This window comes from Neotabrizicola shimadae (assembly GCF_019623905.1).
Taxonomy (GTDB): Bacteria; Pseudomonadota; Alphaproteobacteria; order Rhodobacterales; family Rhodobacteraceae; genus Neotabrizicola; species Neotabrizicola shimadae.
In genome coordinates this window covers 847,652-960,910 of record NZ_CP069370.1, presented here as the reverse complement: position 1 = coordinate 960,910, position 113,259 = coordinate 847,652, and the positions used below count along the sequence as shown (strand labels likewise).

Below are 113,259 nucleotides of genomic sequence, written 5' to 3'. Positions count from 1 at the left end.
TACACCGAGGTTCGCACGGTGGACGAAGGCCATATCGAAGGCGGCGACATCCTTGTCACCGGCCGCGAGATCCTCGTCGGCCGCTCTGCCCGCACCGATGCGACAGGAATCGCCAGCCTTGCCCGGCTCGTTGCCGACTGGGGCCACCGCTTGCGCGAAGTCCACACCCCGCCTGGCGTGCTGCATTTCAAGACCGACTGCTCGCTTCTCGATGCCGAGACGATCCTGTCCACCGACCGCCTCGCCGGCTCCGGCTGCTTTGCCGGCTACCGGGTGATCCCTGTGGCCGAGGGCGAGGAAGCCGCCGCCAACACCATCCGCTTCAATGATCTCGTGCTGATGCCGGAAGGCTTCCCCCACACCCGCGACGCGATCCTTACCGCCGGCTACACGGTCCGCGAGATCGGCAACAGCGAATGTGCCAAGCTCGACGGCGGCATGTCCTGCCTGTCCCTGCGGTTCAGCCCGCGCTGACATCAACCTTGGGAGGACGCATGAAGGTCAATCACTGGGACAGGCGTGGCACGGGCGGCATCGGTTTTACGCAGATGGGCCTGGGCACCGCGCCGCTTGGCAATCTGTACCGCGCCGTTTCGCCGCAAGACGCGCGCGCGGTGATGGATGCCGCCTGGGACGCGGGCGTGCGGCTGTTCGACACGGCGCCGCTCTACGGTCTCGGCCTGTCGGAAACCCGGCTGAACCCCTTCCTGCGCGACCATCCGCGCGACGAAATCGTGCTTTGCACCAAGATCGGGCGCGTCCTGCGTCCCGCCACGGCCGAAACCCGCGAGGGCATCGGCAAGTGGTTCGACGTGCCCGCCCGCATCGGCGAATACGACTATTCGCACGATGGCGTCCTGCGCAGCCTGGAGTTTTCGCTGGAGCGACTGGGGGTGGACCGCATCGACGTGGTCCATGCCCATGACCTCGACCTGTTCACCCACAAGCGGCAAGAGGTGCTGGATGACCACCGCGCCGCCTTCATGGCCGGCGCGTATCCTGCGCTGCTACGCCTGCGCGACGAAGGCGTGATCCGGGCCTTCGGCGCCGGCGTGAACGAGGCGGACTGCTGCACCTGGCTGGCCGAACGCGGCGACTTCGACCTGTTCCTGCTGGCGGGCCGCTACACGCTTCTGGAACAGGGCGCGCTGGACGGGTTCCTGCCGCTGGCCGAGGCGCGCGGCATCGGCGTGATGCTGGGCGGCGTGTTCAACTCTGGCATCCTGGCCACCGGTGCGCGACCCGGTGCCTTCTACAACTACGATCCCGCCCCGCCGGACGTGCTGTCCCGCGTCGCGCGGATCGAGGCCGTCTGTGCCGCCCATGGCGTCACGCTGGCCGAGGCCGCGCTGCACTTTCCGCTGGCCCATCCCGCCGTGGTCTCGGTGGTTCTGGGGGCGCAGCGCGCCGCAGAGGTTCAGGCCAATGCCCGCGCTCTGGCCAGGCCCCTTCCCGCCGGGCTCTGGTCGGATCTGAAGGATCAGGGTCTCTTGCGCCGCGATGCGCCCGTTCCGGGCTGACCGCCCGGCTCATCCAGCACCATCCACAGCGCCGCTTGCACGCATCACACGGGACGGCAAGCGTCCGAACGCTTGCCGGTCCGGGCTTCGGCCTCAGCCGAAGAAATGCGGGTTCGACCAGGCGCGGCGCCCCGAATGGTCGATGACCGAAACCCGCACGAAGGGCGAATTGCGGAACCGCTCCAGCGGAATGCTGGCCCCGTTCAGCGACATGCCGTGGACGGCCTTCGCCGCCGTGCCCGACCCCTGCACGATGATCGAGCGGACCGAGGAACATTCGACCTCGACCGCCTCGTCGGTGATGCGCACGTCATGCAGGTCAGGGCCCTGGCTGGAATAGAAATGCCCCGCCTTAAGCGCGGCCAACAGCGCCTCGGGCTCGTTCGCCTCGGCCTTCACCATGACCCAGCCCCCGAAATGGTCGGGCTCCGAGAAATGCGCGTCATCCGTCGCCACCAGCGTCAGCCGGCGCCCCTCGCTCAACAGAAGGTCGGCGATGGCAAAGCCGTCCGCACGGTCGCAGCCCTCGGCACAGCCGTGGTTGTAGATCTCCACCGCATGGGCCGCACCGATGCCGCGCGCATCGGCCAGCGTCAGCCCCGACCATTGCGGATGCGCGATGGCGACGAAGGCTCCCGCCGCCACGGCCCGCGCCGCGATCTCGGCCCCGCTCTCCTGATCCGGCACCGGGCGGAACGAGGGCGTGTTCGACGGCGCGAAGTCCGCCGGCAGGCCCACCGCCAGGATATGCCACAACTCGCCATTCGCCATGGCGCCCGAATGAAGCTCGGCCCCCAGAATGGTGGTGAAGCTGTTGGTGCGGAACGGAACGGTGTCCACGATGGGATAGCCGAACTGGCCCACGAAATGATCCGTCAGCGCCAGGAAATCATAGCCCTCGCGCCGATAGCGGCGGCAGACCTCCTCGGGGTCCAGCACGCCGTCCGACCGGGTCGAATGGGTGTGCAGGTTGCCGCGCCAGAAACGGCCGGGGGCGGTGAAGGCGGGAAGGCTGGTGGTCATGGCATCCTCATTCGTCAGATTTCAGGCAACACGGCGACCCGCAACCCAGGTGCCGCGCACCACCGCCGCGCCGCCGATGCGGGTCACGCGGATCACGTCGGCGCGCAGCCCCGGCTCCAGCCGACCGCGGTCGTCCAGCCCCGCCACGCGGGCGGGCGCTGCTGTCACGGTGGCAATGCCGCGGGCCAAATCGCCCCACAACTCGCCCAGGCGCAGCCCCGCCGTCAGCAGGGCCGCCGGCACATAGTCCGAGGACAGGATGTCCAGGCAATCCGCCTCGGCCAGTTCGCGCGCGGCGACATTGCCCGCATGGCTGCCCCCGCGGATCAGGTTCGGCGCCCCGCCCATCACCGCGATGCCTGCCGCGCGGCAGGCCCGCGCCGCCTCCAGCGTGGTGGGGAATTCGGCAAAGGCCACGCCATGTACCGCCGAGGCCGCGACATGGGCCGCCGTGCTGTCGTCGTGGCTGGCCAGCACCGCGCCGAACCGTCCTGCCGCCGCGACCGCGGCTGCCTCGTGCGCCGCCCCCTTGCGCGCCCATATGTCCTTGCGGTCCGCCACATGCGCCTCGAAATCCGCCTCGGTGAACCCGTGCTTGCCCATCAGATAGGCGCGCAACTGTGTCACATCGGTGAACTGCCGCTGCCCTGGCGTGTGGTCCATCAGGCTGATGATCCCCACCCCGTCCTCGGGGCCGAACCCTGCCAGTTCCTCGCTCAGCGTCTCCGAGCACAGTTCCGCCCGCAGGTGCAGAAGATGGCTGATCCGCAAGGCCCCCGCCGCCCGGAGCGCCAGGATCTCCGACGCCAGCGCGCGGGCGTATTCGAAATAGCTGCCCTTCGACCGGTCGGGGATCGAGCCCACCCGCAGCGCATCGAAAACCGTGGTGATTCCCACGCCCGCCAGTTCCGCATCATGCGCCACGATGGCCGGCGCATGGGGCCAGGCCACGCGCGGGCGCGGCTCGATGTGGCGCTCCAGATTGTCGGTGTGCAGTTCCACCAGCCCCGGCATCACCAGATCGCCCCCGCAATCCAGCGCGCCCTCGGGCACCCCCGTGCCAGGTTCCAGCGCCAGGATGCGCCCGTCCCCCATCGTCAGCCGCCCGAGCACCAGCTTGCCGGGCAGGACCATCAGTGCATTTGCAAGAACCGAAACCATGCGCCGCCCTCCGGCCCCATGCGTAGCGCGGCACGTGTGGAGGGGAAAGGCCGGCCATACGTTTCCATATCCCGCCCAATCCGGATGCGATCTGCCACATTGTCACCCAAATTCGAGAGCAGCCTGTGGATAACTGGCCTGGAATGGAGGAAGCGATGGCCGAGACAGCCCTGCTCTACCCTGCCTTGATCCTGACGGGCACCGCATCCGCGATGATTCTGGTCGCGGCTCTGAGGCGCGTTCTGGCCCATAGCGAGGCCCCGGAAGACTGACGAAGCCGTTACCGCAAACAGCCATGCGCGCAATGCATGGCGGACATGCTGCCACTGCGGCATCATGAGCCTTGCTAAGAATCTCCGGGACACCTAAATCCAGCGGCGAAGGCGTGATTGAGGTTTCTCTCACACCTTCATACCTCCCTGTTGGACTTGGGCCGAGCTTCTGCTCGGCCTTTTTTTTCGCCTCCGGCTGGTCAGCCGCGATTTGGCGCGGAAATCATCGCTGCATCGCGGCGTCTGCGCAGGAACAGGGCGTCGGCGGGATGCGGGGCCAGCGCGATCGCGCGGTCGAAATCGGCAATCGATTCGGCCGGGCGGCCCTGCCGCAGGCGCAGGTCGGCGCGGGCGGCGTGGAACGGCTGATAGCCGTCGAGTTCGGCCGCAAGCGCGTCGATGGACTGGGCGGCAGCCTCCAGCGCGCCGGACCCGGCCAGCGCCACGGCACGGTTCAGACGGACGACAGGGGTCGGCTCCCAGTCCAGCAGCCGCGTATACAGGGCGGCGATCTGCGGCCAGTCGGTCGGCAGCGGCGCCGCGTGCAGCGCGGCGATGGCAGCCTTGATCTGGAACGGCCCGGGCCTGCGCCGCGCCATGGCGCGGTCCAGCAATCCCAGCCCCTCGACGGCCAGGTCGGGCAGCCACAGCCCGCGGTCCTGATCCGATGGCGGAACGGTGGCGCCGTCCGGCCCCACCCGCGCCGGCCTTCGCGCCTCGGTCAGCAGCAGAAGCGCCAGCGCCCCCTCGGTCTCGGCCTCGCCGGGGCGCAACGCATCGACCAGCCGCGCGAGGTGGATCGCCTCGCCGCAAAGCTCCAGGCCGGCCTCCGGCCCCGCGGTGTAGCCGGCGGTGAAGATGAGGTAGATCACCGTCAGCACCGCATTCAGCCGCTCGGGCCAAAGCTCCGGCCCCGGCACCGCATAGGGGATGCGCGCAGCGGCGATCTTGGCCTTCGCGCGCGAAAGCCGCTGGCCCATGGCCGGTTCGGCATCAAGAAACACGGCGGCAATCTGTGCCGTGGTCAGGCCGCAGATGGTGCGCAGGGTCAGCGCGACCTGCGTCTTCGGCTCCAGCGCCGGGTGGCAGCAGGTGAAGATCAGCCGCAGGCGGTCGTCGGCAATGTCCTGCGGGTCGGGATCGGCCGCCTCTTCTTCCGCAAGAAGCTCCCTTGCGGCACGGTTCCGGGCGGCAGCCCCCTCCCGTCGCCAGCCGTCGATGGCCTTGCGCCAGGCCGCGCGCAGCAGCCATCCGGCAGGGTTATCCGGCACCCCGCTGCGCCCCCAGTGCACCAGCGCCGATGCGGCGGCCTCGTGCAGCGCATCCTCGGCACGCTGAATCTCGCCCGTCCGCGCGATGAGGGCGGCCAGAAGCCGCCCCCTGTCGGCGCGCAGGACATCCTCCAGCGCCTGGTGCGGCATCAGTACTCCATCACCGGCCGGATCTCGACCGAGCCGTAACGCGCCGCCGGAATCTCTGCAGCATAGCGCATCGCCGCATCCAGATCGGGCGCGTCGATCAGGTAGAACCCGCCCAGATGTTCGCGGGTCTCGGCAAAGGGCCCGTCGATCGTCTCGACCTTCGTGCCGCGCTTGCGCAGCGTGGTGGCGGTCGCCACGGGTTGCAGCCCCTCGCCCGCGATGAAGGTGGCCACGTCCTTCATCCGGTCGCTGTGCGTCATGTATTCGCCCATCATGGCGTCGAACTCGGGCGTGCCATAGGCCGGTTCGGCATCGGGGGCTGCATAGAGGAGAAGCAGGTACTTCATCTCGGATCCTTCCGGTTAAGGCCGCGCGGCACGATTGCCCGCGATCCTAAACCAAGGACGCGGGGTCGCGCAGGATTTCGACATTCACCGCACGGGACCCGCGAAATTTCTCACGGAAATCCGGTGCCGCGCGGGCAGAGCGGTTTGCCCTTCGTGCCCCTTTCCCTTAAGACGCCCGCAAGCTGCCGAAGGGGATGCCATGCAAGAGCCCGCCATCACGCCGGAACTGGTCGCCGCCCACGGGTTGAAGCCCGACGAATACGACCGCCTGCTGGGAATCATCGGGCGCGTCCCGACCTTCACGGAACTGGGCATCTTCTCGGCGATGTGGAACGAACATTGTTCCTACAAATCGTCGAAGAAATGGCTGCGCACCCTGCCCACCACCGGGCCGCAGGTGATCTGCGGGCCGGGCGAGAATGCGGGCGTGGTCGATATCGGCGATGGCCCCGATGGCAGAAAACTGGCGGTCATCTTCAAGATGGAAAGCCACAACCACCCCTCCTACATCGAACCGCATCAGGGCGCGGCCACCGGCGTGGGCGGCATCCTGCGTGACGTGTTCACCATGGGCGCGCGTCCCATCGCGGCGATGAATGCGCTGTCCTTCGGCGAGCCCTCGCATCCCAAGACCGCGCATCTGGTCAAAGGCGTGGTCGAAGGCATCGGTGCCTATGGCAATGCCTTCGGCGTTCCCACCGTGGGCGGCGAGGTCCGCTTCCACCGCAGCTACAACGGCAACTGCCTGGTCAATGCCTTCGCGGCCGGCCTCGCCGATGCCGACAAGATCTTCTACTCGGTCGCCTCGGGCGTGGGGATGCCCGTGGTCTATCTGGGCGCCAAGACCGGCCGCGACGGTGTGGGCGGCGCCACCATGGCCAGCGCCGAGTTTGACGACACGATCGAGGAAAAGCGCCCCACCGTGCAGGTGGGCGACCCCTTCACCGAGAAGTGCCTTCTGGAGGCCTGCCTTGAACTGATGACGACCGGCGCCGTCATCTCGATCCAGGACATGGGCGCCGCGGGCCTCACCTGCTCCGCCGTCGAAATGGGCGACAAGGGCAACCTCGGCATCAAGCTGCAGCTCGACGACGTGCCGCAGCGCGAGGCGAACATGACCGCCTACGAAATGATGCTCTCCGAAAGCCAGGAGCGGATGCTCATGGTCCTTCGCCCCGAAAAGGAAGACGTGGCGCGGGCGATCTTCGAAAAGTGGGATCTCGATTTCGCCATCGTGGGCGAAACCATTGCCGAAGACCGCTTCCTCATCCTGCATGGCAACGAGGTGAAGGCCGACCTGCCCTTGTCGAAGCTGTCATCCAGCGCGCCGGAATATGACCGCCCCTGGGTGGAAACTCCGCCCGCCGCCCCGCTTGGCACGGTCCCCGAGATTGCGCCCCTCGCCGGCCTGCGCGCACTGATCGGCGCGCCCAGCTATGCCCGCAAGTCCTGGGTCTGGGAACAATACGACTGCCAGGTCGGCGCCGATACCGTGGTCACGCCCGGCCTGCCCGCCGGCGTGGTGCGCGTGCACGGCACGAACAAGGCGCTCGCCTTCACTTCGGACGTGACGCCGCGCTATGTGAAGGCCAACCCGTTCGAGGGCGGCAAGCAGGCCGTGGCCGAAGCCTACCGCAACCTCTCCGCCGTGGGCGCCCTGCCGCTGGCCACCACCGACAACCTGAACTTCGGCAACCCCGAAAAGCCCGAGATCATGGGCCAGTTCGTCGGCGCCATCAAAGGCATCGGCGCGGCGGTCAAGGCGCTGGACATGCCCATCGTCTCGGGCAACGTCTCGCTTTACAACGAAACCGACGGCAAGGGCATCCTGCCCACGCCCACCATCGGCGCGGTCGGGCTGATCGCCTCGCTGGACCAGATCATCGCCGGCCGCCCCACGGCAGGCGACCTGGCGGTGGTCGTGGGCGAAACCGCAGGCCATCTCGGCCAGTCGGCGCTTCTGGCCGAAGCCTTCGGCATCGAAGAGGGCGATGCCCCGCCCGTTGACCTCGCCGCCGAAAAGCGCAACGGCGAATTCGTGCGTGCCTCGCACGACCTCATCCGCGCCTGCACCGACCTGTCGGATGGCGGCCTTGCGCTGGCCGCCTTTGAAATGGCCGAAGGCGCGGGCCTCGGTCTCTGGCTCGAAAGCGGCGAGATCGCCACCCTCTTCGGCGAGGATCAGGCGCGCTATCTTCTGTCCATCGCGCCCGAGAAGCTGCCCGCGCTGAAAACGGCCGCCGAAGCGGCCGGCGTTGCCCTGTCCGTGGCGGGACAATTCGGCGGCAACGACGTGACGCTTGGCACCGAATCCGCCCCGCTGGCCGAACTTTCCACCCTCTACCGCAGCGCCTTCGCCCTGGCCGTGGCATGAGCCTGCGCCGCGCGACGCCGGAGGATTTCGCCTTCATCCGGCGTCTCGCGCAGCGCCCCGAGAATGCGCCCTTCATCTCGGATGAAGACGAGGCGGGGCTGGCCGCCTATCTGGCCGACCCATCCGCGCACCTCCTCATCTGGCAGGAAGGCGGTCGCGCGGCGGGCTTCGCCCTCTTCTGCGAAATCGGCGATCCCTCCGGTCGGGTGGAACTGCGCCGCCTGGCACTGGACCAGACCGGCGGCGGCCGCGGCCGCGCCCTCATGTCCGCGCTGATTGCCTATGGTTTCGATGTGCTCGGCGCCCGGCGCATCTGGCTTGATGCCTCGGGCGAAAATCTCCGGGCGCAGCATCTCTACCAGGCGGTCGGCTTCACCCTCGAAGGCCGCCTGCGCAACCACTGGTTCCGCCCAAGTCTTGGTCGCTCGGTCGATCTCATGCTCTACGGCCTGAACCGCTCGGACCTGGCGCCCGCGGAAAAGTCTTAAGTCCAAGTTAAGACGCGCCCGCAAGCCCTTGATTTTTAAGGGCCGGGAAAGTGTCCGAGCTCGGACGCTCTCTCGCCCCGCCCCGCCCCCCTTGGCGGCGCCCCTTGCAGGCCCTTGCAGCCACCCGGCGGCGGCCCTAAGTCTTTGGCCTCAGGATAACCGGAAGGACTTGCCCATGGCGATGGAAGCCCACGACATCGAGGCCCTGATCCGCGCCAGCTTCCCGCAGGCGAAGATCACCATCACCGACCTCGCCGGCGACGGCAATCACTGGGCGGCCGAGGTCGTCGACGAAAGCTTCCGCGGCATGAACCGGGTCCAGCAGCAGCGGGCCGTCTATGCCTCGCTGAAGGGCAAGATGGATGGCGCGCATGGGGAACTCCATGCGCTGGCGCTGACCACCAAGGCGCCGGAGTGAAAGGAAACGCGATGAGCGCACAGGACCAGATCCGCGAGACGATCGAGAAGAACGACGTCGTCCTCTACATGAAGGGCACCAAGATGATGCCGCAGTGCGGGTTCTCCTCCCGCGTGGCCGGCGTCCTGAACTACATGGGCGTCGACTTCCTCGACGTGAACGTGCTGGCCGACCCGGACGTGCGGCAAGGCATCAAGGACTTCTCGGACTGGCCGACGATCCCGCAGCTCTATGTGAAGGGGGAATTCGTCGGCGGCTGCGACATCGTCACCGAGATGACCCTCTCGGGCGAGTTGGACGCGCTGTTCGACCAGAAGGGCGTGACATACGACAAGGACGCCGCCAACAAGATCCGCGAAGCCAACGCCTGACGCGGGCACTGCCGGGCCGTCAGGCCCGGCACCCCGCCAGCACCACATCCACCACGCCCCGCTCGCCATCCCGATAGCTGAGCGTGCCGGTTTTCCCGTCCGTGTCCCAGATGTGGTACGACCCATCAGAGGGCCAGGAATAGCGCAGCCCCGGCGTGTTCGGGTCCAAGAGCAAGGTCTCGGGCCCGTCCCGGTTGATCATCGCGGACGGCGGGTCGGCCCTGGTGTCGTACCGGACAACCAGCTGCTCGCCACCCGCACAGGTGTAGGTCACCGTGCCGTCAGGCACCATGATCTCGCCCGGAGGCGGAACGCACCCGGCCAGCAGCAGAAGCAGGACCACGGCACGGTTCATGCCTGCAGGCGCTCCTCCATAGCTGCGGCCAGAGCCTCGGTCCGCGCAGCAATTTCGGCCAGGGTCTCGCCCACCTGCGGCGGGATCACCGCCACTTCCACGCGCTGCGGCGCCGGTTCGGGCCGGGCCTCCAGCTCGGCGATCCTCGCGCGGGCCTGGCGAAGCTCGTCCTCCACTCCCGCGGCCTTGTCAGCCACCATCAGCCCCGCCATCAGCAGCATTCGCGCCTCGGGCAGGCGGCCAAGCTGCGACATCAGCGGCTGCGCCTCGGCATCCATCATGGCAGCGGCGGCGCGCAGGAAATGCTCTTCTCCGGGCTGACAGGCAACCTGAAAGCCCTTGCCGCCGATCGTGATCGTCACTTCAGGCATCTTCGCCGGTCTCCGGGATCAGGGGTTCCAACTCGTCGAGGATCTCGTCCAGAAGCGACAGCTCGGTCAGCCGCGTGGCACGCAGCGCCTCGGTTTCGGCGAGAAGCGCACGGTTGATCATGGCTGCATCCGGCATGCCGTCGGTCACCGCCTCGCGCAATGCACGCAGCGTCTCGCGCAGCTGCACCACGGTCTTGCGCATCCGCTGCAGTTCCAGGCCCTGCACGTCCAGCTGCTTGGTCATGCGCTCGACCTTGGCGGCCAGAAGCGCCTGGGTCTGGCCGGTCACCGCCTTTTCCCGCGCGGCCCGCAGCTTTTCGGTCAGCTGCGCATTGATGAACCGCTCTTCCTCCAGAGCTTCGCGCAACTGGGTCACTTCGGCCGGATCGGCAACGGGCTGAGCCGCCGGCGCCGCCGGCACCTCGGGCGCCAACCCTTCGATGCCGCGCCCGATCCGGTCCAAGGCTGCAGCGATGCGGCGTTCCAGTTCGACGAGTTCCTGCATCCCCGTTCCGTCCCCCCGCCGGCTTTTCCGGCGTCATTGCCCGGAGCGAATCGCGCCAGGGGCTTGTTGCATTCATATTAGCGCATCACCGGGGGGCCAATGCCAGCCTTTCCGCCCAAGGCCTTGCGAGCCGCGCTTGATCTTGCGTCCTCGCGCCGGTAAGGCCAGCCGGACCAGCCAGCCCGCGCGCAAAGGACCTCGCCTTGGATATCGAGACGCTCCGCTCCCGCCACCCCGATCACTGGAAACTTGCCTGTGCCATCCGCACCCTTACGCTGGATGCGGTTGCGGCGGCCAATTCGGGCCACTCCGGTATGCCCATGGGGATGGCCGATGTGGCCACGGTCCTGTTCGGGCGCCACCTGAAGTTCGACCCGACCGCGCCGAACTGGCCTGACCGCGACCGGTTCATCCTGTCGGCCGGCCACGGCTCGATGCTGTTGTACGCGCTGCTGCATCTGACCGGCTATGCCGACATGACGCTGGACCAGATCAAGGCCTTCCGCCAGTGGGGCGCCATCACCGCGGGCCATCCCGAATTCGGCCATGCGGGCGGGATCGAAACCACCACAGGGCCGCTTGGCCAGGGCATCGCCAACGCCGTGGGCTTTGCCATCGCCGAGGAAAGCCTGCGCGCCCGGTATGGCGCGAAGGTGATGAACCACCACACCTATGTGATTGCGGGCGACGGCTGCCTGATGGAGGGCGTCAGCCACGAGGCCATCGGCCTTGCCGGCAAGCTGGAACTGTCGCGCCTGATCGTGCTGTGGGACAACAACGGCATCACCATCGACGGCAAGGTTTCGATCTCGGACATGACAGACCAGAAGGCCCGCTTCCAGGCGGCCGGCTGGGACGTGTTCGAATGTGACGGCCATGACCCCGAAGACATCGACCGGGCGCTGGTCAAGGCGAAGAAATCGGCGCGTCCCTCGATGATCGCCTGCAAGACGCATATTGCGCTTGGCTCTTCGGCACAGGACACGTCCAAGGGTCACGGCGCCCTGACGGATGCCAAGCTGATCGCCGATACCAAGGCGGCTTACGGCTGGCCCTATGGCCCGTTTGAGGTGCCGGCCGATGTGCGCGAAGGCTGGGTCGCCATTGGCGCCCGCGGCGCTGCGGCGCGTGCCGAATGGGAAGCGCGCCTCGCTGCCGTGCCCGCCGCCCGCAAGACCGAGATCGAGCGCATGTTCTCGGGCGAGGTGCCCGCAAAGCTGGGCGCCGCCATCCGCAAGCTGAAGAAGGCCGCCGCGGACGAGGCGCCAAAGCTTGCGACCCGTTCGGCGAGCGAGAAGGTGCTGGCCGCGGTCAACCCGATCCTGCCGGAAACCATCGGCGGTTCGGCCGACCTGACCGGCTCGAACAACACCAAGACCGCCGACCTGGGCGTCTTCACGCCCGAAGACCGCAAGGGCCGCTATGTCTATTACGGCATCCGCGAACATGGCATGGCTGCCGCGATGAATGGCATGGCGCTCCATGGTGGTGTGCGGCCCTATGGCGGCACCTTCATGTGCTTCACGGACTATGCCCGCCCGGCCATGCGCCTGTCGGCACTGATGGGGATTCCGGTCGTCTATGTGATGACGCACGATTCCATCGGCCTTGGCGAAGATGGCCCGACGCACCAACCGGTCGAGCATCTGGCGATCAGCCGCGCCACGCCGAACACCTGGGTGTTCCGCCCCGCCGACCTGACCGAAGTGGCGGAAGCCTGGGAAATCGCGTTGACCTCGCAGCAAACGCCCTCGGTTCTGGCACTCAGCCGGCAGAACCTGGTGGCCGTGCGCAAGACCTATTCCAGCGCCAACCTCACCGCCCGCGGCGCCTATGTGCTGGCCGAGTCCGAGGCGCCGCGGAAGGCGATCCTGATCGCCACCGGGTCGGAGGTCGAAATCGCCATAAAGGCCAAGGCCGCACTGGAAGCGGATGGCATCGGCACCCGCGTCGTCTCGATGCCCTGCATGGAACTCTTCGCGGAGCAGGACGAGGCCTATCGCAAGCGCGTGCTGCCCGCCGGCCCTGTTCGGGTCGGCATCGAGGCCGGCGTCCGCCAGGGCTGGGACCGCTGGCTTCTGGGCGAGCGGGCGCGGCCCGGCAAGGCGGATTTTGTCGGCATGTCCACCTTCGGCGCCTCGGCGCCCTATGACCGGCTGTACAAGGAATTCGGCATCACCGCCGAAGCCACGGTCGAAAAGGTCAAGGCGCTTCTCTGATCCAGGGGCCGCCGGCCCCGCCCCGCCGCCCTCCTGCCGGGGGGCGGCTTCATTGGGAGAGCGTCCCATGCGGCGCGTCCTGCGCGGCCTTGCGCCCGCCCTTGCCGCACCACACGCGCTTGACACCGTTCGAGGTGCCTTGGGCGCAGGGGCGGGCCTTGGCCTGGTGGCCCTGGCGTCAATGCTGGCGCCGGGCTGGCTGCACCTGATCGCGCCCTTTGGCGCTTCGGCGGTGCTGATCTTTGCTGTGCCGAACTCGCCTCTGGCGCAGCCCTGGTCGGTCGTCGTGGGCAATGCCGTGTCGGTTCTGGCGGCACTGGCCGCTCTGGCGTTGCTGCCTGCCAGCCCTGTCGTGCCTGCCCTGGCCGTAAGCGCGGCCATTGCCGCCATGTTCCTGACGCGCAGCCTCCACCCTCCCGGTGGGGCCGTGGCGCTCTTGATGGCGCTGGACCCGGTGGCCGCCCTGGCAGAGCCAGCCCATTCCGTTCTGCCCGTCGTGCTGGGCAGTGCGGCGCTGGTTCTGGCAGGCATGGGCTGGCACCGGCTGACGGGCCGGGTCTATCCCTTCCGCCAACCGGCTTCTCCTGGCCCGCATGGAACCCGTGACCCTGCCCCGCCGGACCGGCTTGGCCTGCCTCCTTCGGATCTGGCGGCCATCCTCGACCGTTTCCGCCAGTCACCGAACCTGGGCGTGGCCGATCTGGCCCGACTGGTCGGCGCTGTCGAAGAGATGCTGGCAGCACGTCATCTGTCCTGGGCCGCCTGCGCCGAGATCATGTCCCGGGACCTGGTCACCGTAGGCCCGGATGCCCCCCGCGAGGAAATCGCCCGCACCTTCGCCATGCGCGGCTTCCACAGCCTGCCCGTGACGGAACGCGACGACCGGCTTGTGGGTGTCATTTTCCAGATCCATCTCATCGCTCGTCTCGCCGCCGGCTCCGCCGCCGAACTCATGGCAACTGGTTTGCCCTCGGTCGGACCGGGGACGCCGATCGGAACGCTTTTGCCCCTTCTCTCAGATGGCGGGATCGAGGCTGTGCCCGTGCTGGAAGACGGCAGACTGGTGGGGATCGTCACCCGCACAGATCTGATCGCCGCCCTTACGCGCGGGCTGGCGAGGACCTGACAGCTAGTGCGCCGCGCCCTTCCCGGTCAAGCGGCCCACCAGCGGCCCGATGACCCTTGTCGCCACGGGGATCAGCACCAGCCCCAGCGCCAGCCCCGCCAACCCGTCCAGTGCCGCCGTTACGCCCCACTGCACTGCACCGGCCGCCTGCGGCACGGCATGGGCGGCGGATTCGGCGATGTGATGGATCGTCTCGTAGGGCCAGGGCCACAGATGCGTGGCCTCCAGCCCGTGCAGCACGATGGACCCGCCGACCCAGAGCATCGCCGCGGTGCCCACGGCGGACAGCACGGCCATGAACTTCGGCATCCCCTTCACTAGGCCGCGCCCGAAGGCCCGCGTCAGCCCGAGCCGGCCGCGCCGGGCCATGAACAGCCCCAGGTCATCCATCTTCACGATCAGCCCGACCGCACCATAGACACCCACTGTGATGCCGATGCCGACGACTGCCAGCGTCACCGCCTCGGTGACCAGCGTGCTGTCGGGGATGGCGGCGAGCGCGATCGTCATGATCTCGGCCGAAAGGATGAAGTCGGTCTTGATCGCGCCGGCGATCTTCGCCTCTTCCAGGTGGCCCGGATCCTTGGTGTCGAAATCCTCTTCAACCCCGTGTTCAGCGTGGGGGAACAACAGATGGAACACCTTCTCGGCGCCCTCGAAGCAGAGGTAGGCCCCGCCCAGCATCAGAAGCGGCGTGATCGCCTGCGGCAGGAACTCGTTCAAGAGCAGGGCCGCGGGCAGAAGGATGACCAGCTTGTTGCGCACCGATCCAAGTGCGATGCGCCAGATGATCGGCAGTTCGCGCTCGGCCGAGAAGCCGTGGACGTATTTCGGCGTGACCGCCGCATCGTCGATCACCACGCCTGCGGCCTTGGCCCCGGCCTTGGCTGCCGCGCCGGCGATGTCGTCCACCGAGGCCGCCGCGACCTTGGAAATCGCCGCCACATCGTCCAGAAGCGCCAGAAGCCCGCTCATCCCGTCCTCGTCATCCTGCTCGGCGGACCCTAGCCGCCCTTCTGCCCCAGGCCAAGCAGATCGTTAGCGATAACGGCGCCCGTTTGCGTTAACATACGGAAATCATGTCGTTTTCCTCCTTTTCGCGCCCGCAGCATGAGGCTATCGGGATTGGGAACAGAGAGTCGGAGACGCGCATGACCATCACCGTCGGGATCAACGGCTTCGGCCGCATCGGCCGCTGCACCCTCGCCCATATCGCGGAATCGAACCGCAATGACGTGCAGGTGGTGGCCATCAACGCCACCGGCCCGGTGGAAACCAACGCCCACCTGCTGAAATACGACAGCGTGCACGGCCGCTTTCCCGGCACGGTCAAGGTGAAGGACGGCGCGCTGGACCTGGGACGCGGCCCGATCAGGGTCATGTCCACTTACAATCCCGAGGAACTGGACTGGGGCGGCGTGGACGTAGTGCTCGAATGCACCGGCAAGTTCAACGACCGGGCCAAGGCCGCCGTGCATCTTGGCCGCGGCGCCCGCCGCGTGCTGGTCTCGGCTCCGGCCAAGGCCGCCGACAAGACGGTGGTCTATGGCGTGAACCACCGCGCCCTGACCGCCGACCATCACGTCGTCTCGAACGGCTCCTGCACCACCAACTGCCTCGCACCGCTGGCCAAGGTGCTGAACGATGCCATCGGCATCGAGTCCGGCATCATGACCACGATCCATTCCTACACCGGCGACCAGTCCACCCTGGACCGCCGTCACGGCGACCTCTACCGCGCCCGCGCCGCCGCCATGGCCATGATCCCCACCACCACCGGCGCGGCCAAGGCCATCGGCGAGGTTCTGCCGGAATTGGCGGGAAAGCTCGACGGCTCGGCCATCCGCGTGCCCACGCCGAACGTGTCGGCCGTGGACCTGACCTTCGTCGCCGCCCGCAGCGTCACCGTGAAGGACGTGAACGAAGTCGTGCGCGAAGCTGCCGCGGGCTACATGGGCATGGTCCTGGCCTATGACCCGGAACACAAGGTCTCGATCGACTTCAACCACACCACTCATTCCTCGATCTTCGCCCCCGACCAGACCAAGGTGGTGAACGGCCGCACCGTGCGTGTGCTGGCCTGGTACGACAACGAATGGGCCTTCTCCTGCCGCATGGCCGACGTGGCCGGCGTGATGGGGCGCCTGCTGAACTAGCCCCGAGAGCCCCGTTGCAGGCGCGGGCCAGACCCGCGCCCATTTGTCCTCCTGAAATGCTGGCCTTTCCGGTGCCGTCGCGGCAAACTCTGGTTGCATTTTGGGCCGCACTGCGGCTGTTAGCGCTATCACACACGGCGCCGCGAGTCGCGGGCGCCCAGCTAAGGGAGTGGACATGACCGTCAAGGTAGCCATCAACGGCTTTGGCCGGATCGGACGGAACGTGCTGCGCGCCATCATCGAGTCGGGCCGCACCGACATCGAGGTTGTCGCCATCAACGACCTCGGCCCGGTCGAGACCAACGCGCATCTGCTGCGCTTCGATTCGGTTCACGGCCGCTTCCCCGTGACGGTCACCACCGGCCCCGACTGGATCGACGTTGGCCGTGGCCCCATGCAGGTGACCGCCATCAAGAACCCGGCCGACCTGCCCTGGGCCAATGTCGATGTCGTCATGGAATGCACCGGCATCTTCACCTCGAAGGAAAAGTGCCTGCCCCACCTGGAGAACGGCTCCAAGCGCGTGCTGATCTCGGCCCCCGGCGACGGCGCGGACAAGACCATCGTGTACGGCGTAAACCACACCACGCTGACCAAGGACGACATCGTGGTGTCCAACGCATCGTGCACCACCAACTGCCTTGCCCCGGTGGCTTCGGTGCTGAACTCGGTGATCGGGATCGAGAAGGGGATGATGACCACCATCCACTCCTACACCGGCGACCAGCCCACGCTCGACACCATGCACAAGGACCTGTACCGCGCCCGCGCCGCGGCGCTGTCCATGATCCCCACCTCGACCGGCGCCGCAAAGGCCGTGGGTCTGGTGCTGCCCGACCTGAAGGGCAAGCTCGACGGCTTCGCCATCCGCGTGCCCACGCCGAACGTCTCGGTCGTGGACCTGAAGTTCATCGCCAAGCGTGCCACCTCGGTCGACGAGATCAACGCCGCGATCAAGGAAGCCGCCGATGGCCCGCTGAAGGGCATCCTCGGCTACACCATGTTCAAGAACGTCTCGTCCGACTTCAACCACGACAGCCATTCCTCGGTCTTCCATATGGATCAGACCAAGGTCATGGACGGCACCTTCGTGTCGATCCTGTCCTGGTACGACAATGAATGGGGCTTCTCCAACCGGATGAGCGACACCGCCGTCGCCATGGGCAAGCTGATCTGACCCGGACTTTCCCGGCGATCTGAGCCTCTGTAACGGGCCGGTCATGAAACGTGACCGGCCCGCCTGTTTTTCTTGGGTACCAGTTGGTTATGGTGCGGCATGGATATTGCGCTGCTTCTTTCCGTCCTGTCGGGCCTCTTCGTCGTCATCGGCCTGGCCGAGCCGCTGGCGGCCCGGCTGCGCCTGCCCGTCTCGGTTGTGCTGGCCGCCATCGGCATCGCGCTCGGCCTTGGCGCTGGCTGGTTCTACTTCACCACCTATACCGACGCGCTGAACGAGGTTGCGCTGGCCATCCTCACCTTTCCGGTGGGCTCCCAGGTCTTCATCTATGTCTTCCTGCCAACCCTGATCTTCCAGGTTGCGCTGACGCTCAATCTGCGCCGCATCATGGACGACTGGGTGCCGATCCTGGTGCTGGCCGTTGTCGCCGTGGCCGTGGCCACCTGGGTCATCGGCTTCGCGCTCTACCCCTTCTCGGGCCTGCCTCTGATCGCCTGCCTGCTGATCGGTGCCATCGTCTCGACCACCGACCCCTCGGCCGTGGTCTCGATCTTCCGCGCCACACCCGCCCCGCAGCGGCTGGCGCGTATCGTCGAAGGTGAAAGCCTCCTGAACGACGCCGCCGCCATCGCGCTGTTCGGCGTGTTCCTGACCGATGTTCTCCTGCGCGAGACCGAGCCCGCCATCGGAACTGCGCTCCTGCGTTTTCCGGGCCTGATCCTTGGCGGCGCCGTCATCGGCTGGCTGGTCGCGCGGCTCGCCATGGCGCTGATCGGCCGCATTGGCGGCTGGCCGCTGGCGCAGATTTCCATTTCCATCGCCCTGCCCTACGCCGCTTTCCTGCTGGCAGATCAGTTGGACAGTTCGGGCGTGGTGGCCGTAGTCGCCGCGGGCATGACGCTGAACTTCCTGTCGGCCGGACGCATGTCGCCCCCCGCCGCCGAACGGATGCACGACACCTGGGACCTCCTGGCCTACTGGGCGGGGTCACTCATCTTCATCATGGCCGCGCTCCTCATCCCGCGGCTCATGCGGGACGTTCACCTTGCCGACCTGGGCCTGGTCCTGATCACCGCCGCCGCCGCCTTCGTCGCGCGCGCGCTGATCCTGTTTGGGATACTGCCGCTTCTGACCGCGCTCCGGCTGTCTCCAAAGGTGGAACGGCCCTACCGCATTGCCATCCTCTGGGGCGGGTTGCGCGGCGCCGTCACGCTCGCCCTTGCGCTTGCAGTGACCGAGGACTTTGGCGTCCCGGTCGAGGTCAAGCGTCAGGTCGGTATCATCGCCACCGGCTTCACCCTCTTCACCCTGCTGGTGCAGGGCACCACCCTGCGGTGGGTCATCTCCAGGCTCGGCCTCGACAAGCTGTCGCGGCTGGATCGCGCGCTTGGCGACCAGGTGGTCGCCGTGGCGCTGCAATCCGTGCGCGAGACGGTGGCCGACACCACGAAAAGCCTGTCGCTGACGCCCGCCATCGTCCGTGACGAGGCGGTGCGCTATGGCGACCGGCTGGCCAAGGCGGTGGAGCGGGCCGACGAGGCGCAGGACATCCTCGACCGCGACCGCGTGACCCTGGGCCTCATCGCGCTCGCGGGGCATGAGCGTGAAGTCATCCTTGCGGCCTTCCGAGACGAGATCCTGCCCGCCCATCTGGCCGAACGGATGCTGGCTGACGCCGACCGCCTGGTCGAGGCGACGCGGCTTTCCGGCCGGCACGGCTATCGCACCGCCGCCCGCGCCGCGCTGCGACCGGACCGGCTGATGCCGCTGGCCGGAACGCTGCACAACCGGCTTCGGTGGGGGCGGCTTCTGTCGCGACTCAGCGGCGACCGGTTCGAGATGCTGATCGCCCGCCTTCAAGTGTTGCGGCAGCTGCATGGCTTTGTCGAAGGCCGGATCGTGCGAATTCACGGCAAACGTGTTGCAGCCCTGCTACACGACCTTGTGGACCAGCGCGTCACAGACACTGACAAGGAGCTGGAGGGCCTGCGCCTGCAATTTCCCGGCCATGCCGAAGAACTGGAGCGCCGCCTGATCCGCCGCATCTCGCTGCAAGAAGAGGTGAAGGAATACGAAGACCTCACCGAAGACGGGCTCATCGGACCCGAGCTCAGAGCTTCGCTGTTCACCGACCTGAACCGGCGCCGCCGCGAACTGGCGCAGCGCCCCCGCCTGGACCTTGCCCTGCAGAAAACCGATATCGTGGCGGCCTTCCCATTGTTCGAAGACATGGAACCCGCCGACCGCGCCCGGCTTGCCAAGGCGCTGCGCACGGTCTACGCGCCGCCCGGCAAAGTCCTGTTCAGAAAAGAAGATATTCCAACCGAGGTCTATTTCATCGCTTCTGGCGCGGTCGAAGTGCTGCGCGCGGGATCGAAGTCCCTGGTCGGCCAGCGCGTGCTTCTGGGCCGCGGCGAGATGTTCGGCCAACTCTCGATCCTGACACGGACACCCCGCCGCGCACGCATCACGACCGTGACGCATTGCACCTTTCTCACCCTGGACGAGGCAAGGTTCATCGACCTTCTGGGCCGCCATCCTGCCCTGACCGAAGCGGTCGGCCGCAACGCCGCAAGCCGTGGCGTCAAGCTGGACCTCGCCAACCTTCCCCCGGCCCGTCCTCGGCGCCTTCGCCTGCTCGGCAAAGCCTGACCCCCGCACTAGCCATGCACTGAGCGCATGGCGGAGCGGCGCGCTTGGGCGTTGTTAGCGGTATCATTCCGTCCCAAATCTTGGTCACGCGGCGGGAAACACTGATGGAAGACAGCCGGGAAGGGTCCTGGCACCGCTGCGGATACGAAAGGACAGACCATGATGACCGTGATCGAAAAGCTGAAGGCCGCCGCGCGCAACCGGGCTCTTTATGTCCAGACGCGCGACGCGATTGCCCGGCTGCCGCACGACCTGGCGCTGGACCTCGGCCTTGACCCCGCCGACGCCAAGCGCATCGCGCGCGACGCCGTCTATGCCCGGGCCTGACGCCCGATCCCCATGATGGCGGGGCCCGGCCAAATGGCCGCCCCGCCCCCGAACCAAAGGACGAACGACATGTTGACCGTGATCCACAACCTGAAGGAAGCCGCCAGCCGCCGCAGCCGTTACTGGCAGATCCGCGACGAGATTGCCGGCATGACCCGCCGCGAGGCCGCCGACATCGGGATCTTTCCCGAAGACGCCGACCGCATCGCCTGGGAAGCCGTCTATGGCAAGGCCGCCTGAGGCCCCTTCAACCGCATCGTGACGGGCCGCCCCTCGAAGGGCGGCCCGTTCCGTTTCAGGCCGCCGGCATCCGCGCCTCGACCATGCCGGCATACCAGCTGGATCCGAAGGGAATGGCACTGTCGTCGAAATTGTAGGCCGGGTGGTGCACCATCGCGGTGTCGCCATTGCCCAGGAAGATATAGGCGCCGGGGCGCTCGTTCAGCATGAAGCTGAAATCCTCGGCCCCCATCAGCGGCGCGGTGTCCGTGTCCACATGACCCGACACCGCCTTGGCCACCCTGGCCGCGTAATCCGTGTTCTCGGGCGTATTCATCGTCACCGGATAGCCGCGCGCATAGGCCACTTCGCCGCGCGCCCCAAGCGCCATGGAGGTGCCCTGCACGATCTCGCCGATGCGGCGCTCCACAAAGTCCTGCACCGCCGGATCCATGGTCCGCACGGTGCCCTTCATCTTCACCACCTGGGGAATCACGTTGTGCGCGGGGCTGTCGGTTTCCACCACGCAGACCGAGACCACCACCTGCTTCAGCGGGTCCACGTTGCGACTGGCAATGGTCTGCAGCGCCACGATCACATGCGCCGCGACCACCGTGGTATCCACGCAGTCATGCGGCTTGGCCGCATGGCCGCCCTTCCCCGTGATGGTAATGTCGAACTGGTCCGCCGCGGCCATCATCGCGCCCGGCCGGATCGCGAAATGACCCACAGGGATGCCGGGCATGTTGTGCATCCCGTACACCTCCTGGATGCCCCACCGATCCAGCATCCCGTCCTTCACCATCTCGCGCCCGCCGCCGCCGCCCTCTTCCGCCGGCTGGAAGATCACCACCGCCGTGCCGTCGAAGTTCCGCGTCTCGGCCAGGTACTTCGCCGCTCCCAGAAGCATCGCCGTATGCCCGTCATGGCCGCAGGCATGCATCTTGCCCTTCGTCTTGCTGGCATAGGGCAGGCCCGTCTGCTCGATGATCGGCAGGGCGTCCATGTCGGCGCGCAGGCCGATGACGCGGCCCGCGGTATCGGTCTTGCCCTTGATCACGCCCACCACGCCGGTGCGCCCGATCCCTTCCACCACCTCGTCACAACCAAAGCCGCGCAGCAGCTCGGCCACCCGGCCCGCCGTCCGGTGAACCTCGAACAGAAGCTCGGGGTTCTCGTGGAAATCCCGCCGCCAGGCGGTGATCTCGGGCAGAAGCTCGGCGAAACGGTTCTTCACGGGCATGGGCGGGGTCCTTTCAGGATCGCAGGGGCAGGCGCTGTTCGACCAGCGTCACGAAATAGCTGCACCCGACCGGAATCGCGGAATCGTCGAATTCATAGGCCGGATGATGGCATTGGGCGCTGTCGCCATTGCCCAGAAAGACATAGGCGCCCGGCCGGGCCTCCAGCATATAGCTGAAATCCTCGGCCGGCATGATCGGTGGCGTGTTGCCGTCCACCCGGTCCGGCCCGACCACGGCGGCAGCCGCCGCAACGGCATGACCCGTGTTCTCGGCCGCATTGACCGTGACCGGATAGCCGCGCTCATAGATCACCTCGGCCTCCGCGCCAAAGGCCGCCGCGGTCGAAACCGCCACCGCCTTCACCCGTTCTTCCGCCAGATCGCGCATCCCGGCATCCAGGCAGCGCACCGTCCCCGCCATCTCGGCGCGGTGCGCGATGATGTTCGACGCGCCGCTGTCGGTGCGGAAGGTGCCCACCGTCACCACGACCGAATGCAGCGGATCGACATTCCGCGCCACGATCGACTGCAACGAAACGACAATCTGGCAGGCCGCCAGCGTGGTATCCACCGCCCGGTGCGGCTCGGCCGCATGACCGCCCCGCCCCGTCACGACGATACGGAACTCGTCGGCCGAGGCCTGCAAGGGCCCGGACCGCGTGGCGAAGGACCCGACAGGAAGGCCAGGCGCATTGTGCAGCCCATAGATCTCGTCGATGCCGAAGCGGTCCATCAGCCCGTCCTGGATCATCGCCAGAGCCCCGGCCTCGCCCTCCTCCGCCGGCTGGAACACCACCACGACACTGCCGTCGAAATTGCGCGTCTCGGCCAGGTGTTTCGCCGCACCCAGAAGAATGGCCGTATGTCCGTCATGGCCGCAGGCATGCATCTTGCCCGGCACGGTGCTGGCATGGGGCAGCCCGGTGATTTCCGTGATGGGCAGCGCGTCCATGTCGGCGCGCAGGCCGACGACCCGGCCCGATCCCAGCGCCCGTCCCCGGATCACGCCGACCACACCCGTCCGCCCGATGCCTTCAACCACCTCGTCGCAGCCGAAGTCGCGCAAAAGCCCGGCGACCTTGGCCGCCGTGCGATGGCAGTCGAACATCAGCTCCGGATGCGCATGAATGTCCCGCCGCCACTCGGTGATCTCGTGCAGCAACTCGGCAAAGCGGTTTCTTACAGGCATGTTTCGGCTCCTGGCCACGGCAGACGGGGGGCCGTCTTCCCCCCGAGGATACTTGAAGGCAGAAAATGGCGCAGTCTACCCGGCATGACCAGATCAGAGCGCGGGTCCCGGCGCGACCTTCGTGCCGTCGGAAAAGCGTGACAGGCGGAACCGGTGCAGATCGTGCCCTACCGGTCGGTCGGCCACCAGATCCGCCACCACGCGGCCAATCCCCGGCCCGATGCCGAAACCATGCCCGCTCATCCCCGTGGCGACCACCAGCCCCGGCAATGCGGCGGCGCGGTCGATGACCGGCACCACATCCGGCATGGTGTCGATCATTCCCGCCCAGGCCGCTTTCAGTCGCGGGCGGCCGATCTGGGGAAATGCCGCCGCAAAGCTGTCCTGCACCCGGTCCAGTGTCCCGCGGTTGGGGCGCGGGTTCAGCACCCGGATGCGCTCGAAGGGGCTGGTCTCGTCGGCCGACCAACGGCGCGGCGTGGTCCAGCCATCAGGATAGCCCGAAGGCGCGGCGGGACGGAAATGGGTAGACCGGAAATCCTCTTTCAGGACAGGCAGATAGAAGCCGAAGTTGCGAAAGGCATCCGGCCCGATGAAGAAGTCGTGCTCCGCCCCCGGCGCCAGAGTATAGCCGCCGTCTGCCCGTCGGCGGAAGGCGAAGTGGTTGTCGCAGGCCGCGCCTGCGAAGACTTCGGGCAGTGGCTCGCTTGCCGCGACCGAGGCCAGCACGGCCAGTTGCGGGATCTTCACGCCATGCGCGGCCAGAAACAGCGAGGACCAGGTCCCCCCCGCCACCACGACCTGTTCACAGCCGATGCGGCCCTGTTCCGTCACCACCCCGGTGATGCGCCCGGCCGAAATGTCTAGTGCCCGCACCGCGCAGTTCTCGATGATCACCGCGCCGCGCCGCACGGCCCCCATAGCCAGCACCGGCACCGCCGCCCAGGGCTCGGCACGGGCGTCCGAGGCGGTGAACATCGCCCCCGGCCAGTCGGCGCGGGCCTGCGGAATCATCCGCGCCACCTCGGCGCGCGACAGCATCCGCGTGTCCACGCCCTGCGCCTTGGCCTCGGGCAGCCAGGATTCGAACCCGGCCAGATCAGCCTCGGTATTGGCCAGATACATCACGCCGGTGCGCTGATAGCCGATGGCGTCGCCGAATTCCTGCGCAAGGCTCGCCCAGATGCGCTGCGCCTCGACCATGATGGGCAGTTCCGCCGGGTCGCGGCCCTGCTGGCGCACCCAGCCCCAGTTGCGGCTGGACTGTTCTCCCGCAATGCGGCCCTTTTCGCAAAGCACCACCTTCAAGCCGCGCTCGGCCAGGTGCCATGCGGTCATCACGCCGACCACGCCGCCTCCCAGAACCACGACCTCCGTGCGCGCCGGGGGCGGCCCCGGAAAGCGGATGGGGGTCGCCTCGGAAATCGGAAAGGTCATCTCAGCGCCTCCAGCAGCCGCTGCATGAAGCGGTGGCCCGCCTCGAATTCGGAAACCGCCAGCCATTCGTCGGGCTGGTGGGCCTGCGCGATGTCGCCCGGCCCGCAGACCACGGCAGAGTAGCCTCCGGCCTGAAAGTGCCCGGCTTCCGTTCCGTAGGGCACCGTTTCCACGGTGTTTTCCCCGGTCAGCCGGCAGGCCAGCGCCTCAGCCGCGCCCTCCGCTTCGGGCACCAGCGGCGGGGCCACGAAGAACCGCTCCACCGTGATTCCGGTCGTGGGCGCCACCTTCTGCATTGCCTGCGTCAAGCGTGCCGCCTCTGCGCGGAACGCGCCTTCCCAGTCCTCCAGCGTCTCGCCCGGGACCACGCGCATCTCGAAGGCAAAACGGCAGTCGGCTGCGGTGATGTTATGCGCCGTGCCACCCTCGATCATGCCGGTGTGAAGCGTGGTGAAAGGCGGATCGAACATCGCCGCCAGCGCCAAGGGCGGCCGTGCTTGCACCTCGGCATTGCGGTCGTTGATCCAGCCGATCAGCCGCGCCGCCTCCATGATCGCGCTGACGCCATAGGGCAGCAGCGAGGAATGGACCTCGTGGCCCTTCACCTTCACCCAATAGCCCGCGCCGCCCTTGTGGCCGGTGATGACCTTCATCCGCGACGGCTCGCCCACGATGACCTCGCGCGCCTTGGGCAGCGCCCCGGCCATCACCTCGATCAGTGGCGGCGCGCCCAGAAGCCCCAGTTCTTCGTCATAGCTCAGCGCCAGTTGCAGCGGCCGCGCCACGCCAAGCCGATGCGCCTCGACCAGGGCCCAGATCGCCAGTGCATCGAATCCCTTCATGTCGCAGGTGCCGCGCCCGTAAAGCCGCCCGTCCCGCTCCACCACCGTCCAGGGGTCCGTGGTCCAGGGCTGCCCGTCCACCGGCACCACGTCGGAATGGCCCGACAGCACCACGCCGCCGGGCTTCCAGGGGCCGGCATGGGCGAACAACCCGGCCTTGGTGCGCTCCTCGTTCCACTGCCGCCCGGTCACCAGGCCATGCCCGCGCAGGTAGTCCTCCAGCCAGTCCACCAGGTCCAGGTTCGACCCCCGGCTGACGGTGGGAAAGGCGACCAGGCGCGACAGCAATTCGCGGGGCGACAGGACTTCGGGCAAGGCACACTCCATCGGACCCGCCGAACGTGGCCGCGCCCGCCGGCAGGGTCAAGCCCCGCCCCTCCAGCGCCTTACGCAACGGGAGTCCCGCATCCCGCCTTGCGGCAACGCGAAAAATGCCCCAAGGTCCGCACAAGCGACCGGCGATGCCCCCGTCAGAGGGGTGCGACCGGCGAAAAAGACGTGAAAAACAAAGACCGCGGGGAGTACCATATGCCCGATGGGGCAGCGCCCGTCCTGGATGTCCGGGGCCTCAAAACCGTGTTCCGCACCCGGGGCGGCGAGGTTCATGCCGTCAACTCGGTCAGCTTCCACCTCCAGCGTGGCGAGCTTCTGGGCGTTGTCGGCGAAAGCGGTTCGGGCAAGTCCGTGACGATGATGTCGCTGATCCGGCTCCTGCCGGAACCGCCCGCCGAAATCCGCAGCGGCCAGGTGCTTCTGAACGGCACCGATGTGCTGAAGGTCTCGCCGGCCGAGTTGCGCAAGATCCGCGGCGCCAAGGTGGGCTTCGTCTTCCAGGACCCGATGACCTCGCTGAACCCGGTGTTCACCGTGGGCAACCAGCTCATGGAACCGCTGATCGAGCACATGGGCATGACCAAGGCCCAGGCCGAAACCCGCGCCGCCGAACTCCTGGCGCTGGTCGGCATCCCCGATGCCCGCAAGCGGCTGAAATCCTATCCCCACCAGTTCTCGGGCGGGATGCGCCAGCGCGTGATGATCGCCATCGCGCTGGCCTGCGACCCCGACGTGCTGATCGCCGACGAACCCACCACCGCGCTCGACGTCACGATCCAGGCGCAGATCCTCGAACTGGTCCGCGACCTGCGGCACAAGCTCGGCATGGCCATCGTCTGGATCACGCATGACCTGGGCGTGATCGCCGGCATCGCCGACCGGGTGATGGTGATGTACGGCGGCCAGGTCGTCGAACAGGCCCCGGTGAAGGAGCTTTTCGCCAACCCGCGCCACCCCTACACCCGCGCGCTTCTGCGCACGATCCCGAAACTCGGCGGCCAGCGCGAGGCGCGGCTCCAGGTGATCGAGGGCCAGCCGCCCATCCTGTCGGGCGAACCCGCCGCCTGCCCCTTCCGCGGCCGCTGCACCCATGCCTTCGACCGCTGCGAAAAGGAAAACCCCGCCCGCCGCGCCATCGACGGCAAGCCGGTCGGCCAAGGCCACGACGTCGCCTGCCACTGGACCCCGGAGGGCGCCGATGCCTGAACCCCGTCCACTGGTCCAGGTCCGCGACCTGAAGATGTATTTCCCCATCTACACCGGCCTCTTCCGCCGCCACACCGGCAACGTGAAGGCGGTGGACGGCATCTCCTTCGACATCATGGAAGGCGAAACCCTGGGCCTCGTGGGCGAATCGGGCTGCGGCAAGTCCACCGTGGGCCGCGCGCTCCTCAGGCTCTACGAAGTCACCGGCGGCTCGGTCACCATCGACGGGGAAGACGTGGCCCACCTCGCCCCCGAGGCGCTGCGCAAGAAGCGCCCCGCCATGCAAATGGTGTTCCAGGACCCGCAGGCCAGCCTCAACCCCCGCATGACCCTGGCCGACATCATCGGCGAGCCGCTGAACGAACACACCAACCTGACCGCCGACCAGAAACTTGCCCGCATCTACGAACTGATGGATGCCGTCGGCCTGAACCGCCGCTTCGCCAACCGCTATCCGCATGAATTCTCGGGCGGCCAGCGCCAGCGCATCGGCATCGCCCGCGCCTTGGCCCTGAACCCGAAATTCATCGTCTGCGACGAACCCATCGCCGCGCTCGATGTGTCCATCCAGGCCCAGGTGGTCAACCTTCTGGAAGACCTGCAGGACAAGCTGGGCCTGACCTATCTCTTCATCAGCCATGACCTCAGCATGGTCCGCCACATCGCCGACCGCGTGGCCGTCATGTACCTCGGCCAGATCGCCGAGCTTTCCCCCCGCGACGCGCTCTACGACGATCCGCTGCACCCCTATGCCCAGGCGCTTCTCTCCGCCGTGCCGGAACCCGACCCCAATGCCGAGGCGACGCGCAGCCGCATCATCCTCAAGGGCGACGTGCCCTCGCCCGCCAACCCGCCGCAGGGCTGCAACTTCTGCACCCGCTGCCCCAAGGTCTTCGACCGCTGCCGCAGCGAGGAACCGAAGCTGACCGAGGTTCGCCCCGGCCGCTTCGTCGCCTGCCATCTCGTCACACAAGAGCCGACCGCCGGACACCAACCGGCGGCACCGAGGCACAAGAGCACCAACCAACAAGGAGTGACCCCATGAACATGAGAACCGCCCTGATGGGCGCCGCCGCCTTCGTGGCGATGGCCCCCGCGGCCTGGGCCGAACGCGGCGCCGACGGCAACGTCAACGTGCTTTACTGGCAGGCGCCGTCGATCCTGAACCCCTACCTGTCCTCGGGCACAAAGGATGTGGAAGCCTCCTCGCTGATCCTCGAAGGCATGGCCGGCTTCAACGAAAAGGGCGAGGTCATCGCGCGCCTCGCCGAGTCGGTCCCGACCGTCGAAAACGGCGGCGTCTCGGCCGACCTGACCCAGGTCACCTGGAAGCTGAAGCCCGGCCTCGTCTGGTCGGACGGCACGCCGGTCACCTCGGCCGACGCCAAGTTCACCTATGAATACTGCACCCATCCCGAGGGCGGCTGCGCCCAGGCGGCGCGCTACGAAGGCATCAAGTCCATCGACACGCCCGATGCGCAGACCGTGGTGATCACCTTTGAATCGCCCAAGCCCAATCCCTACCAGGCTTTCGTCGGCGGCACCTCGCCCATCCTGCAGGCGGCGCAATTCGCCAACTGCCTCGGCGCTGCGGCCTCGTCCTGCAACGAGCAGAACTTCAAGCCCATCGGCACCGGCCCGTTCATGGTCACCGACTTCAAGGTGAACGACGTGGTCACCCTGGCGGCCAACCCGAACTACCGCGATCCGGCCAAGCCCGCCTTCGCCACCATGACGCTCAAGGGCGGCGGCGACGCTTCGGCCGCGGCCCGTGCCGTGATGGAAACCGGCGAATTCGACTATGCCTGGAACACCCAGATCAACCCGGAAGAGCAAGCCCGCCTTGCCGCTGCCGGCAAGGGCGTGTTCCTGAACGGCTTCGGCACACTGGTCGAACGGATCGAAATGAACATGACCGATCCCTCGCCCTCGCTGCCCGAAGGCGAGCGTTCGACCGTGAAGCACCCGCACCCGATCCTCAGCGACATCAAGGTGCGCCAGGCGCTGTCTATGGCCATCGACCGCAATCTGCTGGTCGAGGTTGGCTACGGCCAGGCCGGCCGTGCCACCTGCAACCTGGTCCCGGCGCCGGAGCTCTATGCCTCCGACAACACCGGCTGCCTGACGCAGGACATGGAAGGCGCCAAGAAGCTCCTGGACGAAGCCGGCTGGACCGTGGGCGCCGACGGCATCCGCGAAAAGGATGGCAAGAAGCTGTCGCTGGTCTACCAGACCTCGACCAACCCGGTGCGCCAGGACTTCCAGGCGCTCGTCAAGGGCTGGTGGAACGAGCTTGGCGTGCAGGTGGAACTGAAGAACATCGACGCCTCGGTGTTCTTCGGCGGTGATGCGGGCTCGCCCGACACCTTCCAGAAGTTCTATGCCGATGTCGAAATGTACGCCAACAACTTCGACGGCACCGATCCCGAGCCCTATCTGGCGCAGTATCTCTGCGACAAGATCCCGGGCCCGGACAACCAGTGGCAGGGCGAGAACATCAACCGCTTCTGCGACCCGGCCTATGACGAGCTGGTCAAGAAGATGGCCGCCACCGCCGACATGAACGAACGCGGCGCGCTGGCCAAGCAGATGAACGACATGCTCACGAAGGACAGCTTCGTCGTGGTTCCGCTGGTGGACCGCGGTCGCCTGTCCGCCGCCTCGACCACCCTCGGCGGCGTCGTGCTGAACACCTGGGACACCGAACTGTGGAATGCCCAGGACTGGTACCGCATGAAGTGATCTGAAACCGGGGCGGGGCTGGCGGGTTTTCTGCGAGAATCCGGCGGCCCCGCCCCTCCCCTTTCTTCCGACCCGTTTCCGGGGGGCCGATGCTCACCTTCATCCTTCGACGATTGCTGCTGGCGATCCCGACGCTGCTCATCATCAGCTTCGTCATCTTCCTTGTCGTCGACCTCGCCCCCGGCTCGCCGGCATCCGAGATTCCTCTGACCGTTCCGCCCGAGGTCCGCGCCAAGATCCTCGAATCCATGGGCGTCAACCAGCCGCTCTGGACGCGCTATATCCTGTGGCTGAAACAGTTCTTCTGGGTTGAGCCGCTTTACGCCATCGACGCCCTCTTCGGCACCGATCTGGCCCAGGGCGCGCAGCGCATCATCAGCTACCAGACCCGCGGCCCGGTCTTCGACGTCATCATGCAGCGCATCCCGCAGACCCTCACCGTGGTCGGCATGGCCTACCTCGTGGGCATCCTGATCGCGCTGCCCATCGGCATCTACTCGGCCTACCGCCAGTATTCCTGGTTCGACCAGCTTGGCACATTCGTGTCGATGGTGGGCTATTCCGTGCCCACCTTCTTCACCGGCGTGCTGTTCATCGTGATCTTCTCAGTCAAACTCGGCTGGTTCCCCTCGATCTACGACACCACACTGAAGGTCACCGACTGGGCCAGCTTCGTGAAGCAGGTCATGCAGATGACCCTCCCCGTCGCCGTCCTTGCCCTGTTCAACGCGGCCGAGATCAGCCGCTACACCCGCTCGTCCATGCTGGAAAACCTGGGCCAGGACTATGTGCGCACCGCCCGCGCCAAGGGCATGGGCGAAGGCAAGGTCGTGATGAAGCACGTCCTGCGCAATTCCCTGATCCCCGTCGTGACCATCATCGCGCTCGGGATGCCCTCGGTCTTCGGCGGCGCCATCATCACCGAGAACGTGTTCAAGGTGAACGGCATCGGCTCTGCCCTCATCGGCGCCATCCACGGCAACGATCTGCCCATGGTGCAGACCATCACCTTCATCTTCGCCGTGCTGATCGTGCTCTTCAACCTGATCGCCGACATCCTCTACGGCATCCTGGACCCGAGGATCCGCTATGACTGACAGCACCTCCCTCGAACGCCCCCGCAGCCAGTGGGCCGATGTCTGGGACCAGTTCAAGCACCACCGCGGCGCCATGACCGCGCTCGTCGTGCTGATTCTCCTGGTGCTTTTCGTCGTGGTCGGCCCGCTGATCTGGCGCATCGACCCGGCCTATGTGAACCCCGACGCCGCCGCGATGATCAAGTCGCGCAACAAGCCACCCTCGTGGAGCAACCCGCTCGGCACCGACCAGCTCGGCCGCGACATGCTGGCCCGCATGATGGCGGGCGGCAAGGTCAGCCTCGCCGTGGGCTTCGTCGCCATGGCGATCTCCATGGTCATCGGCTCGACCGTCGGCGTGCTGGCCGGCTATTTCAAGCGGCTCGACAACCCGCTGATGCGGCTGACCGACCTCTTCCTCGCCCTGCCGCTCCTGCCGCTGCTCCTTGTTCTCGTCATGCTCTTCCGCGACACGCTGGCCGGCATGTTCGGCCCCGAGGCCGGGACGTTCCTGCTCATCGTCTTCGCCATCGGCGTGACCTCCTGGATGCACTCGGCCCGCATCGTCCGCGGCCAGGTGCTGACCATCAAGGAACGCGAGTTCGTGCTGGCCTCCCGCTCCATCGGCACGCCCCCCCGCCGCATCATCCTGCGCCACATCCTGCCGAACGTGGTCTCATCCGTCATGGTCGCCGCGACCCTCGGCATCGCCGGCGCCATCATCACCGAATCCGTGCTGTCCTTCCTGGGCCTCGGCTTCCCGCCCGACTTTCCCACCTGGGGCCGGCTGCTCTATGACGGCGTCGATTACCTCCAGCTCTACCCCGAACGGGTGATCTGGCCCGGCCTCGCCATCTCGCTGACCGTGCTGTCGGTGAACTACATCGGCGACGGCCTGCGCGACGCGCTCGACCCGCGCATCCGGGGGCGGTAACGCCGCCCCCAGGCGCTGCGCTCAGTGCAGCCGCTTGCGGATGCGGCGCACCATGTACCACACCCCGGCCACCACCACCGGAACCAGCACCGCCATCAGCGCGCCGTGCGACAGGTGCACCATGTGCGCCAGCGGCTCCAGCGCATAGGTGGCCAGGTTCACGCCGTAATAGCTGATCGCCACCACCGACAGCCCTTCCACCGTGTGCTGCAACCGCAGTTGCAGGTCGGCCCGCCGGTCCATGCTTTCCAAGAGCGCCTGGTTCTGCGCCGACCGGTCCACATCGACCCGCGTACGCAACAACTCGGCCGCGCGCTGCGCCCGTTCCGCCATCGCCTCCAGCCGCTTCTCGGCCGATTTCACCGTGCGCATCGCCGGGTCATAGCGGCGCATCATGAACTCGCCGAAACTCTGCCGCCCCTCGATCCGGCTTTCGCGCAAGACCGCCACCCGCTCGTTCACGATGGCCTCATAGGCCGAGGTCGCGCCAAAGCGGAACGAATAATGCACCGACAGGCTTTCCAGCTCCGACGCGATGGCCAGCAGGTCATGCAACGCCACTTCCGGCGGCCGCGACTGCGCATCCAGATCCGCCACCAGGGCCGAAAGCCGAGGGTCCAGTTCGTTCAGCCGGCTCGTCAGCGCACGCGACCGGATCAGCCCCAGCATCGAGGCCGCGCGATAGGTCTCGATCTCGCAGATCCGCTGCACGATCCGCCCCACGCGCCGCGCCCCGGTGCCGGGCCGCACGAAAACGGCAAACCGCATCTGCCCCGCCGGATCAATCCGGAAATCGCCCGCCACCACCGCCGCCCCGTCCACCACGCGGCTGACCGTCAGGCTTTCAGGCACGAACCACTCCTCCAGCCGCGCCAGCATCTCGGCCTCGGTCTCCGGCATCGGCTCCACCCGGATCATCGCCGCCGTCAGCCGCTTGCCGGGTGCCGCCGCCAGCCAGTCCTCGGGAAAGACCTGCGCATCCAGCGGATCGAAGGGCCGCGCGCCCAGGCCCGGCAGGAAGGCGGTATAGGTGACGAACTCGGTATGGCTCTCCCATTTCAACTCCGCGCGCCCGATCGGCCCGGTGAAATGCGTGGCCTCCGGCTGCGGATGGGCCGCGCCATTGCGGTCCAACAGGTCCAGAAGATGCGCCCGGTCGCGCGTCCGGTCGCGGTTGGCCGCGTTCACCGGCTCCTTCACCACCAGGAACACCGCGCGGCAAGGCACCTCCAGCACCGGGAAGGGCCGCGCATGAAGCTCGTTCACCACGGCATAGCGCAGGGGGTGGTCGGCCAGGGTGCTCATGCTCGGCAGTTCCGTGACGAAGGGGACATCTGCAGGACCTAGGGCCCTTCCCAAAGCTTTCCAAGCATCGGCGCGGAATGCCATGGCATGCAACACGGGTGTTGCATTTCCCCCGCAGCGCCCGCGCCCCGCCCGCACCCATTTCCTCCGGTCTGGCCCGTCCAGCCGCAAAGCCGTTACGCTCGATCCGACGAACAGCACCGCAGCGGAGGGCAAGGCATGGCCGGCGACATCACCGAAACCGCACATGCCGTGGCCGAGGCGGCGGGGCACGGCGGTGTGGACCTGACCTCCATCGTCGTGCTTCTGGCCGCCGCCGTCATCGCCGTGCCGCTGTTCCGGCGGGCCGGTCTCGGGTCGGTCCTGGGCTACCTCGCCGCCGGGCTTGCCATCGGACCCTACGGTCTTGGTTTCTTCCATGATGCCCAGTCCATCCTGCATGTTGCGGAACTGGGTGTCGTTCTCTTCCTCTTCATCATCGGGCTGGAGATGCAGCCCTCCCGGCTTTGGTCCATGCGGGGCGAGATCTTCGGGCTTGGCCTCTTCCAGGTCTGCGCCGCCATGGCCACGCTTGTCTGGGTCGGCATCACGCTCGGCTATCCGGCCACCGCCAGTTTCGTGGCCGGGACCGGCTTCGTGCTCACCTCGACCGCCATCGTCATGCAGATGCTGGAAGAGCGGCACGAAATCGGCCTGCCCCGCGGGCGGCGCATCATTGCCATCCTGCTTCTCGAAGACCTCGCCATCGTGCCGCTTCTCGCGCTCGTCGCCTTCCTTGCCCCCGGCGGGGCCGAGGCCACGACGACCGACCGCCTCATCTCGGTGGGCACTGGCCTGGGTGCCATTATGGTGCTGGTCCTTGCAGGCCGCTACCTTCTGGATCCGATGTTCCGCCTGCTCGCCCGTTTCGGCGCGCGCGAGGTGATGACCGCCGCAGCCCTTCTCGTGGTGCTTGGTGCCGCGGTGCTCATGCAGGCGGGCGGGCTCTCCATGGCCATGGGCGCCTTCCTTGCCGGTGTGCTCCTTTCGGAATCCTCGTTCCGCCACCAGTTGGAAGCCGATATCGAGCCGTTCCGCGGCCTCCTCCTCGGCCTCTTCTTCCTGTCGGTCGGCATGGCACTGGACCTTCAGGTCATCGCGCGCAACTGGCAGGTCATCGCCATTTCCGTTCCGGCCTTCATCATCCTGAAGATGGCGGTGATCTACCTGGTCGGGCGCCTGACCAAATCCTCCCACGCCGACTCGCTGGAACGCGCGGTGCTCATGGCGCAGGGCGGCGAGTTCGCTTTCGTGCTCTACGCCTCGGCCACGCAGTTCGGCATCCTCGAACCCGAATGGAACGCCAACCTGGCGGCCATCGTCATCATCTCCATGGTGCTGACCCCGCTGATGGTGATCCTGCATGACCGCCTCGCGCGCAAGCCCGTGTCCCTGGACGGGGTCGAGACGGCCGACAACCTGTCAGCGCCAGTGCTGCTCATCGGCTTCGGCCGCATGGGCCAGATCGTCAGCCAGCCGCTTCTCAGCCGCGGCCACCCCATCTCGATCATCGACACCGATGCCCAATCCATCCGCGATGCCGGCAGTTTCGGCTTCAAGGTCTGGTATGGCGATGGCTCCCGGCTCGACATCCTGCACGCCGCCGGTGCCGCCGAAGCCCGGCTCATCATCGTGACCATCAACAATGCCGAGGCGACCACGAAGATCGTCGAACTGGTCCGCCACCATTTCCCGCAGGTGCCCGTCCTCGCGCGGGCCTATGATCGCCAGCATGCCCTGGACCTCGTGAAGGAAGGCGTCGATTTCCAGATCCGCGAAACCTTCGAAAGCGCCCTCAGTCTGGGGGCCGAGGCGCTGAAACGCCTCGGCGACGACCCCGACCAGGTCGCCGAGATGGTGGGCTACATCCGCGGCCGCGACATGGACCGCTTCGCACTGGAATGCGTCGAAGGCATCCGCGCCGGCATCCCGCTTCTGGTAGGCAACATCGACCAGCCCCGCCGCAGCGGTTGATGCAATCCGGTCGGGTTTGACGCGACTCGGCCGTGGGCCTACCCTGCCCCAATCCGGCCGAAGGAGCCCATGATGCCCGAAGTCCGCAGCCTGGCCGCCGTCGCGGCCCTGATCGCCTCCGCCCTGCCCGCCCTCGCCGACCCGACCGTCATCGACGGCAAGGCGGCCTTTCCCGAAGGACCCTGGGTCGAAGGCGGCAAGCTCTACTATGTCCAGTATGGCGGAAACATCGTCTCGGTCTGGGACGGCAGCGCCACATCGACACTCTGGCAGCAAAAAGGCTGCGGCCCCTCCGCCATCGCGCCGCTTGGACCGGACCGTTTTGCCGTCACCTGCTACGACAACGGCACTCTGGCGCTGTTCAACCGGGATGGCAGCGGCACCACCGCCATTGGCACCGACAGTTCCGGCGCGGCGCTTCTCGGGCCGAACGATCTCGCACCCGATGGCAAGGGCGGGCTTTATGTCACCGCCTCCGGCCCCTGGGAAAGCGGCCCCATCGTCGGCAAGGTCTATCACCTCGCCCCCGATGGCACGCTTACGATGCTGGCCGACGACCTGCACTACGCAAATGGCGTGGCGCTCGCCCCTGCCGGCGACCGGCTCTTTGTCAATGAATCCGAAGCCGGGCGCGTGATCTCCTTCGCGGTCGGCAGCGATGGCACGCTCTCGGACCGCAGGCTGTTCCTGCGCGTCTCGCAGGCCGATCCGGGCTCGCCGGACAGCTACCCCGATGGCCTGAAATGGGGACCGGACGGCAACCTCTGGATCGGCCAGTATTCCCAGGGCCGGATCGTGGTGGTGAAGCCCGACGGCAGCTTCGTCGCCGCCCACGACCTACCCTCGCCCGCGACCCCGAACTTCGCCTTCTCGGCCGATGGCAAGCATCTCTATGTCATGGCCGTCGATGACAAGTCCGCCGCCCCCTACATGGGCAAGGTCTACGACCTGCCGCTGGACTGATCTTCGCCCGACCTGCGCGCCGGGGACAGGTCTGCCGTGCTGAACGCCACGCTGCGAACAGCCAGCCAGGCGGCAAAATGCGCCGTCTTCGCCTCCAGCGAGCAGGTGCCGGTCAGGCAGATCGGATCGCGCGCATAGTCCTCGCGCAGTTGCAACTGCCGGTTCGCATCAAGCTCCGCCCAGGGGATCATCGCCCGCCCTCCGCAAGGAATCCATCCCGATCTCGGCCCTTGCCGCTCCGGCCGCAACCCCACGCGACGGCGCGCCGCAGCCCGCCAAGGCAAAGGGCCCCGCCGGGGCCCTTTCTTAAGTCCAAGTTAATACGCGCGCGCAAGCCCTTGATATTGAAGGGCCAGGCCAGGCGTCCGAGCTCGGACGCCCCGTCCCGGCTCAGTCGATCATGGGCAGCAGGCCATCCAGGCTCTTCTTGGCATCGCCATAGAACATCCGGGTATTCTCCTTGTAGAAGAGCGGGTTCTCGATGCCCGAATAGCCGGTGCCCTGCCCCCGCTTCGAGACGAAGACCTGCTTGGCCTTCCAGACCTCCAGCACTGGCATCCCGGCAATGGGGCTGTTGGGGTCCTCCTGGGCAGCCGGGTTCACGATGTCATTGGACCCGATCACGATGGCCACGTCTGTCGAGGGGAAGTCCTCGTTGATCTCGTCCATCTCCAGCACGATGTCGTAGGGCACCTTGGCCTCGGCCAGAAGCACGTTCATGTGCCCCGGCAGACGCCCGGCCACCGGGTGGATCGCGAACCGCACCGTCTTGCCCTTGGCCCGGAGCTTCCGCGTCAGCTCGGAAACCGACTGCTGCGCCTGCGCCACCGCCATGCCATAGCCCGGCACGATGATGACCGAATCCGCGTCGTTCAGCGCCGCCGCCACACCCTCGGCGTCAATGGCGATCTGCTCACCCGTGACCTCCATCGCAGGTCCGGTGGTATTGCCGAACCCGCCCAGGATCACGCTCACAAACGACCGGTTCATCGCCTTGCACATGATGTAGGACAGGATCGCACCCGACGAACCCACCAGCGCACCGACCACGATCAGAAGGTCATTCGACAACGAGAAGCCGATCGCCGCGGCCGCCCAGCCAGAATAGCTGTTCAACATCGACACCACGACGGGCATGTCCGCCCCACCGATGCCCATGATCAGGTGATACCCGATGAACAGCGCGGCCAGTGTCATGCCCAGAAGCGCCAGCGTGGAGCCCGACTGCAGGTAGACCACCAAGAGCACCAGCGAAATCACCGCCGCCGCCGCGTTCAGCAGGTGCCCGCCCGGCAGCTTCTTCGCCTTGCCGTCGACCTTGCCCGCAAGCTTGCCGAAGGCGATGACCGAGCCGGTGAAGGTCACTGCCCCGATGAAGACGCCCAAGAAGGTTTCGACCCGAAGGATCGCCACCTCTGCACCAGTTTTGTGAGCGACCACGGCGGCAAAGCCCGTCAGAGCCTCCCGCGCCGCCTCGTCCATTCCGCCGACGCGGATCAACTCGACGTGGGTGTTGTAGCCGATCAGGACCGCAGCCAGACCCACCAGCGAATGCATGGCGGCCACAAGCTGCGGCATCTCGGTCATCTGCACGCGCTGTGCCACGACCCAGCCCGCCGCCCCGCCCGCGAGGATCAGCACGACCGACAGGACCCAAAGGCTCTGCCCGGGCCCAACGAGCGTGGCCGCCACGGCCAGCGCCATGCCGGCGATGCCGTACCACACGGCGCGCTTGGCGCTTTCCTGGCCCGAAAGCCCACCAAGCGACAGGATGAAGAGTATGGCGGCAACAACATAGGCCGCGGTGGTGAAACCGTATTCCATCGCGTTGGCCCCCTTACGACTTCTGGAACATGGCGAGCATCCGGCGCGTCACCATGAAGCCGCCGAAGATGTTCACTCCCGCCATCAGCACCGACAGCGCCGCGAGCACGATCACGAGCCAGCTGCCTGACCCGATCTGCAGGAGCGCGCCCACGATGATGATGGAGGAAATGGCATTGGTCACCGCCATCAGCGGCGTGTGAAGCGAGTGGCTGACGTTCCAGATCACCTGGAAGCCGACGAAACAGGACAGGACAAAGACGATGAAATGGCTGATGAAGCTGGCCGGGGCGACATAGCCCACCAGAAGCATCAGCGCCCCGCCGATCACCAGAAGCCCTACCTGGCTGCGGGTCTGCGCCTTGAAGGCGGCCATCTCCTGCGCCCGCTTCTCTTCGGGCGTCAGTTCCCTGGCCTTCTCCTTGGGTTTCGCCGCGGCAATTGCCTGCACCTTGGGAGGCGGCGGCGGCCAGGTGATGGAGCCGTCTTTTGTCACCGTCGCGCCGCGGATCACGTCATCTTCCATGTTGTGGTTGATGACGCCATCCTTCTTGGGCGTCAGATCCGTCAGCATGTGGCGGATGTTGGTGGAGTAAAGCGTCGAGGCCTGCGTGGCCATCCGGCTCGGGAAGTCGGTATAGCCGACGATGGTCACGCCGTTGTCGGTCACGATCTTCTGGTCTGGAACCGTCAGGTCGCAGTTGCCGCCCCGCTCGGCGGCCAGGTCGACGATGACGCTGCCACGCTTCATCATGCGGACCATGTCCTCGGTCCACAGCTTCGGCGCGGGCCGGCCCGGAATGAGGGCGGTGGTGATGACGATGTCGACCTCTGGAGCCAGCTCGCGGAACTTCTTCAGCTGCGCTTCGCGGAATTCGGGCGAGGAGGGCGCGGCATAGCCGCCGGTCGCGGCCCCGTCGGTCTGCTGTTCGGCGAAGTCCAGATAGACGAACTCTGCCCCCATAGATTCAATCTGTTCCGCCACCTCAGGGCGCACGTCGAAGGCCAGCGTGACGGCGCCGAGGCTGGTCGAGGTACCGATCGCGGCGAGGCCCGCCACGCCCGCGCCAACCACCAGGACCTTGGCCGGCGGCACCTTGCCCGCCGCCGTGACCTGACCGGTGAAGAAGCGACCGAAGTTGTTGCCGGCCTCGATCACCGCGCGATACCCCGCGATGTTCGCCATCGAGGACAGGGCATCCATCTTCTGCGCACGGGAAATGCGAGGCACCATGTCCATCGCGACGACGGTGGCGCCCCGCTCCTTGCAGATTTCCAGAAGTTCGGCGTTCTGGGCGGGCCAGAAGAAGCTGATCAACGTCTGTCCGTTCCGCAGTTGCTCGGCTTCGGCCTTCTCGGGGCCGCGCACCTTGACCAGAACGTCGGCGGCCGCGACCACCGCCGCCGCATCGGCCAAGACCTCGACCCCGGCAGAGCGATAGGCGTCATCGGTGAAGCCAGCTTTCTGCCCGGCGCCGCTTTCGATCACACAGACATGGCCAAGTTTCTGCAACTGAGTGGCAGAGTCGGGCGTCATCGCAACCCGGTTTTCGCCCTCGAAAATCTCTCGTAGTGCCCCGATCTTCACACTGCGTCCCCTTTCGCCTGCCGCCGCGTCAGCGCCCAAAGCGCAATATCATTGCGCAAGAATATTTCAATGACCGATTTCTGCACTGCGGTAAACCGAAACCCCCGCAGCTACAGCCAGCGCCGCACGCGCAGCGACCAGGCATCCCAGGCGGGGCCGAAGCCGCGGGCAAGCCGGTCTTCCTCGGCCTGGATGAAGCGATGCGAAATCAACCGCATGAACACTGGCACCAACAGCAAGGCGACCGCGGCATCCCACCAGAGGATGGCCCCTGAGAGGATCATCGCATCGGCCAGATAGATCGGATTCCGCGACAGCGAAAACGGCCCGGTCGTCACCAGCGCGACCGGCTCTCGGTGCGGAATCACCGTGGTTCGTGCCCGGCGCATCTCGACCACCGCCCAGGCCATCAGCAAGAGCCCGGCTCCAATCAGCCCGGCGCCCGCCACGGCGCCAACCTCGCCGAACAGGCGCAAAGGCAACAACCACCCGATCAGCCAGGCAAGGCACAGAAACAGCGCCAGCCAGACCGGTGGCAGGTCGATCCACTTCTTCATGACAGGTCCTCCCGCCGCCAGAGTTCCGTCAGGACAAGGCCGTGGCAAGGCCCTAGAAACATTTCAAGCTTGAAATTTCTTCTCCACGGCGTATTCCTCGGTCAGGAAAAGGGAGCCCTGCATGACCACCGATTTCGCCGCGACGCGCGCCCAGTTCCACTTGCCCGAGGGCGTGATCTACCTGGATGGCAACTCGCTTGGCCCTCTGCCAGTGGCTGCCAAGGCGCGGGTTGTTCAGGCGATCGAGGCCGAATGGGGCGAAATGCTGATCACCGGCTGGAACAAGGCCGGCTGGATGGAGATGCCGGCCCGCGTGGGCAACCGCATCGCCCGGCTGATCGGCGCCGAGGAAGGCCATGTGGTGATGGGCGACACGCTGTCGATCAAGGTCTATCAGGCGCTCGCCTCTGCATTGGAAATGAACCCCGGACGCAAGGTGATCCTGTCGGATACCGGCAACTTCCCGTCCGATCTGTACATGGCCGAGGGTTTGGCCCGCACCCTGGCGAACGGCACGGTGCTGAAGACCGTGGCGCCGGAAGAGGTGATGGGCGCGCTGGATGACTCCGTGGCGGTAATGATGGTCACCGAAGTGGACTATCGCACCGGCCGCCGGCACGACATGGCCGCGCTGACACGCCGGGCACATGAGGTGGGCGTGCTGGCGGTCTGGGACCTTGCCCATTCGGCTGGGGCCTTTCCGGTCGGTGTGGCAGCCGGCGGTGCCGATTTTGCAGTCGGGTGCAGCTACAAGTATCTGAACTCCGGTCCTGGCGGCCCGGCCTTCATCTATGTCGCTCCGCGCCATGCTGAGGCCGCGCGCCCTGCGCTTTCGGGCTGGCTGGGTCACGAGGCTCCCTTCGCCTTCGACCTGTCCTACCGCCCTGGCCGCGGGATCGAGCGGATGCGCGTGGGCACCCCGCCGATCCTTCAACTGGCCGCGCTGGATGCGGCGCTGGATGTGTGGGACGCGGTGGACCTTGATGACCTGCGCGCCCGATCGCTGTGGCTTACCGACCGCTTCATTGCGGGTGTCGAAGGCGCCTGCCCGATGCTGACGCTCGCTACCCCCCGCGCCAATGCGGAACGCGGCAGCCAGGTGTCGTTCCGGCACCCTGAGGGCTATGCCATCATGCAGGCCCTCATCGCCCGCGGCGTGATCGGCGATTTCCGCGCGCCGGACATCCTGCGGTTCGGCTTCACGCCGCTGTATATCGGCGCGGACGAGGTAGACCGCGCGGTGACGATCCTGGCCGAGATCATGGCCACCGGCGCCTGGGACCGGCCCCAATACAAGACCCGCGCCCGCGTCACCTGACATGGCCGAGGTCATCCGCCCCTTTCGCCTGATGGATGCGCAAGCCACACGCGACGTCTTCGTGCGGGCGGTGCGGGACGGGGCGGCACCGCTTTACAGCGCCGCGGAGATCGCAGTCTGGCTCGGCGACCCGGTCATGCCCGAGGGATGGGGCGACTGGCTGGCCGGCCACATCACCTTTGTCGCCGAAGATTGGGGCCGGATCACAGGCTTCATGATGCTGGAGCGCGACGGCTACTTGAACATGGCTTTCGTGCTGCCCGAGGTCATGGGCACTGGCACGGCCGACCGGCTTTACGCGGAAATCCTGGCCGCGGCCCGTGCGCTTGACCTGCCCCGCCTGACCGTCTTTGCCAGCCGCCATGCCAGACGCTTCTTTGCCCGGCACGGCTGGCGGCCTGACCGCATGCTTGCACTGCCCGAAGGCATGGAGCGCGCGCTGACGGAAGGTGACAACCCGATCACGATGGGGATGGTGCTGGAGGTCGAGCCATGATCCCCGCCCCGACCCTTCCGCCCCTGTGCCGGCCTTTTGCCTGGGCCTGCCTCTGGCGCGCGATCGGCGGCTTCTCGGTCCTTTCCCGAAGGAAGCGCCTCTGCCCCTGACACCCGCTATCCAGGAGACAGAGAAATGACCACTTACGACCCATCCCGTGACGGCGCCCAAATGTCTTTTGACGGTCGCATGTCCTATGGCGATTACCTCCAGATTGACCGCATCCTGACAGCGCAATCGCCGCTGAGCCCCGCGCACGACGAGATGCTGTTCATCATCCAGCACCAGACATCGGAACTGTGGATGAAGCTGGCCTTGCACGAATTGGATGCCGCCCGCCGCATGATCGCGGCTGACCGAGCGCAAGAAGCGTTCAAGATGCTGGCGCGCGTCGCCCGCATTTTCGAGCAGCTGAACTCGGCCTGGGACGTGCTGCGCACCATGACGCCGTCGGACTACACGACCTTTCGTGCCACGCTTGGCCAATCCTCGGGGTTTCAATCCTGGCAGTACCGGCTGATCGAATATGCCGTTGGCAACCGCAACCTTGCCATGCTGCGCCCCCATGCCCACCGCCCCGACCTGACCGAAAAGCTCGAAGCGGAACTGGCCAGGCCTAGCCTTTACGACGAGGCCCTGCGCCATCTTTCGCGCATGGGCCTGCCTGTTCCCGAAAACGTGATTGAGCGAGATCTGCGCCAGCCCTGGGAATGGAATCAGCAGGTGCAGGACGTGTGGGAAATCGTCTACCGCGACCCCGCATCTCACTGGCAAGCCTATGATTTGGCAGAGAAACTTGTGGATTTCGAAGATTACTTCCGCCGCTGGCGCTTCAACCATGTGACAACGGTGGAACGGGTGATCGGCATCAAGCGTGGCACGGGCGGCACCTCAGGCGTGTCTTATCTGCGTCGAATGCTGGAAGTGGAGCTCTTTCCCGAACTCTGGCGACTGCGCACCGCTTTGTGAGCCTTTGACGCGCGGCAAGCGCTCAATTACCCTTTGCGCAAGAAGGATTCTGTCGCACGGGCAAGCGGCAGCAGGAGAGACGGCATGGTTCTTGCGCGGTTTGGAATGGTGGCGGCGGCCACGGCGATGATGGCGCTTGGCGCCTGCGTGCCCGAAGGCATGATGATGGCGACCTCTGCCGCCCCGGCAGCGAGCGCCGCACCGGCGACGGCGGATGCCACCGAATATGCCGCTCGGGCCGACAACGGATTTAGCGTGCCGGCCATCCCCGTGGATCAGGTGCCGCCGCAATACCTGCGCCAGACCGTCGCCTATACCAGCGACTTCACGCCGGGAACCATCGTCATCGACCCGAGCCAGAAGGTCCTTTACTACGTCACCGGTCCGAAATCCGCCGTGCGCTACGGCATCGCCGTGGGCAAGGAAGGCTTCGGCTGGTCGGGCGAGGCAAATGTCGCCGAAAAGAAGCTCTGGCCGACTTGGACCCCCCCAAAGGAAATGATCGCGCGCAAGCCGGAACTGGCAAAGTGGGAAAAGGGCCAGCCTGGAGGGCCGACCAACCCGCTTGGCGCGCGGGCGATCTACCTCAACACCAACGGCGTGGACTATGGCTACCGCATCCACGGCACGCCGGAGTGGAAGTCGATCGGCTCTAACGCCTCGTCGGGCTGCATCCGCATGTTCAACCAGGATGTCATCGACCTCTATGGCCGCGTTCAGGGCGGAGAGCGGGTGATCGTGCTGACATCGACCGGCGAAATGCCCACCAAGCTCACCCTGCCGCCCAAGCCAAAGGCCGCGACGCCCAAACCCGCTGCGCCCGCCGCGGTGGAGGCTCCGGCCGCGACGCCGGAACTGCCGCCGCTGCCCGCCATGCTGCCGCCGCCAGTCTTCACGACGACGACGCTCTGACGTCAACGAAACTGAAAGGTAACGCCCCGGATCGAAACGCCGGGGCGTTCGCTTACCAGCCTGACAGGACGGCGGCCAGGTTGTCGCCCAGTTCGGGGCAGAGATACCCACCTTCCTGCACGATCACCGTGGGCAAGCCGGTGGAAGCGACGGCCCGGCCGATGCGGGCAAAGCCCGGCGTGGTGACCTTGAGACCAGCGAAGGGATCGCCCTCGAACGGGTCTAGCCCAAGCGCCAGAACCAGCGTATTCGCGCCCCAGGTGCCCACCCGCTCCAGCCCCTGCCCAAGCGCGGCGAGAAAGCCTTCATCGCCGGTCCCACGCTCGAGGCAAAGGTTCAGGTTCGCCCCCTCGCCCTCGCCCACCCCGGTCTCGCCGGGATAGCCCCAGAAGAACGGATAGTAGCGTTCGGGATGGGCATGGATCGACACGGTCAGCACGTCGCCGCGGTCGTAGAAGATGCCCTGCGTGCCATTGCCATGATGCAGATCCACGTCCAGCACCGCCACCTTGCGCCCCGCCGCGGTCAGGCGCTCAGCCGCGATGGCCGAGTTGTTCAGATAGCAGAACCCGCCCGCCATTTCGGCAAAGGCATGGTGCCCCGGCGGTCGGCAAAGCGCATAGACTGATCGCTCTCCTTCCAGCACAAGGTCGGCGGCATGGATAGCCGACTGCGCCGAGCGATAGGCGGCATCCCAGGTTTCGGCCGATATCGGACAGGACGTGTCCGTCATGTGATAACCCGCCTGCCCGACCGCCGACTTTGGATACCCGTCCGTGCGGGTCGCGGGGTGGATGTTGGGGATCACCTCGGCACTGGCGCCCTCGATCCGGCTCCATCGGGCATGGATGGTCTTCAGGAAGGTCAGATATCGGTCGGGGTGCACCGCCCTGATCGGCTCGATTCCCACGTCCGGGGGCGCCACCACCGGCCCCCCCAGGCGGCGGATGCCGGACAACAGCGCATCCACCCGCGCGGGCTGTTCCGGGCAAGGATACTGCGCGCCCGAGGACAGGAAGAACTTCGGGTCATGCGCCCGCTGCCCCTCGTCGAACACCGTGATCATGTCGCCTCCACTTCCGCCAGCCCCGCGCCATCGAGGATCAGAAATTCATAGCCTCGCGCCCGGAACCCCAGTCTGGCATAGACCGCGCGCGCCTGTGCATTGGCAGGATCGACGCCAAGCGTGACATAGGCCGAGCCCCAATCCGCACGCCCCACCCCTTGCGCCGCCGCCAGCAGCCGCTTGCCCAGGCCGAGGCCCCGCGCCGCCTCCTCCACCCAGATGTCCTGGACATAAAGCCCCGGTTCGCCCCGATGCGTGGAGTAGTCCGGGTAGAAGATCACCATGCCAAGCGCCTCGCCCTCCCGCTCGGCCAGGATCGCGCGGAACAGCGGCCGCCGCCCGAACCCATAACGCAGCAGCGTCTCCGGCGATCCGACCTTGGAACCTCCGTCATGCCGGGCCAGGGCCAGCAGCATGGCGTGCAGCACCGGCACGTCGGTCGCCACCGCCTCGCGCGTGGTGATCATCGACCCTTCAGCCCCAGCATGGACCGAACATCGTGAGGCGAGGCGACCTCGCGTCCCAGCCCCTCGACGATGCCGCGGATCAGGCGCACCTGCTCGGCATTGCTTTCGGCCAGTTTTCCCTTGGCGATGTAGAGATTGTCCTCCAACCCCACCCGGACATGCCCACCCATGGTGGCCGCCATCGTCGCCATGGGCACCTGCGCGCGGCCTGCGGCCAGCACCGAGAACAGGTAGTCGGCACCGAACAGCCGGTCAGCCGTGCGCTTCAAGAGCACCAGAGTATCTGGCTCGGGTGCCATGCCACCCAGGACGCCAAAGACGAACTGGATGTAGAACGGCGGCTTCACCGCGCCACGGTCCACGAAATGTTTCAGCATCGTCAGGTGGCCGATGTCATAGCACTCGAACTCGAAGCGCGCGCCACGCTCTTCGCCCATCACCTTCAGGACATGCGCGATGTCCTTGGGCGTGTTCTTGAAAACCAGATCCTCGCTGCCTTCAAGGAACGGTTTTTCCCAGTCGTGCTTCCAAGCCCTGATACGCCCGATCATCGGGTAGAGCGCAAAATTCATGCTGCCCATGTTCAGGCTGCACATCTCGGGCTGGAACCGCATCGGCGCCGCCAGCCGCTGGTCCAGCGTCATGATCGCCGATCCCCCCGTGGTCATGTTCACCACGGCCTCCGTGCTGTCCATGATCTCTGGCAGGAAGCCCGCCCAATGCGCGGGGTCGGCCGAGGGTCGGCCATTCTCAGGGTTCCTCGCGTGAAGGTGCAGGATACCCGCCCCTGCCTTCGCAGCGTCGATCGCCGATTTCGCGATCTCGGCCGCCGTCACCGGCAGATGCGGCGACATCGAGGGCGTGTGGATCGACCCCGTGATGGCACAGGAAATGATGATCTTCGACATGGCCTCCCCCCGGCCCTCCCGGCCGGAGGGCCCTATTTCTCCACCACGGTGAAAGGCGCTATGGCCACCACGCGATAGTGGTCGTCGAACATGAGCCGGGCCTCATACTCCCCCGGCTCCAGTTCCTCGTAAAGCTCCGAGGCCGGAAAGACCAGATCGCCGGAAATGCGCGCCCCGGTGTAGGCAAAGCCCAGGTAGTCATAGACCGAGGGCGCGCCCTTCCTGTAGATGCCCACCCAATCCAGCTTGAACCCCGGCGCCCCTTCGAACCGCAACGCGATGTCGCCGCCCGGCACCACCATGTCCTGCGCCAGCGCAAGAACGGCCTTTCCATCCGCAGGCACGACATGGAAGCGGGTCCGCGCCAGTTCGCGCGCCTCGTTTCCCAGCATCACCGCGTCCCAGGCGCCGGGGGCGAGACCTATCGTCGAAAGCCGGACAGTCGGGCGATCGGCCGGGTCCACCTCGGCGATGCCCGTCACCGCCCCTTCGGCTCCGTCGCCGCCCGCTGGCACGACGGCGACCGAATAGACGGCACCGCCGGGGCTGCTCACGCGGATCAGGAAATCCCCGCCCTCGCGCACCAGCCTGGACTCTACCGCGACCATGGCCGGCGCCTCGACCGGTACCACCTCCAGCGTGGACAGCACCGCGCGATGGTCCGAAGGCCAAGGGGCGACCGTGACCCCGGCATCGGCAAAGCCCGGCTCGCCCACCACGGTGCTGTCATTGACGGTTGCATTGGCCGTCCAGACAAAGTCGATGCGGTCCAGTGTTTCGCCCTCTGGGATGACCGGGAAAGGCCGCCCCGCCGTCCAGGTCATGCCGGGATTTGCCGCCGCATCTGGATGGGCGGCGCGGTAGCTGTCGGTGAAGCCCGCCGTCTCCATCACCTTCGACACCGGCCACTCCACCGCAAACGGCGCGCGACCCGTCCAGTCGCGCCAGGAGGGCGCGTTGAAATCGCCGGTCAGGATGACCGGTGCGCCCGAGGCGATCACCGGCCCCAGCCCGTCGATCAGCGCCTGCGCCTCTGGCAGTCGCGTGTCGGCCTCATTCTGCAGCACCTCCTCCAGGGTGGAGCCGTCCCGCACTAGTTCCGGCCCGTAGGGATCAGAGGTCAGGTGCGTGTTGGCCACCGCCACCACCTTGCCCGGCGCCACCAGCGCCCAGGCATGGACCGCGTCCGGATCCACTCCGGCAATAGAATAGGGTGGCGCCTCGGTTGATTGGGTCTCGCCCAGGCCGCTGTCGAACAGGGGATAGCGCGACAGGATGTGGCGCCGCGTGTCGGCATAGGGGTAGCCCGCGGCCGCCGCGAGCTCCAGCGTCTTGCCGTCGGGCTCCTGCAGGCCCACGATGTCGGCATCGGCGGCGCGGATCGCCTCGATCACCTTGGCAAAGTTCACCTGGTCGCCGCCGTACCAGATGTTGAAGCTCATCACCTTCAGCGTGACGGGGTCCTCGGCCCAGGCCGTCCCCGCCGCCATCATCACCCCGATCGCCAGTCCCAACCGCATGATCGTCCTCCCCCACTTGCCGCATGGAAGCAGAGGATGCCCGGCCATGGCAAAGGTTTTGCGTCGCCGGGGAGGTTTCAGGCGGTCGGCAGGTCGCATTCCTTGGCAAAGGCCGCCAGAGCGGGCTCCAGACGGTCCATGATCTCTCCCACCTGGGCGGGGGTGGTGATCATCGGCGGAGCGACCAACAGGTGGTCACCGGCATAGCCACCCCGCGACCGGCGCGGATAGATGATCAGCCCGCGGGAATAGGCTTGCTCGGTCAGCTTGTCGAAGGCCTTGAGCGCGGGGGGCAACGGTTCCTTTGTGTCGCGGTCGGCGACCAGTTCGAAGGCCAGCAGCATGCCCATTCCCCGAACGTCGCCGATGAAGGGAAAGCGGTCCATGAGCCTGGTCAGTTCCGCCTTCAGGAGCGCGCCGGTCGAGGAGGCGTTGGCCATCATGTCCTGCCGCTCGATCTCCTCGATCACGGCGAGGCCCGTGGCGCAGGCCAACGGGTTGCCTGCATAGGTGAAGCCGTGGGCAAAGCCGCCCTTGGCCAAAACGGCATCCACCAGGTCGCCTCGGGCCACCATGGCGCCAAGGGGGACGTAGCCGGCGCCGAAGCCCTTGGACACGGCCAGGATGTCGGGCGCGGCGGTCCAGTTCTGGGCGCCGAAGAACTTGCCGGTGCGCCCGCCGCCGGACATCACCTCGTCGTGGATCAGAAGGACGCCGTGGCGGTCGCAGACCTCGCGCACGGCTTCCATGTAGCCGGCGGGCGGGACCAGCGCGCCGGTGGAGGCGCCGCCGACGGGTTCCAGGATGAAGGCCAGCACCGTATCCGGCCCCTCGGCGCGGATCTTCTGGTCCAGGAGGTCGGCGTAGTAGCGGCCCGTGGCGGGGTCGTCGGGGTTGAAGCCGTCAAGCCAGGCGCGGGGGGCGGGAACCTTGGGCATGACCTGCATCATGGGCAGGAAGGGGTCGGCCAGGCTGTCGTAGCCGGTGATGGCGAGGGCCCCAAGGGTGCAGCCGTGGTAGGAGGGGAAGCGGGAGATAACCTTCCAGCGGCTGGCCTGGCCGATGGCGAGGGCGTATTGGCGGGCGAGCTTGACGGCGCTCTCCACCGCTTCGGACCCGCCCGAGACGAAGAAGACGCGGTCCATGCCGGGCCAGGCGAGGCTGGCGGTCTTGGCGGCCAGCGCCTCGGAGGCTTCGGTCACGAAGTGGAGGCGGTAGCCGAAGGTGGACTTGTCCATCTGGCGGCGCATGGCGTCGAGGACGTGGGGGTTGGAGTGGCCGATGTTGCAGACCATCGCCCCCGAGGAGCCGTCGATGAACCGGTTGCCGTCAGTGTCCCACATGTAGATGCCCTCGGCCCGGTCCAGCACCGGGCGGGGGTGGTCGGTCTGGTAGAAGAGATGGGAGCGGGCGTTGCGGCGGTCGGGGGTGGTCATGGGGTGCGTCCGGTTGGTGGGCCGCGACCTTCATGGCATGGGGGCGGCGGAGGGGTCCAGCCCCCGGCGAAGCCGGAAAAGGGCGTCCGAGCTCGGACGCTTTGTCCGGTCCTTTGTTTTCAATGGCTTGCGGAACCGGATTAACTTGGACTTAAGAATTGTCCGAGGCTGGCCCCAACCCGTCCGCGTTCAGGCGCGGGCGGGTTCGTCGAGCGCGAGTGTGCTGCCGAGGCCCTGGAACGACCAGTCCGCTCCGAGGCGCACCAGGTCGTCGAGCGGGCGGCCTTCCACCCGGGCCAGCGCCGGCTGGCCCATCAGACGTGCCGGGACCGTCACCGCCATGCGCAGCGCCGTCTCGGGCGCCACGCCAACGACCGAGATCAGGCGTTGCAGGGACTGGGCCATGGTGACATGGGCACCGGCCAGCGAGCCTTCGGCGTTCACCAGCCGGCCATCCTGCACGCGGATCGTGCGGCCATAGAGCGTAAAGCTGTCCGGCCCGCCCACCGTGGCCATGGCATCGGAGACGAGGAACATCCGGTCAGGAACCGGGCGGGCACGGATTGCCAGACCCACCATCTCGTCCGCCACATGGATGCCGTCGCAGATGATGCCGGCATAGGCGGTGGAGTTGATCGCCGCGCCGGTCACGCCGGGAGCGCGGTTCAGCATGGGCGACATGGCATTGAACAGATGGGTGAAGCAGGTTGCCCCCGCCTTCAGCGCGGTACGGATGGTTTCGGCATCGGTGTCGGTATGGCCAAGCGAGACCACGGCGCCGGTCGCGGCCAGCGCGGCGATCTGGTCGGGTGACACGGATTCCGGGGCGACGGTGATCATCACCGGGATTGCGGCGGCGCGCAGACGCTGGACATGGGCCAGCGTGGTCGGTTCGAACGGGCGCACAAAGGCCGGGTCATGGGTGCCGCGCCTGGGCAGAGACAGGTGCGGGCCTTCGATGTGCAGGCCGATCACGCCACGGGCGCCCCTTGCGGCAAGGCTTGCCTCTACCGCGCGGGCCAGAACCTCGGCCCGGTCGGTGATGACCGTGGGCAGGAGCGCCACGGTGCCAAGCGGGCGGTGCGCGGCGGCGATGGCCACCAGCGCCTCGGGCGTGGGGGTGTTGTTCAGAAGGATGCCGCCGCCGCCATTGACCTGAAGGTCGATGAAGCCGGTCGAGAGCGTGCCTGCCACGCGCTGCACGGCATCGCGGGGCGCAAGATCGGCCTGCGGCACCACAACCTCGACCACGCCGTCGCGCAAGCCGAGCGCGTGGGCCGCAAGCAGCCGTTCCCCGTCGAACAGGTGATCGGGGCAGAGCCAGAGAAGATCGGCCTTCGGCATCCTTCAGCTCCGCGTTGAGGGGACAGGTTGCGAGGGGAAGAAATAGGGTGCGAGCGCCTGTTGCACGGCGGCCTGCGCGAGGGCAAGGGGGCGCGGGCCGGGTAGTGCCTCGGCCAGGGCCAGAAGTTCGGGCGCGAAGCCCTGAAGCAGCAACGGGTCGGGGATGCGGCGACCTTCGAAGGCGGCGAAGGTGCGGGCGACGGCGTCCTGCGCCTGGGGCAGCGGCCAGTAGTAGCGGATGCGGTCGGCAAGGCCGAAATGGCGTTCGACACGGAGGTCGGCATCGTCGCCCCGGTAATGGCCGGTCCAGGAGCCGGGATCGGCCAGCATCAGCCGTTCCATCGTGTCGGGCAGGGTTTCGCCATCGAGCCAGCCCGCCATGTGCGCGAGGTTGTCGAGCGCATAGACGGCCTGCCGCCAGGCGAAGGTGAGCGCAGGACCGACCTTCTGGAAGGCGAAGCCCAGTTCGGCAAGGCGCGGAAACACCTCGGGGTGCTGGTAATCGGTGGAATGGGCTTCGAGGCAAAGGCCGGGCCAGGACGCGACCGCCTGCTTGAGGCCGGGGTCACGCGCCATGGGCAGGCGGTGCACCGACATGGGCGAGAATTCCACACCGGGCTGCACGACAAGGCCCACGACGCGGGGCAGCACGTCCGCCAGCCCGGCCTCGCCAAAGGCGGCTTCGTGGGCATCAAGCGTGGCCTTGGCGGCTTCGGGACGGGTGGGGGTGATGTGGCCATCTTCGCCGGCGCGGGCGCCACCGGGCGGCGGCACTTCGGTGCCGACGACATAGAGCGGCGGGGTGGGTGCGGCGCGTTCGCAGGCGGCGGCGAGGTCGGCGGCACGAGCGGCGGTGACTTCATCGGGCAGTTGCGCGACTTCGCCCTTGCAGCCTTCGGAACAGTCGAGGTGGATCTTGGTGAAACCGGCCTTCACATAATCGGCCACCATGACGCGGGCCTTGGCCATGGCGATTTCGGCTTCGCCCTTGCGCCAGGCCTGGGGACCGAGGTGATCGCCGCCGAAGAGGACGCGTTCGCGCGATACCTTCGCTTCATCGGCCAGTATATTGACGAACTTGATGAAATCGGCTGGCTTCACGCCTGTGTAGCCGCCGTCCTGGTTCACCTGGTTCGAGGTGGCCTCGATCACCACGGCGCGGTCGAGGCGTTCGGCCAGCATCAGCGAGGCGGTGATGACCTGGGGATGGGCGGTGCAGACCGAGGGGATGGCGGCGGTTTCCCCGGCGCGGTTGCGGGCGATCACGTCGCGGAGGATATCGGTCATGTCAGCTCTCCTGCAGGGCGGCATAGGCCGCGCCGCGTGCGCCGCTGGCATCGCCGCCCTGGGCGAGCGCAAGGCGGGGAATGGCGAAGCCCGGCAGTTGCGTGGCGTTAAGCGCGGCGTCGAGCGCGGGGATGAGCCCCGCGATCTGGGACAGGCCGCCGCCAAGCACGATGCAGGCCGGGTCGATGACGAGGGTGATGGTCTTCAGAAGCTCGGCCAGAAGCTCGACCCAGACGGCGAAAACGCGGGCGATGGCGGGTTCGTTTCGGCGGGCGGCGATTTCGGGCGGGGTAAGGGGTTGGCCGGTGAGGTGCAGGGCGATGCGGGTCAGGCCCGGCCCGGCGATGAGGGTTTCGGTGCAGCCCACCCGGCCGCAGCCGCAGGCGGGGACGGGCAGGCCGTGGACGGCGATTGGGCCGGCGGGAAGGGCGAAATGGCCGAACTCGCCCCCCGTGCCCGAGGGGCCGGGGACGAGGCGGCCGTCGATGGCGACACCGCCGCCGATGCCGGTGCCGAGGATGAGGCCGACCGCCGGGCTTTGGCCTTTGGCGGCGCCGAACACGGCTTCGGAGAGCGTGAGCGCGCGGCAGTCGTTGATGTAGGTGACGGGGCGGCGCGCGGCCTTTGCGATATCGGCGGGGAAGGGCTTGCCGGTGGCGGCGAGGTTGGCGGTTAGCGCAAGGCCGGTGGCCGGGTTGACGAGGCCCGCGGCAGAGATGCCCACGGGCAGGCGGGGGCCGTGGGTTTCGATCCAGGCGATCTGGTCGGCCATGGCGGCGACCAGTGCGGGATAGTCGCCGGGCGTGGCGATGCGGCGGCGGTCCACCAGCGCCCAGTCGGCATCGAAAAGCTGCGCCTCGATCTTGGTGCCGCCGAGGTCGATGCCGGCGGCGATCATCGCGTCACCGGGTGCAGGCGGACGCCCGAGACCACGCGGGTGAGCGTGCCCTTGCCGGCGAAGGGATCGTCCACGTTCTGGTTGAGCGCGGCGGACCAGAGCACGGCCTGGACCTGCGCTGTGGCGACGGCCAGCACGGCGCCCCAACCTTCGGGTTCGAAGGCGGCGATGGCTTCGGCCTGGATGCGCGCCTGGGGGAACTGGGCGCGCAGCTCCTCGGCCAGGTCGTCGTCATAGGCGCGGGCGTGGGGATCGGGCGAGAGGAACAGGGTGATGGCGGTGTCGCCGATCACGAAGCTCTTCGGGCCGTGGCGGAAGCCGAGGGTGGAGTCCCACAGCGCGGGAATCTGGCCGGCGGCAAGCTCCATCACCTTGAGCCCGGCTTCGCGGGCGGCGAAGGCCAGGGGGCCGGCGCCCAGGAAGACGGCGCGTTCGGGGACGGGGGTGGATTGCAGGCGCGGCAGGGCGGCGTCCAACTGCCGCCCCAGCCGCGCCATCAGCGCCGGGACGTCCCCCGCCGGCACCGAGAGGTCGAAGACCGCCAGCGCGGTCAGCAGCATGGTGGTGAAGGAAGAGGTCATGGCGAAGCCGGCATCGTGGGTGGCTTCGGGCAGGATCACGGCGCGGCCATGGGTGCCGGGGCGGGCGGCGAGGGCGGAATTGGCGTTGCAGGTGATGTTCAGGCGGGGGGCGTCGGGGGCGAGCACGTCCAGCGCGTCGAGGACGCCGATGGATTCGGTGGAGTTGCCGGAGCGGCCGAAGCTGACGACCAGCGGCTTGCGGTTGGCGAGGTAGGCGCGGGGGCGGCTGACGAGGTCGGTGGTGGGGACGGCGCGGAAGGCGCCCTGCCCTTCCAGGGCGGCGGTCACGATTTCTCCGACATAGGCCGAGGAGCCGGCGCCGCAGAACCAGACCTCGGTCGCGCCGGTGGCGGCGACCCAGGCGCGCAGGCCCTGGACATCCAGCGTCGCGCCCCAGGCGGTCCAGATGGCGGGTTGGGCGTGGATTTCGGCCCAGGTGGCGGAGGCTTGGTAGGTCATGTGGTCTGCGTCACCTTGGAGAGCGTCTCGGGCCGGTCGGGGTCGTGCCCGAGGGCGCGGGCGGTGGCGAGGACGAGGGGATAGGCGAGGTAGAGGAGCGCGGCGGCGGCGGCGGCGGGGGTGAGGCCGGTGGCGCCGGCTTCGGAGGGGCGCAGGCGGAAGACCGGGGCGCCCACGGCGCGGAAGCGGGCCTCGGCGGTGTTCAGGCTGTCCTGGACCTCGGGGGACTCGGTGTCGAGGATGAGTACGAGAAGCGGGTTGGTGGCGAGTTGCAGGGGGCCGTGCAGCACCTCGGAGGAGGAATAGGCCTCGGCATGGAGCGCGCAGGTTTCCTTCAGCTTCAGCGCAAGTTCCTGCGCCGCGCCGTAGCCCGTATCGCGACCGATGACATAGACGTGGCTGGCGCGCAGGAGGGCGGCGACCAGCGCGCGGGTCTGGGGATGGTCGCGCCCGGCGAGGGCCGCCACCACGGCGGCAGAGGCGGCGGCCCGGGGGGCGTAGGCGGGCACGAGGTGCGACAGGAGCGCCATGCCGGCGGCGATGGAGCCGATCACCGTCTTGGTGGCGGGCACGGCCAGTTCGGGGCCGGCGCCGATGGGCAGGGTCATGTCGGCCTCGGCCTGGACCTTCGATCCGGCCGCATTGACGATGGCGGCCACCCGCGCGCCCTTTTCCCTTGCCCCTTTGGCGGACCGCACCAGGTCATCGGAGGCGCCGGACTGCGAGATCACCAGCGCAAGCGCGCCGGCCATTGCAACGCCCTTGCCCACCGAGAAGACGGAAGGCGGCAGCGAGGTCATGGGCAGGCCGGTTTCGCGCATCACCTCGTAGGACAGGATATTGGCGGCGGCATCGGAGGAGCCGCGGGCGATGGTGTAGATCGCGCGGATGCCTTCCAGCGTGATCCCGGTCACGGGTTGCGTGGCGGCGCGGGCAAAGACGGCCGGCGCCTCGGCGATTTCATCGGCCATGTGGCGGCCGGCATCGGGCGAGACGTTCATCGCGTGAGCCCGTAGGAATCGAGCTTCACCCAGGTGTCGGTCAGGTCCACGACACGGCCCGTCACCCGCGCCTCGTCCAGCGCCAGGGCGGCGAGGCCCGCCTCCATCGCATCGAGGATCGACACGGGCAGGCTGTCGGCTTCACCGCGCAGGTATTCCGTGATGTCGGCGCACATCATGGCATCGGCGCCGTAGTGCGCGCCCTTGGCGGCGGCGCCCTTGGAATAGTCCTGATCCATCAGCCGACGGCCATCGCGCGCCGTTACCTTGAGATAGCCGCGCACGAAATCGCCTTCGGCCATGCCATGCGTGCCGACCACCAGGAAATGGCGCTCTTCATCCGGCACGTTCAGGTTGGTGTGGAAGGCGAGGCTGGCGCCGGTTTCGTATTCCAGGATCGCGGTCTGGAAGTCGATGATGTCGCCGTCGGAGCGGAAGGGATCGTCGGTCTGTTCCCAGACCGATTTCTTGACGTGGAATATCTCGGCTTCCTCGTTCGAGGCGGGCGCATTTTCCGGGAGGAAGGACTTGCGACCACCGAAGCTTGCCACCCGGCGGGGCCGCGAGCCTGTGACCATGTTGTAGATGTCGAGGTCGTGGCAGCATTTCTCCAGCATGAAGCCACCGGCATAGGCGTCGCGCCGCCGCCAGTCGCGCATGAAGAAGGCGCCGTGATAGGGGCCGATATGTTCGTTGGCCTCCAGCGAGGCCACCTGCCCCAGCCAGCCCTGGGCCATGGCCGCGCGCAGATCGACCATGTGCTGCGAGTAGCGCAGGACAAGCCCGACCATCGCCCGCCTGGCCCCGCCGTGGATCGACAGGAGCCGGGCGAGTTCCAGCGTTTCCTCGGTCGAGATCACGACCGGCTTTTCGGTGAAGACCTGAACGCCCGCTTCCAGGCCCAGGCGGATCTGGTCGAGGTGGAAGACGTTGGGCGAGAAGACGCAGTAGAGGTCGGGCCTGGCATCCGACAGCATGGCCTCGACCGACGGGAAGCGGGGCACGTCACCCAGCATGTCCAGATGGGTGGGCTGGGGGTCGTAGAAGCCCACGACCTCGGCCTCGGGCATCGCTTCCTTCAGCGTGCGCAGGACATGACCAGCCCGCAGGCCCATGCCTGCCGTAACGATCCGCATCTTCTTCCTCCAGCTGTCAGGCGGCGAGCGCCGGGGCCTTCAGCCGCCGCATCACGGCGCCCGAGGCATCGAAAACATGGGCATCGGCAGGGTTGAAGCCGAGCCGGACCTCTTCCCCCTCGCGCACCGTGGCGTCGCCCGGCAGTGCCGCGCAGAGCCGGTGGCCATCGGGCATCTTGCCATAGGTGATGGAGACGCCGCCGAGCCGTTCCAGGATGTTGACGCGCATCGGCAGGTCCTGTCCGAGGGTCAGGTTTTCAGGGCGGATTCCGACATCGACCTTGTCGCCGGGACGGGCACGGCCGGCCTCGACCGGAAGCACGGCGCGGTGGCCGGCGGCAAATTCCACGGCCAGGCCAGCGGCATCGGTGCCGACCACGGTGGCCTGGATCAGGTTCATGTTGGGCTGGCCGATGAAGGTGGCCACGAAACGGGTCGCCGGGTGGTGATACAGTTCCATCGGAGAGCCGAACTGCTCGATCCGGCCGGCGTTCAGCACGACGATGCGGTCGGCCATGGTCATCGCCTCGACCTGGTCGTGGGTGACGTAGATCATGGTCGCGTCAAGCTCGCGCTGGAGCTGGCTGAGTTCCACGCGCATGTCGCCGCGCAGGGCGGCGTCGAGGTTGGACAGCGGTTCGTCGAAGAGGAAGACCTTGGGGTTGCGCACGATCGAGCGGCCGATGGCGACGCGCTGGCGCTGTCCGCCCGAAAGCTGGCCGGGCTTGAGCATCAGCTTGTCGGTGAGCTTCAGGATTTCGGCGGCGCGGCCGACCTTCTGCTTGACCTCGGGCTCTGGCAGCTTTGCCACGCGCAGCGGGAAGGCGATGTTCTCGAACACCGTGAGATGCGGGTAGAGCGCATAGGACTGGAACACCATGGCAATGCCGCGCTGCACCGGCGGCAGGTCGCTGACGTTCTGGCCGTCGATGAGGATCTGGCCCGAGGTGGCGGCTTCCAGACCCGCGATGATGCGCAGGAGCGTGGACTTGCCGCAGCCCGAGGGGCCGACGAAGACCACGAATTCGCGGTCCTTCACCGCAAGGTCGATGCCGTGCAGCACCTTGGCCGTGCCGAAGGATTTGGTGATGTTGCGAAGATCGAGCGTGGCCATGGACGGGCTCCTGCGGCGGCGGCAAGGGATGGCTTGGGCGGGTAGCGCCGGATTCTTCGCGGAAAAACCCGGCGCCCCCTTGGTCTGTCAAATCACTTCACGTCGTTCAGTTCGACGCCGGCCTGGGTGACCAATTCGTCCACCGAGCCTTCGCCCAGCATGATGCCCTGCACCATGTTGGTGAACACGCTTTGCAGTTCCTTGAAGTTTTCCACCATCGGCTCGGGTCCGCCGGTGGAGATGCCGGCCACGAAGACGGGCCAGGGATCCTGCTTGTAGTACACGTCGGTCATGCCGACCTTTTCGTAGTCCAGGATCGGGGTCAGGCCCCAGGACGAGTCGAGGTCGTACTGCGCTTCGCCGCTGGTCAGCGCCTTGGCGAGCTTGGTCGCCAGTTCCTCGTTGCCGGTGCCCTTGAACACGGCGAGCGAGTCGGTGATCAGGATGGTGCCCGAGGGACCCGAGGGGCCGTGCGGGATGGGAACGATCAGCTGGTTCGGCACCTTCTCGGCATGCTGGCCCTTGCCCCAGGGGCCGGTGACATACATGGCGATCTGGCCGTCGTTGAACAGGTCCTTCATCTGGTCCCGTTCCCATTCGGTCGGGCCGGACTGCATGTAGGGCAGAAGGTCGGCGTAAAGCTGCAGCGTCTCGCGCGTCTGCTGGCTGTCGAGCGCGGGCTTGCCGTCGGCGTCGAAGACCACGCCGCCGTTCGAGTAGAGGAAATCGAGGAACATGTGCATCGTGTTGTCGAAATCCTTGCCGGCAATGCCGATGCCCGCAGCATCGGTGTTGTCGGTGACCTGCTTGGACAGCGCCACGAGGTCAGCCCAGGTTTCCGGCGCCTTGCACTCGGCGCCCGCGGCTTCGACCACCGCGCAGTTGATGTAGAGCGCCTTGGTCGAGAAGGCGTGCGGGATGCCCCAGTACTGGCCGCCGTTGGTGACGGTCTTCAGCACGCCGGGCTGGAACACGGCTTCTTCTTCCGGCGTGAAGGTCACGGGGACGATCAGGTCGTTGTTGGCGAGCTGGCGCAGGGTGCGCGAGCCCATGTAGGCCACGTCGGGCGGATCGCCGGCCGAGGCGAGCTGCATGGACTTGTCCTGGCAGGTGCCCCATTCCACGGCTTCCATCTTCACCGTGACGCCGGGATTGTCGGCCTGGAACTTGTCGATGACCTTCTGGTCGGCCGGGCGGACTTCGCCGCCGCACATGATGAAGTGCAGCTCCTGCGCCTGGCCGGCGAGGGCCGAGCCGCCCAGAAGGGCCGCCGCGACCGTCAGGGTCTTGAAGTGGTTCATCGAGGTAGTCTCCCTTTGTTGGACTTGGGTTTCGTTGTGGTTGGTCGTCACTCTTTCACCGCGCCCGCCGTGAGGCCGGCGACGAGGTATTTCTGCAAGACGAGGAAGAAGAGCATCACGGGCAGCACGCCGGTGAGCGCGGCGGCCATCATCTCGTTCCAGGTGGTGTCCTGGTAGCCGATGAATTCGAACAGGCCGGCGGGCAGCGGTTGCAGCTCGCGGACGTTGTTGAAGGTGATGGCGAAGAGGAATTGCTGGGCATAGGCGCCAATGAAGACCGAGGTGGCGACCACGATCAGGCCGGGCACGGCGAGCGGCACGACGACGCGGCGCAGGGTGTACATGCGGCTGGCGCCATCGACGAAGGCGGCCTCTTCCAGCTCCTTCGGGATCTTTTCCAGGTACGATCGCAGCAGCCAGATGCCGGTGGGGATCAGGAAGGCCACGCCGGGGATGATCATCGCCCAGTAGGTGTTGAGCATCCCAAGAGAGCGCAGCACGCGGTAGAGCGGGATCAGGAGCACGGCGCCGGTGAACATGTTCACGGCCAGGAAGCCGCCGAGCGAGAGCGCGCGGTAGGGGAAGTCGAGCCGGGCGTAGGCATAGGCCGAGGGGATCACCACGACCATGGTGATCGCGGTCACGGCGGTCGAGATGAAGATCGAGTTCAGGATGTAGCGGCCGAGAAGCGGCACGGTCTTCCACATGTCGCGGTAGGCCTGCCAGCTGAAATCGTCGGACCACCATGTGAAGTCGGCGGTCATCAGATGGCTCATCGGGCGGAGAGAGACGCGGAACATCTCGATGAAGGGCATCAGGATGAACAGCAGGAAGAAGAAGGTGGCGATGTAGAGGCCGATCTTCTGCAGGAGGCTGAGGCGATCCATCATCATGGTCATTTCGCTCCGTAATGGCGGTTCACGCGGTTCAGCAGGAACAGGTAGGCCAGCGAGAAGACGGCAAGCAGCACCACGATCACCACCGCCCGCGCCGCGCCTTCGCCGAAACGCTGGCTGGAGATGGCGACCTTGTAGGTGTCGATGATGAGCGTGGTGGTGGCGCCCCGCGGGCCGCCTTCGGTGAGGATCCAGATGATTTCGAAACTGTTGAAGGTCCAGATCGCCGAAAGCAGCGCCATGGAAACGATCACCGGCATGATCTGGGGAATGGTGATGCGGCGGAAACGATACCAGCGCCCTGCCCCATCGACCCAGGCGGCCTCGTACAGGTCGCGGCTGACACCCTGCATGGCGGCCAGGAAGAACAGCGTCACCATCGGCGTGCCGACCCAGACATCGGTGACGACGGCGGAGTAAAAGGCCGAGGTCTTGGTGGCCAGAAGGGCGACGCGGTCCTCGACCAGGCCGAATTCCTGCAACAGGCCCGAGATCAGGCCGAAATAGCCGTTGTACATCCACTTCCAGCCGATCACGCCGATGGCCACCGGGATCACCCAGGGCGGCATGACGAGGACGCGGAACAGCGCCTTGCCGGGGATGGCCGCGTTCAGGAGCGAGGCACCGATCAGCCCGACGATCAGCTTCAGGCTGACGGCCAGGGCCATCCAGTAGAAGGTGCGCCCGACCGTGTCATAGAACTTCGGGTCGGCGAAGAGTTTGGCATAGTTCGCCACGCCGACATATTCCTCGCCACCGAGCGTGGCATTGGTGAAGGACAGGCGGATCGTCTCGACCAGCGGCCAGGCGACGATGAAGCCGATGAATACAAGCGCCGGCGAGATGAGAAGCCAGGCGAACCAGCTTTCGGGAAGCGGCTTGCGAAGGGCACGCGCCCCGGCGCCGGCAAGAGGTTCTGCGGTGTCGGCCATCTGTGTCCACCCTGTCGTCCGGCCTTCGAAGGGGCCGAATCTGTCTGTGGGGCCGACCATACCAAAGATTCGTGACGATGCTACCAAGATAATACCAATCCACAGGAAAATCTTCATTGGACCGATTTTGGTCTTGCGAAAGGTCCGAATCGGGGCCTTACTTATGCCAAAGCGCCGGGATTGGTATCATCCGGCAATACCAAAGAAGGCGAGTGGTCATGGGAGGAGAGGATACGGCGATCTTCGCGCCCGCGGTCTGGTTCCGCGAAGGCCGCGGGCCGCGCTATGCGCAGCTTTATCGCCACATCGTCTCGGCCATCCAGTCGGGCGAACTGGCGCCCGACAGCCAGCTTCCGCCCGAGCGTGACCTTGCCGAAATTGCCGAGGTGAGCCGCGTCACCGTGCGCAAGGCGGTGGCGCAACTGGTGGACGAGGGGCTGGTGGACCAGCGGCGCGGCGCGGGTTCGTTCGTGCGCGGCCAGGGACCCAAGCTGGAGCAGTCGCTGTCCTCGCTGATCTCGTTCACCGAGAACATGCTGGCGCGGGGGCGCGCCTCTTCCTCGGAAGTGCTGTCGCGCGGGCTGTTTCCGCCGACACCGGATGAAAGCATGACGCTTGGCCTGCGCACCATCGACCGGGTCAGCCGGCTGGAGCGACTGCGGTCGGCCGATGGCGTGCCGATGGCGCTGGAAATGTCGTCGCTGCCGGAGGACATCCTGCCCGACCCCGAAGTGGTGGGAACCTCGCTGTACCAGTATCTGCGGGGCGAGGGTCGGGCGCCGACACGGGCGATCCAGCGCGTGGGGGCGATCAACCTGTCGGCCCGCGAGGCGCAGCTTCTGGCCATGCCCGTGGGCGCGGCGGTGCTGCGCATCGACCGCACCGCCTATCTGCCCTCGGGCCGGCCGATAGAGTTCACCAAGGGCATCTACCGGTCGGACCTGTACGACTTCATCGCCGAGCTTCGGCTGGGAGACTGACATGACGCTGAGCTTCGATGCGGCCATCGAGGGCCGCACCATCCGCTGCCGCATCGGCACCGACCGGGCGCTGAAGGCGCCGGTCTTCTGCTATTCGCTGATGGCGGCCAACCGGCCGATGTCAGGCGGGGTGCTGGTGCGGTCGGTCGCGGGTTATTCCGAGGTGGCCTTGCCCGATCTTTCCGCGGGCGCCCTGCACGAGGTGGTGCTGGAGCATGTCGATCCCGAATACCGGCCGCGCAACCGGGCCTGGCTGCCGCTTGGCCCCTATCTGCGCCATGCGGGCGGCGTCGATCCGTTGCCGCCCTTGCCTTCAGGCGTGATTTCGGGCGAGGCCCCCGAGCCGCCCCCCTGCCCCGGCCTGCGACTGGTGCCGCCGCCGCAATCCTGGGCGGCTGCGACGGGCGTGGCCGATGCGCGGGGCGGCTTCTCGACCCGGTCCCATCTGCTGGACGGTGTGGAGGCGCTGGCGGGGCGGCTGAACCTGGGGCCCTTCCTTCGGGGCAGCCTGGCCCTGCGGCTGCACCACGACCCGACACTGGTGGCCGAGGGCTACCGGCTGGAGATCGGCGCGGCGGGCGTTGACCTGACACATGGCGATGCGACGGGGGCCTTCTACGGCGGCGTCACGCTGTTGCAGCTGAAGGCCACGCATGAGGGCATGATCCCTTGCGGTGCGATCGAGGATGCGCCGCGCTTCGGCTGGCGCGGGCAGCATCTGGACTGCGCGCGGCACTTCTACCGGCCCGAGACCATCCTGCGGCTGATGGACCTGATGGCTCTGTTCAAGCTGAACCGCCTGCACTGGCATTTCGCCGATGACGAGGCGTTCCGGCTGGAGGTGGACTGCCTGCCCGACCTGTGGCGCAAGACCGCCTATCGCGGCGAGGGCGAGCTGGTGCCCGGCGTCTTTGGCGGCGGCATCCGGTCGGGCGGCAGCTATTCGAAGGGCGATGTGGCAACCGTGCTGGAACGCTCGGCCGCGCTGCACATCGGCGTGCTGCCCGAGATCGAGGTGCCGGCCCATGCCTTTGCCTTCAACCAGGCGGTGCCGGGCCTGCGCGACCCCGGCGACAACGGGGCAGAGATCAGCATCCAGGGCTATGCGCAGAACGTGCTGAATCCGGCGCTGGAGGCGACCTGGGACACCCTGATCCCGCTGGCCGAGGAAGTGGCGGGGCTGTTCCCGATGAGGATGTTGCACCTGGGCTGCGACGAGCTGCCGCCCGGCGCCTGGGAGGGCTCTCCGCTTGTGACGGCGCTGAAGGCGCGCGAGGGACTGGCGGGCCGCGACGAAGTGCAGGGCTGGATGATGGAGCGTCTGGCGGGCCATCTGGCGGCAAGGGGCATCCGCCCTGCCGCCTGGGAAGAGGCGGCGAAGGGCGCACAGGGCGGCATCGGGCATGAGGCGCTGATGTTCAGCTGGACCGGGCAGGGGCCGGGCATCGCCGCCGCGCGCATGGGGCATGACGTGGTGATGTGCCCGGCGCAGAAGGTCTATTTCGACATGGCCCATACCGGCGATGCCGATGACTGGGGCGCGGCCTGGGCCGCCTTCGTGAACCTGGAAGAGACGGTGAACTGGTCGCCGGTGCCGAAGGGCGCCGAGGATGTGGCCCATCGCATCGTGGGCGTGCAGGGCTGTTTCTGGTCGGAGTTCACCACCGCCGATGCCGAGATCGAACCGATGATCGCGCCGCGCATCCTGGGCCTGGCCTGCAAGGCCTGGGAACCCGATGGCTTGACCAGCGGCCCGCGCCTGCGCGAGTTGGCGGGGGCGCTTGGTCCGGTCTTCGACACGGCCGGCTGGACACGGCACCGCACCCCCTGACCGGCGCTTGCCTCGCCCTGACGGGGCGCTAGTGTGAGGCGAGGCAGGGGGACGCATGGCCGCAACATCGAAGGCATGGCTGGGGCGGGGCGTGGCGATGGCGCTGATGCTGGCGCCTGCCACGGCGAAGGCCCAGGATGTGCGCGACCAGATCCGGGCGCAGGCGGCGGGCGCTCTGGCACTTCTGGGCGCGGCGACGGTGCCGAACGAGGCGGCCAGTACGCTGTCGTTCAGCGGCGGGACCGAAACCGGCGGCGCGCGCTTTCGCGGGTCGCAATTCGGCGGCGGGTTCAACCCGGACGGCAGCCCGCTGTATCTGGAGGGGTTCCTCGGCTGGAACTCCTATGACCCGGTGCTGTTGTTCGACAAGGACATGGTCCAGGGCGAGGCGCCGACGAACTGGCGCAGTGCCGCCCTGACGGCCGGGGTGGGCTGGGATTTCCCCATCGGCGCAGGCATGGTGTTCCGCCCGATCCTGGATGTGGCCGTGGGCAACATCACCGTGGACACGCCGGGGGACGGGCCGCTGGAGGATGTGACCTCGTTCCTGGACGACGGCGTGATGGCCACGGGCCTGGGCGGGGCGCTGATGATCGAGGGCAACTGGATGCTGCGCAACGACTGGGAAGTCGATGCCACGCTGCGTCATTCGCACATGTGGCTGCAGACCACGAACGGACCGCTGAGCGCGTTCGGCAGCGCCGAGGCGATCACCTCGTCGGCCTGGGCGCGGCTGCGCGTGCCCACGCCCTGGCAGGCGCTGCGCCGGCCGATGCGCGCGGTGACCGAGGTGGCATTCGCGAGCTACACCGGCGATCAGGCCGAAATCCTGGATACGACCTGGTTGGCGCAGATCGGTATCGGGGCCGAAATCGACCTGCGCGAAGCGAAACTGCCCTGGATCGACGCGGGCCGCCTGATGCTGCGCTATACCCGCGGCGACCAGGTGGACGGGGTGTCGTTCGGCATTTCTGCCGATTTCTGACACCAGGCGCACCGCAGGCGCCAAAGCCATGCGACCTGGGCCAGGTGACGGGTTGCCTGCACCGCGCTGCCCGGACATCATCGTGCCAGCCACCGCAAGAGCGAACCGATGCCGCATTTCCCCCTGACCGCCTGCCCCCCGGCACCCATCTGCCGCGAGGCCATGCCTTGCGCCCGGTGATCGAGACGCTGCGCGCCACCCTGATCGGCGGCATCCTGTTCCTTCTGCCGGTCGGAATCGTGATCGTGGTGTTGGGCAAGCTGGTGAACGGCGCGTCGGTCGTGGGCCGAAAGGTGCACGAGACCGTGCTGCCCGGCCTCGACGCGGACGCCACGGCCTTTGCGGTCGCCGTCCTGTTCCTGTTCCTCATCGCGCTGGCAGCGGGGCTGTTCGCCCGCACGCAGGCCGGCTTGCGGACCTTCACGCTCATGGAACGGCTGCTGCTCACGCGGCTTCCCTTCTATTCGGTCTTCCGCCATGCCATCGGCGATTTTGCGGAAGGCGCGGATTCGCTGATCGGCACCGGCGAGACACGGGTGGTGCTGGTGCGTCTGGACGACATGCAGGTGATCGGCTTCGTGGTGGACACGCGCGAGGACGGGTCCTGCATCGTCTATCTGCCGGGCGCGCCATCGGCGCTTTCGGGATCGGTCGCGCTGATCGAGCCCGACCGGATCACCGAAACCTCGATCAAGCCGACCGAGGTGATTTCCGGGATGCGCCGGCTCGGCCAGGGGCTGGTCGCGCTGAACCAGCGTGCGCGGCGGGGAGGCTGACCATGCAGGCGATCCGGGTCCTTGTTGCCGCGCTGATCCTTGGGCTGATGGGCCCATCGGCATTTGCCGAAGAGACGCCGAAGCCAGTGGGTTCGGAAGCCTGCGCCGGTTGCCATTCCGAGGCAACGGCAGCCTGGGAGATGTCCCACCATGCCCACGCCTGGACGCTGCCTACGGCGGAAACCGTGCTTGGGGATTTCAGCGATATCAGCGTGTCCCACGGTGGCTTTACCGCACGGTTCTTCATGGACGGCGACAGCTACATGATCGAGACAGAGGGGCCAGACGGACAACGGCGCCCCTACGAGGTGGTGGGCGTGGCGGGCATAACGCCGCTGCAGCAATACCTCCTGTCGCCGGAACCGGGCCGCACCCAGGTGTTCGACATCGCCTGGGACGTGAACGAGAAGCGCTGGTATCCGGTCTTTCCGACCCAGATGGTCGGCCCCGGCGACGGCTTTCACTGGACCGGCCCTTACAAGAGCTGGGAGGCGCGTTGCGCCGAGTGTCACGCCACCAACTACACCCGCAACTATGACCCGCGGACGCGGACCTATGCGCCACAGATGACCGAGATCTCGGTGGGTTGCGAGAGCTGCCACGGGCCGGGCTCGGCGCATCTTTCCTGGGCGAAGGACCCTCACGGCTTCACGGTGCCCGCGGGCCTGACGGCGCATGGCCTGACAGTGGCGCTGGAAGGCAAGCAGGCGGGCGAGATCGCGGTCTGCCTGACCTGCCATTCCCGGCGCGAGAGCCTGGCCGATGGCACGCCGGTGCCGGGGACCTCCTATGCCGAGACCTATGCCATCTCGCTGCTGCGTCCGGGGGTGTACCACGCGGACGGGCAGATCCTGGACGAGGTGTTCGAGGGCGGCTCCTTCCTGCAGTCGAAGATGTTCGCCAAGGGCGTGACCTGTTCCAACTGCCACGAGCCCCACAGCGGGGCGCTGAAGGCCGAGGGCAATGCTGTCTGCACCCAATGCCATTCGCCGGCGGGAAACCCGGACTTCCCCTCGCTGCCTCTGAAGGTGTTCGACGGGCCGGAGCATACCTTCCATCCCGAGGGATCGGAGGGGGCGCGCTGCGTGAACTGCCACATGACGGGGCGGACCTATATGGGGGTGGACTTCCGGCGGGACCATTCGTTCCGCATTCCCCGGCCTGACCTGGATGCCGCGACCGGGGCGCCGGATGCCTGTACCGGGTGCCATGCGGACAAGGGTGCCGACTGGGCCGCGGCCGAGATTGCCCGGCGCTTCCCCGACAGCACCCATCGGGGGCCGCATTACGGGGCGGTGCTGGCCGCCGGGCGGGCGGATCCGGTGGCTCAGACCGGGGCGCTGATCGCGCTGGCGGAATGGCCGGGGCCGGGGATCGTGCGGGCCACCGCGTTGGAGATGATCCCTGCCCTGCCAGCGGGACCGGAGCTGGACCGGCTGGCCGGGCTGAGGACCGACCCCGATCCGCTGGTGCGGGCGGCGCTGCCGGGGGCCTTCATGGGCCTGCCACCGGAGCAGAGGCTTCAGGTCCTGCGGCCGCTTCTGACCGATCCGGTGGCCACGGTGCGGGCGGCGGCGGGCAAGGCCCTGGTGGCGGTGCCGGTCGAGGACCCCGATCTGGCGGCGGCGCTGGCGGTCTGGCAGGGGGGGCTGGGCAGCCGGCTGGACATGCCCGAGACCCACCTTCAGATCGGGGGGGCGGCGTTGCAGCGGCGGGACCTGGGGCTGGCGGCCCAGGCCTTTGGCGAGGCGGTGCGCCAGGACCCCCAGCTTCCGGCGGCCTGGTCCATGCTGGTCCAGATCCATGCCGCGGCGGGGGACATGGAGGGGGCGCGGGCGCTGTTGGCCGAGGGGATCCGGCTGAACCCCGGCGATCCAGAGCTCTTTGGCCTTCAGACCCAGTTCGGGGGCGGGGCCGAGGGGCTGTTGCCCGACCTGCCCTGAGGCGTCCGAGCTCGGACGCCTTGACAGACCCAGCAATATCAATGAGTTGCACGGACGAATTAACTTGGACTTAACCTTTGAGCGCCGCCGGCTTCGGCAAGGAAGCCGGCCAATTTCGTTCGAACGAAACTGCAACTCCCCTTGAAGGAATTTGCTTGCGACAGCTTCAGATCGTGCGCCACAGGAGGTCGGCGGCGGCCACGACGACGAGCGCGCCAAGCGCGATCTGTGCCAGCGGCAGGGCGCGGGCGAGGCTGGCGCCGGGGAGGCTCGCCACCGCGCCTTCGCGTGCCCAGACCGAAAGGCCAGCGACCGCCAGCGTCACCGTGGCGGTGCCAAGGCCCATGGCGAAGGTGCCCGCCACGCCCCAGGGGAAGACGCGCATCTGCCAGGTGAGAACCAGAAGGAACAGCGCCCCGGTGCAGGGCCGCATCGCGATGCCGGCGATCAGCACGAGCGCATCGCGGAGCGTCGAGACCTGCGCCACTTCGTCCAGCGTCGGGCCGTGGCGATGGCCGCAATGTTCGTCGTGGACGTGGTGCGGGTCGTGATCGTGGTGCGGGTCGTGATCGTGGGCGTGGTGGTCGTGGTGATGGTGGTCGTGATGGTGATGCCCCTGCCCTTCGGCCCGTGGCAGGGCGCGAAAGCCGCGCAGGACGAGCCAGAGGCCGATGCCGGCCAGCGCGGCATAGCTGAGCGGCTCCAGCAGGCGGTCGGCCACTTCGGTCATGTGCTCGCGCGTCCAGCCAAGCGCCAGAATGCCGGCCCCCACCAGCGCCACGGCGGCGGCTGATTGCGCCAGAGAGGAAGCCAGCGCGATGCCCGCCAGCGTCAGGGGCCGGACCCGGCTGCCCAGGCCATAGGCGCCGATCAACAGCTTGCCGTGCCCCGGACCGGCCGCATGGACAAAGCCATAGGCGAAGCAGAGCGCCAGCAGCGCCGAGACGGCGGCCGGATCGCCGGCGCGCAGGCGGCGCAGCGCCCCGGCCATGGCGTTCTGCACCTCGCGCTGTGCCAGGGCCGCGCGCGCGGCCAGCGCATCCATGCCGCCAAACGCCCAGAAGAGCGCGATCAGCACGGCGAGGACCAGCCCCAGGATCAGGAGGGCGCGGCGCATGTCACGCGGACCTCGTCGGCATAGGCGGCGCCCACGGCGGGAAAGCCGCCGGATTCGACATCGCTGCCGTCATATTCCTTCAGCGCCGCATCCAGTATGGCATCCGCCTTGCTGCGATCCGGCTCCCAGATGCCGGCGGTGCAGCCGTCGCGGCCGGTGACCACGGGTTCGGCGTCGATGGTGTAGGCGGTATAATAGCCGGGGTCATAGCTTTGCACGACCAGCGGCACCTCGGCCACCGGGACAGGCGCATCGAAATCGCGGACATGGGTCGAGGTGAGCGAGGCGCCGTCGTAGTTCATCGTCCAGTCGCGCGGGCGGCTGAGCGCCAGCGGCCTGTCACCGAGAAGCGCATAGGTATCACCGGGAAATTCCGGGTCCCATTCCATGTCGGCGCCATTGAGCGAGGCGAGTTCGTCCGCCGTCAGCACGTTGTCGCCATCGGGATCAAGGCCGTTTTCCTGCACCATCATCAGCGAGAACATCTCGTCATAGGTCCAGCTGATGCGCAGCGCGGTGGCTCGGCCCTGATCATCGAAGATCACCTCGACCCCGGTGGAGACGAAGATATGCGGATGCGCCTCGGCCAGGGCCGGGGCGAAGAGAAACGGGGCGGCAAGGAGGAGGGCGCGGCACATGGGGGCCTGTCTGGTGCGTCGGACGGCAGAGTGCCAAGGGCCGCGACCGGGCGCAAGCGGCTCGCGAAGAGGTGAGAAGTGACCCAGCGTCAGGGGTGGGCAGGCCGGTTTCCCGGCACTAGGCTTTCGCGAAACGAGGGAGTGAAAGATGACCGACAGCGACGCATCCCATCCGTCCACCTTTGCGGGCCTGGCCGAGCCGGGGCGGGTCGATCCGGTCCGGCTGGACCGGCTGGCGGAAGTGGCCGTGAAGGTGGGGCTGAACATCCAGCCGGGGCAGGATCTGATCCTGACCGCGCCGGTCGCGGCGCTGCCGCTGGTGCGGCGGGTGGCGGTTCATGCCTATCGCGCCGGGGCGGGCCTGGTGACGCCGATCCTGTCGGACGAACAGGTGGTGCTGGCGCGCTATTCCGAAGCGCGGCCAGAGAGTTTCGACCATGCGGCGGGCTGGCTGTTTTCCGGCATGGCGGCGGCCTTCGGCGAGGGCGCGGCACGCATGGCGATTGCCGGGGACAACCCGATGATGCTGTCGGGCCAGGATTCCGAGGCAGTGGCGCGGGCGAACAAGGCCAATTCCCATGCCTATCGCCCGGCGATGGAGCGGATCACCGGCTTTGACATCAACTGGTCGATCTGCGCCTATCCGACCGCTGCCTGGGCGCGGCTGGTCTTCCCCGACCTGCCCGAGCCCGAGGCGGTGGCGCGGCTGGCCAATGCGGTGTTCCGCGCCTCGCGGCTGGACGGGCCGGACCCGGTGGCGGCCTGGGCCGAGCACAATGCGAACCTGATGGCGCGGCGGCGCTGGCTGAACGGGCACGACTTCCAGGCGCTGCATTTCCGCGGCCCCGGCACCGACCTGACGGTGGGCCTGGCCGAGGGACATGAGTGGATGGGCGGGGCCTCGACCGCAAAGAACGGCGTGACCTGCAACCCCAATATCCCCACGGAAGAGGTCTTCACCACGCCGCACGCGCTGCGCTGCGAGGGGTATGTGCGGGCGACCAAGCCCCTGTCCTACATGGGCACGCTGATCGAGAACATCGAGGTGCAGTTCAGCCAGGGAGTCATCGTCGAGGCGAAGGCCACAAAGGGCGAGGCGGTGTTGCAGAAGATGATTTCCTCGGACGAGGGCGCGCGGCGCCTGGGCGAGGTGGCGCTGGTGCCGCATTCCTCGCCCATCTCGCAATCGGGCATCCTGTTCTATAACACGCTCTTTGACGAGAACGCGGCATGCCACATCGCGCTTGGCCAGTGCTATGCCAAGTGTTTCCGGGGCGGCACCTCGATGGGTGCCGAGGAGATCCGCCAGCGGGGCGGCAATTCCTCGATCATCCATGTGGACTGGATGATCGGCGGGCCGGAGACCGACATCGACGGCATCACGGCGAGCGGGGGGCGGGTGCCGGTGTTCCGCGGGGGCGAATGGGCGTAAGGGGGATGGGCAGATTGCCCATCCTACGGGACCGGGTGGGCTGGCGGCGCTAATCCAGCGTCTGGCGATAGCGCAGGAGCGCGGCGGTCACGATCACCGCCATGATGAGCGCGAGCGCGCCCATGTCGGGGGCGATGTCGGGCATGGCGCCGGCCTTCAGCATGACCTTTCGCGTGAGCCGCAGGAAATGTGTGGCGGGGATCGCCGTGCCCAAGACCTGCGCCCAGTGCGGCATGCCGGCGAAGGGGAACATGAAGCCGGACAGGAGGATCGAGGGCAGGATGGTGAAGAAGGAGATCTGCATCGCCTGCATCTGGGTGCGGGCGAGTGTCGAGATCAGGAAGCCGAGCGCCAGGTTCACCACGACATAGAGGTTGAAGCCCAGGAAGAAGGCCAGGGGCGAGCCGAGGAAAGGCACGTCGAAGAGGTATTTCGAGGCGGCGAGGAAGATCAGCGTCTGGATATAGCCCACGAAGACGTAAGGGATGATCTTGCCCAGCATGACCTCGACGGAGCGGACCGGGGTGGCGATCAGCGTCTCCATCGTGCCGCGTTCGCTTTCGCGGACGATGGCGACCGAGGTGATGAGCGTCAGCGTCATCGACAGGATGATGGCGAGGAGACCCGGCACGATGTTGGTGGCGGTGCGGCCCTCGGCGTTGAACTGGCGGTGCACGGAGACGCCGAAGGGCGCGGGACCGGGGGCGGCATAGGCGAGCGGGCCTTGCAACACATCGCGCATGGCGGTGTCGGCGATGGACTGAATGGCGCCGACCGGGCCGCCGACGGCCGCCGGGTCGGAGGCATCGGCGGCGAGCAGGAGGTCGGGCGAGAGGCCGCGCACCACGTCGCGTTCGAAGCCCTCGGGGATGACCAGCACGAAATTGGCGCGGCCGTCGCGCAGGAGCCGGTCGCCTTCGGCCGGGCCAGTGACGATGCCCTGGACATCGAAATAGTCGCTTTGGCGCATCCCCTCGACGATGGCGCGGCTGACCGGGCCGGTGTCGGCCATCTCGACATAGGTGATCAGGTGCCGTGGGTCGGTGTTGATGGCATAGCCGAACAGCAGAAGCTGCATCACCGGCACGCCGATCATCATGCCGAAGGTGACGCGGTCGCGGCGCATCTGGATGAATTCCTTCACCAGCACGGCGCCGAAGCGGGAGGGCGAGAACCAGGTCATGGCGGGGCGGGCGCGAAATTGTCGGTGGAGCCGGCCATGAGGTAGATGAACGCCTCTTCCAGGCCCGCCGGGACCTCTTGCACCGTCAGGCCGCGGGCGCGTTCGGGGGCGGTGGCGGCCTCGAGCATGGCGCGGTCGGTGCCCGAGATGCGCAGGACGGCGCCGAAGCGGGCGACCTGCAGGCCGGGGATGGCGCGCAGGCGGGCTTCGGCCTCGGGCAGGTCCGCGCCGGACAGGCGGAAGGTCAGAAGGCCGATCCGGCCGGGAATGTCCTGGGCGCGGCCGTCGATGAGTTTGCGGCCATAGGCGATGTAGGCGATGAAGTCGCACTGGATCGCCTCGTCCATGTAGTGGGTCGAGACCAGGACGGTGACGCCGGTGGCGGCGAGGCGGCGGATCTCGTCCCAGAATTCGCGCCGGGCCTTCGGGTCCACGCCGGCGGTGGGTTCGTCCAGCAGCAGGAGCTTCGGGTCGTGGATCATGCAGGCCGCCAGCGCCAGGCGCTGCTTCCAGCCGCCCGAGAGCGAGCCGGCCAATTGGCTGGCGCGATCGGTCAGGCCGAGGTCGGCCAATGCCTGCGCCACCCGGGAGCGGCGGCCCGGCAGGCGGTACATGCGGGCGATGAAATCGAGGTTCTCGCGGATCGTCAGGTCTTCGTAGAGCGAGAAGCGTTGGGTCATGTAACCCACCTCCTCCTTGATGCGCCGGGACTGGGTGAGGATGTCGTGGCCGAGGCAGGCGCCCGTGCCGCCATCCGGCGTAAGGAGGCCGCACATCATGCGGATGGTGGTGGTCTTGCCCGAGCCGTTGGGGCCGAGAAAGCCGTAGATCGCGCCGGTGGGCACATCCATGTCGAAGCCGTCCACCACCTTTCGGCCGGAGAAGACCTTGGTCAGCCCGCGCACGGTGATGGCGAGCGGGGCGGTCATGGCGCGGACTCTTGCACCAGCGGCTCCAGCGTGACCGGCTGGCCGGGCAACAGCGACAGGGGCTGGTCCGAGATCGCTTCGGCCCGGAAGACGAGGCGGTTTCGTTCCTCGCGGCTGTAGATGATCGGCGGGGTGAATTGCGGGTCGGCCGACAGCCGGGTGACGCGGGCCGACAGGCCCGGCGGGCAACTGTCGCAGGTGAGCGCGAGGGTCTGGCCCACCGCCACGGTCGCGCGTTCGCGTTCGGGAATGAAGAAGATCGCCTTCATCACATCGGGGGCGTAGATGGCGATGGAGGGCGCGCCGGTGGCGGCGACATCGCCTTCCTGGAAATAGATATCGTCGATGAGGCCGGTGATCGGCGCGCGGACCTGGCGTTCGTCCAGCGCGATGCGCGCGGAGTCTTGCGCAGCCTGTGCCGCCTTCAGCGCCTGTTCGGCGGCTTCGCGTTCGGCGCCGCGAGCAGGCAGTTCGGCCACGCGCAACTGCGCCTGAAGTTCGGCCACCGCGGCATCCGCGGCATCCAGCGCGGCGCGGTCGGATTGCCATTGCGAGAGCGAAATCACGTTGCGCGCCAGCAATGTCTCGGACCGGTCGAAGTTGATCTTCTGCTGCGCCTGCACGGCTTTGGCCTTGTCGAGACTGGCGCGGATGACGTCGATCTCGTCCTTGCGCTTGCCGGTCTGAAGGTCCTGGAGGTTGGCGGCGGCCTGGGCCACGCGCGCCTCTGCCTCGGCCAGGGTGGCACGTTCGGCGCGGTCGTCCAGCAGCATCAGCACCTCGCCCGCCTCGACCTTCTGGCCTTCCTGCACCGGGATCGCGGTGATGCGGCCGGGTGAGAGCGGCGCAGCATAGTGGTAGTCGGCCTCGATATAGCCATTCCAGAGCCGGCCGGGGTCGTCTCCGTAACCCGGAATGACCGCGGCCAGCACCGATGCGAACCAGCCGGGAAGGTCGGTCATGGCGTCCCCCCGCCGGGATCGAGCCCGGCCAACAGGATGGAAAGATGGTTTTCGATCAGGGCGTCCAGCCCTTTCTCCGGGCCGGGACGGATGCCGAATACCTCATCGAGCAGGACGTGGAGGATCACCGGGCCCATGATCGTGCGCAGCGTCAGTTCGGGATCGACCGGTCGGAACCGACCCTCGGCCACCCCGCGGCGGACGACACCGATCACCACGGGCATCACCCGGTCCATCACGGCCTGGCGGTAGAAGGCCGCGACTTCCGGCACCGCCGGCGCCTCGCGCAGGATGAGCTTGGGCACGGCCAGCGCACCGGGGCGGCTGAGCGCGGCGGCGACGGCGCGCAAGAGCGCGGCCAGCGCCTCTGCCGGATCTTCGGCATGTTCGGCGATGCCGGTCAGCGCGCCTTCGGTCAGGGGCTGGACCGCGCGGCGGATCAGCGCCTGAAACAGCGCCTGCTTGGAGGGGAAGTACAGATAGACCGCCCCTTTGGACAGGCCGGCGCGGGCCGCGATATCCTCCATCCGCGCCCCGGCAAAGCCCTTTTCGGTAAAGACGGCAAGGGCCGCGTCCAGCACCTCGTCGGGGCGGGCCTCGGCGCGGCGGCGGAACTTGGGGGCGGGCGCTCCGGTCATGAGTCGTTAATAACTGACCGGTCAGTTATTTTCAAGTCAATTGACGGGGATTGGCCGGTTGCCTCCTAAAGGAGGGCGCGGACCAGGCCCATTGTGGCAAGAAGCGCTAGCAAGCCTATGGCAAAGCGGCGGAAATCCTTGGGATCGGTGTTGAAGAAATGCCGCGAGCCGATCCAGTTTCCGACCAGCACAGGCGGCAGAAGCCAGGCGGTGGCGACCAGCGTTTCCCAGGTGAAGAGGCCGTGATACCAGTAAAGGGGCGCGGAATAGATATCGAGCAGGGGGAAATAGGCCACCAGCGTGGCGCGGAAGGCCGCGGCCGGAATGGGCTGCGCGGCGAAGAAGGCCGCCACCGGCAGGCCCCCCATGCCCGGCGCATTGGCCAGGCCCGAGACGACACCGATGCCGAGGGTTGCCCCCTGCCCGGCGGGGCGCGACATGCGCCAGCCGGCCATCAGCACACCGCACATCACCAGCACGTAACCCGAGATCACCGCGCGGGCGGCATCTTCCGGGATCGAGGTCAGCGCCCAGAGACCGATGGGAAGGCCCACCGCCGCACCGGCCAGAAGGGGCAGGACGCGGCGCCAGTCCACATGATGCGCCAGCCCCTTCCAGGCCTGGAGCGACATGAGGGTTTCCAGGATCACCACCACCGCCACGAAATGCAGCGGGTTGGTGACGACCCCGGAGGCCGCAATCAGCAGCGCAGAAAAGCCGAAGCCGGAATAACCGCGCACGAAGGCCGAGACCAGCGCGGCCAGGCCGATCCAGGTGGCGGCGAAGGGCGTCAGCTCGAAGGGCAGCGTCACGAGACGGCGGCCATCACACCGCCTGCTCGCGCATGTCGGAGGCCAAGATGCCCGCCACCTCGACCGGCTTCTTCATCGCGTCGCGGCGGAAGGGCTCGCCCAGTTCCTGGTTGATCATCGCCTCGATGAGGGTGGTCTTTCCGTGGTTCATCTGGTCGTCGATCGCCTGGCGCAGGGCCGCGGTCAGTTCGTCCATGGTGCGGGCGACCACGCCCTGCAAGCCGCAGGCCTTGGCGATGCCGGCATAGGAGACCTGTTCGTTCAGCTCGGTGCCGACGAAGTTGTCGTCATACCAGAGCGTCGAATTGCGCTTTTCCGCGCCCCACTGGTAGTTGCGGAACACGACCTGGGTGATGGCGGGCCATTCGCCCCGGCCGATGGCGGTGAGTTCGGTCACCGCGATGCCGAAGGCGCCGTCGCCCGAGAAGCCCACGACCGGCGTGTCCGGGCAGGCGATCTTGGCACCCACCACCGAGGGCAGGCCATAGCCGCAGGGGCCGAAGAGGCCGGGGGCCAGGTATTTGCGGCCCGCCTCGAAGGTGGGATAGGCGTTGCCGATGGCGCAGTTGTTGCCGATGTCGGAGGAGATGATCGCCTCTTTCGGCAGCGCGGACTGGATGGCGCGCCAGGCCATGCGGGGGCTCATCCACTGAGGCTTCGCGGCGCGGGCGCGCGCGTTCCAGGTGGTGCCGGGATCGTCGTCTTCGTGGTCCATCGAGGCGAGCTGCTGCGCCCAGGCGGATTTCTTCTGGGCGATCAACGCCTTTCGATCCGATCTTCCGGCATCGCCCGCGGTCCTGGACAGACGCGCGAGGATGCCTTCGGCCACCTTGCCGGCATCGCCCACGATGCCCACCGCGACCGGTTTGGTCAGGCCGATGCGGGCGGGATTGAGGTCGACCTGGATGATCTTTGCGTCCTTCGGCCAGTAGTCGAGGCCGTAGCCCGGCAGGGTGGAGAACGGGTTGAGCCGGGTGCCGAGCGCCAGAACCACGTCAGCCTGGGCGATCAGTTCCATCGCGGCCTTGGACCCGTTGTAGCCGAGCGGTCCGGCGAAGAGGGGATGCGAGCCGGGGAAGGCGTCGTTGTGCTGGTAGCCGACGCAGACCGGGGCATCCAGCCGTTCGGCCAGTTTCATCGAGGCCGGTATGGCACCCGACAGCACCACGCCCGCACCGTTCAGGATGACCGGGAACCTGGCCGAGGAGAGGAGCGCCGCCGCCTCGTCCAGTGCGGCGGAACCGCCCGAGGGGCGCTCGAATTCGACGATGGCGGGAAGCGCCACGTCGATCACTTGCGTGAACATGTCGCGCGGCACGTTCATCTGGGCGGGGGCCGAGGCGCGTTTGGCGTTCAGGATCACCCGGTTCAGCACTTCGGGGATGCGGGCGGGGTCGCGCACTTCTTCCTGGTAGGCGACCATGTCCTTGAACAGCGCCATCTGCTCGACTTCCTGGAAGCCGCCCTGGCCGATGGTCTTGTTGGCAGCCTGGGGCGTGACCAAGAGAAGCGGCGTGTGGTTCCAGTAGGCGGTCTTCACGGCGGTGACGAAGTTGGTGATGCCCGGCCCGTTCTGGGCGATCATCATGCTCATCTTGCCGGAGGCGCGGGTGTAGCCGTCGGCCATCATGCCGCCCGAACCTTCGTGGGCGCAGTCCCAGAACCGGATGCCGGCCTTGGGGAAAAGGTCGGAAATCGGCATGAAGGCAGAGCCGATGATGCCGAAGACATCGCGGATGCCGTGGCGTTGCAGCACCTTCACAAAGGCTTCTTCGGTGGTCATGCGCATGGGGAGGCTCCGGTCGGATGGCTTCGATTGGCCGCAGGAATAGGGCCGCACCGAGAGCCGTCTTAGGGCCAGATTCGGGATCGTGGTAAGTCCAGAGCGGGAAGGTCCTGCCCCGCAACGGATTGCCTCATGGGACTCTCGCGGAAAATTCGTCGTCCTGCAGGGCGCGGGCGATCAGGGCGATGCCTTCGGGGATGCGGCTGACCGCAATCGAGGAATAGGCCAGGCGGTAATGCCGCCGGTCGGGCCGGTCGGGGGCGAAGAAGGCGCCACCGGGCTCGATCAGCACGCCTTGCCCTCGCAGCACCTCGGCCAGGCGCGCGGTGTCCACGCTCTCGGGCGCGCGCATCCAGAAGGAGGAGCCGCCAAAGCCGCCCTGCCCTGCGATGTCCAGCCCGTTCGCGCGGATCGCCTCGTCCATCACGGTGCGGCGCCGCTTGAAGGCGGCGCGCATCCGGTTCACCAGCGCATCGTAGTGACCAAGCGACAGGAAATAGGCCGCCGTGCGCTGGATGTGGCCCGGCGGATGGCGCAGCACCTGGGCGCGCAGCGCCCGCGCCTCGCGGATGAAGCTTTCGGGCGCCACCATGTAGCCAAGCCGGAGGCCGGGAAACAGCGACTTGGAAAAGCTGCCGATGTGGACGACACGGCCCTCGGTATCCAGCGATTTCAATGAGGGCGAGACGGGCTTGAGGAAACTCATCTCGAACTCGTAGTCGTCTTCGACCACCACGAAATCGCGCTCACCCGCCAGCCGCAGCAGGTCCAGCCGGCGGTCCAGCGGCAGGGTGGCGTTGGTCGGGCTTTGATGGCTGGCGGTGGTGAAGACGACATCGGCATCGTGCGGCAGGGCATCGGGCGGCAGGCCGTCCTGATCCACATCCACCGCCGCCACCCGACAGCCGAGTTGCGCGAGGATGGGGCGCAGGCCGGGATAGCCGGGGTTTTCCATCACCGCCACGCGGTCGGGCGCCAGCAGCACCTGCCCCGCCAGCCAAAGCGCGTTCTGCGCCCCCATCGTCACCAGCACCTCGCCAGCGCGCGCGTCGATGCCGCGGCGCGGCAGGATGTGGCGCAGGATGTATTCGATCAGCATCGGATCGTCGCGTTCGTAATAGTCCGAGGTCAGCGCCTCGAAATCTCGCCGCCCCAGGGCGGACAGGGCGCAGAGCCGCCAGTTCTGGTGGTCGAACAGCGTGGCATCGGCCTGGCCGTAGATGAAGGGATAGGCAAAGCGCGACCAGTCCTCGGGGCGGGCCACCCGCGCGGTGCGGCTGAAGCGCTCGCCCGTCAGCCGGGCATAGTCATACTGCGGTCCGGACGCGGCGCGGGAGTGGAAATCCGGCGGCACGGGCGCATTGCCCGAGACGTAGTAGCCCGACCGACCGCGCGCCGTCAGGTAATCGGAGGCGACGAGTTCGGTATAGGCCAGCGTCACGGTGATGCGGCTGATGCCCAGATGCGCCGCCAACGCCCGCGACGACGGCAGCCGGTCGCCGGGACGGAAGCGTCCCGACAGGATGCCCTCGGCCACCATTTGCCGGATGCGCTGCTGCAGCGTGCCGCCGGCGCCGGTGGACAGGAAGAAGGATTCAGGCGGGATCGCCAAGTCTGGACCTATCGGGCGCAGAAGTTGGACCTAAGCTGGCCCTGTGGGCCGGGCAGGTCAAGGGCGCATGCCTGCCGAGCGGACTTCGCTGTCAGGGCAGGTTCAGCCAAGCGGCGACGGACGGCAAGAGCGGGCGGAAATAGGCGATGATCCGCCCCTCGGGCGGGGCGGTGGCATCATCGGCCCAGGGCGTCACGCCATGCAGCGTCAGGCGGTGCAGGAGGATCGCCTCGCCGGGCCGGGCGGGAACGTCGACGCGGCGGCAGGTCTGGAAGACCCGCGCGCGGGCGGCGGTATAGGCTTCGGTCACGTCGATATCGTGCCAGGTTTCCGGTGGGTGGTCGGCAAAGGCCGCGACCAGCGCGTCGCGAAGGATCGGGGCGCTGCCCTCCCAGACCGTCAATGGCGAGGCATCTGCCGAGCAGTCCGTCAAAGGCAGGCCGAGGATCCAGCCGTGCGGCTCTTTCACCATGCGACGGCGGTCTGGGCCAATTGCCAGCAGCCCGTCCAGATGCGCGGCGGCCCGGGTCTGGCGAAAACGGAAGCCGGCCGGGCTGTCCTCCGGGTCGGGCCGGGGATAACCGGGATAGATCGTGGAGATCTGGGCGCGATGCAGGGCCAGGGGCGCCAGCGGCAGGACGTCCCAGGGAAAGGGCGTGCCGCCAATGCGACCATCCGCTTCGTTCGGCAGAAGGTCGAGCCCCACGGCCCAGGTGCCGCCTGACCTGCGAGGGGCCGGATCCTCGGCAAGTGCCTGACGGGCAAGGGGCAAGGCCGCCTCTGCCCAAGCGTGTACCAATGGATCGGGGCCGATGCGCTGCCAGCCAGGGACCGCAGAGGCCATCAGCCGCCGGTGCGGATCACCCGCACCTCGCTGCCCTTGGCGGTCAGCGCAATCTCGCCCCGGCAGAGGCGCAGCGCGTCTTCGCCGAAAGCCTCGGCCCGCCAGCCCTTCAGCGCATCGAGATTGCGCTCGCCCGCGGCAATGGCATCGAGGTCCGAGGCCGAGGCGATGAGCTTGGGCGCCACGCCAAGGCTTTCGGACTTGGCTTTCAGAAGAACGCGCAACAGGTCGGCCAGGGCCGGGTTCACCTGCAGTTGTTCGCGGGCGGTGTCGGGCTTGGGCATGTCGTCGGGGCGCATCTCGAGCCCCGACTTCACGGCGGCGAGGATGCCTTCGGCGATCTCGGCCTTGCGGCCCTCGCGCTGGAGAAGGCGCGAGCGGCCCAGTTCCTCCATGTTGGTGGGCCGGGTCGATGCGACCTCCAGCAGGGCGTCGTCCTTCATCACGCGGGAGCGGGGGACGTTCATCTTCTGGGCGTAGTCTTCGCGGAAGCGGGCGAGTTCCTTGACGATGGCCAGGAAGCGGCCCGAGGAGGTGCGGGTCTTGATGCGCTCCCAGGCCTCGTCGGGGCGGACGGTGTAGGTTTCGGGATCGGTGAGGATCGCCAGTTCCTCGGCCACCCAGCGGTGGCGGTCGTTCTTTTCAAGCTGGGCGGCCAGCCATTCATAGATGACCCGAAGATGGGTCACGTCGGCCAGGGCGTATTCCTTCTGGGCGTCGGACAGCGGGCGGCGCGACCAGTCGGTGAAGCGGGAGGTCTTGTCCAGATTCTCGCGGGCGATCTTCTTGACCAGGGTTTCATAGCCGGCCTGTTCGCCGAAGCCGCAGACCATGGCGGCGACCTGGGTGTCGAACAGTGGGTCGGGGAAGACCCCGCCCTCGACAAAGAAGATCTCCAGATCCTGGCGGGCGGCGTGGAAGACCTTGACCGTCGCCTTGTGGCGGAAGAGATCGTAGAGCGGCTCGAGCGACATGCCCTCGCCCTCGATCGGGTCCACCAGCACGGCATCGCCGGTCTTGCCGGGCAGGGCCATCTGGATGAGGCAGAGCTTGGACCAGTAGGTCCGTTCCCTGAGGAACTCGGTGTCGATGGTGACGTAGGGCTGACCCTTGGCTGCCTCGCAGAAGGCGGCGAGGTCTTCGGTCGTGGTGATCGTGCGCATGGGCCGTCCTTTCGGGAGCCGCGGGGTCGTCCCGCCCTGGATCAGACAGTCTTAAGACCCGGGGGCGGATTTGGGAAGGGGCAGGCGTCCGAGCTCGGACGCCACTGCGTACCTTTGCGTTTCAATGGGTTACAGGCGCGGATTAACCGGGCGGTAACTTCTGAGGGGGAGCGGGCCAAATTCCTTCGAAGGAATTTGCAATTTTCTTCGAAGAGAATTGCTTCAGGCGGCGGGCAGCAGCACCGGGGTCCGGTCGCCTTCGGCAAAGCGGCGCAGCACGGCAGGGTAGAGCCGGTGCTCCATCCCCAGCACCCGGGCAGACAGCGTGTCGGCGGTGTCGCCCGGCAGAACGGGCACGCGGGCCTGGCCGAGGATGGGGCCGGCGTCGAGATCGGCGGTGACTTCGTGGACGGTGCAGCCGGCCTCGGCATCGCCTGCGTCCAGTGCGCGCTGGTGGGTGTGCAAGCCGGGGTATTTCGGCAGGAGCGAGGGGTGGATGTTCAGCATCCGGCCCGCGAAGCGCGCGACGAAACCGGGGGTCAGCACGCGCATGAAGCCCGCGAGGCAGACCACATCCGGCTGCGCCGCAAGGAGAGGGGCGAGCAGCGCCGTCTCGAACATGGCGCGGTCCTTGCCGAAGGGGCGATGGTCCACCGATGCCACCGGCACCCCCAAGGCGCGGGCGCGGTCGAGCCCGGCGGCGGCGGGGTCGTTCGACAGCACCAGCACGGGCTTCGCCGGATGGTCGGCGCTCATGCTTTCCACCAGCTTCACCATGTTGGAGCCGCCGCCCGAGATCAGGATGGCGACGCGGACCTTTTCGGTCACAGCAGGCGGCCCTTGTAGATGACCCCCTGCCCTTCGACCACGTGGCCCAAGGCCACCACCGTCTCGCCCGCGTCGCGCAGGACCCGCGCCACGGATTCGGCGCTGTCGGGGGCGACGGCCAGGATCATGCCGATGCCGCAGTTGAAGGTCTTCAGAAGCTCGGGTTCCGACATGTTGGCCGTGGTGGCGAGCCAGCGGAACACCGGCGGCAGTGTCCAGGCGCCCAGGTCGATTTCGCAGGCCAGCCCTTCGGGCAGGATGCGGGGCGGGTTTTCCGTCAACCCGCCGCCGGTGATATGGGCAAGCCCATGCACCCCGCCGGCGCGGATCGCGGCCAGCGCCTGCTTCACATAAAGCCGGGTCGGCGCGAGCAGGGCCGCGCCCAGCGTGCCCTCGCTGAACGGCGAAGCGTCGGCCCAGGCCAGGCCCGAAAGCTCCACCACCTTGCGCACGAAGGAATAGCCGTTGGAATGGACACCGTTCGAGGCGAGGCCCAGAAGCACGTCGCCCGCCGCCACATCGCGCGGCAGGTCCGCCCCGCGCTCCATCGCGCCCACGGCAAAGCCGGCCAGGTCGAAATCACCCTTGTGGTACATGCCCGGCATTTCCGCCGTCTCGCCGCCGATGAGCGCACAGCCCGATGCCTCGCAGCCCGCGGCGATGCCTTCGATGATGCGGGTGGCCTGGTCCACGTCCAGCTTGCCGGTGGCGAAATAGTCCAGGAACAAGAGCGGCTCGGCGCCCTGGCAGACGAGGTCGTTCACGCACATGGCCACGAGGTCGATGCCGATGGTGTCCACGTTGCCGGTGTCGATGGCGATGCGCAGCTTGGTGCCCACGCCGTCGGTGGCGGCCACCAGGATCGGATCGTTGTAGCCCGCGGCCTTGAGGTCGAAGAGCGCGCCGAAGCCGCCAAGGCCGCCCATGGTGCCCGCGCGGTTGGTGCGCTTGGCTGCCGGCTTGATGCGATCCACCAGCGCGTTGCCGGCGTCGATGTCCACCCCGGCATCGGCATAGGTCAGCCCGTTGTGCCCCGTTGTCTTGCCCGTGCTCATCTGCCGCTCCGCCAACCGATCCGCCTGCGATTCCGGCTTTCCCCTAGACCATCCGCCCCCACTTCGCAACGCAGGCGCCATCTTCGCGGCGCGGGCCGACGGGTGACAGGTTCTGCCATGGCCGGGCGCGATACGGGAACTGCGGTCGCCGGATCCATGCCCCCGAGTCGTGTGTGGTGTCCTTCTTGGGCAGTCTTGGCTTGGTCAGTGATGGCTTGGTCAGTGCGGGGGTCCGGTGGCCGCACCCCGCGCCGCATCGACAAGTCGCGCCCCGCGCGCCAGACTGGCGCCAGTGGCAGGGAGGCGGCGATGGACGGGAACGATACGGAAATCCGGCCGGGGGAAGCGACGGTGGCGTTGCCCGAGGGCGCGGATGCCGCGCTGTGGTTCATTGGCCGCATCCGCACCCCCTGGACCGACCGGAGCGATTGCCCGAAGCGCGGCGATACGGAGGCCGGGCCCGAGTGCAGGATCGAACTGGACCCGCGCTGGCAGGCGGCGCTGGCGGGGCTGGAGCCGGGGGCGCGGTTGCAGGTGCTGTACTGGATGCACCGGGCGCGGCGTGATCTGGTGGTGCAGACGCCGGGGCGCAGGACCGAGGGCACAGGCACATTCTCGATCCGCTCGCCCAACCGGCCCAATCCCATCGCCTCGTCCCTGGTGCGGCTTTTGCGGATCGAGGGGACGGTGCTTGTGGTGCGGGGGCTCGATTGCCTGGACGGCACGCCGCTTGTGGACCTGAAGCCTGATGCCTGTCGCCATGATGGCGGCGGAGCGATTGCGGACGGGCGCGACTGAAACGATCGTTACGTTCGTTTCTGTTCGCTTCGTTTCGTAACAGCGCTGAAACAGATGTTACAGTGCGGCGGCGCTGTAATGAAACATTCAGGGCGCATTCCCTTCTCCATCGAAACCACCGGGCCTGACCCGGACCGATTGGAGAAGAGATTATGGCACAGACGCAGATTATCCTTCAGGGCAGCGTGACGGACTGGACCGCGCCCGATGGCGACGATTACTGGGTGGTCGGCACGACCGCCGACAACAGCATCACCACCGGCAGCGGCGACGACCTTCTGGATGGCGGCGACGGAAATGACAGCCTGACCTCGGGCGACGGCACCGACGTAGTCTACGGCGGCAACGGCAACGACACCATCTATGCCGGCGACGGCGGCGCGCTGTCGGATACCGGCGACGCCACGGTCTATGGCGGCGCCGGCCGCGACTACATCATCTTCGAGGGCGATTCCGCGCTGGTCTATGCCGGCACGGACAACGACGTGATCTCGCTGCGCGGCACGAACGTCACCGCCTATGGCGAGGACGGCAACGACTCGTTCCAGGTGACAGCCAACGGCACGGTCTATGGCGGCGCCGGCAATGACAGCTTCGACCTGATCGAAGAGAACTTCGACCTGGACGTGACGGTCTATGGCGGCAGCGGCAACGACACGATGAACGCCGATGTCGACAACTCGTGGTTCCCGGATTCCTACTTCTACCTGCGCGGTGGCGCCGACAACGACCTGTACACCGGCGTCGGCAGCAAGACCCCGATGCATGTCGACATCGTAGAGAATGCCGATGAAGGCATCGACACGGTCGAGGTGCTTCTGGGCAACGACTACGCGCTGGGCGCCAACCTGGAGAACATCACCGTATCTTCCGAAGTGATCGACGGCTGGTTCTACGACACCCCCTCCAGTGGCAGCCACCTTGCCGGCAACAGCCTGAACAACGTGATCTCGGCCTCGTGGCGGGCCGACACGGTCTGGGGCAATGCGGGCCATGACACGATCTATGGCAACGGCGGCAACGACTCGCTTTATGGCGGCGATGGCAACGACGTGATGGATGGCGGGTCGGGCAATGACCTCGTTTATGGCGAAGCGGGCAACGACTCGCTGACCGGCAGCTCGGGCGACACGCTGAAGGGCGGCACGGGCGACGACACTTATACCGTGGGCGCCGGCTCCACCGTGACCGAGTACTACGAAGAGGGCATCGACACGATCCGCACCATGTCGTCCTGGACCCTGGGGGCAAGCCTCGAAAACCTGGTACTGCTGAACGATGGCGCTGCCACCAACGGCACCGGCAACAGCCTGGCCAATCTGATCACCGGCTCGGCCGCGGCCAACACCCTGTCGGGGCTGGACGGGCGCGACACGATCTGGGGCATGGGTGGCAACGACAGCATCCTGGGCGGCAACGACATCGACGTGCTGAACGGCGGCGATGGCAACGATACCGTGATGGGCGATGCCGGCGACGACTGGCTGTCGGGCGGGAACGGCAACGACTCGGTCCGCGGCGGCACGGGCATTGACATCATCAGCGGCAATGACGGCAACGACTATCTGAACGGCGAAGGCGATGGCGACGGCCTGAACGGCGGCAACGGCCTGGATACGCTGGTGGGCATGGACGGCAACGACCAGCTGTATGGCGGCAATGACAACGACCAGCTCTACGGTGGGGCGGGAGTGGACAGCCTGCGCGGCGATGCGGGCAACGACTATCTGGATGGCGGCACCGAGGCCGACAACCTGCAGGGCGGCGCGGGCGACGACATCTACATCGTCGATCACGGGCTGGACGTGGTGGTGGAAGGCGCGGGCGGCGGCACGGACGAGGTGCGTACCTGGACGACCACCTACACCCTGGGCAGCGATGTCGAGAACCTGATGAAGCTGGGCAGTTCGGGGTTCATCGCGAACGGCAACAGCCTGGCCAATGTCATCACCGGCAACATGGGCAACGACACGGTCTATGGTGGCTGGGGTGGCGACACGGTCTATGGCGGGTCGGGCAATGACGCGATCTACGCCGGGTTCGACAACGACTTCGTGCAGGGCGGCGCCGGGGCGGACACCATGTTCGGCGGCACGGCGGTGGATACGCTGAGCTATGCCGACAGCACGGGGGCGGTTTACATCAACCTTGCCACCAACCTGGCCGCCGGCGGCTACGCCACGGGCGACGTGATCGCCGATTTCGAGAATGTCACCGGATCGGCGCATGGCGACCAGCTGTTCGGCAGCGCGGCGGACAACGTCCTGAACGGCGGCGGCGGGCATGACTGGCTGATCGGCGGGGCGGGGGCGGACCGGATGGACGGCTCGTCGGGCTTTGACGGCGTGTCCTATGTCGACTCGGCCGCCGGCATCACCCTGGCGCTGGACAGCCTGTGGGATGGCGTCCTGTTCCGCTACTTCGGCTTGGGTGTGGGCGGCGATGCCCAGGGTGACAGCGTCTATGGGGTGGAGCGCGTTCAGGGCTCGATGTTCGACGACGTTATCACCGGGGCCTTCGAATCCTCGGACCTGATCGGCATGGATGGCAACGACAAGCTGTTCGGCCGCAACGGCGACGACACGATCCGCGGCGGCGTAGGCAATGACAGCGTGTACGGCAGCTTCGGCAACGACGTGATCGAGGGCAACGACGGCGCCGACCGGCTGACGGGCAACGAAGGCAACGACAAGCTGACGGGCGGTGCAGGCGCGGACGTCTTCCTGTTCGCCACCGGCACCCGTGCCGGCGAGATGGATACGATCACCGACTTCGAGGATGGCCTGGACCGCGTCCGTTTTGCTGCCGCCGACAAGGACCATGTCACGGCGGTGGACGTGGCCGGCGGCACCGAGCTGCACCTGGCCCTGACGGATGGCGACTTCATCGTCTTCATCCAGAACGCCACCGGCGCGCAGGTGATGGATCAGCTGGTCTTTGCCTGACCTTCCCAGACGATGGACGGGGCCCGCAGGCGCGGGCCCCCTTCCCCGCCTTCCGCGCCCCGGCGCGGCCTTCCCTTTAACGGCGGCGGCGCAGCATCCCCCGCCCATCCCCAGAGGATCCCCGACATGACCCCCGAGACCATCGCCCTGATCCGCCGCCAGTTCGCCGCGACCCGCGGCATGGAGGCGGCCTTCGCCGCGGCCTTCTATGCCAGGCTGTTCGAGATCGACCCTGGCCTGCGCCCGCTGTTCCCCCACGACCTGTCGGACCAGGGCGCCAAGCTGATGAAGACGCTGTCTTTCGCCGTGGCCGCGCTGGACCGGCCCGAGGCGCTGCAACCGGCGGTCTTTGCCCTGGGCCAGCGCCACGCCGCCTATGGCGTGACAGCCGAGATGGCCGCGCCGGTGGGGGCAGCCCTTCTGGACACGCTGGCCGTGGCCCTGGGCGAAGGCTTCACGCCCGAGGCCCGCGACGCCTGGACGTCGGCCTATACCGCGCTGGTGGGCATGATGGCCGAAGGGCTGGCCAGCGCCGCCATCGCGGCGGAATAAGGTCAGTCCTGCCAGGGCGGCTCGTAGCGGTAGCCCTGGCCGCGCACGGTGACCAGCCGGTCGGTCCGAAGCTTCTTGCGCAGACGGGCCACGCGGCTGTCGATCGCCCGGTCCAGCGCCTCGGCGCTTTCGGCCGGGGCCAGGGCGATCAGGTCGTCGCGCGAAAGAACCCGGTGCGGATGGGCGATGAAGGCGCGGATCAGCGCCACTTCGCCCGGCGACAGGGGCTCGGTCTGGCCGGCGTCCAGCAGCACCCGCGCCGCGCCAAGGTCGGCACTGGTGGTCTCGAAGGGCACCAGAAGGCTGGACCTTCCCCGCCGCCGAGACAGCACCGCCCGCGCCCGCGCCGCAAGTTCGCGCGGGTCCACAGGTTTCAGAACGTAATCGTCTGCCCCCATTTCCAGCCCGATGATGCGGTCCAGCGCATCGGCATTGCCGGTCAGGATGATGACCCCGGCGCCCTGCAACAGGTCGGTTTCGCCCAGAAGGTCGAACCCGCCCTGCCCCGGCAGGTTCAGGTCCAGGATCACCAGATCCGCCGGCCCGGCCCGCAGATGCGCCTGAAGCTCGATCCCGTCGCGGGCGATTTCTGCCTGTGCCCCGAGATCGACGAAATATTCGGCAAGCGCCGAGGCCAGGTCGGGCTCGTCATCCACGAAGATGATCCTTGCCCCTCTTGGCACCCTGCCCTGCCCCTGCCCGGCCGACCGGGCGCTTGACGCACCTGAACGGCCCATGTGTATAACCGCCCGAAGGGCACTGTCGACAAGAAGGAACGGGCTGTGCCCTACACCATCGCCATCGCCGACGACGAAGAGCACCTTGCCGAAGCCGTTGCCGAATATCTGGCCGGTCACGGCTATGACGTGCTGACCGCCCCGAACGCCGCAGCCTTCCGTGCGCTGGTGGCCGAACGGCAGATCGACGTGGCGATTCTCGACATTGCCATGCCGGGCGAGGACGGGTTGTCGCTGGCGCGCTGGCTGCGCCGGCAGGGGCGCGCGGGGATCATCTTCGCTTCGGCCTCGGGCTCGCCCATGGACCGCATTGTCGGGCTGGAAATCGGCGGCGACGACTACCTCTCCAAGCCCTATGACCTGCGCGAACTTCTGGCGCGGGTGCGCAGCCTGATCCGCCGGCTGGATGCTGCGGCGCCCGCCACGGCCGCCCCGGCCCCGGCTGCGCCGCCGGCGCGACTGGTGCGGTTCGGGCTGTTCACACTGGACCCGGCCTCGCGCCGGCTGACCCACCGTGACGAGGGGCCGGTGGATCTGACCGCGGCCGAGTTCGACCTGCTGGAGGCCCTGGCCTCGCGCCCGAACCGCATCCTGTCGCGCGGGCTGATCGCCGAGCTTCTGGGCGACGAAAGCGCGGGCGCCGAGGGCGACCGGCGCATCGACGTGCGCATCACGCGGCTGCGCCGCAAGATCGAGCCCGATCCCGACAGCCCCCGCTTCATCCGCACGGTGCGCGGCGAGGGCTATGTCCTGTCCACAGAGGAAAGCGCATGAGCGAAGCCGACCCCGCCGCAGGCCTGCGCCGGCGCGGCACGCTTCTGGGCCTGGCGGCTCTGGTGCCCCTGCTGGCGCTGGTGGCGATGCTGGCCTGGCGCGAATACGGCGTGGCGCGCGACGATATCCTGCAAGACCTGCGCGACGCCGAACAGGTGCGCCGCGCCGGGCTGGAGCAACTGGCCATCGGGGTGGACACGCATATTGCCGTGATGCGCAGCTTTGCCGAACAGCGCCTGGCGGAGGATGTGCGACTGCCGCCCTGGGACGGCACGGTGGACTGGCCGCCCGATGGCAGCGCAGACCCGGGCGCGTCGCGTGGCCTGATCCTGGCCGACCCCGCCTCGCTGACCGAGGCAGACCGGCGCGAGATCACCGCCGTCTCGTCGATCTTCGCGCTGGCGCGGGCGACCCATGCGACGCGGCCCTATCTGCGATGGAGCTATTTCTTCGCCGAAAGCCGCCACTTCGTTGCGATTTACCCTTGGGCGACATTCGACCAGATGCTGGACCCGGCGAACCCGGCGGGATCGCTGGCCAGCTATTTTACCTATGATCTATACACCCAGGGCGAACCCGCCGCGAACCCGGATCGGACCGCCTATTGGACGCCGGTCTATGTGGATGCCGGGGGCGCGGGGCTGATGGTCACCCATGCCGCCCCGGTCTGGACCGGCGACCGTTTTCGTGGCGTGGTGGGGACCGATGTTCTGCTGGCCTTCGTGGGGGATTATCTTGCCAGCTTTCCCGCCGCACCTGGCCAGGTCGTGGTGGTGGACCAGGCCGGCAACCTGATTGCCACGTCAGAAGGCTCTGCGGTGTCTGACGCGGGGCCGGTGCCGGCGGCCAAGGTGCTGGGCGATCTTGACATCTCGGACACAGGGGGCGCCTTCGTTTCTCGCGGGGCGATGCTGGTGTCTTCGGCCCCCATCGCCGGCACGCCCTTCCATCTGGTGATGACCCTGCCCGAAGCGCGCGTGCGCGACCAGGCGGCGGGGCGGCTGCAGCCCTTCGCGCTGGTGGTGCTGGGCATCGTCGCGCTGTTCGCCGCCGTCGCCGCCATCTTCAACCGCCAGTTCGTCACCCCCGCCATCGCCCTGTCGCGGTTGGCCACGCGGCCGGCCGACCTGCCCGCCGACCTGCCCGCCCCGTTCCGGCCTCTGGCCAACGGGATCGTCGCCGCAGCCGAGGCCCGCGCCGCCCAGACCGCGCATCTGCGCGCCATGGTCGATGGTGTGCCGCTGCGCGTTGTCTATCTGGACGCCGGGCTGATCTATCGCGATGCCAACCGCGAATTCCTGGAGTTCATCGGCCGCAGCCGCGACGAGGTGATCGGCGCCCATGTGCGCGACGTGCTGGGGCCCGAGGTCGAGGCGCAGTACCAGAGCATCGCGCCGATGATCCGCAGGGGACAGATCGGGCGCTTCGAGGGCTGGATCGCCTACAAGGACCAGGGGCGGCGCTTCCTGCAGGTGTCGATCCTGCCCTTCCGCGCCCCGGGCGAGGCCGAGCCCGGATACCTGACCTTCACCCGCGATCTGACCGACCTGAAGGAGGCCGAACAGGAGGCAGAGGCCAATCTGGCCGCCCTGGCCGAACGCGAGGACCGCTACCGGTCGGTTGTGGTTTCGGCGCTGGACGGCATCATCGTGATGAACGACGCGGGCGTGACGACCGAGTTCAATCCGGCGGCCGAGGCGATGTTCGGCTATCCCGCCTCGGAGGCGATCGGGCAGAAGGTCGGAGACCTGATCGTGCCGACCGAGGCGCGCCATGCCCACAACCATGGCATGGACCGCTACCTCGTTTCCGGCGTGCCGCATGTGATCGGCAAGCGCATCGAGGTGGAAGCCATGCGCCGCGACGGGTCGCGCCTGCCGGTGGAGCTGACGGTGACCGAGATGCAGTCCGAAGGTCGGCGCATCTTCGTTTCGCACCTGCGCGACCTGACCGAGCCCAAGCGGCTGGAGCGCGAGATGCAGGAGGGCCGCGAACGTCTGCACCAGGTTGAAAAGCTCTCGGCCATGGGTTCGCTTCTGGCGGGTGTGGCGCACGAGCTGAACAACCCGCTGGCCATTGCGGTGGCGCAATCCACGCTGCTGGTGGACAAGGCGCCCGACGATGCCACCCGCCAGCGCGCCGAACGCATCCGCGCGGCGGCGGAACGCTGCGGGCGCATCGTCAAGAGCTTCCTCGCCATGGCCCGCCAGAAGCCGCCGCAGCGCGAACGGCTGGACCTGCCCGATGTGATCCATGCCGCGCTGGATGTGGTGGGCTATTCGCTGCGGTCGGCCGGGGTCGAGGTGGAAACCCGTCTGCCCGCAGGCCTGCCCGCCGTCAGCGCCGACCGCGACCTGTTGGGGCAGGTGTTCTCGAACATTCTTGTCAACGCACAGCAGGCGCTGACCAGCCGCCCGATGCCGCGTCTTCTACGCATCACCGCCCGCGCCGAGGGGGCCGAAGTGCTGGTGCGGATCGAAGACAACGGCCCCGGCGTGTCGGACGCCGTGCGCCATCGCATCTTCGACCCCTATTTCACCACCAAGGCGGTCGAGGTCGGCACCGGCATCGGCCTGTCGATCTCGCGCAATGTGATCGAAACGCATGGCGGCACCATCGGTCTTGGAACGGGCGATCTGCCCGGCGCCTGCTTCGACATCCGCCTACCCGCTCTGCCGCCCGAACCGGCGGCAGAGGCGGCCGGAGCCCAGGCACCCGCCCTGGGGCAGGCGCGGCGCATCCTGATTGTGGACGACGAGCCCGATGTCGCCGCCTCGCTGGCCGAGATGCTGGAGGGGCGCGGCCATGCCGTCACAACCGTCGCCACTTCGGCCACGGCGCTGGATCTGTTGCGCTCCATGCCTTTCGACGCCTTGTTTACCGATCTGCGGATGCCCGGCATGGACGGCGCCGAACTGGCGCTGCGCGCCACCGAGCTTCGCCCCGGCCTTCTGGGCCACGTGGTGCTGATGACCGGCGACACCGTGGCCGGCCCCGCCCGCACCGCGGAACTTGGCCTTTCCGATATCGTGGTGCTGGAAAAGCCCTTCCTGCCCGATGACGTGACCACCGCCCTTGCTGCCGTGCTGGGCTGACCCAGAAGGACCGACATGACCTCGCCCACCAGCGCCGAACTTGCCACCGAAGCCGCCGCACTGACCCTGCCCCGTTTTGCCGAGGCCGAGGCGCTGGCGCTTGGCCGCATCCTGACCGACTTCGGGTTGAAGGACCGGCTGCCCATCGTCATCGACATCCGTACGGCGGACAGAACGTTGTTCCACGCGGCCCTGCCCGGCGCCGCGCCGCTGAACGACCTTTGGGCGCGGCGGAAGTCCACCACGGCGCTGATCTTTCAGGAACCCTCGTTCCTGGTGGGCACGCGCAACCGCGAAAAGGGCGAGACGCTGACCAAGCACGGGCTGGCCGAGGCCGATTGCGCCGATCATGGCGGCGCCGTGCCGGTGCGAGTGAAGGGCGTGGGCGTGGTGGCGGTCGCCACCGTTTCGGGCCTGCCCCAAGCCGAGGATCACGCGCTGGTGGTGCGCGCGCTGCGCGCTCTGGCAGATACGCTCTAGGCGGGCACGGCCGCGCGGCGCCATTCGCTTGGGCTTTTCCCGGTCCAGCGCCGGAAGGCGTGGGCAAGGCTGGATGGTTCGGCATAGCCCAGAAGAAAGGCCACCTGCGTCACCTCCATGCCGCCGGCCAGATGCGCCTGCGCCAGATCGCAGCGCAGATCGTCCAGCAACCGGGCAAAGCTCGTCCCCTCGCTCGCTAGCCGGCGCGACAGGCTGCGCGGGCTCATGCCCAGTTCGGCCGCTACCACCTCTTGCCGGGCGCCGCCCTGCGACAGCCCGTCCAGCAGAAGGCGCGTTACCCGTTCGGCCAGGCTCTCGCGGCGCGGCGCCAGCCGGGCCAGCACCTCTTGCGCATGGGTCTGCAAGATCGGCAGCAGCCGCAAGTCCGCCGTCAGCAGAGGAAGGTGCATATCCTCGGGCGCAAGGGAAAGCCGCACCCAAGCGCCCTCCTGCACCACCGGGCAGCCCAGAAGTCGCGCCACCTCTTCGGTCTCGGCCCCCGCGGCATGAGGAAGCGTCACCCCGCGCAGCGCCAGCCGCCGCCCGGTTGCCCGGCGCAGGAAGGCAAGGATGTTGCCTGCGGAAAACTCCTGCATCTGCCGCCGCGGCCGACCCGGATCGCCGCGGAAGGCCCAGGCCATCTCGCCTTCGGACAGGCGAGAGATGTCGATCTCGACCGCGTCGGAGAACACACGGTGGAACCGCGCCAGCCCCTTCAGCGCGCCGCGCAGATCGGGCGCAGACAGGCCGACATAGCCGATCAGCCCGGCGTCGCGCGCATCCCGCGTCAGCCCGAAGCGCAGGCCCAGGCAGGCGTCGCCGGTTGCCTCGGCGGCCGCCTCGAAGAAGGCCGCCATCCGGTTGAAGGGCACGCGTGCGCTGTCGCCTGCCATCGCCGCGCGGCCCAGGCCCGCCCGCGACATGAGGGGCGCCGCCGCCACGCCGCGCCGTGCCAGTTCTTCGGCCAGTTGCCTGGCCCAGACGGCGCCATGGAGGGGCGACAGATCTTCCATGAGAGAACTCCCGGTTTGGCAGGGATTCTGGCAAGTCTGGCCGTGCCTCACAAGCCAGTGCAAGCCGCGCGCGCCATATCCGTGTCGCGGGGCCGAAGCGCGGAGCCGCCGGCGGGGGACCGCATGGACCGGCCGGGTGCGCCCGGGATCGGGCCTGCGCGCCGGCGGCACGTGCTGGGGGACTTCGGCCCGCGCTTCCCCGGGTCCGGCGCAGCGGCCCGGGGAGGCGCTGCGCCCACACTGCGGCTTTGCCTGGCGGGCCGGCTGAAGGGCGGTTCTTCATCAAACGATTGGGGCAGCAAACTGCCGCGGCGGCGCGTTCGCCCTGCACTAGGTCTCAAAGAGGACCCGCGCGAGGCAACGGTCCTTGTGAGACGGCGGCGGCGGCGCCTGGCCCGGCGAGTGCTTCCGCCCTTGCCTTCGGCCCCGCCGGTTGGCTAGGGACGGGCCAACGGAACGGGCGCGGGGGCGGCGGATGCTGGATGCGGTGATCTGGGGGGGGGCGGCGCTGACCCTTCTGGGAGTGGCGGGGCTTCTGGCCTGCGTATGGATGGCCTGGCGCGCCAAGACCTCGGGCCTGACGGACGAGGCGATCCGCCAGAAGCTTCAGCGGGTGGTGGTGCTGAACCTGGGCGCACTGGCGGTGTCTGCGCTTGGGCTGATGGCCGTGGTCCTGGGCGTCATGCTGTCGTGAGATCGGCAAAGCGGCGGCCTTCGGAGACCAGCCTGTCAATCAGCGCGGCGGGCGACCAGACCTGCGGCGAGAGTGCCGACCAGTTCTGCAGATCGGCCTGAAGACGGTCCAGTCCGCGGCGGTCGGCGCGCAGCATGGGGCCGCCGAGCCAGCGCGGATAGAGACGCGCCGCGACGGCCAGGGCGTCGACGACATCGGGAGACCGCGCCGCGCCGGATTGCACGAGCCGCGCCCCGGCATTGGCGAGGGCGGCTTCGCAGCGGGTGAGGATCTCGTGATCCTGCGGCGAGGTCTTGTGGCTGCGCGGCACGGCTCGGCCGCCGATCAGGCCGCGCGCGGCCAGCGTCGCCGCGACGGCCGCGCGCGGATGACCTTCGGATTCGAGTTGCGCGATGGCGGCCGCCAGTGCTGCGCGCAGGCGAAGCGCCACCGGACCGCCCTGCCCTGTTTCCACCGGAACAAGGCCAAGCCGCGCGACCAGCGCGCCGGCCGCGGCACGGTGCCGCTGCTGGCTGGCGGTTACGGTCATCTCGCACAGCGCGCCAGGAGCGATGGAGCCTTCGCCGGGCAGCGGAAACCCGAGCGAGATGAGTTGGCCGCCGGATGCGCCCCCGGCATCCACGGCGGCGACCGAAAGGCGCAGGGCGCGGGGCACCCATTCCTCGGCACCGGGGCAGAGGAGGACAGCATCCTCGGTCACCGGGTCGAGCCAGGGGGTCAGGCGCGCCCAGTCGGAATCGCGCATCTCTGGCGTCAGGGAGCCGCGCGCCACTTCGGCCTCTTGCGCCTGAGCGATGGCGGAAAGCTCGGCTTCCAGCACGGCGGCATCGGCAGCGCAAAGTGCAACGCGAAGGCCGGAGGACAGGGCGCGACGGACGAGCGCGCGGGACTGCCCTCCCGTGCCCCAGATCGCCACGCCGTGCGGGGCGGCATGGCCAAGGCCCGGCGCATCGCGGCGGAGGACGCCGTCGATCCGGGCGGCATGGGCAAGGCCCGCGGCTTCGTCGGTTTCATCGAGATCGCCGCGTGCGGCGGCTTCGAAGGCCAGCCCCTGATCGGGCGGAAGAAGGAGCGCGGCTTCGACGCAATCCACGATGCGAGCGGGAGCGGGGAGCGGTTCGCTGGAAAGGGCCGTGCGGGCGGCGGTCACAGCGGCCTGGAAGGCGACGGGGTCACGCAGGCCAGGCGCAGCGGACCGGGACGCCTGGTGCTGCGCCAGGTCGGCGGCGCGGGCGATGGCGGCGTCGGCCAGATCGCCCTCGATGACGCGGTCCACCAGGCCGATCGCGATGGCTTCGCCTGCGTTCACCGGCTGGCCGGTGAGCAGGAGCCGCAATGCCGCGGCGGCGCCCACGCGGCGCGGCAAGGCCTGGGTGGTGCCGAAGATAGGGACAAGGCCCTGCCGCACCTCGGGCGTGACGATGGCGGTGGAGGGGACGCAGAGGATCTCGTCGCAGGCGAGCGCGAGGGCAAGGACGGGGCCCGCGACATTGCCCGAAAGGCCGGCGACCGTGGCCTTGCCGCATTGGGCCAGCGCCTCGACCACGGGGGCGGCGGCGGTTTCGTCGCCCTCGCCCGACAGGAAAAGCGCGATGGCCTTCACCTCGGGATCGGCCGCCGCCTGATGCAGAGCGCGCGCCAGCGGGGCGGCGGGCGCGACTGCGGACAGGATTGCGCGCACGGGGCCGACATCGGCCTCGATCACCGAGTCGTCCGGCACAACCCGCTCGGCCATGGTCATGTCAGGTATTCTCTCCCCGTTTCTGGGCATTAAGCGGAAGGCCGGGGCGCTTGGCAATGGTGGATGGGGTCTTCACACCAGCCTTGGCGGGCGGGACGGGTCCATGCCGGGGCCTTTTGGCGCGGGATCGGGCGTTGGCTTTGGCGGCGGGGCTGTAGCGAAGGTCACGGCGACGGCGGCCATGGCGGCGCGCAGCGGATCGTCAGGGGCCAGGAAGGCGGCGTCCAGCGCCTCTCCCTCGGGCGCGCAGAAGGCGGCCGCCTCGGCCACGGCGCGGGCAAGAGCGGCTTCGACCTCGGGCGGGGCGGCAGGCAGGACGACGAGATGGGCCGTGCGGCCGGAGGCATAGCGGGCGCGGACCACGAGCGTTCCGCCAATGGCGGCTCCGGCGGGCGCGAGGCGGTTGCCCAGTTCGGAGAGCGCAGCTTCGGACAGCGTGGGGGGCAGGAACGCCTGGGGCCGTTCGGCGGCGGCTTCGGGGGCCACCGCGAGGCGGTTCACCAGCCAGCCCAGCGCATCGGGCGGCAGGATCAGCGAGGGCGCCTCGGCACCGAGGTTGAGGCCAAGGCCCACCCCCTGCCCCACAAGGCCCTGAGCGATGATGCGGCCGGGCAGCGCGGCATAGGCAGCTTCGGCGCCAGCCATCTCGGCCAGCCTTTCCTCGCCCTCGTAGGCGAGCGCGACGGGGCCATCCTCCAGCGGGAAGATGCGGGGGATGACAGCGCCCGCTTCGGCCTCTCGCTCCAGCAGGAGGACCAGCTCGGTGTCGGCGAGGCGGGCGTAGAAGCGCAGGCGCAGCGCCTCGTCGGCGGGGTCGGCCTGCATGGCGGCAAGGGCGCGGTCGAGCTCGGTCATGGCGGTCCCCTAGCGGGCGCGGGTCTTTCGCGCAAGGGTGGGATGACTGGGGGTCAGGAGAGCGCTGCGGCGACCTCGACGCGGAGTGTGGGGAGCACCTCTTCGGCGAACCAGGGGTTGCGCTTTAGCCAGCCGGTGTTGCGCCACGACGGGTGCGGCAGGGGGAAGATGCGGCGTTCGGCAAGGTGGCGGCGCCAGTCGCGCACCTGCGCCTCGACCGGGCCAGGACCGAGGTGCCAGCGGAGCGCGGCGCCGCCGATGGCCAGGGTAAGGCAGATGGCGGGGAGCGTGGCGAGAACCTCTGCGCGCCAGGTGCGGGCGCAGAGGGGCGGCGGCGGCAGGTCGGCGCCCTTGGCATCGTAGCCGGGGAAGCAGAAGGCCATGGGGACGATGGCGATGCGGTCCCGGTCGTAGAAGGTGGCGCGGTCGATCCCCAGCCAGTCGCGCAGGCGGTCGCCGCTGGCATCGTCGAACGGGCGGCCCGAGGCGTGGACGCGGGCGCCGGGGGCCTGGCCGGCGATGAGAAGGCGCGCGGAAGGGCGGAACCAGGCCACCGGGCGGGGATCATGCGAGGTGGCCGTGGCGGCGAAGCGTGGGGCGCAGAGACGGCAGGCGCGGATGTTTTCGGCCAGCGCCTCGGCTGTCAGGTCCGGCATCAGATGTGCAGCGGATCGGCCTTGGCGAGGCGGTCGAAGGCCATCAGGCTTTCGATCAGCCGGGGCATGTCGGCCAGGTGGATCATGTTCGGCCCGTCCGAGGGGGCGCGGTCGGGGTCTTCGTGGGTTTCGAGGAAGACCCCGGCGATGCCGATCGCCACGGCGGCGCGGGCGAGGACGGGCGCAAATTCGCGCTGGCCGCCCGAACTGTCACCCAGGCCGCCGGGGAAGGCGACGGCGTGGGTCGCGTCCATCACCACGGGATAGCCGGTGCGGGCCATGATCGGCAGGCTGCGCATGTCGGCGACCAGACCGTTGTAGCCAAAGGTGGTACCGCGTTCCGTAAGAAGGATACGCTCGTTCCCGGTGGAGGCGATCTTCTGGGCAACATTGGCCATGCCATAGGGATCGAGGAACTGGCCCTTCTTGACGTTCACCACGGCCCCGGTGCGGCCGGCGGCGAGCAGAAGGTCGGTCTGGCGGCAGAGAAGTGCAGGGATTTGCAGCACGTCCACCACGGAGGCGACCTCGGCCGCCTGGTCCGGTTCGTGGAAATCGGTCAACACGGGCATGCCCATGGCCTTGACCGCCTGCAGCACCTGCAGGCCCTTTTCCATGCCGAGGCCACGCTTGCCCTTGAGGCTGGTACGGTTGGCCTTGTCGTAGCTGGCCTTGAACACGTATTGCGCCCCTGCCATGGCGCAGGCTTCGGCCAGGGTGCCGGCGATCATCTGGGCATGGTCCAGGCTTTCCAGTTGGCAAGGCCCGGCGATCACCAGAAGCGGCAGGTCGTTTCCGGCGGTCAGGCCGCCGATTGAGACATGGGTCATTTTCATTCCGCGGCTCGTCCTCAGGCAGTGACCTGTTCGCGCAGGATGGCGACGGTCATGGAGATCATGAGGTAGATGCCAGCAAAGATCAGGAATGCAACAGCCGTGTTCTGCCAGGCGCGCGGATAGGTGGGCGTATCCGGTGCGATCGGGCTGACCGAGAGCGAAAGGTAGCGCACTTGGCGGTTGGCCTCGACCCGGGCGGCCTCCATCGCCTGGACGGCCTGGGCCAGAAGAAGCTGGCGCGTCTGCACATCGGCCTGGGCAACCAGAAGCTCACCCTGAACCTCGGCCAGGGATTGGCCCTGGTCGCCCGATTGTGTCATGCGGTCGCGCAGGTCCTGGATTTGCTGTTCCAACGTGGCGATCCGGCGCTTGACCGGCTCCATCCGGGCGACGTTGGGATTGGCGTTGGATTCCATCTGGGCGAGCGACAGCTTTTCCTGCGCGAGCAGGGTCGAAAGCTCGGTGATCTGAGCCGAAAGCAGTTGCACCTCGACCTCGGAGGACAGGACCTTGGTCTTCTGTTGCAGGTCCACGACGCGCTGCTGTGCCTCAAGCATCTTCTGTTCGGCATCGGCAAGAGATTCGCGGGCGCCCTGCATCTGGTCTTCGCGCAGGCGCTTGGTCATCGCATCCACCTGCTCCTCGGCATAGCCGATGAGCGCGCGCGAGAATGCTTCGGATTCCGCAGGCGTGGGGGCGATCACCTCCATCTTGATGATGCCTTCCGTCGGGTCGTAGGCGATCTGCACGTTGCGCTGATAGAGACTGTACGCCTCGTCCGCCGAGGCGTTGGCGGGCAGGCGCTGGAGGAAGTCGATCTTGTCGCCCTCGAACGCCCCGGTGAAGCCCTTGTCGGCGTTGAGCCGCGTCATGGCGTCTCGCGATTGCAGGTAGCCCTGCACCGACATGCTGTCCTGCGCGGTGGCGAACTGGGTTCCCGCGAGCAGGCTGCCCAAGCCGGGAGCCACGGGTTCGGCCTGCTGAATGACGAATTCGCTGTGCGTGCCGTAAAGCGGCGTGGCGACAAAGAAATAGTACCAGGCCACCACCAGCGTGGGCAGAGTGACAAAGAAGAACAGCCGCAGCGCGAGGCTACCAAGGCGGCGGCGGCGGCGGCGCACGATGTCGCGCTGAATACGCAGGATGTCCGCGGCATGGCTTTCCTCTGCGCGGACCTCTGTCGAGGGGAGCTGGATCGGCGAAATCGTCGCCGGCAAGCGTTGCGCGCCCCCGCCGTCAGTCACCGCAAGCGCGCGCGATGGCTGCTGTGCGCCATCGGTGTTGACCAGCTCCAGAAGCGGGGTGCGCTGGAACGGGTCGACCCCGGCCTTGCGCAGAAGGCGAACAGCGTCGAAATCGGAGGTGGCGGGCAGGTTGTGCGCCTGGGCCAGACGTCGCGCCATGCGCAACTGGCGGCCGGTCAGCCCCTCGCGACGGATGGCGTCGATCTCTGCCGCAGCGTTGTCGGAAGGCACGTTGGGCGGCACATCCGGTAGCCCGTCATCTTCGGCCGCAAAGGGCAGGTCTGCACCGGACGGCGCCATCGACGCGGCAAGGCGCGCGGCCGTGCCTCCGGGCGCACGCCCGGCGACCGATACGACTTCGGCCCGGTGGGGAACATTCGGCGCGGCCGGGGCGGAAACCGGATCGGGACGCCGCGTCCGGAACCGCCTAACCTTGAGCTTCGTAGTCATAAAGCTGCTTCGCCTCTTCCAGAGTGTCGAACATGTAGAGTTGGCCGTTGCGCAGGACGGCGGCCTGGTGACAGAACTTTTCCACCGTGCGCGGCTGGTGCGAGACGATCACCACGGTCGATTTGCGCAGTCTTTCGCGCAGGATGCCACCGGCCTTGCGGTTGAACTCCACATCGGTGGTGGCGGGCATGCCTTCGTCGATCAGGTAGATGTCGAATTCCAGCGCCAGCATCAGCGAAAAGGAAAAGCGCGACCGCATCCCCGCCGAGTAAGTGCCGACCGGCATGTCGAAGTACTCGCCGATGCCGCAGAGCCAGCGGCTGAAGCTTTCGACATAGTCGGCATCCAGCCCGTAGAGACGCGCGATGTAGCGCGCGTTTTCCGTTCCCGAATGCTTGTTGATGACGCCGCCCATGAAGCCGAGCGGAAAGGAGACCCGGCTGGTGCGCAGGACCTTGCCTTCGTCGGGCTTTTCCAGCCCGGCCATCATGTTGATGATGGTGGTCTTGCCGGTGCCGTTGGGGGCAAGGATGCCGAGGGAACGCCCGAGTTCAACCCGGAACGAGGCCTGGTCGAGGATCACCTTTCGGGTCTTGCCCGTCCAGAATGACTTCGACACTTGCTGGAATTCGATCATTCCGTCCTGGCCCTGCCCGATGCCCGGTTCTTTCCGGCCCCTCCCCTTGTCTCAGCAAGGGGTTAATGACCGGTTCGCAACCGAATACCCGCGCCTCTGTGCGAGCCTGCCTTCAATGACAGGCCTTTCGGGCGACATTATGTCTGGAACTCGCCCCGACTGTCCATGCCCGGCCGATCACGGCGCCGTGGCGCGCCGCAAAGGCAGGGCGGCGGCCGCGGCGAAGAGACCGATGGCAAGGCCGAGGCGCGCCGCCGCGTCCGGCAGGCCGCCGGGCATGAGCTCTCCGATGGCCAGAAGCGGTACGGTGAAGGAGAGCGCCGCAAGCGCCGCAAGCACTGGCCAGTCGCCGGGGCGCAGGCCGGGCGGCATGGGCAGGTGCGCGAACCGGGCGCCGGCCCAGACCGCCGCCAGAAGGCCAAGTGGCTTGCCGGCCCAGATGGCGGCGAGGATGGCCAGCGTGGGCGTGCCCGCAGCCGACAGAACGACACCGCCGCAGGTCAGGCCGAAGAGAAAAAGCGTGACGGCCACAGGGCGGACCAAGAGCTGAGCCAGACGGTTGAGGGGGTCGTGCAGGAAGCCCTCGGCTTCTGCGAAGAGGCCGAAGTTGCGCCGCGCATGGGGCATGGCGGGGATCACCGGCAGGAGGCCAAGCGCACCGGGCAATCCTGCGGCGAGCACGCCGATCCAGGACAGAAGACCAGCCACCGCCCAGGGCCAGAGCTGCAGGACATGAGCGCGCGCCACCTCGCTGCGCTGCCGGTCGCGGTACACAAAGGCGCGGGCGGCCAGCGGCGCGGCAAGGGGCAGGATCAGCCAGAGCGGGCGGAACACCTCGGGCGGCCGGCTGAGGCCCATGGCAAGCAGTCCCGCCATCTCGAGCCCGATGGTAACGGCCAGGAGGACGTGCAGCGCGGGATGGCCGGGGCCGAAGACGAGGCGGCCAAGGGCATAGGCCAGCACCACGTCAGAGCCGATCGGAATGGCCCAGGCGCCTGCCGGCACCTCGGGCAGGAGGGCGGCTGCCAGAAGCCATGCGACAACCGAGCCCGCAAGGCCGCCTGCAATGGCGAGGGCGGGCAGGGCCGCCCGCCGGCCGGCCAGCGCGCCATGAGGCAGCGTCAGCGCCTCCCACAGCTCCTTTCCGATGAAAGCGAGGAAGAGGGCCATCAGCCCCTCGGTCACCAGGGCCAACGGGGTCAGGGCCATCGGGCGGGGCAGGATCAGGCCGGGCAGGTCGGTCAGGCGAAACTCGATGGCGTCGTAGTAGGTCTCGGGAGAGAGGTTGACCCAGAGCGTGGCCACCAGCGCGCCGGAAAGGAGCGCGCGGGCGAAGTGGCGGACGAAGGGCGAGACGCGGTACATCGGGACCTCGGGCTGTGGAGGGCCAGCATTAGGCCAAGTCGCGCAGAGGCGACAGGGGGCGGGTTCAGGCCACCTGCCCCGCCGCCCAGCCCGAAGACCAGGCCCATTGGAAGTTGTAACCGCCAAGCCAGCCGGTGACATCAACCACTTCGCCCACAAAGTAGAGGCCGGGCACGCCCTTCGCCTCCATCGTCCGGCTGTCGAGCGCCTTTGTGTCCACGCCGCCCACCGTAACCTCGGCAGTGCGGTAACCTTCGGTCCCCACAGGGCGGATGCGCCAGCGGTGGAGACGATCCGCCAGCCGAGCCATGTCGGCCCTCGACAGCCCTGCCACAGGCTTGTCGAGCCGCAGTTCGGCTTCGACCTGGCGGGCGAGGCGCTCGGGCACGATGCGCGCAAGAAGCGTGCGCAGTGCCATTCGGCCGCCTTCCGCGCGACCATGGGCGACCAGGGCATCAAGGTCGGCTTGCGGGCAGAGGTCCAGTTCCACCGGCTCGCCCTCCCGCCAGTAGCTGGACAGCTGCAGGATGGCGGGGCCGGAGAGACCGCGGTGGGTGAAGAGGATGGCCTCGTCAAACCGCGTGCGCCCGGCGCGGGCGGTGCCGGATACTGCCACGCCCGCGAGGTCGCTGATTGGGGCGAGGTCCTGTTCGGCCATTGTCATGGGCACGAGGCCGGGGCGGGTTTCTGTCACAGGCAGGCTGAAACTTTCGGCGATGCGGTAGCCCATGCCGGTTGCGCCCATCTTCGGGATCGACTTTCCTCCGGTTGCCACGACCACCGCCTCGGCCCTTGCCGGGCCACGTGCCGTTTCCACGGTGAAGCCCGCGCCCTCGCGCCGCACGGCGCCCAGGCTGCAACCAAGCCACAATGCGCCGCCGGCGCGGGCCAGGTCATCGGTCAAGAGGCTCACGACCTGGGTGGCGGAACCCTCGCAGAAAAGCTGGCCAGCCGCCTTTTCCGTCCAGGCGATGCCCGCACCTTCGATCCGGCGCAGGAAATCGCGGGGCGTGAAGCGGCTGAGCGCCGAGATGGCGAAGCGCGGGTTGGCCGAGATGAACCGGTCGGGCGTTGTGGCAAGGTTAGTGAAGTTGCACCGGCCCCCGCCCGAGATGCGAATCTTCTCGGCGGGCTTTGCGGCATGGTCGGCAACGATGACGCGCCGTCCGCGCCGCGCCGCCTCGATCCCGGCCATGAGACCGGCCGCACCTGCCCCGAGGACCATGACATCGCAGCTTTCCATGACCTCCCCTAGCGCGCCGGACCGGGCCGCGACAAGGCCAATGAAAGGCCAAGCTTCCGTTCGGGTTTTCCACCGGACCCCCTTGCACCCGTCGGGAGGCTTCGCTAGAAGGCCGCGCAGTTGGGGCGTCGCCAAGCGGTAAGGCAGCGGTTTTTGGTACCGCCATACCTAGGTTCGAATCCTAGCGCCCCAGCCAACACCTTCCGAGCAACGAAGCGTCAGGTCCGACCCGAGGGGGCGTATTGCCGCCATCGCGCGCTCTGCGCGCGGCCCCTTTCCGACCTTGGGACGGGCTCATCGGCCGACCCTTGATGCTGCGATGCAGCGTCCGAATCCGTGGTGCCGGCGGGTCGGGAGCGCGAGGGGGCGGGAGATCGCGCCCTGCTGCCAGATGGCACGTCAATTGCGCATTTTTCCTTGTACTTGCTGCAGATCGTCGCAGGCCGGAGCGACTCGGTATACAATTGTGCACATTTGTCGCAGCCTGCGGCCGCCCCTGCGACCATTCTGCATATGCGAGATGCGTGACCTGCCCCGGATACTGGCGCGGCCGGTACGAAAGAGGACGTGCCGGCCAAGCTGGGACCGGGTCTTGCGGCCCGAGTCGGGGAGTGAGGAGGTGACGGCCATGCCCGCACGCTGCACCGCGGGGATGCGTCCGGTCACTGTTCGGGGCCTGTCGGCCGGTCGTCTGACCGGCTCGCACGCCCCGAAACCTGGGCCTGCCGGGCGCTGCCGCCCGGCCGTCCGAACCCGCCGGCAGGACCTGGACAACCTCTGCGTTGAACAAGGGGACTGACATGGACACCAAACTTGCAGAGCGCATCGCCGCCCTGCCCGCTTACAAGGAACTGAAGGAACGGCGATCACGCCTGGGCTGGTGGCTGACCATCGCCATGCTGATCGTCTATTACGGCTTTATCCTGCTGATCGCCTTCGACAAGGAACTGCTGGCCACGCGCATCGGCGACGGTGTGATGACCCTCGGGATTCCGCTTGGCTTCGGCGTCATCGTCTTCACCGTGATCATCACGGCCTTCTATGTGATGCGCGCCAACAGCGAGTTCGACGAACTTTCTGAAAAGGTCCGTCGGGAGGCGCTGAAATGATGCGGCTCACCACATTCACGGGCGCAGCCCGGATACTTGCTGCAGCGATCCTGGGCCTTGCCCCCACGCTCGCGCTGGCCGCCGGCACGCTGGAAGGCGATGTCCACAAGCAGGCGACCAACTGGACCGCGATCATCATGTTCGCCGTCTTTGTGACAGGGACACTGTTCATCACCAAATGGGCGGCGGCAAAGACAAAGTCGGCGGCCGACTTTTACACGGGCGGCGGCGGGATCACCGGCTTCCAGAACGGCCTTGCCATCGCCGGCGACTACATGTCGGCGGCCTCTTTCCTGGGGATTTCGGCCGCTGTTATGGCCTCGGGCTTCGACGGCCTGATCTACTCGATCGGCTTCCTGGTCGGCTGGCCGATCCTGACCTTCCTGATGGCAGAACGGCTGCGCAACCTGGGCAAGTTCACCTTTGCCGATGTGGCGGCCTTCCGCTTTGCCCAAACCCCGGTGCGCATGTTCGCCGCGATCTCGACGCTGGTCGTCGTGGCCTTCTACCTGATCGCGCAGATGGTGGGTGCGGGCCAGCTGATCCAGCTGCTCTTCGGCCTGGATTACTGGATGGCCGTGATCATCGTCGGCGGGCTGATGATGGTCTATGTTCTGTTCGGCGGCATGACGGCAACGACCTGGGTGCAGATCATCAAGGCCTGCCTGCTTCTGGGCGGCGCGACCTTCATGGCCGTCATGGTGATGGCACACTACGGCTTTTCGGTGGGGGCCTTCTTCTCGGATGCGGTGAACGTCAAGGCGGCCATCGCGGCCAAGACGCCAGACACCACGCCCGAGGCCGCCGCCGCTGCGGGCCAGTCGATCATGGCGCCGGGCAAGTTCATCACCGACCCGATCTCGGCCATCTCGTTCGGCATGGCGCTGATGTTCGGCACCGCCGGCCTGCCGCACATCCTGATGCGCTTCTTCACCGTTCCCTCGGCCAAGGAAGCGCGCAAGTCGGTGATGTGGGCGACCACCTGGATCGGCTACTTCTACCTTCTGACCTTCATCATCGGCTTCGGCGCCATCACCCTGGTTCTGACCAACCCGGACTTCCTGGATGCGGAAGGCAAGCTGGTGGGCGGCAACAACATGGCGGCCGTGCACCTGGCCAACGCGGTGGGCGGCAACGTCTTCCTCGGCTTCATCTCGGCCGTGGCCTTCGCCACGATCCTGGCCGTGGTGGCCGGTCTGACGCTGGCCGGCGCCTCGGCGGTCAGCCACGACCTCTACGCGACCATCGTGAAGAAGGGCAACGCCGATAGCGCCGCCGAACTGCGGATGTCGCGCTATACCGTGTTGGCGCTTGGCGTGATTGCCGTGCTGCTTGGCATCGCCTTCGAGAAGCAGAACATCGCCTTCATGGTGTCTCTTGCCTTCGCCATCGCGGCTTCGGCAAACTTCCCGGTGCTGTTCCTGTCGCTTCTGTGGAAGGGCATGACCACCCGAGGCGCCGTCATCGGCGGGTTCATCGGCCTGATCCTGTCGGTGGGCCTGACCATCCTGTCGCCGTCGGTCTGGGAAGCCACGCTTGGCTTCGAGAAGGGCACCGCGCCCTTCCCGTACACCTCGCCGGCGCTCTTCTCGATGGTTGCGGCCTTCGTCGGCATCTGGCTGTTCTCGGTGCTCGACAACAGCGCCCGGGCGAAGAAGGATCGTGACGGGTTCCTGGCCCAGCAGGTCCGGTCTGAAACCGGCATCGGCGCGTCCCAGGCCTCGTCGCACTGAACCTGCCGGAGGACTGCCCGATGCCGAATACCAGCATGCCTGATCCGGCATCGGTGCCTGTTCTCGAAACCACTGGCCTCCCCCCCGCGGGGGAGGCCGCAGCGCTTCGTCACGAACGGCGTGAATTCGTGTCGCTGATGAAGCACAAGGTGCGCGACGCACATCTGCACAAGCCCCATGTCGTCGATGGAACGACCGACCTGGTGACCCTGTGCGCCCAGATGGCGAAGATCGGGGCCAACGATGCGCTGGTGCGCGATGGCGACCGGCTTGGCATATTCACCACCACCGACCTGCGCGATGCCCTGGCCGACGGCACGCCGCCGCGCGACCGGCAGGTACGCGAGATCGCCCATTTCAAGCCCCATGCCGTCCAGGCCGATGACGAGCTGTTCGACGCGCTGATCCTGATGCTGCGTCAGCGCATCCACCGGGTTCTGGTGCGCGAGGGCGACCGGACCCTGGGCCTGCTCCACCAGATGGACCTGATGGCCTTCGTGGCGGGCCATTCGCAACTGATCGCCCTGCAGGCGGCCAATGCCCCCGACATCGCGGCGCTTGGTCTGGCCGCCCGGCAGATCGACGGGCTGATCACCGACCTTTACGGCGACGGCGTCCGGATCGAGGTCATCGCGGGTCTGGTCGGCGGATTGAACCGTCAGGTGTTCCAACGGCTGTGGGAGATTCTGGCCCCGCCCGAACTGCGCGCGAACAGCTGCCTCATCGTTATGGGCAGCGAGGGCCGCAACGAGCAGATCTTCAAGACCGACCAGGACAACGCGCTGCTGCTGCGGGACGGCTTCCAGCTGCCGGGTCTGGATGACATCACCGCCGCTTTCACCGCGGCGCTGCTCGACTTCGGCTATCCGCCCTGCAAGGGCGGCGTGATGCTGAGCCGCCCGCTGTGGTGCCAACCCGTGGCGCAGTTCCGTGAGACGATTTCCGACTGGATCCATGGCAGCTCGCCCGATGGGCCGATGAACCTGGCGATCTTTCTCGATGCGGTCGCGGTCACGGGCGACGCGGCCCTCCTGGCCGAGGCACGCGATCATGTGGACCGCGCTCTGTCCGGATCGGATGCCTATTTCGCCCGCTTTGCCGCGGCGGTAGACCAGTTCGGCGCCGAGGAGGGCGGCTGGTGGCGGCGCCTGCCCGGCCTGCGCGGTCGCGAGGCAGCCGAGATCGACCTGAAGAAGCTGGGCATCTTCCCGCTGGTCCATGGCGTGCGGACGCTGGCCCTGCAATATTGCCTGCGCGAGATCGGCACGGCCGATCGCCTGGCCGCGCTGGTCGCGGCAGGGCGGATGGATGCGGCGCTGGCCCGAGACCTGACCGACGCGCTGCGGTTCCTGATGTCGCTGAAGCTGGCCAACAACCTGCGCCAGATCGAAGGTGGCCGCGCCACGGACAATACGAACCGACTGTCCGAGCTTGGCACGCTGGAACGCCAGTCACTGCGCGACTCGCTAGGCATCGTGCGCGACTTCCGCCGATGGCTGGGCACGCATTTCCGGCTGGAAGCGCTGTAGCCGGCGCCAGGCTTCGCCCGGCGCCGGGGCTGTCAGCGCTGCGTCCGCGCCCAGTGGTAGAGGCAGATCAGTTCATAGGCGACATGGGCGCCCGCGATGGCGGTGGCGCCGGTGGTGTCGTAGGGCGGGCTGACCTCGACGATGTCGCCACCGACCATGTTGATGCCGGCCAGGTCGCGCAGGGCGGCGGCGGCCTGCCAGGAGTGCAGGCCCCCCCAGACCGGCGTGCCGGTGCCGGGCGCATAGGCCGGGTCGAGGCAATCGATGTCGAAGGTCACATAGGTGGGGCGGTCGCCGACGATGGCCTTGGCCTTCTCGACCACGGCCGCCACGCCGGTCTCGTGGACCTCGCGGGCGTCGATCACATGGACGCCGAGGTAGTCCTCGGTCGTGGTCCGGATACCGATCTGGACCGAACGCGTCGGGTTCACGAGGCCGGTCTTTACCGCCTTGTACATCATGGTGCCGTGGTCGATGCGGGTCAGGTCGTCGTCGGGCCAGAGGTCGGAATGGGCGTCGAAGTGGATGACGGCGAGGGGGCCGAACTTTTCGGCATAGGCCTTCAGGATGGGGAAGGTGATGTAGTGGTCGCCGCCGAGCGTGATGGTCCCTGCCCCGGCCGCGAGGATGGTGCGGATGTGGGCGGTCAGGGCCTCGGGGAAATCGGCCACGCGGGCATAGTCGAACGCGAGGTCGCCGTAGTCGACGATGGACAGCTCGTCCAGGGGATTGGTCGGCCAGCCGTAGGGCGGGTCATAGGGTTGCAGGCTGGAGGCCTCGCGGATGGCGCGGGGGCCGAAGCGGGTGCCGGTGCGGTGGGTCACCGCCTGGTCGAAGGGCACGCCGGTGATGGCGAGGTCCACGCCGGTGAGGTCTTTGGTATAGGTCCGGCGCAGGAAAGAGGTCGCGCCGCCGAAGGCATTTTCGAAGGCATAGCCGCGCAGACCCTTGCGGGTGAAGGCGGTATCGACCTGGGACTTGGCGTCTTCTAGGGCCATGGGAATCTCGGGGGTTCAGGCGCGGTATCGTTCGGGCCCGAGACGCCGCGGATCGGGTGGCGGAGGACTAACCGATGGGGGGCACAAGTCAAGCCCCTGCGAAGCGTCCGAGCTCGGACGCCCCATCCGTGATAAGGATTTCAATGTGTTGCGGGCGCGTCTTAACTTGGACTTTACACTTGTCGGACCTGACCCAACTCACCGCCGGCGCGCGAGGATGGCAAGGACCGGCAGCAACACCATCTCGATCAGCGTAATGACGAGCAGGATGCCGAAGTTGTTGGCGGAATAGTTCCCGGCCTCGACCACCTGCCGCACATGGCCGATGGCGACGCCCAGGTTGAACAGCGCGATGTACCAGACCACGGCGGCGCGGAAGCCGGGGCCGCTCCAGAACGCCACGACGGCGGTGATGCCGATCGCCGTGTCGGCCACGCCGATCTCGAACTGGAAGGGGCTGACCTGCCAGCCAATCGAGGCGGCGGCAACCTCGGGGAAGAAGATATGGAAAACGCCCGCCCAGATCCCCCCGAGCCCGACCGAGAGAAGGAGGAGCCAGGCCAGATAGCGCTCGGCCGCGGCCGGGCGGCGGCGCAGCGTGGCGATGACCAGCGCCAGCACGAACAGGATCAGCGGCATGTTGCTGAGGATCAGGCGGATGGCATCGGCAATCATCGGGGGGCTCCGGCTTCAGGTCGGCGCATCTGGCACGGGCGGGCCGGGGGTGACAAGGGCGAGGGACCGTTTCGCCCTTGGCGCGAAGGGGTTATGCTGGCCTTGCCAGCGCAGGGGGCGGAACGGGAGAGACCGGGATGACGGAAGAACTTTCGGCTTCGGCCCGGATCGACGGGCGGATCGCTGAACTGGGCGACTGGCGGGGCGAGCGGCTGGCAGAGGTGCGGGCGCTGATCCGGCAGGCGGTGCCGGCGGTCGAGGAGACCTGGAAATGGCGTGGCGTGCCCGTGTGGGAAAGCCACGGCATCCTCTGCTCGGGCGAGACCTACAAGGACAAGGTGAAGCTGACTTTCCACAAGGGCGCCGCGCTGGCTGACCCTGCAGGGCTGTTCAACGCGCAGGACACAGGAAGCACGCGGCGGGCCATCGACCTGGCGCCGGGGGACCGGCTGGACCCCGTGGCCTTCGTGGCGCTGGTGCGGGCAGCGGCGGGGCTGAACCGCACGCTGGCGGCGGGGCGGGCGCGCAAGGCCGCCGGGGCGACCAGAGCGCCGTCGACTGGCCCCTGAACGGGCGGCTTGCTCTTTGCGGAAATGCCCTGAAAGGGGGTCGGGGGGCATTCTGCCCCCCGGTTCCTTCCGGTTCAGCCGATGCGGTAGCCTTCGCGCACCAGATCGTCGGTGACACGGCGGATGGCCTTTTCCAGCACTTCGGCGGCGAAGTCGATTTCGCTTTCGGTGATGACCAGCGGCGGCGACATGACGTTCAGGTGGCCAAGCGGGCGGACGAGCAGGCCCATGTCCTCGCAGATGTCGGAGATGCGCTTGGATTCGTTCGCCTCGTCGGGCAGCACCGCCTTGGTTTCGCGGTTGGCGACGCTTTCGACGCAGAGCATCAGCTTGCGGCCGCGCACGTCGCCGACCAGCGGCAGGGCGGACAACTCGCCCATGCGGCTTTGGAAATAGTCACCGACCTTGCGGGTGTGCTCCAGAAGCCCTTCGGATTCGATGATCTCGATGTTCTTCAGGCCGGCGGCGCAGGCGACCGGGTGGCCGGAATAGGTGAGGCCGGAGGTGAACCAGCGGTGGCCGCCCTTGGCCATCACGTCCCAGATGCGGTCGGAGAAGATCAGCGCGCCCAGGGGGACATAGCCCGAGGTCAGGCCCTTGGCCGAGGTGATGATGTCGGGCTGGACGCCGAATTCATCGAGGCTGGCGAACCAGTGGCCGAGGCGGCCGAAGGCGGTGACGACCTCATCGGCGATGAAAAGGATGTCGTGCTTCTGGCAAACCTGCCACATGCGGCGCAGATAGTCTTTCGGCGGGATGACGATGCCGCCCGAGGCCTGGATCGGTTCGGCGATGAAGCCGCCGATGCGGTCGGCACCTTCGCGCGCGATCAGCGCCTCGAATTCCGCGACGAGGTCGTCGCAGAACTGCTCTTCCGTCATGTGGGACGGGCGGCGGTAGCAGTTCGGGCTGGCGAGGTGCCAGATGCCTTCGGACTTGTAGTCGAATTCGTCGATCCGGTCGCCGTTGCGCTTGCCGACCGACTGGGTGAGGTAGGTCGAGCCGTGATAGCTGGCTTCGCGCGCGACGATGCCGGTCTTGGTGGGGTTGCCCTTGGCGCGGTGGTAGAAGCTGACCATGCGCACGGCGGTGTCCACGGCGGTGGAGCCGCCGGTGGTGAAGTGGACGCGGTTCAAGTCACCCGGCGCGAGTTCGGCAATCTTCGCGGCCAGACGCGCGGCGGGGTCGTTCGTGACGTCGACAAAGTAATTGGCATAGGCCAGCCGTTCGGCCTGGTCGGCGATGGCCTGGGCCATGTCCTTGCGGCCGAGGCCCACGTTGGTGCACCACATGCCGCCCACGGCATCGAGGTAGCGTCGCCCCGAGGCATCCCAGAGGTAACACCCCTGCCCTTTGGTGATGACCAGCGAGCCCTTGTCCTCGAAGGGTCCGAAGTTCGTCCAGGGGTGCAGCGAGTGCGCCCGATCCATCTCCCACAGCGCCTCGTTCGGGAGGATCGCCTGAGCCACGGCCGTCATTTTGAATCTCCAGTCAATACCCAGAAGCGGACCATAGCCGATCCCGGGAAAAAGGCCAGAGGCTTTTGATCAAATTGACCGCGGGTCGGGGGGCGGATGGCGGGTTGAAAATCCGGGGTGGCGCGGCAAGGGTGGGGATGGCTTGGCGAAGGGACCGCAGATGACGCGCAGGACTATGGTTCGGATATCGGCGCTGGCGGTTCTTCTGGTGGTGGCGGTGACGGCGTTCTTCGTCTTCTACCACCCGCCGATGCGGCTGATGCCACCGCCCCTGTTGTTCCAGGGCCAGCGCGATGCGGTGACGGGGCGGATCGAGGAACTGGGCGAAGGCAGCCGGCTGAGCGTGTTCTATGCGACGAGCCGCCTGCCGGTGGGGCCGCGCGACAACCGGCTGTACACGGTGGCGCCGGACACGCGGCTGCATCTGGGCACGGCGGATCTGCGCATTGGCGGGGAAGAGACCACGCTGGCGGACCTGGTGGAATGGACTGCGGGTTATGCGGGGGGCGACCGGCCCTTCGTGCATCTGGATGCGATGCGCGAGGCGGCGACGGTCGGGGAGCCCGAGGTTGCCGCCTGGCTGGACGGGGTGCGCGCGGCGCTGGCGGCATCGGGGCGCAAGGATCTGCTGGTCTATGTGCATGGTGCCAACACCACGGTGGAGCGCGCGGCGGGACAGGCGGCGATGCTGCAGCATTTCGGCGGGGGCAACCTGGTGGTGGTGGCCTTCGTCTGGCCCACGGCAGAGAATTTCCTGCGCTATGGCAGGGATGTGAGGAACGCCTTTGCCGCTGGGCCGCATCTGGCAGAGCTGATCGCGATGCTGGCGCGCGAGACCGGGGCGGAGGGGATTGACGTGATGACCTATTCCGCCGGGGGCACGGTGGGCAGCACCGGGCTGGCCGTTCTGGCGCGGGATTATCCGGATCAGGCGGGGATGCTGGGGCAGGTCTACCATGCGGCGCCGGATGCGGATTTCCGGGGGTTCGTGGAGGACCTGGCCGCCTATTCGCCGGTGGCGGCGGAAGTGACGGTGGCGGCGAACATGGGCGATTCGGCGCTGCGGCTGGCGCAGACGGTCAACCGCGCCTCGCGCGCGGGGCGGCCCGACCTGCGGGAGCTTTCGCCCGAGGCGGGGGCCATGCTTCTGGGGGCGACGGAGGACGGCATGGTGGACCTGTTGCAGGTGCTGCCCGACGAGATGCCGGATCTGCCGGCAAGCTCTCATACCTTCTGGTATGACGACCCCTGGGTCAGCAACGACCTGTTCCTGATGTACCTGTTCGGGCTGGACCCGGCTGCGCGGGGGCTGGAGCGGCGGGTGACGGCGGCGGGGGCGCCGGTCTGGACCTTCGGGGCGGATTATGTGGAGCGGATGCGGGCGCTGGCGCCGGGGCTTGGGCTGCCCCCACCAGGCTGAACCCTAGCGGTGGGTGATGCGGCGCATCAGTTCGGCCCAGGTCAGGCTCTGGTCGAAGGCGCCGGTCCGCAGGAAGGTGATGGTCTGCGCGATCACCAGCGGGTTGTTCATCATGAAGGTATGGGTGACTGGCAGAGCGATATGATCGCTCATGCCCTCGACCTTGGTGGAGGCGACGGAGACCTTGCCGTCGTTCGGCCCGTCGAACAGGAAGGGCGAGAGCACGTTGGTGCTGATCGTGCCGGCGATGATGCCAAGGGGGAAATCCACCGGGGGCAGCGCGGCAGCGATGCCGTCCTTGCCGGTGCCGAGCTGCATTCCGGCCGGGCCGGTGAAATAGGCGAATAGCTGGAGGTCGCCGAAGGCATCCACCAGTTCCGAGCCCTGGTTGGGCGGCCCCAGCATGACGACGCGGCCCAGGTTTTCGGGGCGTTTGGACGAGGCGAGCCAGAAACGGGTGAGGATGCCGCCCATGGAATGAGTGACGATGTTCATCGTGGCTGGCCCACAGGCCTCGGCCGCGGCCTCGGCGTGGCCGACCAGCATGTCGATGGTGCCGTCGGTCGAGGGATAGCCGAAGTTCACCACCCTGTAGCCGGCGGCTTCCAGCATTTCCTCCATCACGATGAGCGAGGCTTCGCTGCGGCCGAGGCCGTGAAGGAGCACGACACATTCGGGTTCGGCCGCCCTGGCCGGCGCCGTCAGCGACAGGAGGGCGGCGAGGCCGAGCGCGAGGGAGTGGGCCTGGGTCTGGGTCATGCCCGACGCTAGCCTCTGGCCGCGCCGGGGCCAAGCCCCGGCACTGCTGCGCCATCAGGCGAAGGTGACAGACTTCGACAGCGGCAGGTCGCGCAGGCGCTGGCCGGTGAGCGCGAAGATCGCGTTGGCAAGCGCGGGCGCGGCGGGCGGAGTGCCGGGCTCGCCGATGCCGCGGATACGGGGCATGTTTTCCAGGACAGCGACCGTCACCGGCGGCATCTGCGGCAGGCGGAGCGGTTCGAAATCCCAGAAAGTCTGCTGTTCCACCGCGCCCTCGGCCACCGTGATCTCGCCCCGGATTGCCGCCGACAGGCCATAGACCATGCCGCCGAAAACCTGCGCCTCGATGTTGCGCGGATCGAGCGCCACGCCGACATCGACCACTGCCCATGCCCCGGTGAGGCGCAGGCCGCGGTCGGTGTCTTCCACCTCGATCACCTGGGCGGAGGGCACGCCGAAGGACAGGCCGAAGGCCAGGCCCTTGGCGCGGCCGGGCGCATTGGCGCCCCAGTTGGAGATTTCCGCGAGCTTTTCCAGCACTTTGCGGGAAGCATCGTGGGAGAGGATCGAGAGGCGGAAGTCGAGCGGATCGACTCCGGCCTGATGCGCCAGTTCGTCCAACGCGCTTTCGAGGAAGAAGGCGTTCTGCGAATTGCCCACCGAACGCCAGGAGCCGACCGGCAGCATGACCGGGGCGCGGTAGCCGCGCACGCGGAAGTTCGGCAGGGCATAGGGCTGGTCTGCGGCGCCCTGGACGATGGTGCTGTCGGGGCCGGGCACGGAATAGCCGAGCCGTCCGACCTGGCTTTCGATCACTGAGGAGGATGCGGTTTGCACATCCAGCGCGACAAGGCTTTGTCCGTCGAGCCGGGCGCGGATGCGGCCCATCGCGGCGGGGCGATAGGCATCGTGGGTCATGTCTTCCTCGCGGGTCCAGGTCAGAAGGACCGGCGTGCCCTCCATCGCCTTGGCCACCGTGATGGCCTGGGCGATGATGTCCATCTCGGCCCGGCGGCCGAAGCCGCCGCCCATGAAGGGTGTTTCCACGCTGACGGACTCTTCTGGCAAGCCCGTGAGTTGCGCGCCGACCTTCAGAATCTGGGTGGGAAGCTGGTTGCCAGCCCAGACCTGGAGTTTGCCCTCCTTGAGCCAGGCTCCCGCGGTCATCGGCTCCATCGTGGCATGGGCGAGATAGGGGACGGAATAGCCGGCCTCGAAGGAGGCGGATTCACCAAGGGCGGTTTCGGCATCGCCATCGTTGCGGTTCGTGCTATCGAGGCGGTCCGGGGTGAAGGAGGCGGCAAGGTCGGCAAGGATCGCCGCGCTGTCAGCGGCATAGGGCGCGGGGCCCCAGTCGAAGGCGATGGCGGCGGCGGCGTTCATCGCCTCCCAGGTGCTGCGGGCGACCACGGCGGCACCGTTCGGCAGGGGCACGACCTTGACAACGCCGGGCATCCCTTCGGCCACGCTGGCATCGAAGCCGCGCATGTCGCCGCCCAGGCCGGGATTGGTGCGGGCCGTGGCGTAAAGCATCCCCGGCAGGCGAATGTCGGCGGTGAAGGTGG

General features: G+C 67.7%; 102 protein-coding genes and 1 tRNA gene (2 of these 103 only partly in view). 43 read left to right on the top strand and 60 right to left on the bottom strand.

The window, feature by feature from the left end; genetic code table 11:
* Positions 1–474, top strand: the 3' portion of a protein-coding gene (locus JO391_RS04500; RefSeq protein WP_220662998.1) for a dimethylarginine dimethylaminohydrolase family protein. The gene continues 327 nt to the left of window position 1, outside the view; only the last 474 of its 801 coding nucleotides appear in the window; its start codon lies beyond the left edge, outside the window; its stop codon occupies positions 472–474.
* A 20-nt stretch (positions 475–494) separates the two neighbouring features.
* Positions 495–1,520, top strand: coding sequence for an aldo/keto reductase (locus JO391_RS04495; RefSeq protein WP_220662997.1), 1,026 nt, complete (start codon positions 495–497; stop codon positions 1,518–1,520).
* A gap of 93 nt (positions 1,521–1,613) precedes the next feature.
* Here the strand turns inward: JO391_RS04495 and JO391_RS04490 are convergent, their stop codons facing one another.
* From JO391_RS04490 to JO391_RS04475, 4 genes are all read right to left on the bottom strand, one after another.
* A complete protein-coding gene (locus tag JO391_RS04490) occupies positions 1,614–2,543 on the bottom strand; it encodes a PHP domain-containing protein (protein ID WP_220662996.1) in 930 nt (309 codons plus the stop codon).
* Positions 2,544–2,564: 21 nt separating this feature from the next.
* On the bottom strand, positions 2,565–3,704 hold the full coding sequence (locus tag JO391_RS04485) for an alpha-D-ribose 1-methylphosphonate 5-triphosphate diphosphatase (protein ID WP_220662995.1): 1,140 nt from the start codon (positions 3,702–3,704) through the stop codon (positions 2,565–2,567).
* Between the two features lie 472 nt (positions 3,705–4,176).
* On the bottom strand, positions 4,177–5,397 hold the full coding sequence (locus tag JO391_RS04480) for an RNA polymerase sigma factor (protein WP_220662994.1): 1,221 nt from the start codon (positions 5,395–5,397) through the stop codon (positions 4,177–4,179).
* Entirely contained in the window at positions 5,397–5,744 is a 348-nt protein-coding gene (locus JO391_RS04475) for a YciI family protein (RefSeq protein ID WP_220662993.1), read from the bottom strand. Before JO391_RS04475 ends, JO391_RS04480 begins: the two co-directional genes overlap by 1 nt.
* Before the next feature lie 199 nt (positions 5,745–5,943).
* On the opposite strand from JO391_RS04475, the gene purL reads away from it, so the two are divergent.
* The 4 genes from purL to grxD all read left to right on the top strand — a co-directional run bounded on the left by purL (position 5,944) and on the right by grxD (position 9,395).
* Positions 5,944–8,118, top strand: coding sequence for a phosphoribosylformylglycinamidine synthase subunit PurL (gene purL, locus JO391_RS04470; RefSeq protein ID WP_220662992.1), 2,175 nt, complete (start codon positions 5,944–5,946; stop codon positions 8,116–8,118).
* The gene (locus JO391_RS04465) at positions 8,115–8,606 is read left to right on the top strand and encodes a GNAT family N-acetyltransferase (RefSeq protein ID WP_220662991.1); all 492 of its coding nucleotides are present in this window, start codon (positions 8,115–8,117) and stop codon (positions 8,604–8,606) included. The genes purL and JO391_RS04465 overlap by 4 nt, the downstream gene beginning before the upstream one ends.
* A gap of 175 nt (positions 8,607–8,781) precedes the next feature.
* Positions 8,782–9,024 (top strand): BolA/IbaG family iron-sulfur metabolism protein, encoded by a 243-nt coding sequence (locus tag JO391_RS04460; protein ID WP_220662990.1) that lies wholly within the window; start codon positions 8,782–8,784, stop codon positions 9,022–9,024.
* Positions 9,025–9,035: 11 nt separating this feature from the next.
* A complete protein-coding gene (gene grxD, locus JO391_RS04455) occupies positions 9,036–9,395 on the top strand; it encodes a Grx4 family monothiol glutaredoxin (protein ID WP_220662989.1) in 360 nt (119 codons plus the stop codon).
* 19 nt (positions 9,396–9,414) lie between these two features.
* Here the strand turns inward: grxD and JO391_RS04450 are convergent, their stop codons facing one another.
* Genes JO391_RS04450 through JO391_RS04440 form a run of 3 tightly spaced genes read right to left on the bottom strand, consistent with a single transcriptional unit; the run spans position 9,415 to position 10,626 of the window.
* Positions 9,415–9,750: an MliC family protein gene (locus JO391_RS04450; RefSeq protein WP_220662988.1), complete on the bottom strand. Its 336-nt coding sequence runs from the start codon at positions 9,748–9,750 to the stop codon at positions 9,415–9,417.
* A complete protein-coding gene (locus JO391_RS04445; RefSeq protein WP_220662987.1) occupies positions 9,747–10,121 on the bottom strand; it encodes a cell division protein ZapA in 375 nt (124 codons plus the stop codon). The genes JO391_RS04450 and JO391_RS04445 overlap by 4 nt, the downstream gene beginning before the upstream one ends.
* Entirely contained in the window at positions 10,114–10,626 is a 513-nt protein-coding gene (locus JO391_RS04440) for a hypothetical protein (RefSeq protein ID WP_220662986.1), read from the bottom strand. Before JO391_RS04440 ends, JO391_RS04445 begins: the two co-directional genes overlap by 8 nt.
* Before the next feature lie 203 nt (positions 10,627–10,829).
* On the opposite strand from JO391_RS04440, the gene tkt reads away from it, so the two are divergent.
* Positions 10,830–12,845 carry a transketolase gene (tkt, locus tag JO391_RS04435; RefSeq protein WP_220662985.1) on the top strand — a complete coding sequence of 672 codons (2,016 nt, stop codon included), beginning with the start codon at positions 10,830–10,832 and terminating at the stop codon, positions 12,843–12,845.
* 67 nt (positions 12,846–12,912) lie between these two features.
* Positions 12,913–13,971 carry an HPP family protein gene (locus JO391_RS04430; RefSeq protein ID WP_220662984.1) on the top strand — a complete coding sequence of 353 codons (1,059 nt, stop codon included), beginning with the start codon at positions 12,913–12,915 and terminating at the stop codon, positions 13,969–13,971.
* A 3-nt stretch (positions 13,972–13,974) separates the two neighbouring features.
* On the opposite strand, the gene JO391_RS04425 is transcribed toward JO391_RS04430, so the two are convergent.
* A complete protein-coding gene (locus JO391_RS04425; protein ID WP_220662983.1) occupies positions 13,975–14,946 on the bottom strand; it encodes a DUF808 domain-containing protein in 972 nt (323 codons plus the stop codon).
* 176 nt (positions 14,947–15,122) lie between these two features.
* On the opposite strand from JO391_RS04425, the gene gap (JO391_RS04420) reads away from it, so the two are divergent.
* From gap (JO391_RS04420) to JO391_RS04400, 5 genes are all read left to right on the top strand, one after another.
* Positions 15,123–16,127, top strand: a complete 1,005-nt coding sequence (gene gap, locus JO391_RS04420) for a type I glyceraldehyde-3-phosphate dehydrogenase (RefSeq protein WP_220662982.1) — start codon at positions 15,123–15,125, stop codon at positions 16,125–16,127.
* A 175-nt stretch (positions 16,128–16,302) separates the two neighbouring features.
* On the top strand, positions 16,303–17,304 hold the full coding sequence (gap, locus tag JO391_RS04415) for a type I glyceraldehyde-3-phosphate dehydrogenase (RefSeq protein WP_220662981.1): 1,002 nt from the start codon (positions 16,303–16,305) through the stop codon (positions 17,302–17,304).
* Between the two features lie 99 nt (positions 17,305–17,403).
* Entirely contained in the window at positions 17,404–19,956 is a 2,553-nt protein-coding gene (locus tag JO391_RS04410) for a cation:proton antiporter (protein WP_220662980.1), read from the top strand.
* A gap of 159 nt (positions 19,957–20,115) precedes the next feature.
* Positions 20,116–20,283 carry a hypothetical protein gene (locus JO391_RS04405; protein WP_220662979.1) on the top strand — a complete coding sequence of 56 codons (168 nt, stop codon included), beginning with the start codon at positions 20,116–20,118 and terminating at the stop codon, positions 20,281–20,283.
* Between the two features lie 69 nt (positions 20,284–20,352).
* Entirely contained in the window at positions 20,353–20,523 is a 171-nt protein-coding gene (locus JO391_RS04400; protein WP_220662978.1) for a hypothetical protein, read from the top strand.
* A 55-nt stretch (positions 20,524–20,578) separates the two neighbouring features.
* Here the strand turns inward: JO391_RS04400 and JO391_RS04395 are convergent, their stop codons facing one another.
* The 4 genes from JO391_RS04395 to argE form a co-directional block, all read right to left on the bottom strand.
* Positions 20,579–21,745 carry a M20 aminoacylase family protein gene (locus JO391_RS04395; RefSeq protein ID WP_220662977.1) on the bottom strand — a complete coding sequence of 389 codons (1,167 nt, stop codon included), beginning with the start codon at positions 21,743–21,745 and terminating at the stop codon, positions 20,579–20,581.
* Positions 21,746–21,758: 13 nt separating this feature from the next.
* Complete coding sequence (locus JO391_RS04390; RefSeq protein WP_220662976.1) at positions 21,759–22,934, bottom strand: M20 aminoacylase family protein; 1,176 nt, start codon at positions 22,932–22,934, stop codon at positions 21,759–21,761.
* Positions 22,935–23,027: 93 nt separating this feature from the next.
* Positions 23,028–24,371 carry an NAD(P)/FAD-dependent oxidoreductase gene (locus tag JO391_RS04385; RefSeq protein WP_220662975.1) on the bottom strand — a complete coding sequence of 448 codons (1,344 nt, stop codon included), beginning with the start codon at positions 24,369–24,371 and terminating at the stop codon, positions 23,028–23,030.
* On the bottom strand, positions 24,368–25,528 hold the full coding sequence (gene argE, locus JO391_RS04380; protein ID WP_220662974.1) for an acetylornithine deacetylase: 1,161 nt from the start codon (positions 25,526–25,528) through the stop codon (positions 24,368–24,370). Before argE ends, JO391_RS04385 begins: the two co-directional genes overlap by 4 nt.
* 213 nt (positions 25,529–25,741) lie before the next feature.
* Between argE and JO391_RS04375 the strand changes: the two genes are divergently transcribed.
* From JO391_RS04375 to JO391_RS04355, 5 genes are all read left to right on the top strand, one after another.
* A complete protein-coding gene (locus tag JO391_RS04375) occupies positions 25,742–26,752 on the top strand; it encodes an ABC transporter ATP-binding protein (protein WP_220662973.1) in 1,011 nt (336 codons plus the stop codon).
* Complete coding sequence (locus JO391_RS04370) at positions 26,745–27,797, top strand: ABC transporter ATP-binding protein (protein WP_220662972.1); 1,053 nt, start codon at positions 26,745–26,747, stop codon at positions 27,795–27,797. Before JO391_RS04375 ends, JO391_RS04370 begins: the two co-directional genes overlap by 8 nt.
* Positions 27,794–29,494 carry a peptide ABC transporter substrate-binding protein gene (locus tag JO391_RS04365; RefSeq protein WP_220662971.1) on the top strand — a complete coding sequence of 567 codons (1,701 nt, stop codon included), beginning with the start codon at positions 27,794–27,796 and terminating at the stop codon, positions 29,492–29,494. The genes JO391_RS04370 and JO391_RS04365 overlap by 4 nt, the downstream gene beginning before the upstream one ends.
* Positions 29,495–29,583: 89 nt before the next feature.
* Positions 29,584–30,591 carry an ABC transporter permease gene (locus JO391_RS04360; protein WP_220662970.1) on the top strand — a complete coding sequence of 336 codons (1,008 nt, stop codon included), beginning with the start codon at positions 29,584–29,586 and terminating at the stop codon, positions 30,589–30,591.
* A complete protein-coding gene (locus JO391_RS04355; RefSeq protein WP_220662969.1) occupies positions 30,584–31,504 on the top strand; it encodes an ABC transporter permease in 921 nt (306 codons plus the stop codon). The genes JO391_RS04360 and JO391_RS04355 overlap by 8 nt, the downstream gene beginning before the upstream one ends.
* Before the next feature lie 21 nt (positions 31,505–31,525).
* Here the strand turns inward: JO391_RS04355 and JO391_RS04350 are convergent, their stop codons facing one another.
* On the bottom strand, positions 31,526–32,809 hold the full coding sequence (locus tag JO391_RS04350) for a DUF3422 family protein (protein WP_220662968.1): 1,284 nt from the start codon (positions 32,807–32,809) through the stop codon (positions 31,526–31,528).
* A gap of 219 nt (positions 32,810–33,028) precedes the next feature.
* On the opposite strand from JO391_RS04350, the gene JO391_RS04345 reads away from it, so the two are divergent.
* Together JO391_RS04345 and JO391_RS04340 are read left to right on the top strand one after the other, a co-directional pair.
* The gene (locus JO391_RS04345) at positions 33,029–34,822 is read left to right on the top strand and encodes a monovalent cation:proton antiporter-2 (CPA2) family protein (protein WP_220662967.1); all 1,794 of its coding nucleotides are present in this window, start codon (positions 33,029–33,031) and stop codon (positions 34,820–34,822) included.
* Between the two features lie 69 nt (positions 34,823–34,891).
* Entirely contained in the window at positions 34,892–35,785 is an 894-nt protein-coding gene (locus JO391_RS04340) for an SMP-30/gluconolactonase/LRE family protein (RefSeq protein ID WP_220662966.1), read from the top strand.
* Here JO391_RS04340 and JO391_RS04335 read toward each other — a convergent pair.
* The 4 genes from JO391_RS04335 to JO391_RS04320 form a co-directional block, all read right to left on the bottom strand.
* Complete coding sequence (locus tag JO391_RS04335; RefSeq protein ID WP_220662965.1) at positions 35,764–35,976, bottom strand: hypothetical protein; 213 nt, start codon at positions 35,974–35,976, stop codon at positions 35,764–35,766. The two genes, JO391_RS04340 and JO391_RS04335, sit on opposite strands and share 22 nt — an antisense overlap.
* 199 nt (positions 35,977–36,175) lie before the next feature.
* Entirely contained in the window at positions 36,176–37,609 is a 1,434-nt protein-coding gene (locus tag JO391_RS04330; RefSeq protein ID WP_220662964.1) for an NAD(P)(+) transhydrogenase (Re/Si-specific) subunit beta, read from the bottom strand.
* Between the two features lie 13 nt (positions 37,610–37,622).
* On the bottom strand, positions 37,623–39,197 hold the full coding sequence (locus tag JO391_RS04325; RefSeq protein WP_220662963.1) for a Re/Si-specific NAD(P)(+) transhydrogenase subunit alpha: 1,575 nt from the start codon (positions 39,195–39,197) through the stop codon (positions 37,623–37,625).
* Between the two features lie 110 nt (positions 39,198–39,307).
* Complete coding sequence (locus JO391_RS04320; protein ID WP_220662962.1) at positions 39,308–39,754, bottom strand: methyltransferase family protein; 447 nt, start codon at positions 39,752–39,754, stop codon at positions 39,308–39,310.
* Positions 39,755–39,875: 121 nt separating this feature from the next.
* On the opposite strand from JO391_RS04320, the gene kynU reads away from it, so the two are divergent.
* The 4 genes from kynU to JO391_RS04300 all read left to right on the top strand — a co-directional run bounded on the left by kynU (position 39,876) and on the right by JO391_RS04300 (position 43,449).
* The gene (kynU, locus tag JO391_RS04315) at positions 39,876–41,072 is read left to right on the top strand and encodes a kynureninase (protein WP_220662961.1); all 1,197 of its coding nucleotides are present in this window, start codon (positions 39,876–39,878) and stop codon (positions 41,070–41,072) included.
* Between the two features lies 1 nt (position 41,073).
* Positions 41,074–41,568 (top strand): GNAT family N-acetyltransferase, encoded by a 495-nt coding sequence (locus JO391_RS04310; RefSeq protein ID WP_220662960.1) that lies wholly within the window; start codon positions 41,074–41,076, stop codon positions 41,566–41,568.
* A gap of 135 nt (positions 41,569–41,703) precedes the next feature.
* A complete protein-coding gene (kynA, locus tag JO391_RS04305; RefSeq protein WP_220662959.1) occupies positions 41,704–42,537 on the top strand; it encodes a tryptophan 2,3-dioxygenase in 834 nt (277 codons plus the stop codon).
* Positions 42,538–42,621: 84 nt separating this feature from the next.
* Positions 42,622–43,449 (top strand): L,D-transpeptidase, encoded by an 828-nt coding sequence (locus JO391_RS04300; RefSeq protein WP_259444823.1) that lies wholly within the window; start codon positions 42,622–42,624, stop codon positions 43,447–43,449.
* 52 nt (positions 43,450–43,501) lie between these two features.
* Here JO391_RS04300 and JO391_RS04295 read toward each other — a convergent pair whose 3' ends face one another.
* The 15 genes from JO391_RS04295 to JO391_RS04225 form a co-directional block, all read right to left on the bottom strand.
* Complete coding sequence (locus JO391_RS04295; protein ID WP_220662958.1) at positions 43,502–44,515, bottom strand: histone deacetylase family protein; 1,014 nt, start codon at positions 44,513–44,515, stop codon at positions 43,502–43,504.
* Positions 44,512–44,982, bottom strand: coding sequence for a GNAT family N-acetyltransferase (locus tag JO391_RS04290; protein ID WP_220662957.1), 471 nt, complete (start codon positions 44,980–44,982; stop codon positions 44,512–44,514). Before JO391_RS04290 ends, JO391_RS04295 begins: the two co-directional genes overlap by 4 nt.
* Entirely contained in the window at positions 44,979–45,890 is a 912-nt protein-coding gene (gene kce / locus JO391_RS04285) for a 3,5-dioxohexanoate:acetyl-CoA acetone transferase (protein ID WP_220662956.1), read from the bottom strand. Before kce ends, JO391_RS04290 begins: the two co-directional genes overlap by 4 nt.
* Before the next feature lie 32 nt (positions 45,891–45,922).
* The gene (locus JO391_RS04280) at positions 45,923–47,410 is read right to left on the bottom strand and encodes an endonuclease/exonuclease/phosphatase family protein (RefSeq protein WP_220662955.1); all 1,488 of its coding nucleotides are present in this window, start codon (positions 47,408–47,410) and stop codon (positions 45,923–45,925) included.
* A 77-nt stretch (positions 47,411–47,487) separates the two neighbouring features.
* A complete protein-coding gene (locus tag JO391_RS04275) occupies positions 47,488–48,846 on the bottom strand; it encodes an aminotransferase family protein (protein WP_220662954.1) in 1,359 nt (452 codons plus the stop codon).
* 189 nt (positions 48,847–49,035) lie between these two features.
* Positions 49,036–50,190, bottom strand: coding sequence for an N-acetylglucosamine-6-phosphate deacetylase (nagA, locus tag JO391_RS04270; RefSeq protein WP_220662953.1), 1,155 nt, complete (start codon positions 50,188–50,190; stop codon positions 49,036–49,038).
* 3 nt (positions 50,191–50,193) lie between these two features.
* Complete coding sequence (locus tag JO391_RS04265) at positions 50,194–51,477, bottom strand: class II D-tagatose-bisphosphate aldolase non-catalytic subunit (protein ID WP_220662952.1); 1,284 nt, start codon at positions 51,475–51,477, stop codon at positions 50,194–50,196.
* Position 51,478: 1 nt separating this feature from the next.
* Positions 51,479–52,375, bottom strand: a complete 897-nt coding sequence (locus JO391_RS04260; protein WP_220662951.1) for an ROK family protein — start codon at positions 52,373–52,375, stop codon at positions 51,479–51,481.
* Positions 52,372–53,415: an SIS domain-containing protein gene (locus JO391_RS04255; RefSeq protein WP_220662950.1), complete on the bottom strand. Its 1,044-nt coding sequence runs from the start codon at positions 53,413–53,415 to the stop codon at positions 52,372–52,374. Before JO391_RS04255 ends, JO391_RS04260 begins: the two co-directional genes overlap by 4 nt.
* On the bottom strand, positions 53,412–54,416 hold the full coding sequence (locus JO391_RS04250) for an SIS domain-containing protein (RefSeq protein WP_259444822.1): 1,005 nt from the start codon (positions 54,414–54,416) through the stop codon (positions 53,412–53,414). Before JO391_RS04250 ends, JO391_RS04255 begins: the two co-directional genes overlap by 4 nt.
* Entirely contained in the window at positions 54,413–55,552 is a 1,140-nt protein-coding gene (locus JO391_RS04245) for a Gfo/Idh/MocA family protein (RefSeq protein ID WP_220662949.1), read from the bottom strand. Before JO391_RS04245 ends, JO391_RS04250 begins: the two co-directional genes overlap by 4 nt.
* 16 nt (positions 55,553–55,568) lie before the next feature.
* On the bottom strand, positions 55,569–56,666 hold the full coding sequence (locus JO391_RS04240; protein WP_220662948.1) for an ABC transporter ATP-binding protein: 1,098 nt from the start codon (positions 56,664–56,666) through the stop codon (positions 55,569–55,571).
* 92 nt (positions 56,667–56,758) lie between these two features.
* Complete coding sequence (locus tag JO391_RS04235) at positions 56,759–57,967, bottom strand: ABC transporter substrate-binding protein (RefSeq protein WP_220662947.1); 1,209 nt, start codon at positions 57,965–57,967, stop codon at positions 56,759–56,761.
* Positions 57,968–58,014: 47 nt separating this feature from the next.
* Entirely contained in the window at positions 58,015–58,860 is an 846-nt protein-coding gene (locus tag JO391_RS04230) for a carbohydrate ABC transporter permease (protein ID WP_259444821.1), read from the bottom strand.
* Between the two features lie 2 nt (positions 58,861–58,862).
* Entirely contained in the window at positions 58,863–59,795 is a 933-nt protein-coding gene (locus JO391_RS04225) for a carbohydrate ABC transporter permease (RefSeq protein ID WP_220662946.1), read from the bottom strand.
* 218 nt (positions 59,796–60,013) lie between these two features.
* Here JO391_RS04225 and JO391_RS04220 point away from each other — a divergent pair, with 218 nt between their 5' ends.
* The 5 genes from JO391_RS04220 (at position 60,014) to JO391_RS04200 (ending at position 66,310) form a co-directional block, all read left to right on the top strand.
* Positions 60,014–60,775: a GntR family transcriptional regulator gene (locus JO391_RS04220; RefSeq protein ID WP_220662945.1), complete on the top strand. Its 762-nt coding sequence runs from the start codon at positions 60,014–60,016 to the stop codon at positions 60,773–60,775.
* Position 60,776: 1 nt separating this feature from the next.
* Positions 60,777–62,606: a beta-N-acetylhexosaminidase gene (locus tag JO391_RS04215; protein WP_259444820.1), complete on the top strand. Its 1,830-nt coding sequence runs from the start codon at positions 60,777–60,779 to the stop codon at positions 62,604–62,606.
* A gap of 55 nt (positions 62,607–62,661) precedes the next feature.
* Positions 62,662–63,591, top strand: coding sequence for a hypothetical protein (locus tag JO391_RS04210; RefSeq protein ID WP_220662944.1), 930 nt, complete (start codon positions 62,662–62,664; stop codon positions 63,589–63,591).
* A gap of 176 nt (positions 63,592–63,767) precedes the next feature.
* Positions 63,768–64,367, top strand: a complete 600-nt coding sequence (locus JO391_RS04205) for a DUF502 domain-containing protein (protein WP_375155697.1) — start codon at positions 63,768–63,770, stop codon at positions 64,365–64,367.
* Between the two features lie 2 nt (positions 64,368–64,369).
* A complete protein-coding gene (locus JO391_RS04200) occupies positions 64,370–66,310 on the top strand; it encodes a cytochrome c3 family protein (protein ID WP_220662942.1) in 1,941 nt (646 codons plus the stop codon).
* A 166-nt stretch (positions 66,311–66,476) separates the two neighbouring features.
* Here JO391_RS04200 and JO391_RS04195 read toward each other — a convergent pair whose 3' ends face one another.
* Both JO391_RS04195 and JO391_RS04190 read right to left on the bottom strand, forming a co-directional pair.
* Complete coding sequence (locus tag JO391_RS04195; protein ID WP_220662941.1) at positions 66,477–67,427, bottom strand: nickel/cobalt transporter; 951 nt, start codon at positions 67,425–67,427, stop codon at positions 66,477–66,479.
* Positions 67,409–68,065 carry a DUF1007 family protein gene (locus JO391_RS04190; protein ID WP_220662940.1) on the bottom strand — a complete coding sequence of 219 codons (657 nt, stop codon included), beginning with the start codon at positions 68,063–68,065 and terminating at the stop codon, positions 67,409–67,411. Before JO391_RS04190 ends, JO391_RS04195 begins: the two co-directional genes overlap by 19 nt.
* Before the next feature lie 148 nt (positions 68,066–68,213).
* On the opposite strand from JO391_RS04190, the gene JO391_RS04185 reads away from it, so the two are divergent.
* Positions 68,214–69,497, top strand: coding sequence for an aminopeptidase (locus JO391_RS04185; protein WP_220662939.1), 1,284 nt, complete (start codon positions 68,214–68,216; stop codon positions 69,495–69,497).
* Positions 69,498–69,546: 49 nt separating this feature from the next.
* Here JO391_RS04185 and JO391_RS04180 read toward each other — a convergent pair whose 3' ends face one another.
* From JO391_RS04180 to purM, 11 genes are all read right to left on the bottom strand, one after another.
* Positions 69,547–70,680 carry an ABC transporter permease gene (locus JO391_RS04180; protein ID WP_220662938.1) on the bottom strand — a complete coding sequence of 378 codons (1,134 nt, stop codon included), beginning with the start codon at positions 70,678–70,680 and terminating at the stop codon, positions 69,547–69,549.
* The gene (locus JO391_RS04175) at positions 70,677–71,609 is read right to left on the bottom strand and encodes an ABC transporter ATP-binding protein (protein WP_220662937.1); all 933 of its coding nucleotides are present in this window, start codon (positions 71,607–71,609) and stop codon (positions 70,677–70,679) included. Before JO391_RS04175 ends, JO391_RS04180 begins: the two co-directional genes overlap by 4 nt.
* Entirely contained in the window at positions 71,606–72,571 is a 966-nt protein-coding gene (locus JO391_RS04170) for an HlyD family secretion protein (RefSeq protein WP_220662936.1), read from the bottom strand. The genes JO391_RS04175 and JO391_RS04170 overlap by 4 nt, the downstream gene beginning before the upstream one ends.
* Entirely contained in the window at positions 72,568–73,209 is a 642-nt protein-coding gene (locus tag JO391_RS04165; protein WP_220662935.1) for a TetR/AcrR family transcriptional regulator, read from the bottom strand. Before JO391_RS04165 ends, JO391_RS04170 begins: the two co-directional genes overlap by 4 nt.
* Positions 73,210–73,274: 65 nt before the next feature.
* Complete coding sequence (locus tag JO391_RS04160) at positions 73,275–74,021, bottom strand: sulfite exporter TauE/SafE family protein (protein ID WP_220662934.1); 747 nt, start codon at positions 74,019–74,021, stop codon at positions 73,275–73,277.
* 13 nt (positions 74,022–74,034) lie between these two features.
* Positions 74,035–75,810, bottom strand: coding sequence for a sulfoacetaldehyde acetyltransferase (xsc, locus tag JO391_RS04155; RefSeq protein WP_220662933.1), 1,776 nt, complete (start codon positions 75,808–75,810; stop codon positions 74,035–74,037).
* A 127-nt stretch (positions 75,811–75,937) separates the two neighbouring features.
* Entirely contained in the window at positions 75,938–77,419 is a 1,482-nt protein-coding gene (gene pdxR / locus JO391_RS04150; RefSeq protein ID WP_220662932.1) for a MocR-like pyridoxine biosynthesis transcription factor PdxR, read from the bottom strand.
* Positions 77,420–77,510: 91 nt separating this feature from the next.
* Complete coding sequence (locus tag JO391_RS04145) at positions 77,511–78,191, bottom strand: phytanoyl-CoA dioxygenase family protein (RefSeq protein ID WP_259444819.1); 681 nt, start codon at positions 78,189–78,191, stop codon at positions 77,511–77,513.
* A 71-nt stretch (positions 78,192–78,262) separates the two neighbouring features.
* Entirely contained in the window at positions 78,263–79,426 is a 1,164-nt protein-coding gene (rnd, locus tag JO391_RS04140; RefSeq protein WP_220662930.1) for a ribonuclease D, read from the bottom strand.
* A 222-nt stretch (positions 79,427–79,648) separates the two neighbouring features.
* Entirely contained in the window at positions 79,649–80,254 is a 606-nt protein-coding gene (purN, locus tag JO391_RS04135) for a phosphoribosylglycinamide formyltransferase (RefSeq protein ID WP_220662929.1), read from the bottom strand.
* Positions 80,251–81,309: a phosphoribosylformylglycinamidine cyclo-ligase gene (purM, locus tag JO391_RS04130; protein WP_220662928.1), complete on the bottom strand. Its 1,059-nt coding sequence runs from the start codon at positions 81,307–81,309 to the stop codon at positions 80,251–80,253. Before purM ends, purN begins: the two co-directional genes overlap by 4 nt.
* Positions 81,310–81,618: 309 nt before the next feature.
* Here purM and JO391_RS04125 point away from each other — a divergent pair, with 309 nt between their 5' ends.
* The 3 genes from JO391_RS04125 to JO391_RS04115 all read left to right on the top strand — a co-directional run bounded on the left by JO391_RS04125 (position 81,619) and on the right by JO391_RS04115 (position 85,604).
* Entirely contained in the window at positions 81,619–82,107 is a 489-nt protein-coding gene (locus JO391_RS04125; RefSeq protein WP_220662927.1) for an SAM-dependent methyltransferase, read from the top strand.
* A 152-nt stretch (positions 82,108–82,259) separates the two neighbouring features.
* Positions 82,260–85,052, top strand: coding sequence for a calcium-binding protein (locus tag JO391_RS04120; protein ID WP_220662926.1), 2,793 nt, complete (start codon positions 82,260–82,262; stop codon positions 85,050–85,052).
* Positions 85,053–85,178: 126 nt separating this feature from the next.
* Entirely contained in the window at positions 85,179–85,604 is a 426-nt protein-coding gene (locus JO391_RS04115) for a globin domain-containing protein (protein WP_220662925.1), read from the top strand.
* A gap of 2 nt (positions 85,605–85,606) precedes the next feature.
* Here JO391_RS04115 and JO391_RS04110 read toward each other — a convergent pair whose 3' ends face one another.
* Entirely contained in the window at positions 85,607–86,260 is a 654-nt protein-coding gene (locus JO391_RS04110) for a response regulator transcription factor (RefSeq protein ID WP_220662924.1), read from the bottom strand.
* A gap of 126 nt (positions 86,261–86,386) precedes the next feature.
* Here JO391_RS04110 and JO391_RS04105 point away from each other — a divergent pair, with 126 nt between their 5' ends.
* From JO391_RS04105 to JO391_RS04095, 3 genes are read left to right on the top strand one after another with little or no spacing between them, the layout of a single operon-like run.
* Positions 86,387–87,115 carry a response regulator transcription factor gene (locus JO391_RS04105; RefSeq protein ID WP_220662923.1) on the top strand — a complete coding sequence of 243 codons (729 nt, stop codon included), beginning with the start codon at positions 86,387–86,389 and terminating at the stop codon, positions 87,113–87,115.
* Positions 87,112–90,210 carry a PAS domain S-box protein gene (locus tag JO391_RS04100; protein ID WP_220662922.1) on the top strand — a complete coding sequence of 1,033 codons (3,099 nt, stop codon included), beginning with the start codon at positions 87,112–87,114 and terminating at the stop codon, positions 90,208–90,210. The genes JO391_RS04105 and JO391_RS04100 overlap by 4 nt, the downstream gene beginning before the upstream one ends.
* A 15-nt stretch (positions 90,211–90,225) precedes the next feature.
* On the top strand, positions 90,226–90,690 hold the full coding sequence (locus JO391_RS04095; RefSeq protein WP_220662921.1) for a heme-binding protein: 465 nt from the start codon (positions 90,226–90,228) through the stop codon (positions 90,688–90,690).
* Here the strand turns inward: JO391_RS04095 and JO391_RS04090 are convergent.
* A complete protein-coding gene (locus JO391_RS04090; RefSeq protein ID WP_220662920.1) occupies positions 90,687–91,703 on the bottom strand; it encodes an AraC family transcriptional regulator in 1,017 nt (338 codons plus the stop codon). The genes JO391_RS04095 and JO391_RS04090 overlap by 4 nt on opposite strands.
* 475 nt (positions 91,704–92,178) lie before the next feature.
* Here JO391_RS04090 and JO391_RS04085 point away from each other — a divergent pair, with 475 nt between their 5' ends.
* Positions 92,179–92,397, top strand: coding sequence for a hypothetical protein (locus JO391_RS04085; protein ID WP_375155683.1), 219 nt, complete (start codon positions 92,179–92,181; stop codon positions 92,395–92,397).
* Here the strand turns inward: JO391_RS04085 and JO391_RS04080 are convergent.
* The 8 genes from JO391_RS04080 to JO391_RS04045 form a co-directional block, all read right to left on the bottom strand.
* Entirely contained in the window at positions 92,384–94,138 is a 1,755-nt protein-coding gene (locus tag JO391_RS04080; protein ID WP_220662919.1) for an enoyl-CoA hydratase-related protein, read from the bottom strand. The genes JO391_RS04085 and JO391_RS04080 overlap by 14 nt on opposite strands.
* Positions 94,139–94,210: 72 nt before the next feature.
* A complete protein-coding gene (locus JO391_RS04075) occupies positions 94,211–94,993 on the bottom strand; it encodes an SseB family protein (protein ID WP_220662918.1) in 783 nt (260 codons plus the stop codon).
* Positions 94,994–95,046: 53 nt separating this feature from the next.
* Positions 95,047–95,649: a uracil-DNA glycosylase family protein gene (locus JO391_RS04070; protein WP_220662917.1), complete on the bottom strand. Its 603-nt coding sequence runs from the start codon at positions 95,647–95,649 to the stop codon at positions 95,047–95,049.
* Positions 95,649–96,479, bottom strand: coding sequence for a 3-deoxy-8-phosphooctulonate synthase (gene kdsA, locus JO391_RS04065; protein WP_220662916.1), 831 nt, complete (start codon positions 96,477–96,479; stop codon positions 95,649–95,651). Before kdsA ends, JO391_RS04070 begins: the two co-directional genes overlap by 1 nt.
* A 20-nt stretch (positions 96,480–96,499) precedes the next feature.
* Entirely contained in the window at positions 96,500–98,179 is a 1,680-nt protein-coding gene (locus JO391_RS04060) for a KpsE/RkpR family capsule polysaccharide export protein (protein WP_220662915.1), read from the bottom strand.
* Complete coding sequence (locus JO391_RS04055; RefSeq protein ID WP_220662914.1) at positions 98,157–98,816, bottom strand: ABC transporter ATP-binding protein; 660 nt, start codon at positions 98,814–98,816, stop codon at positions 98,157–98,159. The genes JO391_RS04060 and JO391_RS04055 overlap by 23 nt, the downstream gene beginning before the upstream one ends.
* A gap of 177 nt (positions 98,817–98,993) precedes the next feature.
* A complete protein-coding gene (locus JO391_RS04050) occupies positions 98,994–100,181 on the bottom strand; it encodes a Na+/H+ antiporter NhaA (protein WP_220662913.1) in 1,188 nt (395 codons plus the stop codon).
* A gap of 64 nt (positions 100,182–100,245) precedes the next feature.
* Complete coding sequence (locus JO391_RS04045) at positions 100,246–101,424, bottom strand: BaiN/RdsA family NAD(P)/FAD-dependent oxidoreductase (RefSeq protein ID WP_220662912.1); 1,179 nt, start codon at positions 101,422–101,424, stop codon at positions 100,246–100,248.
* A gap of 121 nt (positions 101,425–101,545) precedes the next feature.
* Here JO391_RS04045 and JO391_RS04040 point away from each other — a divergent pair.
* The 4 genes from JO391_RS04040 (at position 101,546) to JO391_RS04025 (ending at position 105,795) form a co-directional block, all read left to right on the top strand.
* A tRNA-Gln gene (locus JO391_RS04040) sits at positions 101,546–101,620 on the top strand.
* Positions 101,621–102,224: 604 nt separating this feature from the next.
* A complete protein-coding gene (locus JO391_RS04035) occupies positions 102,225–102,533 on the top strand; it encodes a DUF485 domain-containing protein (protein WP_220662911.1) in 309 nt (102 codons plus the stop codon).
* Entirely contained in the window at positions 102,530–104,266 is a 1,737-nt protein-coding gene (locus JO391_RS04030; RefSeq protein WP_220662910.1) for a cation acetate symporter, read from the top strand. The genes JO391_RS04035 and JO391_RS04030 overlap by 4 nt, the downstream gene beginning before the upstream one ends.
* A 20-nt stretch (positions 104,267–104,286) precedes the next feature.
* Entirely contained in the window at positions 104,287–105,795 is a 1,509-nt protein-coding gene (locus JO391_RS04025; RefSeq protein WP_259444818.1) for a DUF294 nucleotidyltransferase-like domain-containing protein, read from the top strand.
* 32 nt (positions 105,796–105,827) lie between these two features.
* Here JO391_RS04025 and speB read toward each other — a convergent pair whose 3' ends face one another.
* Positions 105,828–106,793 carry an agmatinase gene (speB, locus tag JO391_RS04020; protein ID WP_220662909.1) on the bottom strand — a complete coding sequence of 322 codons (966 nt, stop codon included), beginning with the start codon at positions 106,791–106,793 and terminating at the stop codon, positions 105,828–105,830.
* 198 nt (positions 106,794–106,991) lie between these two features.
* Entirely contained in the window at positions 106,992–107,468 is a 477-nt protein-coding gene (locus JO391_RS04015) for a DUF6790 family protein (RefSeq protein ID WP_220662908.1), read from the bottom strand.
* Between the two features lie 137 nt (positions 107,469–107,605).
* Between JO391_RS04015 and JO391_RS04010 the strand changes: the two genes are divergently transcribed.
* Positions 107,606–108,037 carry a DUF1801 domain-containing protein gene (locus tag JO391_RS04010; RefSeq protein WP_220662907.1) on the top strand — a complete coding sequence of 144 codons (432 nt, stop codon included), beginning with the start codon at positions 107,606–107,608 and terminating at the stop codon, positions 108,035–108,037.
* A gap of 74 nt (positions 108,038–108,111) precedes the next feature.
* On the opposite strand, the gene JO391_RS04005 is transcribed toward JO391_RS04010, so the two are convergent.
* Positions 108,112–109,515 carry an aminotransferase gene (locus JO391_RS04005; RefSeq protein WP_220662906.1) on the bottom strand — a complete coding sequence of 468 codons (1,404 nt, stop codon included), beginning with the start codon at positions 109,513–109,515 and terminating at the stop codon, positions 108,112–108,114.
* 160 nt (positions 109,516–109,675) lie between these two features.
* On the opposite strand from JO391_RS04005, the gene JO391_RS04000 reads away from it, so the two are divergent.
* Entirely contained in the window at positions 109,676–110,935 is a 1,260-nt protein-coding gene (locus tag JO391_RS04000; RefSeq protein WP_220662905.1) for an alpha/beta hydrolase, read from the top strand.
* A gap of 3 nt (positions 110,936–110,938) precedes the next feature.
* On the opposite strand, the gene JO391_RS03995 is transcribed toward JO391_RS04000, so the two are convergent.
* Both JO391_RS03995 and JO391_RS03990 read right to left on the bottom strand, forming a co-directional pair.
* Positions 110,939–111,694: an esterase/lipase family protein gene (locus JO391_RS03995; protein WP_259444817.1), complete on the bottom strand. Its 756-nt coding sequence runs from the start codon at positions 111,692–111,694 to the stop codon at positions 110,939–110,941.
* A gap of 54 nt (positions 111,695–111,748) precedes the next feature.
* Positions 111,749–113,259 carry the 3' portion of a xanthine dehydrogenase family protein molybdopterin-binding subunit gene (locus JO391_RS03990; protein WP_220662904.1) on the bottom strand. Its footprint extends 727 nt past the window's final position, so 1,511 of the gene's 2,238 nt are visible here — the last part of the coding sequence; its start codon lies beyond the right edge, outside the window — the gene reads right to left on this strand; the stop codon is at positions 111,749–111,751.

Excerpts from the sequence above, each read along its gene's own strand:
- JO391_RS04495 (WP_220662997.1), top strand. The coding sequence starts at position 495 with ATGAAGGTCAATCACTGGGACAGGCGTGGCACGGGCGGCATCGGTTTT.
- JO391_RS04490 (WP_220662996.1), bottom strand. The coding sequence starts at position 2,543 with ATGACCACCAGCCTTCCCGCCTTCACCGCCCCCGGCCGTTTCTGGCGC.
- JO391_RS04485 (WP_220662995.1), bottom strand. The coding sequence starts at position 3,704 with ATGGTTTCGGTTCTTGCAAATGCACTGATGGTCCTGCCCGGCAAGCTG.
- JO391_RS04480 (WP_220662994.1), bottom strand. The coding sequence starts at position 5,397 with ATGCCGCACCAGGCGCTGGAGGATGTCCTGCGCGCCGACAGGGGGCGG.
- JO391_RS04475 (WP_220662993.1), bottom strand. The coding sequence starts at position 5,744 with ATGAAGTACCTGCTTCTCCTCTATGCAGCCCCCGATGCCGAACCGGCC.
- purL (WP_220662992.1), top strand. The coding sequence starts at position 5,944 with ATGCAAGAGCCCGCCATCACGCCGGAACTGGTCGCCGCCCACGGGTTG.
- JO391_RS04465 (WP_220662991.1), top strand. The coding sequence starts at position 8,115 with ATGAGCCTGCGCCGCGCGACGCCGGAGGATTTCGCCTTCATCCGGCGT.
- JO391_RS04460 (WP_220662990.1), top strand. The coding sequence starts at position 8,782 with ATGGCGATGGAAGCCCACGACATCGAGGCCCTGATCCGCGCCAGCTTC.
- grxD (WP_220662989.1), top strand. The coding sequence starts at position 9,036 with ATGAGCGCACAGGACCAGATCCGCGAGACGATCGAGAAGAACGACGTC.
- JO391_RS04450 (WP_220662988.1), bottom strand. The coding sequence starts at position 9,750 with ATGAACCGTGCCGTGGTCCTGCTTCTGCTGCTGGCCGGGTGCGTTCCG.
- JO391_RS04445 (WP_220662987.1), bottom strand. The coding sequence starts at position 10,121 with ATGCCTGAAGTGACGATCACGATCGGCGGCAAGGGCTTTCAGGTTGCC.
- JO391_RS04440 (WP_220662986.1), bottom strand. The coding sequence starts at position 10,626 with ATGCAGGAACTCGTCGAACTGGAACGCCGCATCGCTGCAGCCTTGGAC.
- JO391_RS04430 (WP_220662984.1), top strand. The coding sequence starts at position 12,913 with ATGCGGCGCGTCCTGCGCGGCCTTGCGCCCGCCCTTGCCGCACCACAC.
- JO391_RS04425 (WP_220662983.1), bottom strand. The coding sequence starts at position 14,946 with ATGAGCGGGCTTCTGGCGCTTCTGGACGATGTGGCGGCGATTTCCAAG.
- gap (WP_220662982.1), top strand. The coding sequence starts at position 15,123 with ATGACCATCACCGTCGGGATCAACGGCTTCGGCCGCATCGGCCGCTGC.
- gap (WP_220662981.1), top strand. The coding sequence starts at position 16,303 with ATGACCGTCAAGGTAGCCATCAACGGCTTTGGCCGGATCGGACGGAAC.
- JO391_RS04410 (WP_220662980.1), top strand. The coding sequence starts at position 17,404 with ATGGATATTGCGCTGCTTCTTTCCGTCCTGTCGGGCCTCTTCGTCGTC.
- JO391_RS04405 (WP_220662979.1), top strand. The coding sequence starts at position 20,116 with ATGATGACCGTGATCGAAAAGCTGAAGGCCGCCGCGCGCAACCGGGCT.
- JO391_RS04400 (WP_220662978.1), top strand. The coding sequence starts at position 20,353 with ATGTTGACCGTGATCCACAACCTGAAGGAAGCCGCCAGCCGCCGCAGC.
- JO391_RS04395 (WP_220662977.1), bottom strand. The coding sequence starts at position 21,745 with ATGCCCGTGAAGAACCGTTTCGCCGAGCTTCTGCCCGAGATCACCGCC.
- JO391_RS04390 (WP_220662976.1), bottom strand. The coding sequence starts at position 22,934 with ATGCCTGTAAGAAACCGCTTTGCCGAGTTGCTGCACGAGATCACCGAG.
- JO391_RS04385 (WP_220662975.1), bottom strand. The coding sequence starts at position 24,371 with ATGACCTTTCCGATTTCCGAGGCGACCCCCATCCGCTTTCCGGGGCCG.
- JO391_RS04375 (WP_220662973.1), top strand. The coding sequence starts at position 25,742 with ATGCCCGATGGGGCAGCGCCCGTCCTGGATGTCCGGGGCCTCAAAACC.
- JO391_RS04370 (WP_220662972.1), top strand. The coding sequence starts at position 26,745 with ATGCCTGAACCCCGTCCACTGGTCCAGGTCCGCGACCTGAAGATGTAT.
- JO391_RS04365 (WP_220662971.1), top strand. The coding sequence starts at position 27,794 with ATGAACATGAGAACCGCCCTGATGGGCGCCGCCGCCTTCGTGGCGATG.
- JO391_RS04360 (WP_220662970.1), top strand. The coding sequence starts at position 29,584 with ATGCTCACCTTCATCCTTCGACGATTGCTGCTGGCGATCCCGACGCTG.
- JO391_RS04355 (WP_220662969.1), top strand. The coding sequence starts at position 30,584 with ATGACTGACAGCACCTCCCTCGAACGCCCCCGCAGCCAGTGGGCCGAT.
- JO391_RS04350 (WP_220662968.1), bottom strand. The coding sequence starts at position 32,809 with ATGAGCACCCTGGCCGACCACCCCCTGCGCTATGCCGTGGTGAACGAG.
- JO391_RS04345 (WP_220662967.1), top strand. The coding sequence starts at position 33,029 with ATGGCCGGCGACATCACCGAAACCGCACATGCCGTGGCCGAGGCGGCG.
- JO391_RS04340 (WP_220662966.1), top strand. The coding sequence starts at position 34,892 with ATGATGCCCGAAGTCCGCAGCCTGGCCGCCGTCGCGGCCCTGATCGCC.
- JO391_RS04335 (WP_220662965.1), bottom strand. The coding sequence starts at position 35,976 with ATGATCCCCTGGGCGGAGCTTGATGCGAACCGGCAGTTGCAACTGCGC.
- JO391_RS04330 (WP_220662964.1), bottom strand. The coding sequence starts at position 37,609 with ATGGAATACGGTTTCACCACCGCGGCCTATGTTGTTGCCGCCATACTC.
- JO391_RS04320 (WP_220662962.1), bottom strand. The coding sequence starts at position 39,754 with ATGAAGAAGTGGATCGACCTGCCACCGGTCTGGCTGGCGCTGTTTCTG.
- kynU (WP_220662961.1), top strand. The coding sequence starts at position 39,876 with ATGACCACCGATTTCGCCGCGACGCGCGCCCAGTTCCACTTGCCCGAG.
- JO391_RS04310 (WP_220662960.1), top strand. The coding sequence starts at position 41,074 with ATGGCCGAGGTCATCCGCCCCTTTCGCCTGATGGATGCGCAAGCCACA.
- kynA (WP_220662959.1), top strand. The coding sequence starts at position 41,704 with ATGACCACTTACGACCCATCCCGTGACGGCGCCCAAATGTCTTTTGAC.
- JO391_RS04300 (WP_259444823.1), top strand. The coding sequence starts at position 42,622 with ATGGTTCTTGCGCGGTTTGGAATGGTGGCGGCGGCCACGGCGATGATG.
- JO391_RS04295 (WP_220662958.1), bottom strand. The coding sequence starts at position 44,515 with ATGATCACGGTGTTCGACGAGGGGCAGCGGGCGCATGACCCGAAGTTC.
- JO391_RS04290 (WP_220662957.1), bottom strand. The coding sequence starts at position 44,982 with ATGATCACCACGCGCGAGGCGGTGGCGACCGACGTGCCGGTGCTGCAC.
- kce (WP_220662956.1), bottom strand. The coding sequence starts at position 45,890 with ATGTCGAAGATCATCATTTCCTGTGCCATCACGGGGTCGATCCACACG.
- JO391_RS04280 (WP_220662955.1), bottom strand. The coding sequence starts at position 47,410 with ATGCGGTTGGGACTGGCGATCGGGGTGATGATGGCGGCGGGGACGGCC.
- JO391_RS04275 (WP_220662954.1), bottom strand. The coding sequence starts at position 48,846 with ATGACCACCCCCGACCGCCGCAACGCCCGCTCCCATCTCTTCTACCAG.
- nagA (WP_220662953.1), bottom strand. The coding sequence starts at position 50,190 with ATGCCGAAGGCCGATCTTCTCTGGCTCTGCCCCGATCACCTGTTCGAC.
- JO391_RS04265 (WP_220662952.1), bottom strand. The coding sequence starts at position 51,477 with ATGACCGATATCCTCCGCGACGTGATCGCCCGCAACCGCGCCGGGGAA.
- JO391_RS04260 (WP_220662951.1), bottom strand. The coding sequence starts at position 52,375 with ATGATCGCCGCCGGCATCGACCTCGGCGGCACCAAGATCGAGGCGCAG.
- JO391_RS04255 (WP_220662950.1), bottom strand. The coding sequence starts at position 53,415 with ATGACCTACCAAGCCTCCGCCACCTGGGCCGAAATCCACGCCCAACCC.
- JO391_RS04250 (WP_259444822.1), bottom strand. The coding sequence starts at position 54,416 with ATGAACGTCTCGCCCGATGCCGGCCGCCACATGGCCGATGAAATCGCC.
- JO391_RS04245 (WP_220662949.1), bottom strand. The coding sequence starts at position 55,552 with ATGCGGATCGTTACGGCAGGCATGGGCCTGCGGGCTGGTCATGTCCTG.
- JO391_RS04240 (WP_220662948.1), bottom strand. The coding sequence starts at position 56,666 with ATGGCCACGCTCGATCTTCGCAACATCACCAAATCCTTCGGCACGGCC.
- JO391_RS04235 (WP_220662947.1), bottom strand. The coding sequence starts at position 57,967 with ATGAACCACTTCAAGACCCTGACGGTCGCGGCGGCCCTTCTGGGCGGC.
- JO391_RS04230 (WP_259444821.1), bottom strand. The coding sequence starts at position 58,860 with ATGATGATGGATCGCCTCAGCCTCCTGCAGAAGATCGGCCTCTACATC.
- JO391_RS04225 (WP_220662946.1), bottom strand. The coding sequence starts at position 59,795 with ATGGCCGACACCGCAGAACCTCTTGCCGGCGCCGGGGCGCGTGCCCTT.
- JO391_RS04220 (WP_220662945.1), top strand. The coding sequence starts at position 60,014 with ATGGGAGGAGAGGATACGGCGATCTTCGCGCCCGCGGTCTGGTTCCGC.
- JO391_RS04215 (WP_259444820.1), top strand. The coding sequence starts at position 60,777 with ATGACGCTGAGCTTCGATGCGGCCATCGAGGGCCGCACCATCCGCTGC.
- JO391_RS04210 (WP_220662944.1), top strand. The coding sequence starts at position 62,662 with ATGGCCGCAACATCGAAGGCATGGCTGGGGCGGGGCGTGGCGATGGCG.
- JO391_RS04200 (WP_220662942.1), top strand. The coding sequence starts at position 64,370 with ATGCAGGCGATCCGGGTCCTTGTTGCCGCGCTGATCCTTGGGCTGATG.
- JO391_RS04195 (WP_220662941.1), bottom strand. The coding sequence starts at position 67,427 with ATGCGCCGCGCCCTCCTGATCCTGGGGCTGGTCCTCGCCGTGCTGATC.
- JO391_RS04190 (WP_220662940.1), bottom strand. The coding sequence starts at position 68,065 with ATGTGCCGCGCCCTCCTCCTTGCCGCCCCGTTTCTCTTCGCCCCGGCC.
- JO391_RS04185 (WP_220662939.1), top strand. The coding sequence starts at position 68,214 with ATGACCGACAGCGACGCATCCCATCCGTCCACCTTTGCGGGCCTGGCC.
- JO391_RS04180 (WP_220662938.1), bottom strand. The coding sequence starts at position 70,680 with ATGACCTGGTTCTCGCCCTCCCGCTTCGGCGCCGTGCTGGTGAAGGAA.
- JO391_RS04175 (WP_220662937.1), bottom strand. The coding sequence starts at position 71,609 with ATGACCGCCCCGCTCGCCATCACCGTGCGCGGGCTGACCAAGGTCTTC.
- JO391_RS04170 (WP_220662936.1), bottom strand. The coding sequence starts at position 72,571 with ATGACCGACCTTCCCGGCTGGTTCGCATCGGTGCTGGCCGCGGTCATT.
- JO391_RS04165 (WP_220662935.1), bottom strand. The coding sequence starts at position 73,209 with ATGACCGGAGCGCCCGCCCCCAAGTTCCGCCGCCGCGCCGAGGCCCGC.
- xsc (WP_220662933.1), bottom strand. The coding sequence starts at position 75,810 with ATGCGCATGACCACCGAAGAAGCCTTTGTGAAGGTGCTGCAACGCCAC.
- rnd (WP_220662930.1), bottom strand. The coding sequence starts at position 79,426 with ATGCGCACGATCACCACGACCGAAGACCTCGCCGCCTTCTGCGAGGCA.
- purM (WP_220662928.1), bottom strand. The coding sequence starts at position 81,309 with ATGAGCACGGGCAAGACAACGGGGCACAACGGGCTGACCTATGCCGAT.
- JO391_RS04125 (WP_220662927.1), top strand. The coding sequence starts at position 81,619 with ATGGACGGGAACGATACGGAAATCCGGCCGGGGGAAGCGACGGTGGCG.
- JO391_RS04120 (WP_220662926.1), top strand. The coding sequence starts at position 82,260 with ATGGCACAGACGCAGATTATCCTTCAGGGCAGCGTGACGGACTGGACC.
- JO391_RS04115 (WP_220662925.1), top strand. The coding sequence starts at position 85,179 with ATGACCCCCGAGACCATCGCCCTGATCCGCCGCCAGTTCGCCGCGACC.
- JO391_RS04100 (WP_220662922.1), top strand. The coding sequence starts at position 87,112 with ATGAGCGAAGCCGACCCCGCCGCAGGCCTGCGCCGGCGCGGCACGCTT.
- JO391_RS04095 (WP_220662921.1), top strand. The coding sequence starts at position 90,226 with ATGACCTCGCCCACCAGCGCCGAACTTGCCACCGAAGCCGCCGCACTG.
- JO391_RS04090 (WP_220662920.1), bottom strand. The coding sequence starts at position 91,703 with ATGGAAGATCTGTCGCCCCTCCATGGCGCCGTCTGGGCCAGGCAACTG.
- JO391_RS04085 (WP_375155683.1), top strand. The coding sequence starts at position 92,179 with ATGCTGGATGCGGTGATCTGGGGGGGGGCGGCGCTGACCCTTCTGGGA.
- JO391_RS04080 (WP_220662919.1), bottom strand. The coding sequence starts at position 94,138 with ATGACCATGGCCGAGCGGGTTGTGCCGGACGACTCGGTGATCGAGGCC.
- JO391_RS04075 (WP_220662918.1), bottom strand. The coding sequence starts at position 94,993 with ATGACCGAGCTCGACCGCGCCCTTGCCGCCATGCAGGCCGACCCCGCC.
- JO391_RS04070 (WP_220662917.1), bottom strand. The coding sequence starts at position 95,649 with ATGCCGGACCTGACAGCCGAGGCGCTGGCCGAAAACATCCGCGCCTGC.
- kdsA (WP_220662916.1), bottom strand. The coding sequence starts at position 96,479 with ATGACCCATGTCTCAATCGGCGGCCTGACCGCCGGAAACGACCTGCCG.
- JO391_RS04060 (WP_220662915.1), bottom strand. The coding sequence starts at position 98,179 with ATGACTACGAAGCTCAAGGTTAGGCGGTTCCGGACGCGGCGTCCCGAT.
- JO391_RS04055 (WP_220662914.1), bottom strand. The coding sequence starts at position 98,816 with ATGATCGAATTCCAGCAAGTGTCGAAGTCATTCTGGACGGGCAAGACC.
- JO391_RS04050 (WP_220662913.1), bottom strand. The coding sequence starts at position 100,181 with ATGTACCGCGTCTCGCCCTTCGTCCGCCACTTCGCCCGCGCGCTCCTT.
- JO391_RS04045 (WP_220662912.1), bottom strand. The coding sequence starts at position 101,424 with ATGGAAAGCTGCGATGTCATGGTCCTCGGGGCAGGTGCGGCCGGTCTC.
- JO391_RS04035 (WP_220662911.1), top strand. The coding sequence starts at position 102,225 with ATGGACACCAAACTTGCAGAGCGCATCGCCGCCCTGCCCGCTTACAAG.
- JO391_RS04030 (WP_220662910.1), top strand. The coding sequence starts at position 102,530 with ATGATGCGGCTCACCACATTCACGGGCGCAGCCCGGATACTTGCTGCA.
- JO391_RS04025 (WP_259444818.1), top strand. The coding sequence starts at position 104,287 with ATGCCGAATACCAGCATGCCTGATCCGGCATCGGTGCCTGTTCTCGAA.
- speB (WP_220662909.1), bottom strand. The coding sequence starts at position 106,793 with ATGGCCCTAGAAGACGCCAAGTCCCAGGTCGATACCGCCTTCACCCGC.
- JO391_RS04015 (WP_220662908.1), bottom strand. The coding sequence starts at position 107,468 with ATGATTGCCGATGCCATCCGCCTGATCCTCAGCAACATGCCGCTGATC.
- JO391_RS04010 (WP_220662907.1), top strand. The coding sequence starts at position 107,606 with ATGACGGAAGAACTTTCGGCTTCGGCCCGGATCGACGGGCGGATCGCT.
- JO391_RS04005 (WP_220662906.1), bottom strand. The coding sequence starts at position 109,515 with ATGACGGCCGTGGCTCAGGCGATCCTCCCGAACGAGGCGCTGTGGGAG.
- JO391_RS04000 (WP_220662905.1), top strand. The coding sequence starts at position 109,676 with ATGACGCGCAGGACTATGGTTCGGATATCGGCGCTGGCGGTTCTTCTG.
- JO391_RS03995 (WP_259444817.1), bottom strand. The coding sequence starts at position 111,694 with ATGACCCAGACCCAGGCCCACTCCCTCGCGCTCGGCCTCGCCGCCCTC.